The organism is Micromonospora sp. CPCC 205558 (genome assembly GCF_036902955.1).
Lineage (GTDB): Bacteria > Actinomycetota > Actinomycetes > Mycobacteriales > Micromonosporaceae > Micromonospora.
This window is the reverse complement of the sequence record NZ_JBAKHR010000017.1, coordinates 1-115,343: the sequence shown is the minus strand read 5'-3', so window position 1 is coordinate 115,343 and position 115,343 is coordinate 1. Positions and strand designations below refer to the sequence as shown.

The 115,343-nt window shown below is 69.6% G+C and carries 90 protein-coding genes, 1 tRNA gene and 1 pseudogene; 42 read left to right on the top strand and 50 right to left on the bottom strand.

All coding sequences use genetic code 11. The features are described from left to right. Positions 1–160: 160 nt before the first annotated feature. A complete protein-coding gene (locus tag V6U86_RS20225; RefSeq protein ID WP_334505413.1) occupies positions 161–2,083 on the bottom strand; it encodes an anthranilate synthase family protein in 1,923 nt (640 codons plus the stop codon). Positions 2,084–2,287: 204 nt separating this feature from the next. Between V6U86_RS20225 and V6U86_RS20220 the strand changes: the two genes are divergently transcribed. From V6U86_RS20220 to V6U86_RS20210, 3 genes are all read left to right on the top strand, one after another. After that, entirely contained in the window at positions 2,288–3,700 is a 1,413-nt protein-coding gene (locus tag V6U86_RS20220) for an FGGY family carbohydrate kinase (RefSeq protein WP_334505412.1), read from the top strand. A 99-nt stretch (positions 3,701–3,799) separates the two neighbouring features. After that, positions 3,800–6,337, top strand: a complete 2,538-nt coding sequence (locus V6U86_RS20215; RefSeq protein WP_334505411.1) for a sensor histidine kinase — start codon at positions 3,800–3,802, stop codon at positions 6,335–6,337. Beyond that, complete coding sequence (locus V6U86_RS20210; RefSeq protein WP_435826665.1) at positions 6,334–6,756, top strand: roadblock/LC7 domain-containing protein; 423 nt, start codon at positions 6,334–6,336, stop codon at positions 6,754–6,756. The genes V6U86_RS20215 and V6U86_RS20210 overlap by 4 nt, the downstream gene beginning before the upstream one ends. Positions 6,757–6,836: 80 nt before the next feature. On the opposite strand, the gene V6U86_RS20205 is transcribed toward V6U86_RS20210, so the two are convergent. Further along, on the bottom strand, positions 6,837–8,180 hold the full coding sequence (locus V6U86_RS20205; RefSeq protein WP_334505410.1) for a GH1 family beta-glucosidase: 1,344 nt from the start codon (positions 8,178–8,180) through the stop codon (positions 6,837–6,839). Positions 8,181–9,022: 842 nt separating this feature from the next. Here V6U86_RS20205 and V6U86_RS20200 point away from each other — a divergent pair. After that, the gene (locus V6U86_RS20200) at positions 9,023–11,929 is read left to right on the top strand and encodes a glycoside hydrolase family 48 protein (protein ID WP_334505409.1); all 2,907 of its coding nucleotides are present in this window, start codon (positions 9,023–9,025) and stop codon (positions 11,927–11,929) included. Between the two features lie 335 nt (positions 11,930–12,264). Here the strand turns inward: V6U86_RS20200 and V6U86_RS20195 are convergent, their stop codons facing one another. Then, the gene (locus V6U86_RS20195) at positions 12,265–12,873 is read right to left on the bottom strand and encodes a DUF3159 domain-containing protein (protein ID WP_334505461.1); all 609 of its coding nucleotides are present in this window, start codon (positions 12,871–12,873) and stop codon (positions 12,265–12,267) included. A gap of 231 nt (positions 12,874–13,104) precedes the next feature. On the opposite strand from V6U86_RS20195, the gene V6U86_RS20190 reads away from it, so the two are divergent. After that, complete coding sequence (locus V6U86_RS20190; protein WP_334505408.1) at positions 13,105–13,992, top strand: phosphatase PAP2 family protein; 888 nt, start codon at positions 13,105–13,107, stop codon at positions 13,990–13,992. Between the two features lie 36 nt (positions 13,993–14,028). Here the strand turns inward: V6U86_RS20190 and V6U86_RS20185 are convergent, their stop codons facing one another. Further along, a complete protein-coding gene (locus tag V6U86_RS20185) occupies positions 14,029–14,892 on the bottom strand; it encodes a DUF1028 domain-containing protein (protein ID WP_334505407.1) in 864 nt (287 codons plus the stop codon). 47 nt (positions 14,893–14,939) lie between these two features. Beyond that, the gene (locus V6U86_RS20180; RefSeq protein ID WP_334505406.1) at positions 14,940–16,160 is read right to left on the bottom strand and encodes a low temperature requirement protein A; all 1,221 of its coding nucleotides are present in this window, start codon (positions 16,158–16,160) and stop codon (positions 14,940–14,942) included. Positions 16,161–16,314: 154 nt separating this feature from the next. On the opposite strand from V6U86_RS20180, the gene V6U86_RS20175 reads away from it, so the two are divergent. Next, the gene (locus V6U86_RS20175) at positions 16,315–17,298 is read left to right on the top strand and encodes an LLM class F420-dependent oxidoreductase (protein WP_334505460.1); all 984 of its coding nucleotides are present in this window, start codon (positions 16,315–16,317) and stop codon (positions 17,296–17,298) included. After that, positions 17,295–18,086: an SDR family oxidoreductase gene (locus tag V6U86_RS20170; RefSeq protein ID WP_334505405.1), complete on the top strand. Its 792-nt coding sequence runs from the start codon at positions 17,295–17,297 to the stop codon at positions 18,084–18,086. Before V6U86_RS20175 ends, V6U86_RS20170 begins: the two co-directional genes overlap by 4 nt. A 134-nt stretch (positions 18,087–18,220) precedes the next feature. On the opposite strand, the gene V6U86_RS20165 is transcribed toward V6U86_RS20170, so the two are convergent. The 5 genes from V6U86_RS20165 to V6U86_RS20145 form a co-directional block, all read right to left on the bottom strand. Next, the gene (locus V6U86_RS20165) at positions 18,221–20,554 is read right to left on the bottom strand and encodes a transglutaminaseTgpA domain-containing protein (protein WP_334505404.1); all 2,334 of its coding nucleotides are present in this window, start codon (positions 20,552–20,554) and stop codon (positions 18,221–18,223) included. Further along, the gene (locus V6U86_RS20160; RefSeq protein ID WP_334505403.1) at positions 20,551–21,711 is read right to left on the bottom strand and encodes a DUF58 domain-containing protein; all 1,161 of its coding nucleotides are present in this window, start codon (positions 21,709–21,711) and stop codon (positions 20,551–20,553) included. Before V6U86_RS20160 ends, V6U86_RS20165 begins: the two co-directional genes overlap by 4 nt. 14 nt (positions 21,712–21,725) lie before the next feature. Beyond that, positions 21,726–22,721: an AAA family ATPase gene (locus V6U86_RS20155; RefSeq protein ID WP_334505402.1), complete on the bottom strand. Its 996-nt coding sequence runs from the start codon at positions 22,719–22,721 to the stop codon at positions 21,726–21,728. 27 nt (positions 22,722–22,748) lie between these two features. After that, entirely contained in the window at positions 22,749–25,373 is a 2,625-nt protein-coding gene (locus V6U86_RS20150; protein ID WP_334505401.1) for a fibronectin type III domain-containing protein, read from the bottom strand. 195 nt (positions 25,374–25,568) lie between these two features. Further along, entirely contained in the window at positions 25,569–28,097 is a 2,529-nt protein-coding gene (locus V6U86_RS20145) for a tetratricopeptide repeat protein (RefSeq protein WP_334505400.1), read from the bottom strand. Between the two features lie 255 nt (positions 28,098–28,352). Between V6U86_RS20145 and V6U86_RS20140 the strand changes: the two genes are divergently transcribed. The 3 genes from V6U86_RS20140 to V6U86_RS20130 all read left to right on the top strand — a co-directional run bounded on the left by V6U86_RS20140 (position 28,353) and on the right by V6U86_RS20130 (position 30,057). After that, a tRNA-Leu gene (locus tag V6U86_RS20140) sits at positions 28,353–28,436 on the top strand. A 288-nt stretch (positions 28,437–28,724) separates the two neighbouring features. Next, on the top strand, positions 28,725–29,048 hold the full coding sequence (locus V6U86_RS20135; protein WP_334505399.1) for an AbrB/MazE/SpoVT family DNA-binding domain-containing protein: 324 nt from the start codon (positions 28,725–28,727) through the stop codon (positions 29,046–29,048). Positions 29,049–29,100: 52 nt separating this feature from the next. Beyond that, positions 29,101–30,057: a tyrosine-type recombinase/integrase gene (locus tag V6U86_RS20130; RefSeq protein WP_334505398.1), complete on the top strand. Its 957-nt coding sequence runs from the start codon at positions 29,101–29,103 to the stop codon at positions 30,055–30,057. A gap of 815 nt (positions 30,058–30,872) precedes the next feature. On the opposite strand, the gene V6U86_RS20125 is transcribed toward V6U86_RS20130, so the two are convergent. Beyond that, entirely contained in the window at positions 30,873–31,166 is a 294-nt protein-coding gene (locus V6U86_RS20125; RefSeq protein ID WP_334505397.1) for a hypothetical protein, read from the bottom strand. A 295-nt stretch (positions 31,167–31,461) separates the two neighbouring features. Here V6U86_RS20125 and V6U86_RS20120 point away from each other — a divergent pair, with 295 nt between their 5' ends. Then, positions 31,462–32,718, top strand: coding sequence for an AlbA family DNA-binding domain-containing protein (locus V6U86_RS20120; RefSeq protein WP_334505396.1), 1,257 nt, complete (start codon positions 31,462–31,464; stop codon positions 32,716–32,718). 218 nt (positions 32,719–32,936) lie between these two features. Here V6U86_RS20120 and V6U86_RS20115 read toward each other — a convergent pair whose 3' ends face one another. Beyond that, positions 32,937–33,071: a hypothetical protein gene (locus tag V6U86_RS20115; RefSeq protein ID WP_334505395.1), complete on the bottom strand. Its 135-nt coding sequence runs from the start codon at positions 33,069–33,071 to the stop codon at positions 32,937–32,939. A gap of 176 nt (positions 33,072–33,247) precedes the next feature. Between V6U86_RS20115 and V6U86_RS20110 the strand changes: the two genes are divergently transcribed. Continuing rightward, positions 33,248–36,409: a hypothetical protein gene (locus V6U86_RS20110; RefSeq protein WP_334505394.1), complete on the top strand. Its 3,162-nt coding sequence runs from the start codon at positions 33,248–33,250 to the stop codon at positions 36,407–36,409. Between the two features lie 315 nt (positions 36,410–36,724). Continuing rightward, on the top strand, positions 36,725–38,329 hold the full coding sequence (locus V6U86_RS20105; RefSeq protein WP_334505393.1) for a hypothetical protein: 1,605 nt from the start codon (positions 36,725–36,727) through the stop codon (positions 38,327–38,329). A gap of 776 nt (positions 38,330–39,105) precedes the next feature. Here the strand turns inward: V6U86_RS20105 and V6U86_RS20100 are convergent. Then, entirely contained in the window at positions 39,106–39,708 is a 603-nt protein-coding gene (locus tag V6U86_RS20100; protein ID WP_334505392.1) for an endonuclease domain-containing protein, read from the bottom strand. 46 nt (positions 39,709–39,754) lie between these two features. Beyond that, positions 39,755–40,123: a helix-turn-helix domain-containing protein gene (locus V6U86_RS20095; protein ID WP_334505391.1), complete on the bottom strand. Its 369-nt coding sequence runs from the start codon at positions 40,121–40,123 to the stop codon at positions 39,755–39,757. An 894-nt stretch (positions 40,124–41,017) separates the two neighbouring features. On the opposite strand from V6U86_RS20095, the gene V6U86_RS20090 reads away from it, so the two are divergent. From V6U86_RS20090 to V6U86_RS20010, 17 genes are all read left to right on the top strand, one after another. Continuing rightward, a complete protein-coding gene (locus V6U86_RS20090) occupies positions 41,018–41,575 on the top strand; it encodes a MinD/ParA family ATP-binding protein (protein WP_334505390.1) in 558 nt (185 codons plus the stop codon). A 26-nt stretch (positions 41,576–41,601) separates the two neighbouring features. Then, complete coding sequence (locus V6U86_RS20085; RefSeq protein WP_334505459.1) at positions 41,602–41,970, top strand: hypothetical protein; 369 nt, start codon at positions 41,602–41,604, stop codon at positions 41,968–41,970. A gap of 122 nt (positions 41,971–42,092) precedes the next feature. Continuing rightward, positions 42,093–42,689, top strand: a complete 597-nt coding sequence (locus V6U86_RS20080; protein ID WP_334505389.1) for a hypothetical protein — start codon at positions 42,093–42,095, stop codon at positions 42,687–42,689. A gap of 5 nt (positions 42,690–42,694) precedes the next feature. Next, positions 42,695–44,683 carry a hypothetical protein gene (locus tag V6U86_RS20075; protein ID WP_334505388.1) on the top strand — a complete coding sequence of 663 codons (1,989 nt, stop codon included), beginning with the start codon at positions 42,695–42,697 and terminating at the stop codon, positions 44,681–44,683. Between the two features lie 15 nt (positions 44,684–44,698). Continuing rightward, on the top strand, positions 44,699–46,195 hold the full coding sequence (locus V6U86_RS20070; RefSeq protein WP_334505387.1) for an SCO6880 family protein: 1,497 nt from the start codon (positions 44,699–44,701) through the stop codon (positions 46,193–46,195). Continuing rightward, positions 46,192–47,766 (top strand): hypothetical protein, encoded by a 1,575-nt coding sequence (locus V6U86_RS20065; RefSeq protein WP_334505386.1) that lies wholly within the window; start codon positions 46,192–46,194, stop codon positions 47,764–47,766. Before V6U86_RS20070 ends, V6U86_RS20065 begins: the two co-directional genes overlap by 4 nt. After that, on the top strand, positions 47,766–49,619 hold the full coding sequence (locus V6U86_RS20060; RefSeq protein WP_334505385.1) for a type IV secretory system conjugative DNA transfer family protein: 1,854 nt from the start codon (positions 47,766–47,768) through the stop codon (positions 49,617–49,619). The genes V6U86_RS20065 and V6U86_RS20060 overlap by 1 nt, the downstream gene beginning before the upstream one ends. Then, positions 49,619–50,215 (top strand): hypothetical protein, encoded by a 597-nt coding sequence (locus tag V6U86_RS20055; protein WP_334505384.1) that lies wholly within the window; start codon positions 49,619–49,621, stop codon positions 50,213–50,215. Before V6U86_RS20060 ends, V6U86_RS20055 begins: the two co-directional genes overlap by 1 nt. Beyond that, a complete protein-coding gene (locus tag V6U86_RS20050) occupies positions 50,212–50,472 on the top strand; it encodes a hypothetical protein (RefSeq protein WP_334505383.1) in 261 nt (86 codons plus the stop codon). The genes V6U86_RS20055 and V6U86_RS20050 overlap by 4 nt, the downstream gene beginning before the upstream one ends. 53 nt (positions 50,473–50,525) lie before the next feature. Then, on the top strand, positions 50,526–50,696 hold the full coding sequence (locus V6U86_RS20045) for a hypothetical protein (RefSeq protein ID WP_334505382.1): 171 nt from the start codon (positions 50,526–50,528) through the stop codon (positions 50,694–50,696). Beyond that, on the top strand, positions 50,693–51,205 hold the full coding sequence (locus tag V6U86_RS20040; protein WP_334505381.1) for a hypothetical protein: 513 nt from the start codon (positions 50,693–50,695) through the stop codon (positions 51,203–51,205). The genes V6U86_RS20045 and V6U86_RS20040 overlap by 4 nt, the downstream gene beginning before the upstream one ends. Continuing rightward, positions 51,202–52,317: a M23 family metallopeptidase gene (locus V6U86_RS20035; protein ID WP_334505380.1), complete on the top strand. Its 1,116-nt coding sequence runs from the start codon at positions 51,202–51,204 to the stop codon at positions 52,315–52,317. The genes V6U86_RS20040 and V6U86_RS20035 overlap by 4 nt, the downstream gene beginning before the upstream one ends. 168 nt (positions 52,318–52,485) lie before the next feature. Next, complete coding sequence (locus V6U86_RS20030) at positions 52,486–53,019, top strand: MarR family winged helix-turn-helix transcriptional regulator (protein WP_334505379.1); 534 nt, start codon at positions 52,486–52,488, stop codon at positions 53,017–53,019. After that, the gene (locus V6U86_RS20025; RefSeq protein WP_334505378.1) at positions 53,016–54,416 is read left to right on the top strand and encodes an APC family permease; all 1,401 of its coding nucleotides are present in this window, start codon (positions 53,016–53,018) and stop codon (positions 54,414–54,416) included. Before V6U86_RS20030 ends, V6U86_RS20025 begins: the two co-directional genes overlap by 4 nt. Positions 54,417–54,496: 80 nt before the next feature. Continuing rightward, the gene (locus V6U86_RS20020; protein ID WP_334505377.1) at positions 54,497–55,807 is read left to right on the top strand and encodes an MFS transporter; all 1,311 of its coding nucleotides are present in this window, start codon (positions 54,497–54,499) and stop codon (positions 55,805–55,807) included. Between the two features lie 78 nt (positions 55,808–55,885). Next, positions 55,886–57,049 (top strand): histidine decarboxylase, encoded by a 1,164-nt coding sequence (locus V6U86_RS20015; protein ID WP_334505376.1) that lies wholly within the window; start codon positions 55,886–55,888, stop codon positions 57,047–57,049. Positions 57,050–57,638: 589 nt separating this feature from the next. After that, positions 57,639–59,048 carry a hypothetical protein gene (locus tag V6U86_RS20010; protein WP_334505375.1) on the top strand — a complete coding sequence of 470 codons (1,410 nt, stop codon included), beginning with the start codon at positions 57,639–57,641 and terminating at the stop codon, positions 59,046–59,048. A 57-nt stretch (positions 59,049–59,105) separates the two neighbouring features. On the opposite strand, the gene V6U86_RS20005 is transcribed toward V6U86_RS20010, so the two are convergent. From V6U86_RS20005 to V6U86_RS19910, 20 genes are all read right to left on the bottom strand, one after another. Continuing rightward, complete coding sequence (locus V6U86_RS20005) at positions 59,106–61,676, bottom strand: DEAD/DEAH box helicase (protein ID WP_334505374.1); 2,571 nt, start codon at positions 61,674–61,676, stop codon at positions 59,106–59,108. Positions 61,677–62,039: 363 nt separating this feature from the next. Further along, positions 62,040–63,080: a hypothetical protein gene (locus V6U86_RS20000; RefSeq protein WP_334505373.1), complete on the bottom strand. Its 1,041-nt coding sequence runs from the start codon at positions 63,078–63,080 to the stop codon at positions 62,040–62,042. Positions 63,081–63,505: 425 nt separating this feature from the next. Then, positions 63,506–64,501 (bottom strand): hypothetical protein, encoded by a 996-nt coding sequence (locus tag V6U86_RS19995; RefSeq protein ID WP_334505372.1) that lies wholly within the window; start codon positions 64,499–64,501, stop codon positions 63,506–63,508. A 71-nt stretch (positions 64,502–64,572) separates the two neighbouring features. Next, positions 64,573–68,835, bottom strand: a complete 4,263-nt coding sequence (gene mobF, locus V6U86_RS19990; protein WP_334505371.1) for a MobF family relaxase — start codon at positions 68,833–68,835, stop codon at positions 64,573–64,575. Between the two features lie 714 nt (positions 68,836–69,549). Continuing rightward, positions 69,550–70,227 (bottom strand): hypothetical protein, encoded by a 678-nt coding sequence (locus V6U86_RS19985; RefSeq protein WP_334505370.1) that lies wholly within the window; start codon positions 70,225–70,227, stop codon positions 69,550–69,552. A gap of 153 nt (positions 70,228–70,380) precedes the next feature. After that, positions 70,381–70,824 (bottom strand): hypothetical protein, encoded by a 444-nt coding sequence (locus tag V6U86_RS19980; RefSeq protein ID WP_334505369.1) that lies wholly within the window; start codon positions 70,822–70,824, stop codon positions 70,381–70,383. Positions 70,825–70,970: 146 nt separating this feature from the next. Further along, the gene (locus V6U86_RS19975; protein ID WP_334505368.1) at positions 70,971–71,615 is read right to left on the bottom strand and encodes a GGDEF domain-containing protein; all 645 of its coding nucleotides are present in this window, start codon (positions 71,613–71,615) and stop codon (positions 70,971–70,973) included. A 118-nt stretch (positions 71,616–71,733) separates the two neighbouring features. Then, positions 71,734–71,961 carry a hypothetical protein gene (locus tag V6U86_RS19970; RefSeq protein WP_334505364.1) on the bottom strand — a complete coding sequence of 76 codons (228 nt, stop codon included), beginning with the start codon at positions 71,959–71,961 and terminating at the stop codon, positions 71,734–71,736. Positions 71,962–72,117: 156 nt separating this feature from the next. Continuing rightward, positions 72,118–72,633 carry a hypothetical protein gene (locus V6U86_RS19965; protein WP_334505367.1) on the bottom strand — a complete coding sequence of 172 codons (516 nt, stop codon included), beginning with the start codon at positions 72,631–72,633 and terminating at the stop codon, positions 72,118–72,120. A gap of 83 nt (positions 72,634–72,716) precedes the next feature. Beyond that, positions 72,717–73,367: a hypothetical protein gene (locus V6U86_RS19960; protein ID WP_334505366.1), complete on the bottom strand. Its 651-nt coding sequence runs from the start codon at positions 73,365–73,367 to the stop codon at positions 72,717–72,719. 160 nt (positions 73,368–73,527) lie between these two features. Continuing rightward, positions 73,528–75,045: a hypothetical protein gene (locus V6U86_RS19955; RefSeq protein ID WP_334505365.1), complete on the bottom strand. Its 1,518-nt coding sequence runs from the start codon at positions 75,043–75,045 to the stop codon at positions 73,528–73,530. Positions 75,046–75,163: 118 nt separating this feature from the next. After that, positions 75,164–75,391, bottom strand: a complete 228-nt coding sequence (locus V6U86_RS19950) for a hypothetical protein (RefSeq protein ID WP_334505364.1) — start codon at positions 75,389–75,391, stop codon at positions 75,164–75,166. Positions 75,392–75,549: 158 nt separating this feature from the next. Continuing rightward, a complete protein-coding gene (locus tag V6U86_RS19945; protein ID WP_334505363.1) occupies positions 75,550–76,227 on the bottom strand; it encodes a hypothetical protein in 678 nt (225 codons plus the stop codon). A gap of 281 nt (positions 76,228–76,508) precedes the next feature. Continuing rightward, on the bottom strand, positions 76,509–76,952 hold the full coding sequence (locus V6U86_RS19940; protein ID WP_334505362.1) for a hypothetical protein: 444 nt from the start codon (positions 76,950–76,952) through the stop codon (positions 76,509–76,511). Positions 76,953–77,359: 407 nt separating this feature from the next. Beyond that, complete coding sequence (locus V6U86_RS19935) at positions 77,360–78,142, bottom strand: hypothetical protein (protein ID WP_334505361.1); 783 nt, start codon at positions 78,140–78,142, stop codon at positions 77,360–77,362. Positions 78,143–78,410: 268 nt separating this feature from the next. Continuing rightward, positions 78,411–80,111, bottom strand: a complete 1,701-nt coding sequence (locus V6U86_RS19930) for a ParB/RepB/Spo0J family partition protein (RefSeq protein WP_334505360.1) — start codon at positions 80,109–80,111, stop codon at positions 78,411–78,413. Positions 80,112–80,954: 843 nt separating this feature from the next. Further along, positions 80,955–82,094: a DUF932 domain-containing protein gene (locus tag V6U86_RS19925; protein WP_334505359.1), complete on the bottom strand. Its 1,140-nt coding sequence runs from the start codon at positions 82,092–82,094 to the stop codon at positions 80,955–80,957. 95 nt (positions 82,095–82,189) lie between these two features. After that, a complete protein-coding gene (locus V6U86_RS19920; protein WP_334505358.1) occupies positions 82,190–82,735 on the bottom strand; it encodes a hypothetical protein in 546 nt (181 codons plus the stop codon). Positions 82,736–83,134: 399 nt separating this feature from the next. After that, entirely contained in the window at positions 83,135–83,695 is a 561-nt protein-coding gene (locus tag V6U86_RS19915) for a hypothetical protein (RefSeq protein ID WP_334505357.1), read from the bottom strand. Between the two features lie 564 nt (positions 83,696–84,259). Further along, a complete protein-coding gene (locus V6U86_RS19910; protein ID WP_334505356.1) occupies positions 84,260–85,009 on the bottom strand; it encodes a hypothetical protein in 750 nt (249 codons plus the stop codon). A 289-nt stretch (positions 85,010–85,298) separates the two neighbouring features. Between V6U86_RS19910 and V6U86_RS19905 the strand changes: the two genes are divergently transcribed. Continuing rightward, entirely contained in the window at positions 85,299–86,240 is a 942-nt protein-coding gene (locus V6U86_RS19905) for a hypothetical protein (protein WP_334505355.1), read from the top strand. A 601-nt stretch (positions 86,241–86,841) separates the two neighbouring features. Here V6U86_RS19905 and V6U86_RS19900 read toward each other — a convergent pair. The 6 genes from V6U86_RS19900 to V6U86_RS19875 form a co-directional block, all read right to left on the bottom strand. Then, entirely contained in the window at positions 86,842–87,222 is a 381-nt protein-coding gene (locus V6U86_RS19900) for a histone-like nucleoid-structuring protein Lsr2 (protein ID WP_334505354.1), read from the bottom strand. Positions 87,223–87,393: 171 nt separating this feature from the next. After that, positions 87,394–89,040, bottom strand: coding sequence for a GNAT family N-acetyltransferase (locus V6U86_RS19895; protein WP_334505353.1), 1,647 nt, complete (start codon positions 89,038–89,040; stop codon positions 87,394–87,396). A gap of 481 nt (positions 89,041–89,521) precedes the next feature. Then, positions 89,522–90,793, bottom strand: coding sequence for a helix-turn-helix domain-containing protein (locus V6U86_RS19885; protein ID WP_334505352.1), 1,272 nt, complete (start codon positions 90,791–90,793; stop codon positions 89,522–89,524). Positions 90,794–91,317: 524 nt separating this feature from the next. Further along, positions 91,318–91,488 carry a helix-turn-helix domain-containing protein gene (locus V6U86_RS33425; RefSeq protein ID WP_442934980.1) on the bottom strand — a complete coding sequence of 57 codons (171 nt, stop codon included), beginning with the start codon at positions 91,486–91,488 and terminating at the stop codon, positions 91,318–91,320. 223 nt (positions 91,489–91,711) lie between these two features. Then, complete coding sequence (locus tag V6U86_RS19880; protein WP_334505351.1) at positions 91,712–92,506, bottom strand: phosphotransferase; 795 nt, start codon at positions 92,504–92,506, stop codon at positions 91,712–91,714. Between the two features lie 77 nt (positions 92,507–92,583). Then, a complete protein-coding gene (locus V6U86_RS19875) occupies positions 92,584–93,051 on the bottom strand; it encodes a glycine-rich domain-containing protein (protein ID WP_334505350.1) in 468 nt (155 codons plus the stop codon). 157 nt (positions 93,052–93,208) lie between these two features. On the opposite strand from V6U86_RS19875, the gene V6U86_RS19870 reads away from it, so the two are divergent. From V6U86_RS19870 to V6U86_RS19860, 3 genes are all read left to right on the top strand, one after another. Further along, the gene (locus V6U86_RS19870) at positions 93,209–94,549 is read left to right on the top strand and encodes a helix-turn-helix domain-containing protein (protein WP_334505349.1); all 1,341 of its coding nucleotides are present in this window, start codon (positions 93,209–93,211) and stop codon (positions 94,547–94,549) included. Between the two features lie 378 nt (positions 94,550–94,927). Further along, entirely contained in the window at positions 94,928–95,101 is a 174-nt protein-coding gene (locus tag V6U86_RS19865) for a hypothetical protein (RefSeq protein ID WP_334505348.1), read from the top strand. A gap of 198 nt (positions 95,102–95,299) precedes the next feature. After that, positions 95,300–96,118 (top strand): hypothetical protein, encoded by an 819-nt coding sequence (locus tag V6U86_RS19860; protein ID WP_334505347.1) that lies wholly within the window; start codon positions 95,300–95,302, stop codon positions 96,116–96,118. A 98-nt stretch (positions 96,119–96,216) separates the two neighbouring features. Here the strand turns inward: V6U86_RS19860 and V6U86_RS19855 are convergent, their stop codons facing one another. Beyond that, entirely contained in the window at positions 96,217–97,707 is a 1,491-nt protein-coding gene (locus tag V6U86_RS19855) for a hypothetical protein (protein WP_334505346.1), read from the bottom strand. Here V6U86_RS19855 and V6U86_RS19850 point away from each other — a divergent pair, their 5' ends adjacent. Continuing rightward, positions 97,708–97,977 (top strand): hypothetical protein, encoded by a 270-nt coding sequence (locus V6U86_RS19850; RefSeq protein WP_334505345.1) that lies wholly within the window; start codon positions 97,708–97,710, stop codon positions 97,975–97,977. A gap of 282 nt (positions 97,978–98,259) precedes the next feature. On the opposite strand, the gene V6U86_RS33420 is transcribed toward V6U86_RS19850, so the two are convergent. From V6U86_RS33420 to V6U86_RS19810, 9 genes are all read right to left on the bottom strand, one after another. Next, positions 98,260–98,640: a TSCPD domain-containing protein gene (locus V6U86_RS33420; protein ID WP_442934979.1), complete on the bottom strand. Its 381-nt coding sequence runs from the start codon at positions 98,638–98,640 to the stop codon at positions 98,260–98,262. A gap of 144 nt (positions 98,641–98,784) precedes the next feature. Continuing rightward, positions 98,785–99,090 (bottom strand): hypothetical protein, encoded by a 306-nt coding sequence (locus tag V6U86_RS19845; protein ID WP_334505344.1) that lies wholly within the window; start codon positions 99,088–99,090, stop codon positions 98,785–98,787. A 35-nt stretch (positions 99,091–99,125) separates the two neighbouring features. Next, on the bottom strand, positions 99,126–100,115 hold the full coding sequence (locus V6U86_RS19840; RefSeq protein ID WP_334505343.1) for an MFS transporter: 990 nt from the start codon (positions 100,113–100,115) through the stop codon (positions 99,126–99,128). After that, positions 100,112–100,981: a phosphotransferase gene (locus V6U86_RS19835; protein ID WP_334505342.1), complete on the bottom strand. Its 870-nt coding sequence runs from the start codon at positions 100,979–100,981 to the stop codon at positions 100,112–100,114. The genes V6U86_RS19840 and V6U86_RS19835 overlap by 4 nt, the downstream gene beginning before the upstream one ends. A gap of 38 nt (positions 100,982–101,019) precedes the next feature. After that, positions 101,020–101,565, bottom strand: coding sequence for a kinase (locus V6U86_RS19830; protein ID WP_334505341.1), 546 nt, complete (start codon positions 101,563–101,565; stop codon positions 101,020–101,022). Then, complete coding sequence (gene fxlM / locus V6U86_RS19825) at positions 101,562–102,803, bottom strand: methyltransferase, FxLD system (protein WP_334505340.1); 1,242 nt, start codon at positions 102,801–102,803, stop codon at positions 101,562–101,564. The genes V6U86_RS19830 and fxlM overlap by 4 nt, the downstream gene beginning before the upstream one ends. Positions 102,804–102,891: 88 nt before the next feature. Further along, entirely contained in the window at positions 102,892–103,311 is a 420-nt protein-coding gene (locus V6U86_RS19820; protein WP_334505339.1) for an NUDIX hydrolase, read from the bottom strand. A gap of 206 nt (positions 103,312–103,517) precedes the next feature. After that, positions 103,518–104,021, bottom strand: coding sequence for a topology modulation protein (locus tag V6U86_RS19815; RefSeq protein WP_334505338.1), 504 nt, complete (start codon positions 104,019–104,021; stop codon positions 103,518–103,520). A gap of 231 nt (positions 104,022–104,252) precedes the next feature. Next, the gene (locus tag V6U86_RS19810; RefSeq protein WP_334505337.1) at positions 104,253–105,665 is read right to left on the bottom strand and encodes a hypothetical protein; all 1,413 of its coding nucleotides are present in this window, start codon (positions 105,663–105,665) and stop codon (positions 104,253–104,255) included. Between the two features lie 259 nt (positions 105,666–105,924). On the opposite strand from V6U86_RS19810, the gene V6U86_RS19805 reads away from it, so the two are divergent. From V6U86_RS19805 to V6U86_RS19775, 7 genes and pseudogenes are all read left to right on the top strand, one after another. Beyond that, positions 105,925–107,523, top strand: a complete 1,599-nt coding sequence (locus V6U86_RS19805; protein ID WP_334505336.1) for a glycoside hydrolase family 3 N-terminal domain-containing protein — start codon at positions 105,925–105,927, stop codon at positions 107,521–107,523. Beyond that, positions 107,517–108,572: an Ldh family oxidoreductase gene (locus tag V6U86_RS19800; protein ID WP_334505335.1), complete on the top strand. Its 1,056-nt coding sequence runs from the start codon at positions 107,517–107,519 to the stop codon at positions 108,570–108,572. Before V6U86_RS19805 ends, V6U86_RS19800 begins: the two co-directional genes overlap by 7 nt. Continuing rightward, positions 108,569–110,158, top strand: coding sequence for a hypothetical protein (locus V6U86_RS19795; protein WP_334505334.1), 1,590 nt, complete (start codon positions 108,569–108,571; stop codon positions 110,156–110,158). The genes V6U86_RS19800 and V6U86_RS19795 overlap by 4 nt, the downstream gene beginning before the upstream one ends. Next, positions 110,155–112,284 carry a glycosyltransferase gene (locus tag V6U86_RS19790; protein ID WP_334505333.1) on the top strand — a complete coding sequence of 710 codons (2,130 nt, stop codon included), beginning with the start codon at positions 110,155–110,157 and terminating at the stop codon, positions 112,282–112,284. The genes V6U86_RS19795 and V6U86_RS19790 overlap by 4 nt, the downstream gene beginning before the upstream one ends. 133 nt (positions 112,285–112,417) lie before the next feature. Beyond that, entirely contained in the window at positions 112,418–113,299 is an 882-nt protein-coding gene (locus V6U86_RS19785) for a sugar phosphate nucleotidyltransferase (protein ID WP_334505332.1), read from the top strand. A gap of 305 nt (positions 113,300–113,604) precedes the next feature. Beyond that, positions 113,605–114,318, top strand: a pseudogene (locus V6U86_RS33415) (helix-turn-helix domain-containing protein); the annotation flags it as partial. A gap of 635 nt (positions 114,319–114,953) precedes the next feature. Next, positions 114,954–115,298: a hypothetical protein gene (locus V6U86_RS19775; RefSeq protein ID WP_334505330.1), complete on the top strand. Its 345-nt coding sequence runs from the start codon at positions 114,954–114,956 to the stop codon at positions 115,296–115,298. Positions 115,299–115,343 lie beyond the last annotated feature (45 nt).

Genomic DNA, 115,343 nt, shown 5'->3' with positions numbered 1-115,343 from the left:
TCGCGTGACGGCGGGCCGGAACAACCGGAAAGTTGCGGAAAACTTGAGCCGGCGGACCGGTGCCCGGGCCGACGGACGACTGCGACCGGTGGCGCGGGCGGGGGCTCTCGGGCCCGTCCGCGCCACCGATCCATCACGCCCTACCCCCGGGACAGGGCGACTATGCGCCTCCGCGCGTCGCAGCCAGCTCGTCCTGGCGTGTCGCGGGCAGCAGGTCGGTCAACAGCTCGCTCAGCACGGCGAGCCCGTCCGGGCTGAGCACCGACTCCGCGTGGAACTGCACCCCGGCGAAGCCGCGTCCCCGCAGGGCGTGCACGGCGCCGTCGCCCGGGTCCCGGGCCAGCTCCACCGGCCCGTACGCGGTGGCCAACCGGTCGGCCTCGGCGCGGGCGGTGAACGTCGAGTAGAACCCGACCCGGCGGATCCGGCCGAACACCGGCACCTCCCGCTGCAACCCCTGATAGGGCGCCTCCCGGCGGTGCAACGTCAGCCCCAGCAGCCCGGCCAGCACCTGATGCCCGAGGCAGACCGCGAGGGTGGGACGGCCGCTCGCCAGCAGTCCGGTCAGCAGCCCGCGCAGCGCCACCATCTTCGGCTCGTCCACGCCGCGAGGGTCGCCCGGCCCGGGACCGGCCACCACCAGGTCGTAGTCGTCGACCGGGCCGCTCGCGTGCCACGCCCGGGTGCTCACCACGAGACCCAACGCGCTCAGTTGGTGGGCCAGCATTCCGGTGAAGGTGTCCTCGGCGTCCACGATCAACACCCGGCGGCCGGCCAAGCCGGGCAGTCCGGGCGCGTCCGGTGACCGCTGGTCCAGCCAGAACCGCGCCAGCGGTGCGTTACGGGCGGCCAGCGCCTCGCGTACCGCCGGGTCGTCGGTCAGCCGCGCGACCGGCCCACGGTCGCCGACGGACGCCGCCGGACCGAGGCCGAGCGCGGCCAGCACACCGGCGGCCTTGGCGTGCGTCTCGGCCACCTCGCCGGCCGCCGTCGAGTGCCGGACCAGAGTCGCGCCGACCGGCACCCGCAGGCGGCCGGTGGGGGAGATCTCGGCGGTCCGGATCAGGATCGGGGCATCGAGCGTCTGCCGGCCGGCCTCGTCGTGACCGAGCAACGCCAGCACGCCGCCGTAGTAGCCCCGACCCCGGCGCTCGTGCCGGGCGATCACCCGGCAGGCGTTCTCGATCGGGCTGCCCGTCACAGTGGGGGCGAACATCGTCTCGCGCAGCACCTCCCGCACGTCCCGGGTGCCCCGCCCGGCCAGCAGGTACTCGGTGTGCGCCAGGTGCGACATCTCCTTCAGGTACGGCCCGATCACCTGCCCACCGTGCTCGGCGACGGTGGCCATCATCTTCAGCTCCTCGTCGAGCACCATGTACAGCTCTTCGATCTCCTTCGGGTCGGCGAGGAAGCGCAGCAGGGCCGTCCGGTCCGCGACGCCACCGGGGCAGCGGAAGGTGCCGCTGATCGGGTTCATCATCACCAGCCCGTCGTCGACGCTGACGTGCCGCTCCGGGCTGGCGCCGACCAGCGTCCGGGTGCCGGTGTGCACCACGAAGGTCCAGTACGCGCCGCGCTCGCCGATCAGCAGCCGGCGCAGCGCGGCCAGCGCGGCACGCAGCGGCGGGCCCTGCACGGTGGCGTGCAGGGCGCGGTGGATGACGAAGTTCGCGCCCTCGCCCCGACCGATCTCCTCGGAGAGCACCCGCTGCACGGTCCGCGCGTACTCCTCGTCGCTGACGTCGAAACCGGCGTCGGTGGTGTGGACCGGTTCGTCGGGCAGCGCGGCGAGGGCGTCGGTCAGCGCGATCCGCTGGTGCTCGCGGACCTGGAGGAACTCCAGCGGGGCACCGTCGTCGACGCAGGCGAAGCCGCGCTCGGTGATCTGCCGGTACGGCACCAGGGCCAGCGTCCGTGCCCCGGGCGGGCCCGGCGGCAGCGGAATGTCGGTGAGCCCTTCGACGGTGTCGACCGGGCCGGTGAACAGGTCCAGTTCGTCGGCGCCGTCGCGACGCAGCAGCGCGAAGGGGCCGGGGTCGACGCCGTGCGCGACGGCGGCGAGCAGGTCGGTCAGCTGGGTCATCGGAGTCTCCGTCGGGTCGGGTGCCGCCGTCGGGCGGCCCTGAAGCCGGGAGATCCGGCGACCGCCTCGATGGCGGCCGCGTGGATGGAGCTACGCGCGGGAGATGGCCGCCGGATCGGCGGGCCACCAACTGGTCAATTGCGCGAGCATGTGATCCACCCTACGCGCCCGTCGCGCCGCTGGCACGGGGTAACTTGACCGGCGATGAACATTCTCGCGCTCGACCTGGGCACCTCCTCGGTACGTGGGCTGGTGCTGGACGCGGACACCCAGCCGCTGCCCGGCGCCCTGGCCCGGCGCAAGGTCGAACTCGCCATCGGCGACGACGGCACCGGCACGCTGTCCGGTCGGGACTATCTGGCGAGCCTGGTCGAGTGTCTGGACGAGCTGTCCGAGTCGGGGCACCTGCACGACGTCGGCCTGGTGGCGGTCTCCGCCCAGTGGCACTCGGTGTTGCCGCTGGACCGCGACGGCGCTCCCCTGGGCCCGGTGGTCACCTGGCTGGACACCCGGCCCGCACCGGTCGGTCGCACCGCCGGCCCCACCGACCCGGACGGCTTCCACCAGCGCACCGGTTGCTGGTGGCACCGGTCGTACTGGTCGATGCGGTTGCCCTGGCTGCGCGAACAGTCCGGCACCCCGATCGCCCGGTTCGTCGGTCTGCCCGAGTACGTGCTGGGTGAGCTGCTCGATACGGCGCCCATGTCGATCTCCCAGGCCTCCGGGACCGGTCTGCTGGATCTGGGCACCCTGCGCTGGGACGAGGAGGCGCTGGCGTTGGCCGAGGCACGACCGGAGGACCTGCCGCCCCTCGGGGAGCTGGACTGGCACGGCCGGCTCCGGGTCGACCTGGCTCGTCGGTGGCCGCAGTTGGCGCAGGCCCGCTGGTCACCGCCGGTGGGCGACGGCGGGGCGTCGAACGTCGGCTCGGGCTGCGTCGACCCGAGCCGGGCCGCCGTCACCGTCGGCACCTCCGCGGCCGTACGACTGATGCAGCGGATCCCGGCCGGCGAACCGCTGCCCCGCCTGCCGGAACGGCTGTGGCGTTACCGGGTCGACCACGACCACGTGGTGACCGGGGCCGCGTACGCCAACGGGGGTAACCTCTTCGCCTGGGCGAACAGGGAGTTGCGGTTGCCCCGGGGCGCCGAGCTGGACGCGGCGCTGGCGCTGGTGCCGGCGGGCGGTGGGCGACCGGCGGATCCCCGCTTCGGTGGCGACCGGGCGCCCGGGCTGGCGCCGGCGGGCAGCGGTGAGCTGCGTGGCCTCAGCTTCAGCACCACCTCGGTCGACATCCTGGCCGGGCTGATGCAGGGGCTGTGTGACCTGGTCGCCGAGGATCTCGGGGTGCTGGAGTCCACGATCGACAAACCGGTCGGCGTGGTGCTGGGCGGCGGCGCGGTGGCCGCCTCGGTGTGGTGGCGGCAGGCCTTCGCCACCGCGCTCGCACCGCGACCGGTGTCGCATCAGCGCAACCCGGAAATCGGCGCCACCGGTGCCGCCCTGGTCGCGTTGGGGCGCTTCGGTGACGCGATCGAGCTCGCCGACATCGGCCGGACGGACGAGCTGGTTTTACCGACCACGGCAGGAGGTTCGCACCCGCAGTATCCTTCCTGAACCTCGGTCTCGCCCGGGCCGTTGACAGCGGTACCGGGCCTGGTTGGATGGACTCCGCTCCCCCGACCGCGGTGGACGCGGTAGGACGGAGGAGGCAGGGTGGCGGCAGGTCCCGACCCGGCGAACGGTGCGGTTTCGAACCATCGCCGCCGCCGCTTCGACGTCCGAGTCGTTCCGCACCGACGGCGATCGCCGTTCCGGCTGCGCGACTGGCGGATGAGCACGAAGCTCGCCACCGTGCTTGTGGTGCCGTCGATGGCGTTCCTCCTGCTGGCCGGTCTGCAGACCAGCGCGCTGGTGGGGCGCACGACGGCGTTGAACGACTTCTCCAGTCAGGTCGGCATCGGCCGGCAGATCACCGCCGCGGTGCACCAGCTCCAGCAGGAGCGGGACCGCTCGGCGGGGGAGTTGGGTGAGCTGCGTAAGGGTGGTGACCGGCAGACCGCCGCAAACGACCTGAAACCGTTGCAGGCGGCCACCGACAAGGCCATCGTGGACCTCAGCCGGGCCGCCGAGCCACTGGCGGACGCGGACGCGTCCTGGCGGGTCGCCTTCTCCGAGGCGTTGGAGGCGTACGACCAGGTGGTCGACATCCGCGCGGCGATTCCGCCGGCGGTGCTCAGCACCGAGACCATCCTGGGCAACTACCACCGGGCGGTCAGGGCGTTGCTCGACCTGCTCGCCGAACCGACGCCGGGTCAGAACCAGCCGGCGTTGAACGACGCGGTGCTGCGCTACGTCCAGCTGGCCCGGGTCAAGGAACTCTCCTCCCGGGTGCGGGCCCAGCTCTACGCCGCCGCCCGCGCCGGTGCGTACGGCACCGAGGACCGGGTCGTCCTCGCCGACCTGCGCGGCCAGCAACTCACCGCGCTCGGCGCGTTCCGGGTGGCCGCGACCAATGACCAGATCCGCCGTTACGACGAGACCTCGGTGTCGCCGATGTTCCTGGTCGCCACCGATCTGGAGGAACGCAGCATTTCCTCCGGCGGCGCGTCGCCGCAGGTGCTCCCGTCGGAGCAGTGGTGGTCGGCCAGCCAGCAGCGCCAGGAGTTGCTGCGCCAGCTTGAGGCGGGCGTGCTCGACGACGCCGTGCGGCAGGCCGAGCAGGCCAGCGACGATCAGCTGCGGACGACCCTGCTGGTCGTCGGCGGGGTCGCCACGGTCCTGCTCGCCGCACTGCTGATCTCGTTGTTCATCGGGCGGTCGGTCGCCCGGTCGATGCGGATGCTGCGCAGTCAGGCGCTGCGGATCGCCCAGGTCGAGCTGCCGGACGCACTGGACCGACTGAAGACCGTCACCGGCGGGGTGCCCCGCATCGAGGTCGCGCCTGCGGTGGTCCGGTCCCTCGACGAGATCGGCGAGCTGGCCGAGGCGTTCGTGGCGGTGCACCGCAGCGCTGTCACTGTCGCGGTCGAGCAGGCGCTCATGCGGCGTAACGTCAACGCGATGTTCGTCAACCTGGCCCGGCGCAGTCAGGTGCTGGTGGAGCGCCAGTTGGAGCTGCTGGACGACCTGGAGCGCGAGGAGGGCGACCCGGACCAGTTGGAGAACCTGTTCAAGCTCGATCACCTGGCCGCCCGGATGCGTCGTAACGACGAGAGCCTGCTGGTGCTCGCCGGCACCGACTCCACCCGCCGGTGGAACCGGCCGGTCGGCCTCGGTGCGGTGCTGCTGGCCGCCGCCGCCGAGATCGAGCAGTACCAGCGGGTCCGGATCGAGTCGGTGGCCGACGTGCACGTGGTCGGGCACGCCGTCGGCGAGTTGGTGCACCTGCTGGCCGAGCTGTTGGAGAACGCCACGGCCTTCTCCCGCCCGGACACCGTCGTGGTGGTGACCGCCCGGGTCGAGGCGGGGGCTCCGCTGATCGAGATCGTCGACCACGGTCTGGGCATGAGCCCGGCCGCGTTGGTCCAGGCGAACGAGGTGCTGGCCACTCCTCCGGCCGCGGACGTCGCGGCGGTGGAGCGGATGGGACTCTTCGTGGTCAGCCACCTGGCGGCCCGGTTGGGCGTACGCGTGCGCCTGGACGGCGGCGATGACGGCCTGATCGCCCGGCTGGCCCTGCCCGAGGTGTTGCTGGCTCCGCCGGGAAACGTGCAGCTGGACGCGCCCCCGTCGGCGCGGATGCTGGCGGCCAACGCGTCGCGGGGGCTCGCCGCGCAGGCCGGGGCCGGCTGGCCGGCTGCCGCCCCCGTGCCGGGCGCAGCGGTGCGGGACCTGCCGGTGGCCGGCCGCCCGCCGGGCGTCGGCGTGCCGCGGCAGGGCCGCCCGGTGCCGGTGCGCGCCGACGATGTGTTGACCCCGGCCGCTGCCAACGGTAACGGCGGGGGCTGGTATTCGCGGCAGGGCCCGACCGCGCCGGTGGTGCCCGCACCGGCGGCACCGCCGACCATCCCGGTCACCGCCGGCACCAACGAGCGGGGACTGCCGGTGCGGGTGCCCATGGCGCAGTTGAGCGCGGTCACCCGTTCGGCACAACCGATGACGGCACCGACCCGCACCGACCCGGACCCGGAGGCGGTCGGCGGCATGCTCTCGCGGCTCTACAGCGGAGTGCGGCGCGCCGAGGCTGAGGACACCACCGAGATACCCGTGCCACCGTCCGGGGGGCACGACGAAGGGGGACGACGACAGTGACGACGTTGAGCCAGGAGGCGCGTGACCTCAGCTGGCTGGTGAGCGCGTTCGCGGAGCGGGTGCCGGGTGTGGCGCACGCGGTGGTGGTCTCCTCCGACGGGCTGCTGGTGGCGATCTCCGATCACCTGCCCCGTGACAACGCGGACAAGCTCGCCGCGGTGACCTCCGGGCTGATGAGCATCACCGCGGGCGCGGCCCAGATGTTCGACGGCGACATCGTCAAGCAGACGGTGGTCGAGATGGGCCGTGGCTACTTCCTGGTGATGCAGATCCGCGACGGTTCGATCCTGGCCACGCTGGCCGCGGGCGACGCGGACATCGGTGTGGTGGGCTACGAGATGGCCCGGCTGGCGAAGCAGGCGGGGGAGATGCTCACCCCGGCCCTGCGGGCGGAGTTGCAGCAGGCGCTGCCCCGCTGACTGAGCCGGCCGAGGCCCGGACGGTCACCGGCTCACCCGAGCCGAGCCGTCCGGGCCCGGCGGTCCGGGTGGCGGTGCCTTCAGAAGCCGCCGTCGGCGATGACGGAGCGGTACCAGGTGGCGCTGTTCTTGAGCACCCGCCGCTGGGTGGGGTAGTCCACGTAGACCAGGCCCCAGCGCTGGTCGTAGCCCTGGTCCCACTCGAAGTTGTCCAGCAGGGACCAGACGTGGAAGCTCTCCAGCGGCACCCCGTCGGCGATGGCCCGGTGCGCGGCGGCGAGGTGGTCGCGCAGGAAGTTGATCCGGCCGGTGTCCTGGACGGTGTCGTCCGCGGCCAGCGTGTCCGGTGTGGGTAACCCGTTCTCGGTGATGGTGAGTGGGATAGGGCCGTAGTCGCGGGTGACCCGGGTCAGCAGGTCGTACATCCCCTCGGGGTAGATCTGCTGCCACTCGGCCTCGGAGGTCGCCCAGCGGTGGGCGGTGCCGCCGTCGGCGGTGACGTAGATCGGGGTGTAGTACTGCACGGCCAGCAGGTCGACCGGCGCGGAGATGACCTTCAGGTCACCGTCGCGGATGCCCTGGACCATCCGGCTCTGCGGGCCCAGGTCGGCCAGGAGATCTTCCGGGTAGCTGCCCTTGAACAGCGAGTCGAGGTAGAGGCGGTTCTCGTAGCCGTCGTAGAGGTGGGCGGCCGCGGCGGCCTGCGGGGAGTCGTCGGCGGGGTAGCAGGGGTGCAGGTTGAGTGCGGGGCCGATCCGGCTGTCGCTGCCGCTGGCCCGCAGCGCGCCGACGGCGAACCCGTGCGCGAGTTGCAGGTGGTGGGCGACCAGGTAGGCGGCGTCCGGGTCCTGCCGGCCGGGGGCGTGGTGGCCGGTGAGGTAGCCGTTCTGCACCACGGTCTTGGGCTCGTTGATGGTGAGCCAGGACGGCACCCGGTCGCCGAGGGCGCGGAAGACCACGTCGGCGTAGTCGGCGAAGCGGTGGGCGGTGTCGCGCGACTCCCAGCCGCCGGCGTCCTGTAGCGCCTGGGGGAGATCCCAGTGGAACAGGGTGGCCATCGGGGTGATGCCGCGCTCGTGCAGGCCGTCGAGGAGGCGGCGGTAGAAGTCGAGGCCGCGCTGGTTGGGCGTGCCGGTGCCGTCGGGTTGGATCCGGGGCCAGGAGATGGAGAAGCGGTAGCTGCGCAACCCGAGGTCGCGCATGAGGTCGAGGTCCTCGGCGTAGCGGTGGTAGTGGTCGATGGCCACGTCGCCGGTGTCGCCGTTGCGGGTGCGCCCCGGGACGCGGCTGAACGTGTCCCAGACCGACTCGCCGCGCCCGTCCTCCTTGGTGGCGCCCTCGATCTGGTACGCGGAGGTGGCCGCGCCCCAGCCGAAGTTGTCCGGGAAGCGCAGCGGGCCGGCGGGCCCAACAGGTATCGACATGGATTCTCCTCATGGATACGGGGCCACCGCCGAAGGATTCGGGAGCGCTCCCATGATAGGGCAGACGCTGCCGGCTGGTTAGCCGGCCGTCATGGCGGCCGGCGCTGGCAAGTGGGAGACGGGTGTGGCCCCGAGCAGCGAACGAGGCCGTCCGGGCGGCGCGGCGCGCCTGTCCCGTCGGCCTCTTTTCCTATCGTGTACGGGGGTTTAGTGTGGGGACGGGGGAGGGCAACCCCCGTCCCCACTGTAACTGCACACACACGGGCGGAATTTGGGTCCTGCCGTGCGTGTCGCGCGGGAGCCGGGCCACGCGAGTGGCTCTGGTTCCACCTCCCTCCCTGTGGCGGGACGATGGCTGACGACGGCGTCCGGGCTGGCCCGTCGTCGGCCCTCGGTCTGGTTCCCTGGGCTCGTCAGAGACAACCCCAGCGATCTTCTTATGGAACCTTGTCGATGGAAGCGCTCCCATCGACCGATGTTGCGACTGTAACGCCCGTCACGCCTTTGTGAAAGCCCCAAAACGAGATCGAAACAAGGAGCTGATCCAACGCTCCCTGCGCTTGTTGTGGGAGCGCTTCCATGGCACACTGTCGATTCGACGCGACAGGAGCCACATCGCGTGAGTGCGGGTCCACCGAGGGCAGCCGGCAGCACCAGCTCCGGTCACGGTCACCCGATCAGCCGGCGGGACCCCCTCCCGCGCGGGCCGCACCGCCCTAACCCCGGCCGGGCCCGGGGAAGACCACCTTCCCGGCGCCTCGACATCCCCGCGGACCACCACCCTCGCGGGCAGGCGCCTCGCCGGGGACCATCCCGGCCTGGTCCGAGGAGACACCGCGCACATGAGACAACTGGCAATACGCCGCCGAGTGGCGCTCGCCGCCGCCGCGCTGCTCGCCATCGGCGGGGTGACCCTGCCTGCTGGCGCCGCGCAGGCCGCGCCCGCCTGCGACGTGGTCTACGCGACCAACGACTGGAACACCGGCTTCACCGCCAACATCACCATCAAGAACCTCGGCGACCCGATCACCAACTGGACGCTCAAGTGGACCTTCCCGAACAGCGGTCAACGGGTCACCCAGGGCTGGTCGGCCAGGTACAGCCAGTCCGGCAGTGAGGTCACCGCGACCAACGAGTCGTACAACGGCAACCTCGGCACCGGGGCGTCCACCACCATCGGCTTCAACGGCGCCCACACGGGGAGCAACCCGAAGCCCACCGCGTTCACCCTCAACGGCACTCCCTGCAACGGCACCCCGGCCAACCAACCGCCGACGGTGTCGCTCAGCCTGCCGTCCGGGCCGTTCACCGCGCCGGCCGACGTGCCGCTGACCGCCACCGCCAGCGACCCGGACGGGACGATCAGCAAGGTCGAGTTCTACCGCAACGGCCTGCTGATCAACACCGACACCAGCGCTCCGTACGCCTACACCCAGGAGGACCTGCCGGCCGGCAGCTACACCGTCCAGGCCAAGGCGTACGACAACGCCAACGGCATCGGGGTCGACGAGAAGGCGTTCACCGTCGGCGCCGCCAGCGGCCCGACGCTGATCGCCACTCCGTCCGCGGTGAGCGTCAACGAGGGTGGCACCACCACCTTCAACCTGAAGCTCAGCGCCGCGCCGACGGCCAGTGTGCCGGTCACCCTCACCCGCACCGGTGACTCCGACGTCACGGTCTCGCCGACCAGCGTCACGCTGACCTCGAGCAACTGGAACACCGGGGTCACCGTCACTGTCGCCGCGGCCGAGGACGCCGACACCGTCGGTGGCGCCGCCACCATCACCGCCTCCGCCACGGGTCTCGCTTCGCTGGCGGTCACCGCCACCGAGATCGACAACGACACCCCGGGCGGCGACAACACCTACATCGCGAAGTTCCTCGACCAGTACGGCAAGATCAAGAACTCGGGCTACTTCAGCCCCGAGGGCGTGCCGTACCACTCGGTGGAAACGCTGATCGTGGAAGCCCCTGACCACGGTCACGAGACCACCTCCGAGGCGTTCAGCTTCTGGCTCTGGCTGGAGGCGAACTACGGGCGGGTCACCCAGAACTGGGCCCCGTTCAACAACGCCTGGACGGTGATGGAAAAGTACATAATTCCGACGCACGCCGACCAGCCCACCGCCGGCTCCGCGGGCACCCCGCAGTACGCCGCGGAGTACAACCTGCCCAGCCAGTACCCCTCGGCGCTGGACCCGAACGTCCCGGTCGGCCAGGACCCGCTCCGCTCGGAGTTGCAGTCCACCTACGGCACCGGCGACATCTACGGCATGCACTGGCTGATCGACGTCGACAACACCTACGGCTTCGGCCGCTGCGGTGACGGCACCACCAAGCCGGCCTACATCAACACCTTCCAGCGGGGCACCCAGGAATCGGTCTGGGAGACCGTCCCGCAGCCGTCCTGCGACACCTTCGCGCACGGCGGTCAGTACGGCTACCTCGACCTGTTCGTCAAGGACACCGGCGCCCCCGCCAAGCAGTGGAAGTACACCAACGCCCCGGACGCCGACGCCCGCGCCGTGCAGGCCGCGTACTGGGCGCTGACCTGGGCCAAGGCGCAGAACAAGCAGGCCGACGTCGCCGCCACCATCACCAAGGCCGCCAAGATGGGCGACTACCTGCGGTACGCGATGTTCGACAAGTACTTCAAGAAGATCGGCAACTGCGTCGGGGCGAGCGCCTGCCCCGCCGGCAGCGGCAGGGACTCGGCGCACTACCTGCTGTCCTGGTACTACGCCTGGGGCGGCGCGTACGAGACCAGCCAGAACTGGTCCTGGCGGATCGGCTCCAGCCACAGCCACTTCGGCTACCAGAACCCGTTCGCGGCCTGGGCGCTGACCAACACCCCGGAGCTCAAGCCGCAGTCGTCGACCGCGGTCTCCGACTGGACCAAGAGCTTCGACCGGCAGCTGGAGTTCTACACCTGGCTGCAGTCCGCCGAGGGCGGCATCGCCGGCGGCGCGACCAACAGCTGGGACGGCCACTACGGCCAGCCGCCGTCGGGCACCAGCACCTTCTACGGCATGTTCTACGACGTCGACCCGGTCTACAACGACCCGCCGTCGAACCAGTGGTTCGGCATGCAGGCCTGGTCGATGCAGCGCATCGCCGAGCTGTACCTGCAGACCGGCAACGCGAAGGCCAAGGCGCTGCTGGACAAGTGGGTGCCCTGGGCGATCGCCAACACCACCCTCGGCACCAACTGGTCGATCCCGTCGGACATGGCGTGGAGCGGTCAGCCGACCACGTGGAACCCGTCCAACCCGCAGCCCAACACCAACCTGCACGTCGAGGTCACGGTGAAGGGCCAGGACGTCGGCGTCACCGCCGCCTACGCCCGGACCCTGATCGCGTACGCGGCCAAGTCCGGCAACGTGGCGGCGAAGGACACCGCCAAGGGGCTGCTCGACGCGCTGTCGGCCGCCAGCGACACCAAGGGCGTCTCCACCACCGAGAAGCGCGGTGACTACCGGCGCTTCGACGACGTCTACAACGCGTCCACCGGGCAGGGCCTCTACGTCCCGTCGGGCTGGACCGGGAAGATGCCGAACGGCGATGCCATCGCCGCCGGCAAGAGCTTCCTCGACATCCGTTCCTTCTACAAGAACGACCCGGACTGGCCCAAGGTGCAGGCGTACCTGAACGGTGGTGCGGAGCCCGAGTTCAACTACCACCGGTTCTGGGCGCAGGCTGACGTCGCCATGGCGTACGCCGACTACGGCAGCCTGTTCCCGAACGGCTGAGACGACCCGGGGTGGGTGGCGTGGACCGCCCACCCCGGGGTCCGGTCCCGGTCCGGGGAACGACGGACCGGGGCTGGCGGACGGCCTGACACCCACGGTCAGGCCGGGGTGGGCCGGCCATCTGGCCGACGCAGCGGATCGGCCGGCCCGCCCCACCGCCCGGACTGAAGCCAGCCGCGAAAAAGCCCAGAAATTCGGGCCGTCGCGGGATCACACCGAGGTCCGTGACGGAGTAACGTACGTCACCGGAGAGGCCGCTCCCCCCGTGGCGGCCTCTCCACTTTTTTGCCCCGAGTCCGGCCGCTTCTTCGCCCCGGGTCCGCCGCGCCAGCCGATCAGCGAGGCGGCGCGACCGGGTGACGCAGCCCCGGGTGCCCGGCCGGCAGCGAGCGCCGCAACACCACCCAGCTCAGTGCCAGCGCCGCCGCCACCAGCGGCCAGGTCAACGCCACCCGGGCCACCACCAGCGCGAGCACCTGCCCGCCCAGGTAGAGCGGCACGAACACGGCGAGCCGCAGCAGGTACGTCGCCGTCCACACCCAACTGGCCCGGCCGTACCCGCGCAGCAGCACAGGGTCGCGTCGCCACCGGGCACGTTGGCCCAGCGCCGCGCCGACCAGCACACCGAGCAGTGGCCACCGCACCACGATGCTGACCGTCCACGCCAGAGCGCTCGCGGCGTTGGAGAGCACCTGGATCAGAAAGAAGTTCTCGGCCCGACCGGTGCGCACCGCGATCAACGCCGCGACGCAGACGGCCAGCAGCCCGATCAGCACCGAGCGAGGCCGGTCGCCCCGACGCAGCCGTACGGCGGCCACCACCGCGCCCACCGCCAGCGCCGCGCCGACGCCGCCCCACAGCGACTCGCCGCCCAGCAACCAGCCCACAGCGAACGCCAGCGGCGGCAGTGTTGCATCGATGGCACCGCGTCGCCCGCCCAGCAGATCCGTCAGCGACTCGGCCCGCGCCGGCCCTCCCGCAGCGGTGTCCGCATCGGCCCGCGCCGGCCCTCCAGACCCCGCGTCGGCGCCCGTACGCTGCTCCGGGCCGGGTTCGGCCGGGCCGCTGTCGCGCTCCGGTGCTCCGCTCACCAACCGCCTCCTCGCCTCCGGCACAACCTAACCGGCGACTGGCGGCGGGCCACCGCTCGGAGCGCCGACACCTGCCGCTACGGTGTGCGGATGCGCGCGACGGCACGGGGTTGGACCGCGGTCTGGTTGGTCGTACTGGCCCTCGTCCAGGCGGCCGCCTTCCTTGCCGTATGGCGGGTGGCCGTGCACTCCGAGGTCGGCCAGTGGGTGGACACGGTCGCCCTCACCGGCAACCGGATCGGACAGGACACCATCGATGGTCCGGTCGACCGGATCCTCAACGCGATGTCGGTGGTCTCGCTGCTGGCCGCCACCGCGATGATCGGGTTCATCGCGCTGATCCGGGGGCGGATCGCCCTGGCGATCACCGCGACCCTGCTGATCGCCGGCGCGAACGTCACGACCCAACTGCTCAAGTACGGGCTGAACCGCCCCGACTACGGCCTCGACCCGGCACGCGCCGCGGTCGGCAACAGCCTGCCCAGCGGGCACACCACGGTGGCCGCCTCGGTGGCGGTCGCGCTGATGCTCGTGCTGCCGCGCAAGGTGCGGGCCGCCGGTGCCTTCATCGGTGCCGGCTACGCCGCCGTCGCCGGTGTCGCCACCCTCTCCGCCGGCTGGCACCGGCCCAGCGACGCCGTCGCCGCGTACCTCGTGGTGGGTGTGTGGGCGGCGTTGGCCGGGCTGCTCCTGCTGGTCACCCAGCGGGAGCAGGCCGAGATCGCCCCCGGCGACGCGCACCGGATCGCGGCGCTGGTGCTCGGGGTCGGCGGTGTGCTCGCCCTGGTCGTCTGCGGGCTCGCCCTGTCCTGGCTGCTCGACCTGCGCGGCACCGGGCCGGACGAACTGGCCCGCCGCCCCCTGTTCGTCGGGTACGCGGGCAGCGCCGCCGGGATCGCCGGCACGATGGCCGTGGTGATGGCACTGGCGCTGACCGTCGTGCACCGGCTGGTGCCCCGGGTGAAGGGTTGAGCCGACCGACGGCGCTGCCCCGGGCGCGCGGTCGGGTCAGCTCGCGGCGCGCGGGGCGGGGACGTGCGGCGCGACACCGCGCAGGTGCGTCAGCACCACCGGGTCGATCCGCCCCGGCACCAGCCGCTCCTCCAGGTTCTCGATCCCGGCCCAGGAGATCAACGCCGCTTCCGGCCCGTCCTCGTGGACCGGATGGCCCAGCGCGCCGAGCAGCGCCGCCACCTCGGCGGCGACCGCGCCGGTCAGGTCGAGCAGGGTGGCCGGGTCCGGCCGGCCGAACAGCATGGTGTGCACAGTGAGCAGGCGACCCAGCTCGGCCACCGGGTCCGGGTGGTCGTCCACGCGAAGATCCACCACCACGTCGCTGGTGCCGCCGTACCCGCCGCCGCGCTCGACCACCAGCAGCCCGGCGCTCTGCCGGCCTCGCCGGTCGCCGCCGGCCTCGTCGCCGGCCCGCAGCGCGGCGAGCAGCCGCTCGGCGAACGGCAGCGCCGTGCCCGCCTGCCAGGCCGCACCGAGCGCGTCGACGACCTCCGGCCCGGTGAGGATGTTGCCCTGTGCGGCCCAGCCGTCGCCGGCCCGCCCGCCAGCCCACGGGTGGCAGGCCGGCCCGGTCCAGCTGGCACCCGCGCCGCTGGCCCCCACGACGCCGAGCTGGCGGTGGTCCCGCTCGGGGTCGGCGGCGATCAGCCCGGCCACCACGTCGGCGGCGGCCACCCCGGTGCGCAGCAGGGTGAGGCCCTGCGGGCGGTAGGCGAGGTTGACGTGCGCCTGGGTGGCCAGGGCACCCACCTCGGCGGCGGCGGCCGGCACCAGGGCCCCGGCGGCGAGGAACTTGCTGGCGACGGCCACGCCGTGCAGGCGGCCGTCGGCGGAGCGGGCGACGAGCGAGAAGGTCACCGGCCGAGAGTAACCCTCCGCGCCGCCGCGACATCACGGCGCGAGGCTCAGAACGGTGGCGTGGCGGCCTCCGGTGGGGCGCCGCGAGCCCGACGGGCGTCGACCACCGCTACCGCGGCCAGCACCAGCGCCCCGACCGCGCTAGCGACCACACCGGGCAGGTGCAGCAGCGGCACCGACGACACCACCAGCACCGTGAGGGCGATCCACCGGGACGGGGAGACCCGCGCGAACACCTCGTACTCCAGGCGGCCCCGCCCGGCCAGGAACAGGGCCGGGCCCCCGAGCACCATGACCAGCCACGGCCCCGGGATCCGCTCCAGCGGATGGTTGATGATCAGCTCGTATCCGATCGCGGTGGCAGCGAGACCGATCACCATCAGCAGGTGGGTGTCGGCAGCCGACCGGCCGATGTTGGCGGGGTGGCGGGCCTTCACCACCGCCTCGCCCAGGATCCGCCCGGCCCGTTGCACATAGATGCGCCACAGCATGACCGAGGTGGCCAGCGCCAGCGCGAACGCCCAGGCGTGCCCCATCTCGTTCGGCCCCCTGCTGTACGCGAAACCGGCCACCAGGATCGTCTCGCCCAGCGCGACGAGGAAGAACTGCTGGTACCGCTCGGCCAGGTGTTCCCCGGCGATCTCCCACTTGGAGATCGTCGAGCGGCCCAGGCCGGGCACCGGCCAGCCGCAGCGGGCCGCCAGGTACTCGAGCGCCAGCGCCGTTGACCAGAGCAGCACCTGCGCATTGGTGCTCAGCATCGTGCCGCTGATCCACAGCACCCCACTGACGGCGAAGATCACCGCCATCCGCACCTTCAACCGGCGGTACCGGTGAGCGCCCAGCGCGATCGACAGGATCACCGGCCGGGTCACCTGCGCGACCACGTACGCCACCGCGAACATCAGCCCGGTCTCGCTGAACGCCCGGGGGATCGCCACCCCCATCAACATGCTGCACACCAACGCCGTGATCACCACGGTCTGCAACGGCACCCGGTACGGGTCGTAGCGGCTGGTCGTCCACGCGGTGCCCTGCCACACCGCCCAGAGCGCGAGCAGCAACAGCAGGGTCTTGGCACCGCCGGTGACCGCAGCCCAGCCATTGGCCCCGCCCGGGTCCTGCGTCAGATCCTCGAACGCGCGCGCTGAGATCCGGGTGAGCGCGAAGACGTACACCAGGTCGAAGAAGAGTTCCAGGAACGTCGCCCGGCCGGGCGTGGCCGCCGCCGGGACCGGCTCCAGGTGTCCCGCCGCCCTGGAACCCATGGTCAGCGGCCTGCCCCGTCGGTCCGGTCCACCTCGAAGTGGTAGCACTTCCCACCGGCTCGTACGGTCGGAAACCGGCGATTCTGCCCAACGCGGGGATCTTGCTCGGACCCGCGTCAACGGGCACGATCGACCGGTGACGAATCGATGGGGCATGACGGTGCCGCTGGGCGGGATCGCGTTGGCGCAGCACGACGCGGCCTACGCGGCCCTCGACCGGGCCGGGTTCACCGACGTCTGGTCGTCCGAGGTCGCCGGGGCCGACGCGTTCACCCCGCTGGCGCTCGCCGCGGCCTGGCAGCCCGGGCTGCGGCTCGGCACCGCGATCACACCGGTCTTCACCCGGGGCCCCGGGTTGCTGGCGATGAGCGCGGCGGCGCTGGCCGAGGCCGCGCCGGGCCGGTTCTCGCTCGGCATCGGCGCGTCCTCACCCGTGCTCGTGCGGGACTGGAACGCGGTGCCGTTCGACGAGCCGTTCCGCCGCACCCGCGACGTCCTGCGCTTCCTGCGCGCCGCGCTGGCCGGCGAAACCGTCGACGAGGCCTACGACACGTTCACCGTCCGCCGGTTCACCCTGGAACGACCGCCGGCGGTGCCGCCGCCGATCGTGCTCGCCGCGCTGCGCCCGGGGATGCTCCGGCTGGCCGGCGCGGAGGCCGACGGGGTCATCCTCAACTGGCTCGGCGCCGACGACGTGCCGCGCGCCCTCGCCGAGCTGGGCGAGCGCCGCGCCGGCTTCGAGGTCGCCGCCCGGATCTTCGTCTGCCCCACCGAGGACACCGCGTACGCCCGCGCGTTGGGCCGCAGGCTCATCACCAGCTACCTCACGGTCGGAGCGTACGCCGAGTTCCACCGCTGGCTCGGCCGCGACGAGGCGCTCGCGCCCATGTGGGCGGCCTGGGCCGCCGGTGACCGGCGCGGCGCCAACGCGGCGGTGCCCGACGAGGTGGTCGACGCGCTGGTGCTGCACGGCTCACCGGAGCGGTGCCGCGCCGAGGTGCGTCGCTACGCCGACACCGGTGTGGATGTGCCGATCATCGCGCTGCTGCCGACCCCCGAGGTCACCGCCGGCGGCGCGGACGCGCTGCTCAACCTCATCGCCCGGTTGGGCACCAACCTCGTGGAGGCGTCCGCGTGAACCTCACCGACCGGATCGTGGTGGTCACCGGCGGGGCGGGCGGCATCGGCGCGGCGCTGTCCCGCCGGTTCGCCGCCGAGGGGGCCGCGGCCGTGGTGGTCGCCGACGTGGATGCCGACGCGGTCCGCGCGGTGGCCGAGGGCATCGGCCCGGTCGCGCACGCCCACGCCGTCGACGTCACCGACGAGGAGCAGGTCCGCGCGCTGGTCGCCGACACCGAGCAGCGGTACGGCCGGATCGACCTGTTCTGCGCCAACGCGGGGGTGACCACCGGCGGGGGAGTGGAGGTCGACGACGCCGGCTGGGACCGCGCCTGGCGGGTCAACGTGCTCGCCCACGTCTACTCGGCCCGCGCGGTGCTGCCCGGAATGCTCGCCCGCGGCGGTGGGCACCTGCTGCACACCTGCTCCGCGGCGGGTGTGCTGACGGCGGTGGGCGACGCCGCGTACACCGCGACGAAGCACGCCTCGGTGGGGTTCGCCGAGTGGCTGGCCATCACCTACCGGGACCGGGGCATCCGGGTCAGCGCGCTCTGCCCGCAGGGGGTGGACACCCCGATGCTCGCCGACGGGCTCGCCGACGGTCACCTCGGCGCCCGGGTGGTCGCCGCGTCCGGTGCGGTGCTCACCCCGGACCAGGTCGCCGACGCGGCCATCGCCGGGCTGGCCGAGGAACGTTTCCTGATCCTGCCGCACCCCGAGGTCGCCGACTACGCCCGCCGCCGCGCCGAGGACCCGGACGGTTGGCAGGCCGGCATGCGCAAACTCATCCGTCGGCTGACCGCCTGACCCCCCGAGTACGTCGAGATCCCGCGCCCCGCGGTCGGCTCGGCGATCTTGCGGTTCTGGTTGTCTACTTGCACCCAATGCCCCTTATGCCGGTGCAGAAAGTGCAAGATCGCGCAGACCGCTCGCGGACTTGACTAGCGAGGGCGGCGTAGGGGTGCCGGGTGGACGGACCAGAGTAGACGACGCCACCAGGGGCGTGCTGAGCGCAGGGTGGCCACGTAGGTGGTGGCCACCTCGGCCGCGCGGTCCGCCTGGTCGGCTGTCGCGGCGCCGGGGGCGAAACCCACCTGGTTGAGCAGCGCGGCCAACTCCGCGACGGCCGGGCTGAGCGTGCCTGCCACCGCCGTGTCGCCGGTGGGCGCGGCGGTGTCCGGATCGGCGGGCCCGCCTGTCGCGCCACGTCCGCTCCGGGCCCGGCGGGCGTCGGCGAGGGCCTCACGGGCGTGCCTGGCCACCTCGGTGGCGGCCAGGTCGTCACCGACGGGTTGTCCGGCCAGCCGGAGCGCGTCGGTGACCTCCCGCCAGGCGCCGGCGATGCGCTGGCCGGGGTCGCCGCGCCCGAGCCGGCTGCGGCTGAGGGAACGGCGCATCGCCACCAGGGTGAGCAGGAACGCCCCCACCACCAGCAGCAGACCGCCGCCGCCACCGGCGACCAGCACCGGCGTGGAGACCCCGTCCGGGCGCGGCGGCCCGTCGGCGGCGGCCACCGGCTCCGGCGAGGCGCTCGGCTCCGCGGTCGGTGCCGGCGCCTCCGACGGCGGTGGGTCCTCCGGCGTCGGGCGGAAATCCTCCTCCACCGGCCTCGGCTCGTCATTCGGGCGGGGCAGCGGGTCGAACGGCACCCACCCCAGCCCGTCGAAGAGCACCTCCGGCCAGGCGTAGGCGTCACCGGCCAGCACCGGCCCCTGCCCGCTGGTCCGGAAACCCACCACCACCCGCGTGGGCAGCCCGGAGAGCCGGCCGAGGACCGCGAACGCCGCCGCGAACTGCTCCGAGGTGCCCTCCTGCCCGCCGCCGTTGCGGGGCCCGAACAGGAAGAAACCCAGATTCGGGTACGCGTGCCCACTCGGCGCGTCCGCCACCACCCGGTAGTGCTCGGCCAGGAACTGTTCGATCGCCAACGCCCGCGTGAACGGCGCGCCGTTCTCCTCGGCCAGTTGCGCGGCGAGCCGGCGCATCGGGTCGGGCACCCCGTCGGCGACCCGCAGCACCCGGGCCACCTCGTCACCGGCGGGCACGTTCGCGGTGGCTAACAGGTTCGAGTCGGGGCGCTCCTCGGCGGAGGTCACCGTGTACCGCAGCCCCGGCGTCAGCCCCTCCGGCCGGATCAGTGTGCCGCTGGCCGGGTCGTACGCCACCCGCGCGCCGCTGACCTCCTGGGGCGTCGCCACGGCGGGCAGCAGTCGACCGCTCAACTCGGCCACGCTGATCTGCTGCCGGACCGTCTGCACAGTGCTGTCGCGAGGCGCGGTCGCGGCCGGCAGGATCCGGCCAGCGTTGCGGTACGTCGCGCCGACCCGCCAGGTCACCCCGTCGTAGTCGCTGAGCACCGCCAACCGGATCCGCACACCGCGAGCGGTCTGTGCCGCCGGGTCCGTCGCTGCGGCGGCGGGGCGTTCCGTGCTCACGTCGAGGAGTTTCTGCTCCGGGTGCAGCGCCCAGCCGGAGATCCGGATCAACGGGTTCTCGTCGAGGGTCTGCACCTGCGGCGGCTCCACGTACCGGCGCGGGTCCACCGGCCGGCCGTCGACCTGCTTCGCGACGACCGGGCCGAGCAGCGCGACCAACCCGACCACCACTGCCACCCCGAGCGCCGCGCTGGCGGCCAGCCGCAACCGCACCGCCGCGCGTACCCGGGGGGTCAGGTCGGCGGTCGGGTCGCCGCCGCCCGGCGCTGTCCGGGTGGGGGTGGCCAGACCGACCGCCGCGATCGCGACGAACGCCAGCGTCGCCCCCACTGCCGGTGCGGCGTTCGGGCCGACCACGTAGAGGGCGGCGGCGTAGAGCCCCGCCGCCGGCAGGTAGCCCAGCAGCACCCGGCCGGTGCGCAGCGCCACCTCCGCGCCGGCCAGCCCGGCCAGCCAGGCGGCAACGACCGGCACCAACACCGTGTCCGGTGTGGGCTCCACCGGGATCATGGCGGTGAGCAGCCGGGGGATGCCATTGCGGGCAGCGTCCGTGGTGACCTCCAGCAGACCGCCCGACAACTCGGCGCGGGCGGCGGCCAGCCGCAACGACCACAGTGTCCAACCGGCCATCGCGGCGATCGACACCGGCGCCACCAGCCAGGACGGCAGCCGCCGGGCGGCCACGCTCACCAGCACCGAACCCGCCGCCGCGCCGATGACCAGCCAGGTCAGCAGGCCACCCGCGTACACCCGGCCGAGCACCAGCCCGGCGAGCGCCGTCAACCCGATCAACACCAGCGGAAGGACCGCCGCCCGCAGTACCCGCACGACGCCCGTCACCACCGGCGTACCCCGTCCCACTCGGCGGCGAACTGCGCGCCGTCCGCCGCGTCGACGACCACCAGGCCGGCGGTGCCCGGCGGCGTCGGCTCGGCCGCGCCGAACACACCGACCACCACCGACGGGTACGCCCCACGCAGCGCCCCGACGTGCCCCAACTCGTCCCGACCACCCGGCCCGGTCAGGAAGATCAGCGTGTCGCCGAGCCGGTCCCGCCGCAGCCGGGTGGTGGCCGCACGCACCGCGTCGGCGTCGCCGGACAGGTCGGCGGCGGCGAGCCGGTCCAGCGGCCCGAGCGCGGCGTCGGCGTCGGGCGCGTCGATCGGCTCGGCGGCGACCAACAGCAACAACACCGGCAGGTCGGCGCGGTGCGCGGCGGTCACGACCGACGCCGCCGCCTCACAGGCCGACTCGAACGACTCCGCCACCCCACCGACCCGCTGCGGGTGCGCGGCGGCGCGGTTGTCCAGCAGGACGACCAGGCGCGGCAGACTGGTGTCCACGTTCTCCCGCACCATCAGCTCACCCACCCGGGCGCTGGTGCGCCAGTGCACCCGGCGCAGCTCGTCGCCGACCACGTACTCGCGCAGCGAGTCGAACGTGATCGACCCGTGTGGGACCCCGTCCACCCGGCCGTCGAGGCTGCGCCCAGCGCCCGTGGGCACCGCCGTCAGCGGGTGGATCCGGGGGTGCACCCAGACCGGCACCGTCGCACCGTACGGGCGGGCCAGCGCCACCAGCCCCAGCGGGTCGCGGCGGGTCACCCGCAGTGGACCGACCGGCACCACCCCACGACGGTCGGTCGGCACGTCGTAGCGAACCTCGGTGTCCCTACCAGGCCGCAGGCGCAGCACCGGCACCGGCACGGTCCGCTCCCCGCACCGGTCCTCGGCCAGCAGGTTCGCCGGCCGCAACCGGCCGGTGTTGCGCACGGTCAACGTCATGCTCGCCGGCTCGCCGCGCGCCACCCGGTCCGGGTCCGCGCGGCGGGTCACCGTCAACCGGGGCCGCCAGACCGCGACCAGCGCGGCGTAGCCGACGGCAGCGCCGGCCGCCGCGCCGAGCAGCGTCAACTCGGGGTACGCGAACCGGAAACCCACCCCCAGCAGCAGGACGGCGGCGACGAGCAGCCCGACTCCACGGGCGGTGATCCCCATCGCGCTGCTGCCGGTCAGCCCTGCACCGGAGCGGGTTGCCCCGACGGCAGCGGCACCGGCACCGAGGCGACGGCCTGGCGCAGCACCTCCGCGGCGGTCACCCCGCGCACCTGCGCGTCCGGGGTGAGCAGGAGCCGGTGCGCGAACACCGCCTCGGCGAGCGCCTTCAGGTCCTCCGGCATGATCCAGCCCCGCCCGTCGATCAGCGCGTACGCGCACGCCGCACGGGTCAACGCGATCACGCCCCGGGGGCTGACCCCGACGCGCACCTGCGGGTGCGTGCGGGTGGCAGCGGCCAACCGGACCGCGTACGCGTAGAGCGGCTCGGCGATGTGCACCCGACGGGCCATCCGGACCATCTCGCCGACGGTGGCGGTGTCGGTGACCGGGGCGAGCGCCTCGGGGGAGCGCACCGTCGCGCCGCGCAGCACCTCGACCTCGACCGCCTCGTCCGGGTACCCCACGGACAGCTTCACCAGGAACCGGTCCAGCTGCGCCTCGGGCAGCCGGTAGGTGCCGTCCATCTCCACCGGGTTCTGGGTGGCCACCACCAGGAACGGCGACGGCACCGGGTGCCGGACCCCGTCCACGGTGACGGTGCGTTCCTCCATCACCTCCAGCAGCGCCGACTGGGTCTTCGGCGACGCCCGGTTGATCTCGTCGGCGATGACGATGTTGGCGAAGACCGGCCCCGGATGGAACTCGAAGTCCCGACTCGCCTGGTTGAAGATCGTCACGCCGGACACGTCCGAGGGGAGCAGGTCGGGGGTGAACTGGATGCGCCGCCACTCACCCTTCACCGTGGCGGCGATGGCCCGGGCCAGGGTCGTCTTACCCACCCCGGGCACGTCCTCCAGCAACACGTGCCCCTGGGCGAAGAGCGCGGTCAGCGCCAGCCGCACCACCTGCGGCTTGCCGAGCACCACGGCGTTGACGTTCTCGGCCAGCCGGGCGGCCAGGGCGGCGAAACCCTGCACCTCCGGCTGGGTGAGCGGCTCGTGGGTGTTCACTGTCGGTGGTGCTCCTCGCCTGGTGTTTCAGCAGGTGGGCAGGGTGTTGATGGTGTCGCCGCCCTCCAGGTTGAGCCAGGCCCACGGGATGTAGTTCTTCCCCTTGTAGTTGACCTGCACCCACCAGGTGCTGCGCTTCTGGTTGTTGTAGATCCAGGAGTCGACGTCCTCACCGGACTTCTTGCAGTACGCCTGCAGCCGGGTGCCAGGCTTCGCCCAGCCGGCCTGCTGGTCGTTGTCCTGCCGGGTGACCTTGAAGACCTCGTTGCCGTTGCGGCCGTCGACCTCCTTGTCGCAGTAGGTCCGCTGGTCGCCGTCGGGCCCGTTGTTGCAGGTCGCGATGCCGTACAGCGGCAGCGTCTTCTCCGCCTTCGTCGCCGTGCCCTTACCGGCGGCGTTGGTGGCCGTCACCGTGAACGTGTAATCGGTGCCCGGCGTGAGGCCCGTCATCGTGATGCTGGAGCACGCCCCGGCCTTCGCCGGCTCGCCCGCCGTGCTCAGCGCGCAGGTGGCCTGGCCCCCGCCGGCGTCCACTGTGAACGTCACCGTCGCCCCGGTCGCCGTCGACGAGGAGCCGGTCACGGTGACCCGTGGCTCGGCGACCGTGCGGGCGGTGGCGGTGGCCTCCGGCCCCGGCCCCGCCTCGTTGACCGCCTTCACCTTCACCGTGACGTTCTGGCCGTTGCCCAGCCCGGTGACGGTCGTGCGGGTCTCGGTCACCTCGCTGACCCGCCCACCGACGTCCACCAGGTACTTCGTCACCGGCCGACCGTTGGCTTCGGCCGGCGCCCACTGCACCGTCACCGCACCCGGCTGGTTGGCGACCGTGCCGGCGCGCAGGTTGAGCGGCCGACCGGGCGCCGCGAAGGGCACCACCGTGTTGCTGACCGGCGACGCCGCCGACCCGGCGCCCTTGCTGTTGACCGCCACCACGGTGAACGCGTACTGGGTGCCGAACTCCAGCTCACCGGCGGGCACCACCAGCTCCGTCTTTGTCGACTCGCCGGCCGGCGCGTTCGTTCCCGCCGAACTGGCCGTCACCGCGTACCTCGCGATGGTGTTGCCCTGGCCGTTCGCCGCCGGCCACTTCACCAGCACCGTGCCGTCCGGCCGTTCCTGCGCGGTGACGCTCGCCGGCGGGTCGGGGACCGCGGCGGTAGGCGTCACCGGGTTGCTGTTGCGCGGCGGGCCGTCGCCCTTGGCGTTGACCGCGTGCACCGAGAACCGGTACGTCTCGCCGTTGGTCAGACCCTTGACCTCCACCGCGCGCTGGTTGGCACCCACCTCCACGCGCTGGTCGGCACCCTCCACCACGTACTTGATGATCTCGGCGCCGTTGGCGGCGGCCGGCCGCCAACTCACCCGCGCCTGGGCGTTGCCGGCGGCGGCGGTGACGCTGCGCGGCGCGCTCGGCTTGCCCACCCGGGGCTTCTTCGGTGGGGGCGGCGGCGGGGGAACCGGCGGTGGGTCACCGCCGAGCACGTCGTTGGCGTACTTGTTGACCTCGCGCACCTGGTGCTTGTCGTCCACCACCCGGGCGGTCGCCGAGTCGGGGGAGTTGATGAACAGGTGGTTCTCCCGGACCTCCAGCTCCAACGGCCCGTTGGCCCGCCCACGGATGGTCTCGACCAGCTGGCCCGCCGCGTCGAAGGAGTAGATGGTGCCGGTGGCCTCGTCGGCACAGTAGAACCGGTCCGCCCAGGCCACCGCCGGGCTGAGCCGACCCCCCTCGCCCGGGACCGTGAACGCGCTCTCCTGCCCACCGTCACCCACCAGCAGCACCCGCCGGTCGGCGGTCACCGTGACCGGCACCCGGGGGCCGCTGGTGCGCGCGGGCAGCGCCGCCGTGCCCGACAGCGTCAGCGGCGTCGGGTGCACCTCACCGCCCTGCACCCGCACCAGCTTCCCGGCCGTCCGGTCGAGCACCGCCACCCCGTCGTCCAGGGTGGAGACGGCCAGGTCGTGGCTGGCGTCGGCGACGTCGTACGACTCGACCCGCTGCGGGCTGAGCCCGGCACCCGCCGGCGCGGCCGACGCCGGCGCGGACGGCAGCTTGGCGGCGGTGATCGCCGAGACGGTGCCCTCGCTGGGCACCGCGATCCAGAGGCGACCCTTACCGTCGAAGGTGCCGCCGGTGATGCCCGGCGGATAGCGCACCGGCTCACCGACCGGCGTCAACGATCGCGGATCGAGCTGCCGGACGATGCCCTGCACGGCGTCGACGACGAACGCCGCGTCCTCGTGCAGCGCGACACTCACGCCTAGGCCAGGGGTGGTCCGGGTGGTCGCGCTCAACTGGAGGGTGGCCAGATCCAGCGAGCTGACCTGCCCCGTCTGCAGGTCACGCAGGAGCAGCAACCGGTCGGTCTGAGTGATCTGCATCGGGTGCTGCCGGGCCGCGGGGATCTCGGTGCGCGTGTCCACCCGGGCGGTGACCCCGTTGACCCGGGCCAGCTCGCTGCGCGCCGCGCTCCACAACCAGGAACTCGCGTCGTAGTTGGCCACCGCGTTGTCCGCCGCGCCCAACCCGAGGACGGTCAGGCCCATGGCGGCCAGCAGCGCGGTCACCGTGCCGACGGTCACCAGCCCGCCGCGCAGCCGGGACCGGGAGCGGGGGGCCTCGGTCTGTACGGCGTCGTCGATGCTGGCCACAGCCGGCTGCCTCCCCTGAGTCGTGGCAGGTGGCGCACGCCTTGCGGCGACCCCTCCCCTGAGCCGGGTGCCATCATATGGCGCTGGTGGTGGCGGGGGAACCCGCACCGTCACCCCTGTGGATACCGAGCGTGTGCGTTGTGGACGTCCAGCTCAGCCCGGTTTCCGCTCGACTCAGCCCGGTGCCCGCTCGAATCAGCGCGGCGACTGTCGGCCGGAGGGCGTCCCGCTCGGAGTGGCTTTGCGCTCCCGCGCGGTGCAGACCTGTCCCGAAGTCGCAAAGCTGTCAGTGGAGTAGACCGCCAACACGGTGAAACAGTGATCCACCCGGGAGTTGAAGCCGTTGACCGTGTAGCTGGTCCGGCCCGGGTCCACGGTGGCGATCACACCCAACGCCTGCCCGGCCCGACCGGCGGCGATCATGAATGGCACCGCACCTCCGGTCGGGTCCGTCCAGGTCAACGTGATCGTGGCCGAATCGTCGCGCAGCTTCAGGCCGCTCGGAGCCTGCCCCGCCGCCGTCGGTGCCTGCCCCGCCGCTGCCGTCGGTGCCTGCGTCGCCGCTGCCGTCGGAGCCCCGGTCGGCGGCGGGTCGTCGCGGGTCAGCACCACCGCGCCCAGACCCGCCACCGCCACGACGGCCACCCCGGCCGCCACGACCGCGCCGATCAGCGCTGCCCGGTTGCGGCCCGTCGACCCACCATCATCGGCGTACGCCGGCCGGTGCGCGTCCGGCACCGGGTGGTACTGCTGACCCGGGTACGGCGCCTGGTACTGATCCTGGATCGGGTACGGCGCCTGGGCCGGCTGGTTGTGGTACTGCTGCACCGGCGGCGGTGCGGCCGGCCGTGCCGGGTCGACGCCGACGCCCGGTGACCAGGTCGGCTGCGCAGCGGGGCTCGGCTGCACGGCGACAGGGCTCTCCTGAGCGATGCGCGGGTCTACCTGGGCTGCGGCGACGTTCGCCCGCGCGGGGGCGGGATTCGTCTGCGCGGCCGTCGGGGCGGGCTGGGCGGCGGTGGGGTTCGTCTGCGCGGCCGTCGGGGCGGGCTGGGTGGCGGCGGGCCAGCCCGGGTTGGCCCCGACCCCCGCCGGGCCGGCATGCGACGGGAACACCACGGTCTGGTCGGACAGCGCGCCATCGGCCGGCCCGCTCTGCGGCACCGGAGCATCGAGGATGCCCAGCCCGGAGTCACCGTCCGCCCCGGTGCCGTCCGCGGCCATCATGGTCTGCCCAGCCGCCGTGCCCTGCCCAGCGGTCACCGGCTGGGTAGGCGTCGCGGTCTGGGCGGCGGGGTCGGCACCTGGAGTTGGCAGGGGCTGTGGTGGGGCGCTGCTGCTCCAGGGCGGTGCGGTCAATCCCCAGGGCGGCACGGGTGGCGCGCTCACCGGAGGCGCGGAGACGGGTGGTCCGTAGGGCGGCCCGGAGACAGGCGGCCCGTAGCCGGGTGGTGCGGAGACCGGGTAGGTGTGCCCGGGTGGTGCGGAGACAGGCGGCCCGTAGCCGGGTGGTGCGGAGACCGGGTATGGCTGCGCCGGCGGTCCGGAGACCGGGTACGGCTGGCTGGGTGGCGCGGAGATCGGATGCGGGGTGACAGGCGGTGCGCTGATGGGCTGGGTCGGTGGTCCGCTCGTCGGGTAGGCCGGCCCTGGGCGGTCACCGGGAGGGGCGGCGCTACCCGGCCATGGCGCCTCGGTGCCGGACACGATGTGCGAATCGCCCGGCGCGGTTGGCCCGGCGGCGGCTCGGGCGGCCTCTTCGGCGAGCAGCGGCTCGATCTGTCGTACCCGGATCGTGGGGTTGTCCCAGCGAGGTGTCGCCGCCGCCGGTGTTGCCGGTGCGGTGGTCGCGGGCGGCGATGGCACGTCGACCACCGCAGAGGTCGGCTGGTCACCCACCCGCTGACGTGGTGCCACGGTCGGCCCAGATGGCGGTCGCTGCCCGGCCGGCGTCGTCGGCGTAGGTCTGGGTGCGGCCGTCGGCGGGCCGGGCTGCCTCGGCGCCATCGAGGGGGCTGCCGGCTGAACGGGCGTCGTCCGAGGCGCTGGGATGGCGTTGCTGGGCGACGTGGGCGCGGCGGGTGCGCGTACCGCTGGAGGGTTTGGCTGGGGCGTGGCCGGCGGTTGCGGCGGTGCCCAGGGTGAGACGGCCGCCGGCGGGCCGCTGGCGGAGGGCCGCATCGCGGCGAGGGCCGCCAACGACAGGGTCGGGCCGGTGAGCGCCGACCGGGCACCCGGCTCGGTCACCGGGGTCAGACCGGGCGACGGCGCCGGGTGCGGCTCGTCCGGCGTCGACGCGGGCGGGCCGAGGTAGTCGCGGGCGGCGCGTACCGCCGGGTGGTTCTCCCCGAGCGCGGCGGGCCCGGCGGTGGCGACGCGGGTGTAGTTGCGGCGGGCCTCGTGCCGGTTTCCCAACTCCTCCGCCACCTCCGCGAGCTCGAACGCGAGCGCGAGCATCAGCGGGTTGGAATGCTCCCAGCGTCGCTCGCCCGCCGCGAACGCCTCCTCCAACACCCGGCGGGCGGCGGGCGGGTCGTCCCCCTCCCGGTGCAGCCGCGCCAGCAGATGCGCGGTGTGCAGCACCTCGGGATGGTCGTCACCGTACGGCGGAGGAGCAGACTCGACGGCCTCCGCGAGCAGTTGCCGGGCGGCGCTGAGGTCGCCCGCGGCGCGCAGGGCGAGGGCTCGGTGCTGGGCGGCTGCCAAGGGAGAGGGATGGGGCACGTGGCAATGCTGCCGTCAGAGGGCCGCCGGACGCTACCCGGACACGCCTCGACCGCGTGTCGGCGCCGCGTTTGAGGCGGCTTGAGCAGCGGCGTTTGAGGCGGCTTGAGCAGCGGCGGAAGCGCCGGGGGAGAGCCGCCGGAAGGCGATGTGCATGATCCACGAGTGGCGTGTACAGTAACTCCCCGTGCGGCCCGCCGTGCCGACCACCGGATGGAAAGATCATCTGGTCGGCGAGGTAGGCTGAACGTGTAAGTCCGGGTGGCGGAATGGCAGACGCGCTAGCTTGAGGTGCTAGTGCCCGTATAGGGCGTGGGGGTTCAAGTCCCCCCTCGGACACGAGAACGTATCACCTGTGCGACATGGACGTGGCGGTGGTCAAGGATGCTTGACCACCGCTGAAACCCATCCCACACTGCGCCTTGCGTTACTCTCAGTGACCGGCGCTCAGCGAGATCTCCAATGACGCGCGGCAGCAGCTCGTCAGCGATTCCCGCCGTTGTTCTGCCCGGTCCGGCGTCCGGCGTGCGCGCTGCTCCGGGCTCTCCCGCAGCAGCAATGAGGCGTCCACCACTACCGCTTCCGAGTCTTGCCGCCACTCGAAGCCGTGCAGCTTTCTATGGCCTGGTGACGCTCGATTCGCGTGGTCGAATCGCCGATGGCTCCGTGATGAAGGAACTCCAGTGGACCCCCGGACTGCGATTGAACATCAGGGAGCGCCGAGGGCTGATTGTCGTATCAGCCGACATACAGGGCGTTTTCAAGGTGACGAAGGAGGGCCACGTTCGGCTGCCGGCAGTGGTCCGTCAATGGTGCGGTCTCACCGCCGGCGACCGTGTACTCATCGTCGCTGAACCAGGCAGCGCGCGCTTGGTGGTTCACCCGCCGGCGAAGCTCGACGAGATGATTACGCAGACTCATGATGCGGTGTTCGGGGGCGGGCATGAGTGATGCTGCGGCGAGTCACGCTGAGTTGGACGCGGCTCGGTTGCTTCTTGCTCGGATGGGCATCTCGCCTGCTGATCTTCTGGAGGCTGCGGTTCGGCCTCCGTCGCCGACCTTCGCCGAATACGTCCCCGTGGTGTCGGCTGCGGTCACGACAGGGACGCGACGTGCATACGGTTCCTACTGGAACCGTGTGGTGGAGCACTGGGGGCAGCGCAGGCTGGACGAGCCGACGCCGTCGGAGATCGAGCAATTGGCGGAGTACGTCAAGACGCACGTTGTGGCCCGGCGCAATGCACGCGGAGGCCGCAGTGCGGCGGAGCATCTGATTGCGGCCTTGCGGTGTCTCTACAAGAGGGCAGTTGCTGATGGCTTCATCTCGGCGTCGGACAACCCTGCCTTGAAGGTGGCGAAGCCGCGACGTCTACCAAGCACGCGGCGAGCGGTGGCGGATACTCGGCTAGCCGAGATCAACGAGGTTGCCGCAAGCACGGGTGACGATCCAGCGCTCGACAGTCTGCTGTTGAGACTGCACACCGAGACAGCCTGTCGCCGCGGGGGAGCCCTGGCGCTTCGCTCGGTCGACCTTGATCCGGATCAGTGCCTCATCCTGCTTCGCGAGAAGGGCGACACGGTCCGGTGGCAACCAGTCTCCCCAACCCTGATGAGATATCTGCAACGGCATGCCGAGGAGCGGGGCGCGACGGAGACGGGCCAACTTCTGCGGTACCGCAACGGGCAGCCCATCACCTACCGGCGTTACGACCACCTGTGGGTACGCATCGGCGAGCACCTACCCTGGGTCTACGTGCAGCAGATCAGCACCCACTGGCTGCGACACACGACGCTCACGTGGGTGGAGCGGAATTTTGGTTACGGCGTCGCACGTGCCTATGCCGGTCATTCGGAACATGGCAGTGACGCGGGCACCACGGCAACGTATGTGCGAGCCACCCTGCAGGAGGTTGCCGCCGCCTTGGCGGCGCTCACCAACGAATCGCACCCTCTGACATGACTCGTGATGGCTGGGCTTCGCGTGCGATGAACGGGCCAAGCCATCGGTGTAGTGACGGGCGCGGGTGGCGTGCGTGTGTCTCCGATGCCGCAGTTGGCGCAGACGATCGGTTTTCGGGATCTTGCTAATCCCGATGAACACCTAAGCGCCTCGTTCGCATCGAGGGGGTCAGGGGTTCAAATCCCCTCAGCTCCACCAAGAAGCAGCAGGTCAACAGGCGGGTTCTCGGGCGACGGGAACCCGCCTTTGATCGTTTGACCGTCGTTTGACCGTCGGACGGAGCCCCAGACCGTGGCACGGGGCGGCAGAAGTTAAGCCGAACGGCTGAGTTCGGCGGCGCGGTGGCCCAGCACGTGAGTGTGCAGTGGCCCTGTGCCACCGCGATGCGCGTCGCGGTCAGGTCTGTTTTGCGGGGGTGCGCCAGGCGCTGGTGCGCGTTGTGTCGGTGGACACGCGGTCGTCAGATGCCATATGGACCCACAGCCACGACGGAGTCTGCAGGTTCCGAGCGAACTTGCCAGGTCCCGTTTGCCTGAACATTCGGACTTCAGCGTGGGATCGCTAGCCGGGTGCCGATCCTGGGCTCCTCGTTCGCCCTGTGAAGGCGAATGCGCGTGTCAGCTCCCACGCGGTCGGGCGCTCACGGCGAGCTCTGGGAGGCGTCCGCGCTGATTGGCGCCGACGTGGACCTCACCCGGGGCGTACTGGCGCACCTCGACGCTATTAGGTGGCATCTGGGTTGCCCTGCGGAAGTCCACGAGTCCGCCGAGGCGGGTCCGTCGCAGTGGCGCGGATCGTCGCGCAGCCCAGTTGGGTTATTCGGTAAGAGCTCCAGGGTCGTCGGCAGAGCGAATCTGCTCAGACGCTTCGAGTAGCGCGGCGATGTCCGCGGGATGGCAGATTCGGCCAGCCGGCTGCGATTTGTAGCGGATCACGTGCCGCACGCCCTCAATGGTGACTCCGTCCTTGAGCCATCGATTCACCGCGAACCGGCTGACTGGGCGGTGTGGGGTACTGAACAGTTGGACGACTTCGGCGACGGTCAACCACGCGGCGTCGTTGTCGGAACCGAGCGCCAAGCGGCTACGTAGGTCTCCGCCATCGCTCATCGTTGCCCCTTGAATGCCTCGCGTGTGCGCCGATCTTAGCGGTCCCGTTTGCGTGTCGCGATGGCCGGCGGTTCGGCAGGTGGAATCACAAGCCGGTACGAAGCGGCGGCGGGCGGTCGGCGGCAAGACGCGCCCAGCATCTCGTTCTCCTGCAGCCCAACACATCAGCTCGAAGCGACGCCGGCCCCCACCACCACAACCCGCCGACAGCGGAACCGCCTCAGTCTGGCAAGCCGCATACCCTTTACGACTAGGCATGCCGCTTGCGACCGGAACGCGTACAGGAGGCAGGATCATGGGCGCGGACTTCACAGGTGCCGTCAATCTCGGAGTCGACCACGGAATGTGGCGACCCCGCAACTGGCAGGACATTGTGAGCGCCGCGGCTGGCGGGCTGCTCGACGAATCGCGGTGGGTCGACCTCAAGCGGGAACTCAAGGCCGGACGACCTGGCAACAACGACCTTGCCATCGACGTCGCCGCGATGTCCCTGGAGGGTGGCCTCCTGGTGTACGGCGTGGTTGATCACGAGAGCCGCGCCGGCGAGGTTGTAGGTGTCGAACTAGCTGGCTTGGCCGACAGGGTCGATCAGGTTGCTCGGATGAAGGTGCACCCGCCAGTGATCGTCCGGTCCGTTCCGATCGTGGATCCGGCTCGGCCCGGGTGGGGCTGCCTACTCGTCATCGTTCCTCCCAGCGCGCAAGCACCGCACATGGTCGACAACATCTACTACGGACGCGGAGACCGAGCCAACCGCAAGCTCAGCGACCAGGAAGTACGACAGGCAATCGCTGTTCGGACTCAGACCCAGCATGACGTTGGCCGACAGCTACGCGTGCTGCGCGATGAAGACCCCGGCCCGAAGCCCCACCAGCGCGGACACCTGTATCTGGTCGCTCAACCCCTGGCCACACCCGCCGATGCGATGGTTGAGTTCATCACCGGCCCCAGCCTTCAAATGGAGATCCTGGCGATCGCAAGCAGCGTCACGCAGCATCTGGGCGGACAGTGGGCGCCGACCTTGGCGTCCGCCACAAGGGCCCGACGGCGAGCAGATGGGGTTGCGTTCACCTCGTACAACGACCCCCGACGCCTCGATGAGCCAAGCCTGGTAGAGATGGTCCTCAGGGAGGACGGCTCGATCGCGCTAACGTGCGGCCGAGGCACGGACACCGTCAGCTCGCGCATGACCGACGAGTCGGAGGCAGTCGTCTTCCCGGTCCTCGTTCTCGGGATGACACACAGCTTGATGATGATGGCCGGCCACTTGGCTGAGCGCGCTGGCGGCTACCAAGGGCAATGGGCTGTCGGAGTCCTGCTGGACAACCTCAAGAACGTGGGTCCGTTTGACGGCCGGGTTACCTGGGGGGACATGGGTGTGCCCTACAGCCGGGCCGAGTACGAGCAGCTGACGACCACCACCACCTTGGAACTTGCCGAGGAGACGTCCGCGGTGGTCGAGCGGCTGCTCGGTCGGCTCATGCGAGGTCTGGGCGTGGACAGCCGGTATCTGCCGTACTCCGTGGAGTCGCTGCAGAAAGGCCCACGTTGACCTCCACGGTCTCTCGATCGATAGCCGAGGTGGGTGCAGTGTCGAGGTACGGCGACAGGTCAGTGGGCCAGCGGCGTGACCAGGGCACCCGAAGCTGATCCGTCATGTTGTGCGGCGGGTGCTGCGATGACTCGTTCAGCGAACGTCGTCAGCAACGTCTCCTCCGCCGTGCCCTGGCGACTGGGCGATCGGTCGCCAGGGCACGGCCGCGGAGACTGTCAGATGCCGCGGGTAAAAGTCTTGATGATCCAGTCGGCTATTGCCCGGATGAGACCGGAGATTACGCCGCTGACAGCCGCCGCGGTGAGGTTGGCGTGCCGGCCGTTGTCGTGATCGCGCTGGGAGTGAGACATTGCATGCTCCTGCGAGGTTGAGGAATGTCGGTTGAGCCGGCGCCGGCTGTTCCTCCACCTTGCGGGTGAGTCCAGGGACGCTGTCCGCAACGCGATGGGCAGCGACGGGTGACCACTCGGTACCTGGTAGTGGATGCTTGACGGCGATGAGTGCCGACGAGTCCCGACGGGCGTCTGTGAGCAAGCACAGACAGATCGAGAAGGTTGAGCTGCCGCCGGGACCCGCGCGTGATCTCCGCGACGCGCTGTACGACCTGTATCTACGCGCAGGTACTCACACCCTGGATGATCTCGCCGCGCTGATAGCCGCCGATGATGACCTTCCCGGCTCCCCGGGGCGGGATCCGATCAGCAGAATCGTCAGTGGTCGCGAGACCGGGAAGCAGGAGGATGTCGCGTCCCTGGCCACTGTCCTTGCCCGTCTCGATAACGGCAGGGACCGGCATCCGGCAGCGAAACGGATCATCGAGCTTTGGATCGCAGCGAAAGCGGCACCTGCTGCGTCCGGTAGGCAGCGGTTGGGTAGGCCGGTCGGCGAGTGGAACCCCATCGACCTGGAGGTGCACCGGGCGATCGACATGCCGCAGCAGGGGGCATCGCTGCCAGTGCTCCCGGACTACGTGCCACGCGCGCACGACGTCCGGATCTGCCGGGCAGTGGATGAGGTCGCCGGGGGCAAGAGCCGGATGGTGACGTTGGTGGGTGGGTCGTCGACCGGCAAGACACGAGCGTGCTGGGAGGCAATTCAGCGTCTCGCCAAGGACGACGACCGGTGGTGGGTGTGGCATCCGAAGGATCCATCCAAGCCGGGTGCCGCTGCTGCGGCAATCGGTAAAGTCGGCCCGACGACGGTGGTGTGGCTCAATGAGGTGCAGCACTACCTGCTGCCTGCCGATCCGGTGCTCGGCGAACGAATCGCGGCCGGGCTGCGTACCTTGCTGGAGGACCCAGCCCGGGCGCCCGTGCTGGTCCTGGCAACACTGTGGCCGGAACCCTGGAGCACGTTAACCACTCGCCCGAGCTCTGGCCAGCTTGACCCTTACGCCCAGGCCCGCGAACTGCTCGACGGCACCGACGTGCGGGTACCCGAGACGTTCACCAGTGCCGAAGTACGGGACTTGACAGCTCATGCCGATCCTCGGCTGCGGCAGGCCGCCGAGAACGCCGAGGCTGGCCAGGTCACCCAATATCTAGCAGGCGTGCCGGAGCTGTTGAGCCGCTATCACAACGCAGAGGGGCCCGCTCGGGCCGTCATCGACGTGGCGATCGACGCCCGCCGGCTCGGTCACCTCATCGCGATCCCGCACTCGCTGCTAGACCAGGCCGCACCCGGCTACCTCACCGACCACGAATGGTCACAGGCGGCCGACGACTGGCTCGAAAAAGCCTTGGCCTACACCGCCACACCGTGCAAAGGCGTGCCCGGTCCAGTGACCCGCATCCGCCCACGCCCCGGAGATCCACCAACCGGTCATGGACAGCCGACCTACCGGCTTGCTGACTACCTCGACCAAACTGGCCGTACCAAACGCGCAGGCGAGCTGCCCCCCGCCAGCTTTTGGACAGCAGCCGCCACCATCACCGACCCCGATTTGCTGAGGACCCTCGCCACCGCGGCAGCCGACCGGGCCCGCTACCGGCACGCTGCCCGCCTCTACCGGTTGGCGGCCGAGCGGGGAGACCTTGAGGCGCTCAAGATGCTCGCAGGTATACGGGAGAGGGCCGGCGACGGGGTTGGTGCCGAGGCGCTGTACGAGCAGGCGGCCGAGCGGGGCGACGTTGAGGCACTGAAGATGCTCGCAGGTATACGGGAGAGGGCCGGCGACGGGGTTGGTGCCGAGGCGCTGTACGAGCAGGCGGCCGAGCGGGGCGACGTTGAGGCACTGAAGATGCTCGCAGGGATACGGGAGAGGGCCGGCGATCGGGCTCGCGCCGAAGACCTTGCAGCCCAGGCGGCCGAGCGGGGCGACACAAGAGTGTTGCTGATGCTGGCGAGGGGGAGGGAAAGTGCCGGCGACCAGGCTGGCGCCGCGGCCTTGTACCAGCAGGCGGCCGGAAGGGGCGACACCGACGCAATGGTGTGGCTCGGCGAGTTATGGGAGGAGGCTGGCGATCGGGCTCGCTCCGAAGACCTTGCAGCCCAGGTGGCCGAGTGGGGAGACACAAGAGCGTTGCTGATGCTGGCGACGGGGCGGGAAAGTGCCGGCGACCAGGCTGGCGCCGCGGCCTTGTACCAGCAGGCGGCCGGAAGGGGCGACACCGACGCAATGGTGTGGCTCGGCGAGTTACGGGAGGAGGCTGGCGATCGGGCTGGTGCTGAAACCCTGGCAGTTCTGGCGGCTGACCAGGGCGACACCACCCTGCTGCGGATACTGACGGAAGGGCGGGAGGAGGCTGGCGATCTGGCTGGTGCTGAGACCCTGGCAGTTCTGGCGGCTGACCAGGGCGACACCAGCCTGCTGCTGATGCTGGCGGAAGGGCGGGAGGAGGCTGGCGATCGGGCTGGTGCTGCGGCCCTGTACCAGCAGCTGGCTGACCAGGGCGACCGACTCGGGCTGTGGAGGCTCAGCGAAGTACGGGAGAAGGCCGGCGATCGGGCCGGTGCCGAAGCCCTGGCAGCCCAGGCGGCCGAGCGGGGCGACACCTTCCTGCTGGAGCAGCTAGCCAGTCTACGGGACAAGGCCGGTGACCGGGACGGTGCCGAGGCCCTGTACCGGCGGGCGGCCGACCAGGGCGGTTCCGTCGCGCTGTGGTGGCTCGCCCGGATGCGCGAGAAAGCTGGCGATCGGGCTGGCGCGGAGACATTGGCGGCCGAGGCGGCCGACCGGGGCAGCACCATCGTGCTGATCGAACTGGCTGACCTGCGACGCTTGGCCGGCGACCGGGCTGGAGCGGAGCCGTTGTACCGGCAGCTGCACGAGCGGGGCGACGAGGACGCGCTGTGGACGTTGACCTTGATGCGACACGAGGCAGGTGACTGGGTTGGCGCTGAGTTTCTGGCTGCCGAGGCCGCTGAGCGGGGCGACACCAGCATCATGTTGATGCTGGCGAGGGGGCGGCAAAGTGCCGGCGACCAGGCTGGTGCCGGGGCCCTGTACCAGCAGGCGATCGACATGGGCAACTTGACCGCGCTGCGGTGGTTCATTGCGATGTTGGAGAGGGCCGGCGACTGGGCCGGTGCAGAGACCCTGTATCAGCAGGCGGTCAACTACGGCGAAGCCGGCGCGCTGGAGCGCATCGCCCAAGCGCGGGAGCGGGCTGGCGACAAAGCCAGCGCCGAACGTTTGCGCCGATTCGGCCTCACTGACGATGGCTCCATCGCGGACTCGCTGGACTGAAGCAGGGGTGCAGTCAACTCGCCGGCCTCCGTGGTCGTAGCGGCGGGTCGTGCGGCTGCGGCGTGGTTGAGCTGGTCTTGGACGCGTTCGAGTGCCGCGTCCGCGTCGCGGTGACGGTGGCTTCAGCCACGCTACGGCACCCCTCCGCGCTGCGCCCACTGGCGCCTACGCGCGGGTGGCAGAACCCGTAGGCGTGTGGAGGAAATTGCCTCCATCATTGATGTTGCGGATGTGGCACATGTTGCGGATGTGCCATCGTGGGTGGTGTGACCGACCGACCGACCGACTATCGACCGACTTGCATTACGGCCCTCGGTGCCCGAAGCCGGTCTGGCCGAGAGCGCCCAACCGACTACGCCGCGTCCGCCGACCATGCTCGGCCTTGAAACGATCGTGCACGCTCACAGTCGAACGGCCGACCGACCGCTCCCCCAACTCGGCAAGCCATTCGCCGCCGTCGGCCGGTCGGCCGTCGACCAGGCTGACCGACCGACGACCGACCAGACCGACCGACGCGATCACGCCGACCGACGGGCGACCGACCGCGCTGGGCTGGGCGAGGGACCGACGTCGGACCCGACCGGCCCCGCCGGCCGACCGACGACGCCCGCGCCGACGCCGACCGACGACCGGCCGACCGGCCGGCGGCCCCGGCCGCGCCCGGCCCGGCCGAAGCGGGAAGTCGTTCGCCGCCGCAAGGACCGTTCCCCGACCCAGCTGAGCAACGGAGCGCGCGTCGGCCTGGTCGTGGTGGCAGTGCTGATGGCCGTGGTCGTCGCCGCGCCGGTCGCGCTGTCCGCCCAGGACCTCATTGACTGGGCGGCTTCGCCCACCGGCCTCGGTCTGGACCGCTTCTGGGCCGCGGTGGTCTTCATCGCCCTCGACGCTGCCGCTGCGGTGTGCGTTCTGCTGATGGTCTACTGCGCCGTCCGAGGCGAGCCTGCCGGCGCGTTTGGCCTGTTCGTGTGGGTGTTCGCCAGCACCAGCGCGTTCGCCAACTACCGTCACGGCACCCGCGCGGGCGCACCGGACGACGCCTGGTGGTTCTTCCCCCTGATGTCGATCCTCGGCCCCGCGCTGATGGAACTGGTGCTGCGTCGCGTCCGCGAATGGGTGCAACGCGATGACAACCGGCGCAGCCGCACTCTCCCCTCGTACGGGTGGCGGCGGTGGACGCCGGGCATCGGCTCCTTCCGGGACACCTTTGGCGCGTGCCGCACGGCGATCCTGCTGGGCATCGACACCGTCGACCTGTCGATCGACTGGTACCACTACCTGTGCCCGGACGGGTCGCTGCGGATCGTCCGGGCGATGCGCCAGCTCGACATCATCGCCGAGCAGCTTCCCCGCGAAGCTGATCCCGCGAGCCCGGCCGAGCCCGGTCGACTGCTCCCCCCGCCCGGCTTCGAGCGAGTCGGCGACGCGGCCGACCGAAGTGCATGCCGCGACCCGTGGCCGACCGACGAGTCGCCGACCGACGACGCCAACCGACTCGACGCCAACCGACCGACCGGGCCGCAGCCGACCGACTCGGACCAGACCGACCGACGGCCAGCCGAGCCGACCGATCCGCAGCCGACCGACCGACCGGAAGGAGACGCCTCGACCAACCCCCGACCGCACGCCACGTCATCGACCGACGGACCGACGTCGACCGACAGAGTGTCGACCGACCAGCCGGACTCGGCTGGCGACCCCGGCGCGAATGAGCAGCCCAACAAGCCCGTGCACAACGGTGCGTCGATTCGGAACGCCGCGTTCTTGCGGGCCAAGTACGGCGAGAAGGTGCCACCCCTAGCGACCGTCCGGCGCCACCTCAAGTGGTCCTACTGGCGGGCCAAGAACGCCATCGCCGCGTACGACGATCGCGCCGACGATCGCGCCGGCCTCAGCCCTGAGCCCGCCAGGGCGGGCGTGTGACCGATGACCGGACAGCGTCGCCGATGGTTCCCCAGCATGGGCCCAGCCTGGCCCGCGAGGGTGCACCCGCCGGCGAACAGTAAGGGGCTTGCGTGTGTTTACCGGGCATCCGTTGACGCGCGTGTGGGACGCCCGATGGTGGTGTCAACGTTGGTCCGGAGGACGGGGTCCCGCTGACCTCCGACCCCTCCGGATGTGATCGGACTCACGTCTTCCGCGCCCTGTATTTCCGGAGGTCACTCGCACCAAATGCCGATCTCTCATGCATCGGATGCCCGAGGGGCGTCCACGAGCGAAGGAGTTCGGCATGGGCAGGGCTAGAAGAGTGAAGCGGGACGCGGCTCGACCAGGGAAGCGTCAGCGTCTGACTGGGGATCAGACGTTGACGCTGACCGGGATCGTCGTCCGGGTTGTGGATATCGCCATCCGGTACTTGATGGGGTAGCGGCGGCAGAGGGTGGTCGGTGTGCCGGCCCGACCACCCGGGCTGCCACGTCCCGCAGGTTGGGGTCCGAAGGTTCGCCGCAATAGGTTCGCCCGTGATGCCGAGGTGAACGTGGTCGCGATTCTGATGGTGGCCGGCGGTGGGCTTGCACTCGGGAGGCCGGGTGTCAGCCAGGCTGAGGTTCGGCGTTGCGCAGGTGGCTCACTGCGAGTGCGAGAGGCCGCGCCCATCGCCAGCGCCACGTGTCAACTGGCCGCCCCGGCGGGTCTGGGCAGACCATCCGGCGAACGCAGACCAGCGTGGGGGTGCGCGGCCTGCGGCCGGGGATGGCTCAGCGTGAACGCGCTTCGGCGATGCGGCTGAGCCCGCGCGCACGGCCGTCGGCGCGGCGCTGCTCCCAACCCGGATCACACACCCGGCACGCGCACGGTGGATCCCACAACGCCACCTTGCGGTGATGCAATGCCACTGTTGCCCTCTTCCGGTCGGCGGTGAGCGCGCAGCCGGCCCGGTCGAGGTAGGCAACAGCAGCCTGCAACCAGTTGCCGTCGTCGTTGAGTCCGGGAACCTTGCCCCACAGCTCCAACGCGCCCAGCCAGCCGTTACAACCGGAACAAAGTAAGCCGCGCACGCATGCGCCGCAGGTGTTGTGGTGGTCGGGGCAGCACAGATGGTCGTGGTCGATGAACAGCGGCGCAGGCTGGTTGGCGTAGAAGTTCCCGCGACTGCAGAGCGCGCAGACGCCGTGATGCTGGGCGCGCAGAGCCCGGTACCGGTCGGCGGTGAGCCGATGCCGAGTCAGTGCCCGAGTTGGCAGGCGGAGGGTGCACACCGCCGACCATTCCGCCTCCACAGTGATGAGAGCCGGCGGCCTTGCTGTCGCCGCCGGCCTGTGGTGCGGCCAGCCTTCGTCGCCGTGACGTTCGTCCGCCATGGGTAGAAGTCCTTCAAGGTTTGGGCGGGGCACTCGGTCTTTGGAATCAGGCTTCGTCGGCTTTCGTCTCGGAGGGGGCTTGCGCGGCCTGCTCCATCCTCAGGACGTTCTGGATGATCGCGGCGATCCCCTCGCGTCCTACGGGCGACAGCTTTCTGACGGAGCGCATCATCACCTGTACCCCCGGGTCGTGGACCTCCGCGTCGTCCTGCTCGGGGTCGAGGAAGTGGCCTGGTTTGACGTCGAAGAATTCGGCCAGCGCTGTCAACGTGGAGGCTGTCGGGTTGGAGTGCTCGGCGGTTCTTAGTCTCCGCAGGGTCTCTTCGGAGATGCGGTGACCCTTCGCGGCGAGGGCCCGAGCTACTTCGGCGTCGGTGTAGGGCCCCCTGCCCGCTGGGCGCTTGCGCGCGTACAACTCTTGAAGCCTGTCTCTGACTAGCGCCGAGCTCGTGCCACGTTGTGGCTGCTCGCTTGGTCCCCCCATGGCACCAGACTCCAACTATAAGTGGTCGGATCCCAACTATATGTGGAACTTCCGTGTGATGTGTGGTTAGCTCTCTGTGCCGGAGCCACATAGATTTGGCCGCAAGCCAAATCTATGTAGGTAGACGGTAGCGCATCGGTTGGCCTCGTTGGAGGGGGTCTGAGGCCCCGATTCGTTCTGCAGGGGGTCGCGAAGCCGCGCGGCAACGCGGTCTCTGCTGGCCTGCTCGTGTGGTCAACGTTCAGGTCGTGACAGTAACGGGGGACTGGCCCGCGTCGGGTCAAGCCGGCGTCGGCCTGTGCTGTTCGACAAGCCTTGGGGGAGGCGGACGTGGACGCATCAAATGGGCGGGCCGGCCGGCCCGCTGGCACCGAAACTTCTGCCGAGGTTCCCGGTGCCAGCGGGCGGGGGGAGCTGGCGGGACGGGCTGCACCCGTCCCGCCAGCACGGCCCTCGACCGAAGAAGAGTCCGCGCCAGCCCGAGAGGCCGCTGGGCCCTGGTGGGAACAAAGCCCGACGACCGGACTGCGGGAAATTCCCCGGGAGTTTGGCGCGGGCAGCCGAGTGGAGACGCTGTGGCTGCGCGCGGCGGCATTACGTGCCGGCTGCCCGCTGGTCTGCGTTTCCTCCGCAGACGGCGGTACCGGCCGTTCGACGCTCACGGCGGCTCTCGGTGGAATCCTGGCACTTGCCAGCCCAGCCCCGATCGTGGCAGTGGACGCCACCGGCCGAGCGTGGGGTGGGCTGGGGCATCGTGCGCCTCGCGGCAGTTCAGCGACGGTGTGGGACGCGACGCTCGCTGCCGAGAGGCTTGCGGAACCGGCGGTGGCCGAGCCGCTGATGCAGGTGGGCGCAACTGGGCTTCGTGCTCTGGTCGGTGAAAGCAAGATGACCGCGCAGCGGCGCCCTCCGACGTGGTCGGAGATGTTCGGCGTGGTGGGTCATCTGCGGGAGGTCTACGCCCTCGCGCTGCTGGATCTGCCGGCAGCGGACAACACGCCGACGTGGCGAGCCCTGGGCTGGGCGACAGTGCCGGTGCTCGTCGCGCGGGCGTCGGTCGATTCGTTACAGCACACCATGCGTCTGCTGGCGCACCTGCGGGGCGTGGGCCTGACCGAGGTGGCGGACGGGGCGGTGGTGGTCGTGATGGCGACCTCGCACACCACTGCACGCGAGGTACGGGCGATCGAGCAGCTGGCGCGGCAGGCAGCTGGCCATCTGGTGCGGGTGCCCTACGACCCAGTGCTTGCCCGACCGGATCCGGTGGATCCGCGGTCGCTGAGCAAGCTGACGCGCTCGGCGTTGACCGACATCGCCGCAGCCGTGATCGACCGGTGCCCGGTTGACCTCGGCCAGTCAGCAGGTAGTCCGCCGTCTAGCTGACGGCACCGAACGGGGGGAACGCGGTGATGATTCTGCATTGGATGGCAGCGGCGTTGACGGTACGAGCGTCCGACGTGGCGGCGTTGCTGGCGGCGCCGGAGCCGACGCCGACGCCGTCAGGCAGCGGCTTCGACTTCGATCGGATCAATCCGGACCCGGCGGCGGTCCCTCGATCGGATCTGTTCTATACGTTGGCGAACGCCGCGCTGTTCCTCGGTGTCGTGTCGGCAGTCGCTGGCCTCGCGGCCGGAGCCATCGCGTTTGGGGTCGGTCCGATCTTCGGCGCGCACATCATCTCCGACCGCGGCAAAAGCATGATGTGGAAGGCGGGTTTGGTAGCGATCGTCATCGGTTCCACCACGACGATCATCTCGTTCCTGCTGACCGAGATTTGAGGCGATCTCGGATGTCGATGTCAGCGTTCAAGCCGGCCACCGGGCGGCGCGGATTCGGGTCGATCGCGGCCGTCGTCACGGTTGCTTTGGTCACGTTGGCGGGTGCCTTCGCATCCGGTCGCGTGAGTGCCCCGCAGCAGGTGAAGACAGAGGAGTACGCCGGCCGGCTACGCCAAGGGATCCCGGTCGGTTTCCCGGCCACCCCGCGCGGGGCGGGTGACGCGGCGGCGGCGTACCTGACATCGTTGTCCGCCGCCGCTGCCCGCCCGGCTGCGGAGCGGCAGGCGGTCGTCGAGCTAATCGCGAGCCCGGGGTCCGCGCCAGCGGTGGCTGACATCGTCGGTATCGGCTCGGAGCAGGGCACCGGGGCGGTGATCTCGCAGGTCGTCGTCGCTCGGGTGTGGGTACCGAACGACGACCTGGGCGCGGTGGTGCCGGACGGCGGTCAGGTGTCGGTGCGGGTGCTGCTGAGCGTCCTCAGCGGCGCGGTGACCGACGGGATCGTCGCGGGGCCGCAGGCGGGACTTGCCGGCGGCTGGTACGTCCAGAGCATCACCGTCCGCTGGGAGCAGGGACGCTGGAGGGTGAGCGCCGCGCAGCGGTCGACGCCGGTGCCGCCGCCGGACATGCGCGGAGCCCGACGTGATGGCGGACCGCGCGACACCCAGCCGATGCTTGAGGTCCTCAGCGCCCAGTCATGGGTGCCGGGAACGGTGTGACCGACATGAGCCGACTGCTGAGCTGGCTGCGCCGTGTCGGTGCCGTGGCCGTGGTAACCGCCGTTGTGGGTGGGTTGGTCATGCCGGGGTCCGCAGCGGCGGCGCCGACGCCAGAGCCGTCGGCGTCGAGCGCTGCATGTCCCGCCCCTGCGTCGAATGGGCAGCTGCCACGTCCCGGGGGCCTGGACGAGCCGGTTCCGCAGGTGGCCTGGTGTCTGCCGTGGGCGCAGTGGCAGTCCGGCACGGGCTGGGTGACGTCATGCAGCAAGGCGACCAGCGCGGTCGACCAGGAACAGTGCGACGCGGTGTCGGTGACTCTCGAGACACCACCACCGGACAGGACGCACTCCGTTCTCGACGACCGCCTACCGACCGGCGGCCGTCACCCGGTGCGGTGTGAACGGTTCGCCGAACGGGGGAGCGAGGAGCCGAACAACGCCGCGCGGTGGACAGCCAAGGAAAAGCGGTGTGAGGCGCTGCGCGCGTCGCTGCTGCTGAACTCGTCGCTGCGCCCGTCGGAGGACTGCCCGACGTTGGACGTGGCGTGCCGCGTCGGCACGCAGGTCAAGGACGCCGCCCGGTCGGGTTTCGAGGGCCTGGCGGACATCGCGGTCGCGGGGTTCGCCTGGGCGCTCAGCAAGCTGGCCGAAGTCGTGTTCGAACAAAGCTCCGCGGTGCCGGATGAACCGTTCTACGGCGTCTACAACGACATCAGCGGCGTCCTGATCATCATGGTGCTGCTCGTCTTCATCCTGTCCACCGCGATCAACGGCATGCGGACGAGCGGTCCCGGGCCGATGTCGAGCCTCGGCGGGCTGGTCAGGGCGATGTTCGGTATCGCGTTCGCCGGTGGCATCGCGTTCACCCTGATGGCCGCGTGGGACGAGGCGACCATCGCGCTGATTCAGCGCAACCAGCAGCGCGACTGGCAGCCATCCATGTGGGTTGACGCCTTGAACACCCTGACGGCGGACACCGGCACCGTGTTGCTGGCCTTCGTGGTCGCGGTGATCAGCTTCGTCGGCCTGGTGCTGGTGTTCCTGATGCTGCTCTTCCGCTCGCTGCTAGCCGCTGGCGCGGCGCTGTTCGGGGCGATGGCCATGACCGGGCAGGTGATGGCCGAGACCCGCTCGTGGGGCCGTAAGTGGTTCTGGACCTGCAACGCGCTTGCGGCCAGCAAGTTCTTCATCGCCGCGTTGTGGATCTACGGAACCCGCACCACGTACGAGAGCGACAACGTTGTGAACGTGCTGCGGGGCATGTTCGTGATCATTCTGATGGTCCTCGCGCCGTGGATTCTGCTGCGGCTGACGAGCATGTGGGACGGCTACCTCGCCGACGTCGACGCCCGGGGCTTCCTGACGTCGGCGGCGGGTGCGGTCGGGATGGACGCCGCCGCCCGCCGGCTCACCGACCCGTTGAACGGCGGCGGTGGCGGGGGTGATGCGACGTCGCTGATGCAGGGCAACTCCGACGCGATCCCCACGAGTCCCGCGTCCGGGCCGGGTATGCCCGGGGTCCGCTCCGGGGCGATCCCGGATGCCGTGGGTGCTCTCGAAGGCCGCGGGGACAGCGGCAAGGTCGGTGAACCGAGCGGCGATTCCGGACAGGGCCAAGGCCAGGGCGGCGACGAGAACCGGCAAGAAGCCGACGGTGTCGAGCAGGACTCCCGCACGGCGCAGGGCGACGTGGCCCAGGGACAGCTCACCACGCCCGGGGACGCGACGGGGGAACAGGGATCCCTCCCGATAACCCCCGGCGCGGCGCAGAAGAACCTGCCCTCTCCCGGGGGCGGCGGAGACGCGGCTGGTGGTGGTGCCGGTCCTGGCGGTCCCGGTGGGGTCGGGCCGGGTGCCGCACCGCAAGCCGACGCACCCGGCGGCGGTGGTCAGTCGAACAGCAGCGGCGCGGCCGGCGGGGAAGCCGCCGGTGGGAGCCGCGCCGGGGGCGCGGCAGCGGGGGGCGCCGCCGAGGTCCCCATCATCCCGGTCTAGCGAGAAGGAGCCACGGTGACGCACTTTCAGTTCCCGCCACGGTCCACGCGCGGATCGGTCCTGGGCTTCAGCTGGGGCCAGATCGGCACGGCGGTGGCCGGGGTGATTTGCCTGGTCATCGCCGCGAACCTGCTCACGGTCGGCCGGCAGGGCGCAGCCGGCGGCATGGTGCTGCTGTCGCTGCTGCTGATCACGGTGGGTCTGCTGCGGCTGCGCGGCCGGCGCGTCACCGAGTGGACGCCGATCGTTGTGGGGGCGCTGGTGCAGCGTGCGGCCCGACAGGACCGCTACCGTGGCGGCGCGTTCGCCGCATCCCCAGGTGCTGAACACCTGCACCTACCCGGCCCGGCCGCCGGCTACCGGTGGGTGCCGGCTCTCGCCGCGGATGGGCTGACCGAGGTGGGGCTGCTGCACCACCGCCGCGAGGGCACCGTCACCGCGGCGCTGATCTGCGCCGGCAGCAACCTCGTCCTCGCCGACACGTCCGTGCAGCAGCAGCGGCTGGCCTCGTGGGCGGACGTGCTGAACCTGTTGGGAACCGAGTACGCCGACAGCGGCCTGGTGCGCTGGTCGCTGACCGCCCGCGCGGTCCCAGACACCGGCAACCGGGCCCAGCGTTACCTGGTACAGCGGGCGGTTGACACCAGCAGCCCGGCGTATGAGTCGCTGGCGGAGCTGACGGCGGCTGCCGCCCCGTCCACCCAGCGCCACGAGGTGTACCTGGCGGTCGTGTTCGACCTCAAACGGCTGTCGGCCGAGATCGCCGACGCGGGCGGCACCGACGCGGCCATCGCCACGGTGATCCTGGACAAACTCGCCGGCATCGACACGTCCGTTAGGGAGTCCGGTGTCGAAACCGGCGGCTGGTTGACCCCTCGGGCGTACGCGGCGGTGCTGCGCACGCAGTTCGACCCGCAGGACCAACCGCACGTCGACATGCGTGCCGGCACGCAGGCCGGGGTGGCGCCGCATATGGGCGGACCTGTCGCCGCCGAGAACATCGGCTGGTCGTCCTACCGGCACGACTCGGGCGTCTCTCAAACCCTGTGGGTGTACGAGATGCCGCGCCAGCCGGTGGCCATGACCTGGATCACCGCCTTATACACGCGCACCGTTGGGCGGCGGGCGGTCACGGTCGTCGCCGAGCCGGTGCCCGCGCAGCTCGCCCAGTTGGCGACCCGTCGCGACAAGGTCGCCCGCGCGGGCGACGAGGTCACCAAACGCAAGATGCGGCTGGTGCGCACCGCGCGAGAGGACGAAGAGGCCCGCTCGGTGGAGCAGATCGACCGGGAGCAGGCAGCGGGGCACGTGCGCTACCGCTACTCCGTCCTCGTCACCGTCACCGCCGACAGCGAGGAGCAGCTGCGCCACGACGTGCGCGCGATCAAGCGTGTCCTGGGCCGCGCCGGCTGCCAGGCGGTCGTGCTCTACGGCGAGCAGGACCAAGGCTTCGTGGCCGGGGCGCTGCCCCTGGCCCGCGGTCTCAAGCCGATCCGGGGGTGGGCCGCATGACCAGCCGACGAGTCCAGCGCGAAGGATCCCTCAGCCAGCGGATCGCCCGTTCGGCCGCCCGGAGGGATTTGGCGGACGCGGAAGCGAATGTGGCGCGGGAGAAGCGGACGCTGCGGCGGATGACCGACCGGCTGCTCGGCCCGCCGTCGGTCGACCGGCGGGGCGAGTTCGGCCCGGCGGCCGGGCGGGCGTACTGGCAGATGCGGCTGCCGCCGCTGGTCACCACCAGCGCGCAGCTGTGCAGCGTTTACCCGTTCGTCGCCGACCCCGGCCTGGGGGTGGATGGGCCGCTGATCGGGCAGGAGGTGTACTCCCGCTCCGGGTTCGTGTTCTCGATGCATGAGCTGTACCGGGCCGGGGTGATCAGCGCACCGAACATGGTCGTCACCGGGGAAATCGGATCGGCGAAATCGTCGCTGCTCAAAACGATCGCGTTCCGGGGCATCCCGTTCGGGGTGCGGCACTACATCGTCGACGTCAAGGGCGAGTACGACGGGCTGGCGGACGCCGCCGGGATCCGGCCGGTGCGCATCGGCCCCGGCCTCGGCGTGGTCATGAACCCGCTGGCCGGCATCGCCCGACAGTCGGGGCAGGGGGAGCCGGAGTGGTTGCAGATCCAGCGGGCCCGGCGGCTCCTGCTGCTGGAAGGGCTGTTGGAGATCCAACTCGGCGGCGCGTTGAGTGAGGCGGAGCGCTCGCTGATCGAATACGCCCTCGACGCGGTGACCCGCAGCGATGACGGCACCAGCACCGATCGGCTGGGCACGCCGACGCTGTCGTTGGTGCTGGCGGCGATGGGTCAACCGCAGATGTGGGCGCACCGCCTCGCCGGGGTGCACTACGACGTCGACCAGTTCTCTGCCGACAGCCGGCGGGTCCGCCTGGCGTTAGAGCGAATGGTCAGCGGTGCGCTCGGCGGGATCTTCGACGCGCCTGACGCGTCGGCGTTGACGGTGGACTTCGCCGCGCCGGGGGCGATCCTCGACCTGCGGGCGGTGCGGGCATCCGACCAGATGACGGCGATGGCGATGACCTGCGCCCAGTCGTGGCTGGAGGCCGAGCTAACCCGTCCCGACGCCCCACCGCGGGTGTGCCTGTACGACGAGTTCGCGTTGATCACCCGCCACCTCGGGCTGGTGCGGCGGATGCGGGAGCAACTGAAGCTGGCCCGTGCGCTGGGAACGGCGAACATTCTGGCGTTTCACCGCTTCTCCGACCTGGCGGCCAGCGGCAGCGCCGACTCCGAGCAGGTCCGCATCGCCCGAGGGTTGATCGAGGACACCGGCGTGCGCGTGTCCTACCGCCAAGCTCCCGGCTCCCTAGACGCTGCCCGCGAGTTTTTGGGGACTACCGACGTGGAGACCGACCTGTTGCTGCATCTGCGCCGTGGTGTCGGGCTGTGGAAGATCGGGCTGCGCTCCTACGTCGTCAAGCACCAGCTCTCCACCACCGAGCAGGCCATGGTGGATACAGACAGCCGTATGCGGCACACCCCGGATCAGGGCCAGCGGCCGTTGACCGACGCGGAGTACGAGACGCGGGAATCCGCCGCGATCGGGCAGGTGCGGTGATGGCCGGCTCGCTCATGTCCCCCGGACACCGCCTGCCCAAGCGCGGCGTGGCCCGCGCCGACATCCTCGCCCGGCTGACGCTGCTCGGCATCGCCGTGTTCGGCGTGCTCCTGGGCACCTTCACGCTGTGGCTGGCCGGGCAGGTCGGCGGAGTGCTCACCCGCGCGACCTGGCCGGACACCTCACCAGCCGACGCGCCCGGCATCGCCGTACGGATGATCGTCAACGGCGGTGACCCCGCCGCGGCGTGGCCGACCACGGCCCGCGCCGACCTGCCCCCCACCGCACTGCTGTACGTGCTGTGGTGCGGCCTGTTCATCGGTGCCTTCGTTGGGCTCGGCATGCCGGCGGTCCGCTTCGCGCAGCGGCGGGTGCAGCGGCGCGGGTTCGCCCACCGCAAGGACCTCGACCGGGTGGTGACCGCGTCGGCGGTGATGCGCCGCGTAGATGTCCTGCGGCCCGGCCTGACCATTCGGGCGACCGACCGCCCCGAGACCGTGCAGGCGAAAACCCGACGCCGTCAGGACCCCTTGGAGGTGGCGCGGTTCCTCGGGCATCACGCGCTGACCGGCGAGCCGCTGTACCTGGCCAACGAGTACACCGAGCTCTTGGCCGGCGCTGCGCGGTTCGCCAACAAGACGTCGCGGTACATCGTGCCCCGGGTCGCGGACGCCCGCGGCGCGGTCATCTCCACCTCCACCCGGCTCGACGTCGCCGCCGTCACCTACGACCTACGCGCCGAGCTCGGCCCGACGTGGATCTTCGAACCGCAGGGCCAGGTCCCCGGACTGCCGCGGCTGCGGTGGTCGCCGATCGAGGGCGCGCACGACCCGGACATCGCGGCGCTGCGCGCGAAGGGCTTCGCGGCCGGCGCCGGCCTCAAGGGCGACGTCGAGAACGGCCAATATTTCCAGGACCAGGCCGCGTCAATCATCCGCGGTTTCTTGCACGCCGCCGCTCTTGAGGAAACGACCACGATGACCGACGTGGCGAGCTGGGCGGCCAACCCCGCCGAACCCCGCGCCGAGCGGATCCTGCGCCACCACCAGCAGACGGTGTGGGCGGACAGGTTGGCCTTCCACCGCGAATCCACCGGCCGCAGCCGCGACGCCATCCAGTCGGTCGTCTTCGGCGCCCTGGACGCGTTCAGCAACCCGCGCATCCTGCGCGCCTGCTCCCCGCCGCGCGGCGAGCAATTCCAGCCCGAGCAGTGGCTGAATGAATCCGGCACCCTCTACCTGGTCGGCACCCGCAGCGGGCAGGCCCTGGTCGCCCCGCTGTTCGCGGCCATCGCTGAGGACATCATCTACCGCACCCTGCAACGCTCCTTCGTCGCACCGGGCGGTCGGGTGGAGCCGTGCCTGTACCTGATCGGCGACGAGATCACGAACATCGCGCCGCTGCCGTCGCTGCCCGCGCTGGCCTCGGAGGGCGGCGGCGCCGGCATTGCCCTGTCGATCTCCTGCCAGAACACCCACCAACTGGAGGAGCGGTGGGGCCGCGACGGTGGGCAGGCCCTACGCGACGGCGCGAACGCCCGCTTCGTGATGGGCGGCACCCAGGACGTGTCGGCGCTCAAGGACGCGCAGTCGCTGCTCGGTCAGGTGCAGGAGCTGTCGTCGTCCGCGTCCTGGGGCGGCGGGCGCGCCAGCGTGCAGGAGTCCAACCGACGAGAGAACCTGCTCGACCTCGCCGAGCTGCGGACCCTGCCCACCGGGCACGCCCTGGTGCTGCTCGGCAACATGCCCCCGGTCGAGGTCGTACAACCGGCCTGGTGGGAGCGCCCCGACGCCGGTCGCTTCAAGGCCGGCCAAGCCGCGTTCACCGCCCGACTTGAAGGGCGGCGCAGCTGATGACCGACCGAGGGTTCCTGTTCGAAATCCCGGAGCAGGCGTCGGGAGAGCAGCGGGCGATAGCCGAAATCGCTGGGCTTGTCGACGCGCTGCGGGTCAGCGTGGAACGCCTCGCCGAGGCGCACGTGGCACTCGGCGAGCGCGTCGACGCGATCGACGACGACGCGCGGTGGGCACCGGCGCGTCACTGCTGGCGTGACCTGGACCGCGACGCGGCCCGGGAGCTGTGGGCGTGGCTGATCTCCTGGACGCAGTGGCTCGTCGGCCGCTACGGCCTCGCCCAAGACCTCGGTTCGTGCTGGCCAGCGCACCCCGCCCTGGTGGAGGAGCTGACGGCGCTGGCCGTGTCGTGGCACCACGCCTACTCCCGCAAGGCCGACCCGGACGCCCCGGTGCGCTGGCACGAAGCGTTGCACCGGGCGCGGCACCGCTGGCAGGGCTGGGACACCACCCGCTGCCGCCACGGCCAGCACACCTCCCGCAGTGCCGACACCGTCTGGTCGCCGCCGTGGTCGCCAGACGCCGAGCGGGCCGTCACCGACGACGTCAACGCCCGGCAACGTGCGGCGCCGGTACAGACAGGAATGACGACATGACGCACCCCGCCGAGGTCACCAGCGTCTGGGACTGGCAGCGCTTCGAAGCCGCGCTCACCGGACTCCGCACCGGCATCGACCAACTGCGCAACTACATCGCCGAAATACACGACGAGCGTCACAGCTGGCGCGACAACCACCAGGAGGACAGGCAGCAATGGACGGAACTCGACGAGATGACGCGCCGGAACACGGAGCTGGACTGGGCCAGCGACGGGCGCCTCGACGGCGACTACCACCGCGACGTCGACGACTGAGCACCACCGCCCGGGCCACCGTCGCCGCCCCGCTCGCCCGCATCGATGCCGGCTTGGAGCAACTACGCCACGACATCGACATGGTCGTCGACGGCGCCGGCCGCCGCCCGAGCGTGCGGGCGCAGCTCGTGGACGTCCACCACCAGGTGCGACTGCTGGGGCAGCGGCTCAACACCGCCCTCGGCGCCGACATGGCCCCAGCCCCACCTCAGGAGCAGCCGTGACGCGGCACCGCGCCCTCAGGACGGCCACCGCAGGGGTGAGCATCGTGCTGCTCGCCACGTGCGGCGGTCCGCAATCCGCGCCCTCGGGCGGCGGGTCGGCCGCCGGCACCCACACGGTCCCGGCACCTCCGGTGCCGGCCACTTCCCTCGCTGCGGATCCTGACGGGGTCCTCCCGACCACGGCAGCGACGGCGGATCCCGCAGCGGTCAGCGCCGTCGTCGAGTTCACACGGGCCTGGGCGCGCCCGGACCTTCCTGCTGACCGCTGGCTGGCCGGTGTGCGTCCCTACGCGATCCCGGCGTACGCGGAGCTGCTCGCCACGGTGCAGCCGGCCAACGTTCCCGCCACCCGGGTTACCGGTCCGGGTCGTGCCGTGGCGGCCACGGCGGATCGGGTCGACGTCGACGTCACCACCGACGCCGGAGTGCTGCGGGTGGTCTGCGTGCGCAGCAGCGGGCGGTGGCTGGTCGCCACGCTTGGCCTGCGGGTGGAGGCTGCGGCCCGGTGAACCGCTGGCGGATCGGGGTCGCGGCTGTGCTCGTCGCCGTCCTGCTGCTGTGTGGGCTGCCGGTGGCGGTGGTGCTCACCGACGACGCGCCAGCCGCGGCCTGCACAGCGGCCGACCGGTCGTCCGCTCCAGCGGTCACGGGAGACGCGGCGGTGTCGGCGGTCGGGCGGTGGAACGCCGAGCAGGTCAGTAATGGCGCGCAGATCGTCGCCGTGGGTCGGGATCTCGGTGTGCCCGCCCGGGGATGGGTCATCGCGGTGGCCACGGCGATGGTCGAGTCGAGCCTACGCAACCTGCGCGGCGGGGACCGCGACTCGCTCGGCCTGTTCCAACAGCGCCCGAGTCAGGGATGGGGCACCCCGGCGCAGATCCTCGACCCTGTCTACGCCTCGACGAAGTTCTACGACAAGCTGCGGCGCCTTGACGGGTGGGAGGCCATGCCGCTGACCGTCGCCGCGCAACGCGTGCAGGTCTCGGCGTTCCCCGACAAGTACGGCCAGTACGAGCACGACGCAGAGCAGGTCGTCGCCGCGGTAGCCGGCGTCGCCACGATCACCGACCTGCCGGGAGCGAGCCTCGCCGTCTGCCCGGACGGCCCGGCGAGCGTGGCGGCGTCCGGGTGGACGGCGCCGCTGCGCGCCGCTGTCGGCAGCGGCTACGGGCCACGCTCCGGCCGATTGCATGCCGGAGTCGACCTGAGCGTCGACCGCAACACGGTCATCCGCGCCGCGAGCGCCGGAAGGGTGCTGTGGGCGGGCTGCGACCCGAGCACGGGCAACTGCGACGTCGATGGCAGCCCCAGCACCAAAGGCTGCGGTTGGTACGTCGATCTGGTGCACGCCGACGGGTACGGCACTCGCTACTGCCACATGGTTCGCAGGCCCGACGTGGCCGAAGGCGACACGGTGCAGGCCGGCCAGCAACTGGGCCTGGTCGGCACCAGCGGCCACTCGTCCGGCCCGCACCTGCACTTCCAAACCCACCAGGGCGTGTGCGCGGGCTCGCGGTGCGACCTGGACAACTCCAACTCCACCGACCCGGTCTCGTTCATGCGCCAACGCGGCGCCGCGCTCGGCGAAGGAGGTGAGGCGCAGGCAGCAGACGGCAGGTAACGCACCAGCAAGAGCACGGGGGGAAGACATGCACGAGGAGCACGAAGAAGAACAGCGTCCGCGCCGACGGGCCCCAGAGCCGCCACCGCCGCACGACTGCGGCGGACAGGTCGGCCAGCGCCGCAACCGCAAACCCAACCGGCGTCCCGCGCGGCGCAGGTGGTTCGAGTGAGCGCCGCCACGGACCGGCGACCGCGCCGCGTCGCCGGCATCTACCGGCCGGCAGTCAACACGCCACGCATGCCGCCGCCGCGACCAGGGCCACTGGCGCAGTTGTTCCGCACCGCCAACGTCCTGCGGGCTCACCTGGAGCGGGCCGTCCTGCGGGACGAGGGCATGACCTGGACCACCTACGACGTGCTCGTGCTGGTCTGCGCCCGGCGGGCGGTGGAAACCCGCACCGCCGCCGCCGAGATCGGCATCGCCAAAGCCACCCTGACGAACACTCTCGTCTCGCTCGTCGACCGAGGACTCGTCCGGCGGGACCTCATGGAAGACGACCGGCGGCGGGTGGTCCTGCGCCCGACCCAGAACGGCCTGGATCTCGCGCGCCGAGTACAACGACTCGTGGAAGCCGAACAGGCTCGCCTGTTCCACGGGCCAGGCCTACCGACTGGGGACAACCTGGCACGGGCGCTTCGGGTCCTCGCGACCCGCGGTCGGCAACTCGATGCCACCGACGACCCGGGCGCATCCCGGTGACCGGGCGCATCGGTGTAGCGCGCGGCACCGCCCTGTACGTCGGGGCGGTGCTCGGGCCCGGCGTCCTGATCCTCCCAGCGCTGGCCATCCACGCCGCCGGACCGGCGTCTCTGCTGGCCTGGACTGCCATGCTGGCCATGTCGGTGCCGATCGCGGCAGCGTTCGCCGCCCTCGGCATGCGATACCCCGACACGGGTGGGGTGGCGACGTTCACCCGGAGGGCGTTCGGACCGGCAGCGGGAACCGTCGTCGGGTGGTGGTTCTACGCGGCAGTGCCGCTCGGCATGGTCGCCGGGGCTCTCGCCGGCGGCCGGTACGCCGCCACCGCCCTGGGCTGGGGACCTGCTGCGGCCGGGTGGATCGCCGCTGGTGTCCTGGGGTTGGCATACGTGATGAACCTTTTCGGGTTACACGTGTCCGGCCGCGTGCACCTTGCCCTCACCGGCGGGCTCTTCGCGCTCCTCGCGACGGTCGTCGCCGTGGCGCTGCCACATGTCTCCGCCAGCCGCTTCGAACCATTCGCCCCGCAGGGCCTCGCGGGCGTCGGCAGCGCCGCCGCGGTGCTGTTCGTCGCCGTGTGCGGCTGGGAAGCCGCCGCCAACCTGGCGGGAGAGTTCACGCGCCCCCGCCAGCAGTTGCCAGTCGTCGCCGCCGCGAGCCTGAGCATCATCGCCCTGCTCTACGCCGGTCTGGCGATCTGCACCGTCGGCGTCCTCGGCGCTGCCGGTGGCGATACCGAGGTGCCCCTGATCCTGTTGCTCGATCCCGCAGCCGGGCCGGCCGCGATGGCGGTCACCGCGCTGTGCGCGCTGCTGTTGACCTTCGGCGCGCTTTTCACCTTCATCGCTGCCGCAGCGCGCGCCGGTGCGGCGCTGGGCCGCGACGGCGCACTACCCAAATGGCTCGCCGCCAACGGGGTCGCCGGGGTGCCGAGGCGCAGCCTCGCCGTTCAAGCGAGCGCCGCGGCGGCGGTCGGGGCCGCAGCGCTGTGGGCGCCAGCGATGGTTGACGTCGACCTGCTGATGCGCGCGTTCTCCGTGGTCATGGCATCGGTCACCCTGCTGGGACTCGCCGCCGCCGTAAAGCTGCTCTCGTCTGCGGTGATTCGCACGGGCGCAGCCGCAGCGGCAGTCGTCGTCGGCGCGGTCGCAGCGTTCGGTGGGCGTCTGGTGATCCTCCCGGTGGTCGTGGCAGCTGCGGCATGGGCCTGGCACCACCGCCACCCCCGGCCACCCGCGCCGCCGGTCCCTGCAACACGGGCGAAGCCCGCCGTCCAGGCGACGTCCGAGCGGATCCAGGTGCTAGCCGGGAACTCCCGGCAACTACACGACCGCCTCGCCTCAGGCGCACGCAACGCTGCGCCCATCCGAAGCCGCCCGCGCGTCCGGCGGTCATGACCGGCGGCGGTCGCCGGCACTTCCCTGGCCGGCGACCGCCGCCCTTCTACTGCCCGAACGACCGGCAAAGGAGCCGCCTCATGACTGTGACCGCTGCGCCAACCACGCCCGCTCTAGCAGGACTGGGCTGGCGCCTCGGCGCCCTGTACGGGCCAGCCATCTACGGAGTCAGCGCCGCTGCCGTAGCGCTCCCGGCTGCCGCCGCCGGATTGCACGCCACTCCATCGGCGGCGGTGTGGATCCTGACCATCCACGCTCTCGGACTCGGCATCGGCGCAGCCGTGGCCGGACGAGCCACCGACATCTGGGGCCCCCGCCGTGTACTCACCCTCGGGGCTGCTTTCCTCGCCGTCGGCACGATCGTCTGCGCGAGCGCGCCTACCCTCATCGTCGCCGTCGCCGGTCGCGCAATGATCGCCGCTGGGTCCGGGACGATGACCGCGACCGCGCTCACGCTTGCTGCCGGCCAACCTGAGCCGCAGCGGCCGGTGGCGTTGGCGCGACTCGGCGCGATGATGGCCCTGTTCTCGGCCACCGCGCCGTTGGCGGGTGCGCTCGTCACCGCCGCGTCGTGGCGAGCAACACTGGTGCTGCCCGCGCTGTCGCTGGTGGCGCTGCCCTTGTGCTGGCCGCGGACCCACCGTCGACGCATCCCAGGGCAGGTCGACGGGGCGGGTGCCGGCCTGCTGGTGCTCGTCGCAGCCGGGCTGCTGCTGACGATCCAATCCGCCACCCTGCACATCCCACAACCCGCCGTCATCGCCCTGCTGGCCGGCACCTGCGCGCTCGGAATCCTGCTGATCGTCCACACCAGGCGTCACCACGCGGGGTTCCTACCGGCAGCCGTCATAGGGAGTCGACGGTTTTGCCTCGCTGGGCTCGTCGGAGCCGGTGTGTACGGCGGGCTGTTCGCCTGCGTCTACGCCGTACCGCAGATGCTGACCCGCCTCGGCTACAGCGCCCAGGGCGTCGGCCTGCTGCTCCTACCCGGCGCAGTCGCAGCGGCGCTGATGGCCCGCCTCGCCGCCGCCGCCATACGCACACTACCGCCGCAGCGCGTGCTGGCCGGCGCAGCCGCACTGTTCAGCGCCACCGTGCTGCTCGCCGCCGTCAACCAGCGGCCGGCGGTGTTGACCTGCGCGGCCACAGCCGGCTTCGCAGCCTTCGCCATCGCTCAGATGACCCTGACCGCGGCCATCTCAGCGCACACAGCCCCTCCGGCACGAGCCGGCGCTGTAGGCCTGCTCAACCTCATCTTCTTCATCGGAGGAGCGCTCGGGTCAGCAGGCTGCGCGGCCCTGTGGCACCCGCTCGGGCTACCCACCGCGCTCGCCGCCACGGCAGCGCTGCCGGCAATAGCCACTGCAGTCGCGTGGAGATGCCGCCTCTGACAGACGCCCCACGACATCACCCAGCACCCCTACGCGACAACCCGCACCTTCCATCCTTGGCCTCGACAGGAGCGAACAATGACGGCAAACCCTCTCAACGGACCTGCCCAAGATCCTCGGCTCGACGCCCTCCTGCGCCAGCTCAACGCCGCGCAAGCCAGGAACATCGGCTTCCCCGCCGCCGTCGACATCGACTACCGCAACATGGCGCCGCTGCTCGCGCACCTGCTCAATAACGTCGGCGACCCGGACGCCGACCCAACCCACCCCAACCACAGCAAAGACCTCGAACGCGAAGTGCTCGCCTTCCTCGCCGGCCTGTTCCGCGCACCCGAGCGCTGGTGGGGTTACATCACCAGCGGCGGCAGCGAAAGCAACCTCTACGCCTTGTACCTGGCCCGCAGCCGTTACCCCGATGGCGTCATCTACCACTCGACCGCATCCCACTACAGCGTCCCCAAGGCCGCCCATCTGCTGGGCATGACCACGGTCCTCGTCGACACACAGCCGAACGGCGAGATTGACTATGACCAGCTCGCACGCCTCGTGCGATGGCACCGCGACCGGCCCGCCATCGTCGTCGCCAACATCGGCACTACCATGACCGAAGCGATCGACGACGTAGGACAGATCCGCGCCGCACTCGACCGCATCGGCATTACCCGGCGTTACATCCACAGCGATGCCGCGCTGGCAGGGATCCCACTCGCACTCGCAGACGACCCACCCGGATTCGACTTCGCCGACGGCGCCGACAGCATCTGCGTCAGCGGCCACAAATTCCTCGGAACACCGCTGCCCTGCAGCGCGGTCATAGCCCCGCGACGCCACACCGCCCACCTGGACCAACTCGTCGCCTACACCGGCTGCGCCGACGGCACTATCACCGGCTCCCGCAATGGTCATGCCGCCGTGATGATGTGGAGCGCCATACGCCGCTACGGCCGCGAGGGCCTGAGAGCACGAACGTATGAGGGCCGCGACTTGGCCGCTTATACCTGCCGCCGCCTGGAAGAGATCGGCTGGCCGAGCTGGCGCAACCCCGAGGCCATGACGGTCGTCCTGCGTACCCCGCCGCCGGCGGTCCTGAAGCGGTGGCCACTACCGACCAGCGGTAGTTGGAGCCACGTGATCTGTATGCCAGGAGTTAGCCGCATTCAGATCGACCAGTTTCTCAACAGCATCGCCAATGCCGTTTTGCCGCATAACTTTCCAAATCTGGAGGGGGCGTACCGTCGGTAGCGCTTCGGGTGTCTCGGCCACCGCGTATTGCCACCGCCACCCCTTCGCGGGGTCAGGTGCTGGAACGGTCGAGTTTGGGCATTTAGCGGGCGTTGCGGCGGTAGCAGCCTCGTTGCGACGCACCTGGTAGCGATCCAGGCCGACGTCGCTCTTTGCGCAACCTGGAAGCACTCCTATCTGATCGCTCAGGGCCCTCAGCGAAGCGGACGACAAGCTTGTCGGTGCGCGTAGGGTCGAGGCACAGGCGATGGGCCGAGTCCGCGAACCGCGCCAGGGGGCGATCCGGACCCGCCCACCAACCCACAGTCTCTTCGACCGAGACAGGCACGGGAACCTGCGCGGCCACTCGCGAGCCACAACAGGCAGACGATGCGACCACCCGGCCACGACGCCGAGTCGCATCGACATTGACCGCTGATCACCTGCGGGGACTGGGCGGATGGATCGCCCGTGACCTGCTGAAATTCCAGATCACCCAACTGCGACCGGGTTGCTCGTGCCCCCATGGCCCTCATCCCAGAAGAACGTCAACGCACGCCGTCGTCGGCCAGCCATCGGTTCGTCTCACTCGATCTGTCAAAATCCGACGATGACCAGCGGCGACGTACAGGAGCTCCGTGACCTCGTTAGCAAGATCGCCCATCAGGTTGGGCAAAGCGCCACCCACAAGACTCTCGACGATGACTTACGCCGAATCGGATTGCCGCCGTCGACCAGTGGACCAAGCAAGGCCGATCGCACCGAGAGTAGTCTGCTAGCGCTGCCGGATGACCAGCTCGCCGATGTAGCGCGAAAAATGGTTGCCAAGTGCGAGTGGCTCGGCTCCGATGGACGCCGTATGCAAGACCTCGTCTGGATGGGTGAGCACCACCCCCACATATCAAAGCGGACGAGACGTGACATCGCCCGAGCGCTTAGAGGTGACGAGCTAATCGAGCACTACTCGCGTTTTCGATCTCTACTAGACACCCTCTTCGACCTCGGGGGCGGTGTTCTCTGGGGCGGGCGCGACTACAGCGTGGGAGGTGAGATAGACCGGCACTTCAAACACAATCCGGACTGGTCGGTGGAGGAAGTGTTCGATGCTGTGGGGGCGATCGACTCAAGCTCCGACCGACGCTTCGGGCTCCTGATCGAAGGCATCGTCTCCGGGAACACGATCCCCGACGAGGGGGCGCAACGCCGTCTCGCCACCTCGATCAGTGGGCCCATGGAGGCGGCAGGCCTTGAGCTTCGCGAGATTGGCACCCTCGACGGCTACCCCACGTTCGAGGTGGTGTCGGTCCGCGCGCACCAAGGCCAACCGAAGAATTTGATCTTCGCCTCGTCTACGAAGCCGGACCTGCGGTTGAACGATGCCATCGACAACGAGATCGAGATTCTGAGTGACCCGGACGACGTACTCGTCTATGACCGGCCGATCACCACCAGCGGCATCCGGTGGCGCGACCTCCAAACATGGTTCCAGGCCACAAGGCGGCTCGCCAGCGAGCAGGAGGCCAAGACTCAGCTATATCGCCGCCTGCGCCAAAGCCTCCCCGACAGCTCACCACCACAGCGGCTGCTTTTCGATCTCTACCACGAGATTCACGGCACTGCCGTTCACGAACTCCCTGCACTGCTGCCCGAGGTTTGGCTTTACTGGGACCCCCTGACCGTCAAAGCACGCGGGGCCGCGGCTCTGCTGAACCTGCGCATGGATTTTCTCCTGCTCGTCCCCGGCGGTGGCAGGATCGTCCTTGAGGTCGACGGCCGCACCCACTACGGCGTAGAAAAGGGGGCCAGCCCTGGTCAGAAGGTCTGGATCGCTGATCCACCCACCTACGCTCGCACCACGGCTGGTAGTCGCAAGCTGACAGTTGCCGGTTACGAGGTATATCGGTTCGGGGCCTACGAGCTGCGAAATCATCGCGAGGCCCGCCCCGTGCTCGCGGCGTTCTTCTCCGAACTCTTTCTCCGGCACCGGGTCAAGGTTGGACGAAGTAGCGGGAGCAAGTAAGACGACGACGGTGGCTAGGAACGGATCAGACGGAGAATTTCGAAAGACGGGATCCGATCATTGCGGTGCGACCAGGTTGACCGTGAGCCGGTCGCGCACCTGCTCAGGCAGCAGGCCCTCTTGACCCAAGTGCCTGGCGACCAGCGCCCGGAGTTGGTTGTCATCAAGGCCAGGACGCTGAGCCATTAGTTCGCTCCATGCGCGTGCCGCCGCTTCCGCAAGCCTGAGTACGACGTCTGGGTGGACGACATGGACGTGAGCCTCGGCGCCCGCCGCGCCGGTTGGGTCCACGGCCGGTTTGGGGGAGACGATCACGGTGGCGCTATCTGGTGGGATGTCGGCGACTGCACGATCGGACTTAAGAAGACGGAGTTGATCGCCGGCCTGACGAATGTCCTTTTGCGGAACGAGGCCGGACGGTTCGTGGTCACTCTTAGCGTCGATGGCCAGCCAGAGGTGGTGGTCCCAGCACCACGTGGAATCGCAGCGACCGGAGCCCGGCGGCTTCTGCGCATCAGCTCCCAAAACGTAGCCGAGCTTGGTCAGGGCGGGCTCATACACGGTCGGCTTGCGTTCCTTGAGGGCAGCGAGCATCTCCTCAGCCACCGCCGCCGCCTTGGGAATGGAGGTGCTTCTCATTCGGGCTGCCACCGCTGCAACCGCCGTTGCGGAAGCTGATGAGAGCGCCGACGTCTGGATGGTTGGTATCGGGGCTAGTTCCCGGATCCACATCGACGGTTTGGCTGCAGCTTCGGCCTGGGCGGCAAGAGCGACCGCGTTCTGTCGAAGTGCCTGGTTGGCGGTGGTGACTCCGGCTTGGTCGGCCCAGGTAGCCGCCAGGTAGAGCCAGAATGAGCGGTAGCCACGTAGGGCGTCGCCACCCTTGCCGAGTTGCAATGCGGCTTCGTTGGCCCGGGCGCTGGCCTCTTGCCATTCGCCCATGCCGGACAGCGACCATGCTTCGACCTCGGATTTGACTGCGGCGGCCAGGGCGCCACTAGCGGGCGGCGGCGTCATCGTGGCTTCATTACGCAACTCAGTGATGATCGGCTCGGCATCGCTGCGCCACGCGTCGTCCTGGCCCAGGAACGTGGTGACGTTGTCGAGGATGTCGGCGGCTGAGGTCCGTCGGCTGTTTTGGATACCGAAGTCGATCTCCGCTTGGAGTTCGGGATCGAGAGCCTGTCGAATCTCGGGTCTGACCATGTATGTCGTCAGGTCGGCGCCCAACACGATCACGACGGCCCAGTCATTCGGGCCGCGCGTGCAGCGGCCAACTCCCTGCACGACGCGCGTACGGACGCGTTCAGCCAGGGCGGCACCTGCACGGACGTTCTGCGACAGGAAGCGTTCTTGGAGGTTGTCTGTGTCCGGTTTGCCATTCAGGACGACGACGCGACAGTCGTCGCCGGGAAGGTCGAGCCCGTCGTACCGAGCGGCGAGCCCGCAGACGGCGTTTGGTAGCGCGGCAAACTGTTCCATGCCGCCTTCGACGTCGTTGATGCCGAGCACGGGCCAGCCGGGTTGGGCAAGCTCAGTCGCAGTGCTGATGGCGGTATTGGTGTCCGGGGCGAGGACCAGGGCTTTTCCCGCTGCTGCTACGACGGACCGGGCAAGTTGTTGGGCATCGGTTACTTCAGCCAGCTCGGGGAAGACGAAGAATCTGCGGCCAGCCCTTGGTGTAGGTGCCGTGTCAGGCAGTGCTACCCGCGTGATCGCCGGGCGTCCAAAGGCCCGTTCGAGTTCCCCACCGCTGCCGAGCGTCGCGGACAGGTAGATACGCTGTGCGGCCTGCGTGAATACCGGGTTCTTATTCGTCGGCGGGATGCCCGGCCGGATCAAGATGGCACCGTAGGAGACGTACGCCAGGCAGCTCGGAATGGCGTCTCTGATCATTGAGTATCGGTACGTCCAGGGTGCCGGCAGCTGGGCGAGAACCGCGTCGAGTTTGCTGACCATCTCGGGCTGACGCAGCGGGACGACCAGACGGGCGCTGCGGTACATGCCGGGGTCGGGCGTATAGTCGCGCAACCGTTGCAACGGGATGCCGTCGATCGCTGGCGCGAGGACGTCGAGAAGTTGGGTGTACGCCTTCTGGTTCGTCGAGCGTCGGAGGTGGATGGCGTACTGCTCGCTGACGTACTGCTCTCCAGCGTGGGCGTCGTCGAACAGGAGAAGCTCTGGTACCGCTAGGTGCGGATTGCTGTTGAAGATTGTGTTGTAAGTGGTCACCGCGACCGCCTCCGCGGCCTCGTAGGCCGCGCGGTCTGCCGTAGGCCAGCTCGTGTGGCTGCCCATGAGGGTTACGGCAGGAACGCCCTCCCGAGCGGCTACTTTCGCGACCTGCGAAGCGAGTTGTTGGGTGGGGCAGGCGTAGGCAACCCGGCTTGTTCGGGTGACTCTGACCCAGTTGGCGATGACGAGTCCAGGCAGCGTTTTGCCGGTACCCGTTGGTAGTTCCAGCGCGAGATCAGGGTCCGCGGTGTGGTTGGCGGCATATCGCCGTAGAAGATCCCCTTGGTGAGTCCAGAGTCCCTGCACGGCACTGGGCTTGCGTGGGAGGTCGCGGTACATGGCTTCGGGGCTGGCCACCGCTACCGCTTTCTTCGCCCCGCCCTTGAACGCCACGCTTGCCTCTGCTTCTCTTGGTTGCCGTTTGGAGATTCTACTGGTTGGCCGTGTCACGTCCGACCGGACTAAAACGGCGTCTGGCTAGTGGGTCCGAATCGCCGAGGGACCTGGCACGGCCGCTTGGCGTCTGGTTGGCCATCGACGACCGCATGTCGGGTAGTGCCCGGGGCCGCAGATACCATGTAGCGCCTCTCGGATCATCGGCCCCGGGGATCCCGGTGCTCGACATAAGGTCAGCGACGTCGGCGCGACTGTAATCTCAAGGCGTACGAGTCGCTCGTTGGAGGAGTCGCCGCCAGCCGCTGTTCCGGTGCAGAACCAGCTGGTCTGGTCGCTCGTGCAGAGCGCCCAGCTAATCGACTAGTCACCTTCAGCATCCGATCTTTCCTCGACAAGCCCAGCGCCGTGGGCATCGCTGCTCTCAGGGTTGGCCAGCACCCACTCCCCGCCGTCAGGCTCGCTCCTGCCTGTCCTGCGGAGTAGTCCGTGAACACTGAGGAAGTCGATCATCACCTGCACCGCGTTGCCCGCTTCCCAGTGCCCTGGGGCCGCACCGCGATGAGCGGCGTCGTTGCGAAGGGTGTTTAGTGAGCGCAGGCGCTCGACTGGCACAGCGAGCGGAAGGCGGTTCTGTTCGGCGATCGAGATGTAGTCGCCAAGAGCTGTCCGCGCGTTGATGCGTCGTTGCTGCCTTTCGGGCAGCCGGTCCGCGTGGTTGCGGACGTGCCGGCCGAGGGCAATTTCGAGGGCGGTGGCTGCATCGATGATCGCGCGCCGGTTCGCGTGGCGTCTGTGCGCGGCGCGTGCGTCACGGCTCAGCACCTCTTCGAGCGGCGGTTCGTTGCCGTCGCGGACGAGCCCCAGGATGCAAGCCCATTCCTCAACGCGCAGTGGACGGACGTGAGGTGTTGTGATCTTGATGCCCAGGGCGCCATCGTGAGGTGGTTCGATGAACGAGAGGCCCGCACCGACTGCCTCTGCGTCGTAGACACGGTGATTGGGATCGAGGTCCTGGCCGGTCACGATCTCGGTCCAGGTGCGCACATCGTCAAACCACCTGTTGATGTATTCAGCGAGCTGATGCTCGGGGGTGAACCACGACTTGTGGTCGTAGCTCGGGCCCTCGACGTCGGTCACGACCACGCGATGAAGGGCGGTGGCTGGCCGAAGCGACTCGGGAATGTGGGCGCTGTACTCCTGCGCCCATACGGGCTGGTCGCCGGTCAGCTCGAGGCGTGACTCGGTGCCGAGCACAGGAGGGGGACCACCTACCGGTGGTCGTGAATCTGGCAACACGACGCTGAACCGGAGCTTGTCGTAACCGGTCAGGTACGTCGCATCGAGCGCGGCGCACATCACCCAAATGTGCACCGGCAGCTCGAAGATCGCCTTCACCTCCATGTCGATCTCCTCACTGTGCACCTCTCATTGAAGCCACTGGCGTGCGTGCTGAAGGGAAGATACTCGGCCCAGGCGTTGCCGGGCTTTTCAATTGTTGGTCGAGCCGCGGACGCCGAGCAGCTGCGAGTAATCACGCGGACCTCCGGGCAGCCACGCCCATGTATCGGCGGAGACGCAGGTGCGGCACCTACCCGAGAGCGGTTGCCGGGGTGCTGCACCGCGCTCTTGCCCGAGCGCTAGGACGCGCGCCCACGTGCTCGGCTGGAGTGCTGCGTGAACGATGTTCGCGATGCAGTCCGCAGTGCACCGGAACTGGTGTCTACGTTGGCGCGAAGTTCAGGGCGACCGCAGTTCGCCCGTACTCGTGCGGTTGGTGGAGCAGGCGGCTTCGCGTCTTTTCTTGGTTGCGATGGCGCCCGCTGACGTTAATCGTCGACTTCGCGAGAGTGCTGTCGGGTGACGTCCTCGTGCTCGCTGCTACGGGGCTGAGGTGCTCCGCCCCGTGGGGCTGCCTCGCCAGCCGGCGGCGGGATGATGTTGTTGACAGACTCGGCCAACCGCTCGACATGTTCGGCGATCCGCTGCACGTAGCCGAGGACTTCGCGGGTGAGCTGAGTTGTAGACGGCGTTCGCGCGTGTTCGGCTTGCGTCATGAGGCTTGTGAGGATGGCGCCGACCTGGTGATCGGCTGGCGAAGCGGAGTACAATACGGGTGAGGACATGGTCTGGGCTCTTTGGCTCAGGTTGTGGGGGCCGCGTTCGCCATCTGGTGGAGCGGCCCCACTCGGGTTGAGGCGAAGTTCGGTGCCGGTGTTCGCTTCGAGGATGGTGGCGACGTCGGCTATCCGGTTCCACCATTGCGGTTCGTCGGTGCGGATGGCGCGGCCTGCGGACCACGCGACGGCGTCAGCCATCCAGAGTCCGGGGTCGTTGCGACCTTCGACGTGGATGAGCCGCATCCGGTGGCTGATGGCTCCTTGTTCGAGGAGCCGACGGTAGGCCCTGATGTCGTTGCGGTCGATGCTGGGCAGCCGGCTGCCGGTTTCCCGGGCGTCGCGCCACTCTGCGGGACTGCCCCTGGTTTCGACGTACACGTCGCGGACTCGTTGGTCGTTGAGGTGGCGCAGGAGCCGTTCCATGCTGAGCCGTCGGGCGTGTTCGCGTTGGCCTTCTAGGTGTGCGTGTACGTGGCGCGGGTTGTTCGGTACGGCGGCCATGTTGCCCGGGTCGATGGGTACTTGGGCGGAGACGACGGACCATCCGGCGTGCTCGGATACAACGTCGAGCATCGCTTCGATCACGCCGACGTGTCCGCGGTGGTACAGCGCGGTGGAGTGGTAGCCGTCGTGGATGCCGGTGGCTTCTTTCGCGGCGGTCTCGGCTGCGGGGACGCTGTCGTGGTCGATGATGACGGCGGCCATCAGGTAGGCGCCAGGTGAGTTGCGTTGTTGGAACCAGGACTCGTCGACGAACGCTGTGGGGTGAGTGGCCATTAGTCAATCTCCGCTTCCTCTGTGGTGCCCAGGTCGCGGGTGGTGGTGCGGTCCCGGGCGGCGTTGGCGTGCTGGGGTAGGCCCTCGGTGATGGGTGTGGTGTGCGGTTGTGGCCGGGTTTCGTCGATTGCTCGGACTCGCGCGGTGGTGGTGGCGATGGCGTCGGCCAGGGTGGTGCGGCGGGTCGTGGTGCGGCGGGCTTGTTCGGCTGCGGCGGCGAGTCCGGCGTAGCGGGTGGGCAGGGCGCTGGTGTACCAGCGGCTCCACGTACGGTGCCGGGATTCGAGGTCACCGATCCGCGCCTGGTGCTGGTCGATGACCTCGCGCAGGCTGGTCAGCTTTGCGCGCAGACTGGCGGCCCGGCCGGTGGCGGCATCGACTCGTTGTTGGGTTTCACGCTGGGCGGTGAGGATATGGGTGCGCGATGGTCCGCGTTGCCACCAGCGGGGGCGCAACTGCTGGGCGTGTGCGGCGGCGCGTTGGCCGGCGGCGCCGACGGTGGCGAGGAGGAGCGCGAGGTCGTGGTGGCGCTGCTCGACGTCGGTGAGGGTGAGGTGCGCGTCGCGTAGTTGGTCGGCGACGTACGGCGGCGCGGCGGCGTCGGCGGTGCGTTGCGCGGTGATTAGTCGTGTGAGTTCTTGGTCGTCGGTGGTGGTGAGGTGGCCGGCGAGGGTGGCGGCGCCGACGACGATGCGGGCGCGGTGCCAGGCGTTCCAGCGGGCGATGTCACCGCTGGAGGGCTCGGGTCCGATGGGGTGCTCGCTGGTGAGCTGGTACCGGTCGCGGTAGCTGGCAATGACCTCGGCGCGGGCTAGCCATTGGTCGCGGCCCGCTGGATCGTCGGGGACGTCGCCCAGGGCGCGGGCCCAGGCGGGCCGCTGTTCGGCGGCGAGGTCGGCTAGGGCGCGGACGCGGCGGTCGCAGATGCCGGCGACCTGGCGTAGGGCGCCTCCAATGTCGCCGGTGAGGTTGGCGGGCAGGCGCTCGGTGTAGGTCGCGGCGAGCTCTGGTGTGGTGGCGATGGTGGGGTCGGCGGTGGCCCGGCCGATGATGCGGTCGATGCGCCAGGACAGCACCGCGGCGATGTCGTCGGCGGAGTCGATTTCGCGGGGTCGGATGGCGCGGCGCAGCACGTCGGTGGGGTCGTGGCCGGCTTCGCGCAGGGTGGTGAGGCGGGCGATGAGCGCGGGCAGCGCGAGGTCCCGGGCGAGCCGATCGGCCAGCTGCCGTCCGCTGATCTGCCGGACGATGGCGAGGTATTCGGGGATGCGGGCGCGGGCGGACAGGTCGTCGTAGATCGGCGTCCAGGCGTGCAACGCGTCGACGTCGGCCCAGAGGTGCTGTTCGGTTTCGGTGGCGGAGCGGTCGGGTGTGGCGCGGCGCATGATGTCGGCGAGGACAGCGACGCGGGCGGTGGGCGGCTGCGGTGGGGTTCCTTCGCGGGGGTGGTCGTCGGTGACGACGTACGCCTCGTTGAGGGTGGTTCCGCGGGTGAGCATGACGTAGAGGCGGGCTAGAGAGGTGTTGTCGTCGACGAGCGCGCGGGCGGTGTGCACGGTCTGGCCTTGGACGGAGTCGACGGTGAGGGCGTAGGCGAGCTGGACGTGCTGTGCGGCGTACGCGGCGGGCAGGATGGCGGTCGCGCTGGTGCGTAGGTTGGTGACGTGCACCTGTCCGGCGCGGGTGATGGCGTCGACGCGCCATTGGTCGCGGTTCGCGACGTAGGTGCTGGCGGCGCTGATGCGCCGGTCGTTGCGGCGGGTCACGATGATGTCGCCGACGCTGGCGTGGTTGCCGTCGCGCAGCCGCACGGCGGGGCCGGCTCGGACGAGGCCGGCGTGGATGAGGATGTCGCGGGCGCGGCGGGCGATTTCGGCGGCTTCGTCGGCGGTTTCGACGAGCATCATGCTGCGGTGCTCGGTGGTCATGTCGGCGGTCCACCGGTCGAGCATTTGACCGATGAGGTGCTGGCGGTGACCGCCGACGATCCGGCCTCGGCGGTCGTATTCGGCCAGGACGGTGAGGTCGCCGCCGCGCAGCCGTAGCGACGCTTCTCCTTCCCACGGTTGGGTGAACCGGCGGACCTGGGAGAGGTGGGTGGTGGTGCCGAGGCTGTCGAGGTAGCGGAACAAACCGCCGGGCCCGATCGCGGAGATCTGCTCGGGGTCACCGACGAGGATGAGTTTCCCGTTGACCTTGTCGAGGTGGGTGACGAGGCGGGCGAGGTCGTGGCTGGAGACCTGTGATGCCTCGTCGATGATGACCCATTGCCCGGGTCGGAACTGCCAGTCGGCGGCGGTGGTGCCGGGTGGCGGCCGGTGTTGGGCGTGTAGCCATCGGGCGATGTTCTCGGTCCGCAGCGCCTGTCCGGGCGCGGCGGTGGCGTCGGCGAGCACCTGGGCTGCGGACTGTCCGACGGTGAGGCCGATCACCGGCACACCGGTCTCGCGGGCGGCGGTGACGACGGCTCGTTGCAGGTAGGTCTTGCCGGTGCCGGCGGGCCCGACAACGCCGGTGACGCGCCGGTCGTCGCCGACGAGCCACCGCAGCGCGGACTTCTGCTCGGGAGACAACCGCAGCGCCGCCGATGCGGTGGTGATCGCTGCCGCTGGGGCGGGGATGGCTCCGCGGCGGCCGGCGTAGGTGAGGACTTCCTTCTCGGCGGCGAGGACCATGTGGGTGGTCATCTGCAGGTCACGGTGCCGGGTGTATTCGCTGTGCCGGTCGCTGCCACGCAACAGGCTCGGCCCCCACTGCACGAGCGCTGGCGGTGTGAGAACGCGCAGCCCGCCCATACCTTCGGTGATGGCTTTCCCGGCGAGGTTCTGCACCCGTTGCCAGTCGGCCTGTGGTGACTGGCCGGGAGTGATGTCGAGGACTCGGCCGATGGCCAGTTCGAGGTGTTCGCGGCCGAACACGGCCCGCTCCTGGCCGAGGGTGCGCACGGCGCGAGCGAGCGCAAGGCGCACGTCGGCACGCACGGCCGCGTCGACGACGCGGTCATGGTCTGCGGTGGGGACACCGAGCTGCGCGGCGACCGCACGGAGAGCGGTTTCGTCGAGGCCGCCGGGGTGTAGTCGGTACGCGCGGCGAAGCACCCGCCGCGCGGCGGCAGCGGTGTCATTACGGGCAGCGCCGGTGAGGACGGCACGTACTTGCCCGGTGGTGTCGAGTCGTGCGGCGCGGTCCTCGGCCTGCCAGCGTTGTACGGCCTGGTGGGTGGACTCGGCGCCCTTGTGCGGCCGGCGGGTCCGCAACGTCGCGTCCTGCGCGCGGCGCCGCCACTGCGCGGCCACTGATCGGGTTGCCGGGCCCTGCCGGTCGACGCGGCGGTTCATCTCCTCGGTGATCGCGCCCCGCCGCTTGCCGTAGTGGCGCAGCGAGGCCTCGCTGAAACCGCCGATCTCGCGAATCCCGGAGTCATCCCGCGGGGCGAAGCTCACCCCGAGGCGGCGGTGAAGTTCGACTTCCACCGCGCGTTCGTACGCGACCCGGGCGCCGATCGAAGCGCGGTAGAAGGCCTTGCCGTCGAGGGCCAGCCACTGCGGATCGCCGTCCGGGGTCACCGTCTTGACCTTGCTGGAGACGACGACGTGCGAATGCAGCTGCGGGTCACGCTCGCGGCTCATCCGATGGTCGAAGACCAACGCCGCCAAACCCCCGGTGTCGAGTTGCCGGACACCGCCCGCGCCAGCGCGGGCGAACGCACCGTGGCGCTGGAGATGATCGAGCAACGACCGCACACCGGCGTGATGGGCAGCCACGACGTCCTGCTTGACCGCGTCGTCGCCGAACGCCCACAAGAGCGATACGGACTTAACCGGGGAGACAGTGACGTCGTATGCGGATACGGCACGCCGCTCGGGCGCGTTCATGATGTCGTGCCATACCTTGTCGCGCTGCTCCACAGTGGCATCGGCGGGCAAGTGGGCCAGGGCCCGCTGGACTGCCTTCTCGCGGTACTCGTCGGTCATCGGCGTGTAGATCCGCCATTTCTGCCCGAGCCGATAACCGGCGCTCGGGTGCCGTCCTTGGCCGATGAGATACCGCATTTGCCGTTCGTTGACCCAGCCGCCGACGCCAAGGACGGCGGCGCCGTCGCCGGCCCACCAGCCAGGGCTCTCCCCTCGCGCGGTGTGGTTGATGTAGTAGGGCGTTGGCCCCCCATCGCCCAGTGGGCGCAGGTCATGGCGGCCGGCGGCGACCTGCTCCATGACGTAGCGGTAGCCGTCGCCGGGCGAGATGCGCGTGACGGACAACATGTCTCGACCGTAGAAGATCAACTATTCGAACAGTGCCGGAGAATGCAAGGGGGTGTGTCCCCCGTAAGCGAGCAAGAAACGATGCGGTAGCCGTTTAGGCAGGCCACAGAGTGCGTGGCTGAGGATGAACGGTCGGCCGGGGAAGATGACGAATTGCGGCCAGCATCGAACGAACAGGCGAATTGGTGTGGCGTGTGATCTGGTGAGCTGCCGGGAGCGGTCGCTACGGTCGGGGAATGGCGAGTAAAACGGGGAATGATGCGACTTTGGCGCTGCGGCGGCGGCAGGAATTGGAGCTGCGCGCGGTGCGGGCGGTCGAGAAGGCTGCCGGGACGGTCCAGGACGCTCAGCGGCGTCGGCGTGAGGCTGTCGCGCGGCTGGATCAGGAGGTCGGCGCGGCTGCGGCGGCGCATGGGTTGGCCGTGGCGGTCCTGGCGACCTTGCTGCGCGATGACCGCCTAGCGGCGGACCTGACCGGGGTGGACCTGGCGCGGGTGCGTGCGTATCGGCGTGGCGCGGATGGGGCTGCGGTGCGGGCTCGGCTTGCTGAGTTGGGCGAGGTGGTGCCTCGTCGTCGGCGTACGGCTGTCCCGGTGCCCGGAAATGCGGGGCCGGCTTCGGCTGGTGATGTCTCGCGCGGCGCTCCGTCCTGAAGTGGTGAGGCTGGCCGGTTCGGGCGAATGCCCGAACCGGCCAGCGTTGCGGGGTGCGTGGTTAGGTCCAGTCGAGTCCGCATCCGGTGCAGACCCGAACCGTTCCTTCGCCTACCCATTCCATGAGTTCGTCGTCAGTGGCGGCGCAGTGCTCGGGGATGGCGGCGGGCCAGTTTCCTTGGATGACCAGATGGCCGGGGTAGACCGATCCTCGGGTCTGGCTGCCGTGGAACATGACGGGCGGCCCGGGGTGCGGGTCGATTAGCGGGAGCGTGGTGCGGTGGCGCAGGCCGGTGCCGGTGAGGTCGGTCGGGGCTGCGGGCGGTCGCTTCATGTGCACGGCGCGGCGGTACTGGGTGAAGTCCTTGAAGGTGGGCGCGGCCAGTTCCGCGCGATCGATGAGCGCGAGCGCTTCGTAGGGCTCGGCGGCCTGGTGGTGGTGAAATGCGGCGCGTAGGTAGGCGTCAGCCCGTGCTATGCGGGCGGCCTCGCGGTTGATGCGCTCAGCGAAGGTGACGCGAGGCGCGGTAAGCGTGTCGGGGTTAGCGTCGAGGTGAGCAGCTACGGCGTCCCAGATTGTGGAGCGGCCGTACTTGTCGGTCAGCGTTTGAAGGTGGCCGTCTGCGATGTGACGTACGGCTTCGTTTTTTCCTCCGCCCATTGGACTGCTGTAGTAGTTGGGTGCCCAGTCGTCGCAGGCGTGGGCGATCATGACGAGTTCGGGGCGGGTCAGACTCATGCTGGTGCCTCTCGTGTGCTGGGTGGGTTTGCGCTGTGGGGTACGGCAGCGGGCGACGGGTGCGGACGCCGGCGGCGGCGCGCTCGATGCGCGTCGGGGACGTCTGCGGTGCGGTCGCCCGGCCGCCTTGTCGGCGGCCGGGCGATGCGCGGGTTAGAGGTGCTGACCGAGCAGGCGGCCGGGCTCGCCGGTGGTGACCCATCCGGCGGTGTCTCCGAACAGCCGTCCAGCGCGATGGGCGAGCGTGACGGGGTACACGTCGGGGCGCTGTACGTGGTGCTTGCCGTTCTGCCAGAGGTCGAGCAGCAAGGCGGCCAGTAGCAGCGTGGCGCGCATCCGGCCGGCGTTGCAGGCGTGGCACTGGTGTCGGCGGGCGTACTTGATCAGGGCGACGGTGGCCGCGCGTAGTTCGATGGCGGCGGCGGTGCTGTGGGTGGGTGTCGTGGGCCACGCTGGGGCGTGCTCGCACAGGTGCAGAAAGGTGATGACCTGTGCCATGCGGCGGCGGGCCGCGTCGAGCAGGTGCAGGACGTGTCGCGTGTGGGGGTCGGCGGGAAGGGCCGGGAGCGCGACGGTGGGAGCAGTCAGCGTGGACATCGTGGGACTCCTCGCATGGGGTTTGGTGGGTGTCCGTTAGGGGTTCGCCGTCCCTGTTGAACAGCTATTACTATACCCGGTTCTGGGTGTTGTGTCTATCTGGGTGGCCCGGAACTGTCCGGGGTTCCGGGCCACCCAGGGGTGGGCTACAAGCGGTAGCGGCGGCGCTGCATCGGGAGCGTTGCCGTGACGGTCGCGCCGATGTTCTGGTGCCACTCCTTGACGCCTCCGCCGCGTCGCTTGGCCGCGTACATGGCGGCGTCTGCCCGCCGGATCAGGTCGACGGCGGTGACGTCGTTGTGGTCCGCGAGGGCGAGCCCGAGGCTCGCATAGCAGCCGAACTGTGTTGCGCCGAGAGTGACGGTTGCCGCGTCGAGCGCCCGGGTGGCGGCCTCGGCGTTGTTTCGGGCGGTGTACATGCCGTCATCGGTGATGATCATGAACTCGTCGCCTCCCATCCGCCCGACCATTGCCCGTGAGAGGTTGAGCGCCGTCAGGGTGTCTGCTACCCGGCAGAGCACGAGGTCCCCGGCGGTGTGGCCGTGCTCGTCGTTGATCTCCTTGAAGCGGTTGAGGTCGAGAAGGGCCACGGCTACCGGGCGGGTTCGGTCGGCGAGCAGGTAGTCAAGGTGCACGAGCAGTGCGCGGCGGTTCGGCAGTCCGGTCAGGGCGTCGTGGTGGGCCTCGTAGCGGGCGGTGACGATATCGGTGCGGAGCTTCCTGTTGCGCGCGAGAAGCGCGATGCACGACGCGGTGGTGGTTGCGAGCAGGAGCGTGGATGCGGTGCTCATGCGTCTCCTTGGTTGGGGGTTTGTGTGGTGTGCGGTGGGGGTTCGCCGTCCCCTCCGAACAACTATTACTTTACCCGTTCTTGCGTTCCGTGGCTACCCTGCTTGGCCTGTTCGGACGTCAGATTTTGGTGATCTTGCCGAGAGAAATGCCGGTGGCTACGCCGACCAGCGCGCGGGGTGCGGCCGTGGTGCGTCCCCCCACTTCTTCCGGCGGTGGGGGCGAGTTCACTCGACCCGTGGCGCGCGCAGTGGAGGTCAAGTTCGGGCGCGGGGTTTCGAGGAAAAGATCATGCGGGGTGTGCATGATGTTTTGCGAGCCGCGGCCGGACTTGACCGGAGCGAGCACGTCGCTAGCCTGTTCGGCCCCCACCGAAGGAGAAGGGGTTTTGAGCAGTGCGGCCGCAGGCCGCTTCCGGTTTCCGGTCCGCTAGGACCGGGCCCGAACCCGGCGGCAGCGGCACCCGACGGCGGCCCGGTGCGGACCGCCGTCAGGCGACGTCAGCTACTGATCCGGAGCGGGTGGCCTGATCCGCTGTACCCGCTGCAAGAGTTTAATGGGGATTTCGGCCGCAGGGGTCCGGGTCCGGGGGTCCAAGGTCAAGCGATAGCCGGTCGTCCACAGTAGGCGCCACTGGTGCGCGGTGTGGCCGGGGCGAGCCCTATGAGGGTCACCGGCAGATGCTGGGACATCGAGGGCCTGGGCGCTGTAGTGGGTCATGTGGCCGGCGACCATAGGGCAGGCGGTCACGCTGTAGTGGGCGCACTCGGGGTGCATGGCGGGTTCGGAACTGATGAGCCGTTCAAAGTCGATGGTCCGCATGGCGAAGACACACAGCCGGACCATCTGCTCACCGCAGATTTGGCAGAGTTGGTCGATGAAGGCGGCTTGTAGCCGGGCGGCGTCGATCGCTCCGAAGCGGTACCGGCCGTCGGGCATCTGGGCGGTGATCCACGGTACGACCAGGCCGCCGACGGTGGGGCGGTGTCGCAGCCGAACGGGAATGGGGATCTCGGGCATGAGCAGTCTTTCTGGCTGCGGTGGTGCCGGCCGGTGTGCCCGGCCGGCACCGACGAATGGGCTTGAGGTGGGCGTCGCCCGGCCTATCCGGTGATGTCCGCGCCGAAGCGGCGCGACATGTTGTCGAGCGGGACCGCCGTGCGGGTCGTGGTGCCGTCGTAGGCGACGCTGAACGCGTGAAAGACCCCGCCGGTCTCGTCCGGCATGTGCTCGATGTGCTCGACGTGTTGCCCGCTGAATTTGGTGAGCAGCAAGGCGTGGATGGTGGCAGCGTCGCCCGTCGCCCCCGTCGGCCCGGGGGTGGTCGTGACGACAACCGCGACCGAGAAGATGCCGGTGCGAAACACCCGCAGGGCGCAGGTGGCCAGGGTTCCGCCGCCGCTTAGGTAAATCAGGGTGCCCGTCGCTTCGAGCGGGGCCGGTCCGGGAATCGCTGGCAGCGTGTGTGCCGATCCCGGCTGCTCTCGGGTTCCCTCCCAGACGCGATCCGCCTCAAGGTCGGCGCGCAGGGTGTCGGGGATGACGGCGTAAGGGCGCACTGCCTCGATGATGGTGGCAGGGTCGGTGATGCGCGTTTCCACCCCGAGCCACAGCGGCATGTAATCGGGGTTGTCCTCGTTCAGCTCGCCCTCATTGATCACCTGGGCGAAGTAGCTGCGTAGCGGGCGATCCCACCCCACAACCACGATGTAGCCGTCCCGGTCGGGGCGGGCTTCGAGCTGATGCCTACTCACGAGAAATCTCCTTGGGGTTTGGTGGTTGTCCTGGTGGGGTTCGCCGTCCCACCCGAACAACTATTACTATACCCGGCTTTGCGTCGGGCGTCTACTGGGAAAGCCTGAGAAGAGTGGGGAGATCAGGGGGAGTCGCGTGCGGCGACTCCCCCTTTCACTCTCACTGCTCGTTCTGGTTCCTGGGGTTGCCGAGCACGTGCACCTTCTGGTTAAAGATCAGCGGTGCGTCGTCCGGCCCCTTGATGTGCGGGCGCACGTAGGTGCGGCGGCGTAGTGCGCGGCCGGGGCCGTAGGGCTGTTCCCGGTAGAACCCTTTGACCCACCATCGGTGGGTGTAGACGCGCGTTGGTGTGTCGTCGGTGGCGTCGCGTCGTGGCTGCTGCTTGCGGCGCAGTCGCACGAGTCGTACGAGTGGGGCGGGCCGGTTGGCGCGTTGGTACGCCTTGCGGGTCGCCTTGTCGGCGGGCGCGTCGGTGATCTCCGCGTCGGGCTGTGTGGTGAGGATCCACGTGGCGATCAGGGAGCACAGCATGAGGCGGGTCTGTTCGCTGGCGGGCGCGTAGGGCTGGCCGAAACGCAGCCCTACGCCGGTGCTCATGGGGACTAGCCAGCCGATATCCTCGCGGAACTTCTGCAATTCGGGCTCGGTGAGCCGCTGGCCTTGCATGAGGCCGTCGGCGGGGCCGTAGAACGTGACCCAGAGGCCACCGGGGACCGGCCCCCATTGTGCGGCGACGACCGGCACCACGAGGCCGGTAATCGGCTCGGTGGGCTGGTATACGGGCGTGTGCCAGATGAGCAGTCCGTCAGGGGCGGGCATCTCGATCTGCTCGATGCGAACGTCGGGGAGGTCGCGTGCCGCGTGCGCGGCCAGGGCGGTGAAGTCGGGGTCGATCCAGAAGATGCGCGCGTTTTCGGCGTGGTTGGCCATGAGGGCGCAATGCTGCCGCAGCAGTTCGGGATTGTGGCGGTCGACGATGACGGCTGGCGCGTCCAGAGGAGCGCCAGGCAGCATGTGTCCGGAGACCTTGTACGTCTCGCCTCGGGCGAGCGCGTCAAGTAGGTGCGCCGGGCCGGCGTTCCGCCAAAAGCGCACGAGCCTGTCTCGCACCTTCGGCAGGATCTGCGGGCGGAGTGATCGCACCTCGGGAGCGGGGGCCGCGTCGGCGCTGCCGGCGCTGCCGCGATGAGTGGTGCTGTCGGTCGCCGCAATCGGTTGCCGGGCGGGCGTGATGGGTGTCGCGGTGAACAACGCCCGGTGCATGGAGCGCAGGACTTGCACCGAAATTGTTCCGTCTCGGCGGCTAAAGCGCTTGTAGGCGCGTTGGGTGAGACCTTCGGGGTTCCGCTTCTCGACCAGGCGCGCGCACGTCTCGCACGCGTCCCACTTGTTGCCGAAGTTGTGCAACTGCGCGTCGGCGCGGTCGGTTGATACCGATAGGTCGACGTTTTCAAAGGCGAAGGTTGCCACGGGATGCGGTGCCGAGCAGAAGTCACAAACGGGCTGCCAATTGGCAAGTTGCGCGAGCGGGACGGGGTCCGGATCGTGGTCTTCGAAGCTGCGGCCGGGGTGGAGGAAAAACACCTCGTCCCTGGTGGTAACGGCCGTCAGGGATCGGCCGCAGATTCTGCAACCGTACTTGTCTGCCATCGGCAGGGGGTAGTCATGGATACCCATGCGTCTCCTTGGTTGGGGGTTTGTGTGGTGTGCGGTGGGGGTTCGCCGTCCCCTCCGAACAACTATTACTTTACCCGTTCTTGCGTTCCGTGGCTACCCTGCTTGGCCTGTTCGGACGTCAGATTTTGGTGATCTTGCCGAGAGAAATGCCGGTGGCTACGCCGACCAGCGCGCGGGGTGCGGCCGTGGTGCGTCCCCCCACTTCTTCCGGCGGTGGGGGCGAGTTCACTCGACCCGTGGCGCGCGCAGTGGAGGTCAAGTTCGGGCGCGGGGTTTCGAGGAAAAGATCATGCGGGGTGTGCATGATGTTTTGCGAGCCGCGGCCGGACTTGACCGGAGCGAGCACGTCGCTAGCCTGTTCGGCCCCCACCGAAGGAGAAGGGGTTTTGAGCAGTGCGGCCGCAGGCCGCTTCCGGTTTCCGGTCCGCTAGGACCGGGCCTGAAACCCGGCAACACCCGATGAATTGGCGTGGGTGTTGCCAGATTCGAGCCCCGTTGGGCGAGCTACCGGCGCTGCTCTGCATGATCGAGGATCGCCCACAGCGTCGCGCGCTTCCATCTGCGGCGGTGGCGGCCTCTGGGGCCGACGTTGTCTTCGTCGGCTTGGCGAAGCACGTCGTCGGGCAGGGCGTTTGGGCTGTTGTATCCGAGGACGCGTGCGGCCTCGGGGGCGCCAACCAGTTCATCGGGATCACCGGAGCGGTCGGGGTGGCCCTGGGGTGTGGCGCGGGGGCGCCCGGTGTGGGGTGCGCCTTGCCCGGTGCGGCTGTCGGCGATCTCCCACACCGTGCGGCGCTTCCAACGCCGCCGCTTACGGCCCGTGGGGGTGAGAGATTCGTCGTCGACACGCTCAAGCAGGAGCGGCCAGATTCGGTTCTGTCCTTGTAGTGAATCGGCGCTTCGGTAGCCCAGCATGCGCGCGACGGTGGCGCTGTTCACGAGCTCGTCAGGATCGCCGCTGCGGTCTACGGCGGCGCTCGCGGCGCGTCGGGCTCTGACTCGGGGCAGCTGGTAGGAGGCGATGCTTTCAGCGAGCCATTTGGTGCCGTCGACGCGTTCGGGAAAGCCGTTGGTGGCCCGCTCGCCGTAGAGCTTGTCCAGGTGGCTGAGGGAGATGCCGAGCATCGCTGCGGCCTCGGCACGGCCTACGCGGCTGCTGTCGTCGGGATTGCGGGTGGGCATGCGCCGATGATGCCGCATCCACCGGCTGGGCGGCCGTAGGGGCTGCGCGAGCCGCCCGACACGTACGTTGATCACTTTCCTGCTCCGGTGGCCGATGGGGGGTGTCGTAGGATGGGCGGCACGTGCTCGGCGTATGGGCCTTTGGGGGCCTGTGTGGCGTCGGCACCAGGCGGCCGGGGGGAGTTCGCCAAACTAACCCCCCGGCCGTTGCCCTGTCCGGCGATGTGCGGCGGTGCGAGCGGTGGTGTCGCGCGGCCTGGTGGTGGCCGGCTCGCGGGGTGTCACTGGCTCGATGGCCCGCGAGCGGCGAGGCGAAGGTAGCGGCGGGCGGTCCGGGCCAGCAGCCCGTACTGCGTGTCCCAGCGCGCAATGATCCGCCCGCTCGGCAGGTGCCGCGCCACGTACTCGCGTCGCGATGCCTGCCAGCCCCCGACGCACACCGGGGTCGACTCGGCAACCAGTTCCCAGCTCTCGCCGTCGGCCGAGGCGACGTGGGTGTACCGCTCGCGGGTCAGCGACCACTGGTCGCCATCGACCGTGACTACCAGGCCGTTGGCGGTACCGTCGCGGAACAGGTGCTGTCGGCCGGCGCAGTCGCAGATCAGCACCACGTCCGCCCGTGCGTCGAGTGGTTGCGGACGTGTTGCGGCGCACTGCCAGTGGCCGCACAGCGGCAGGTGGCGTGCCGTCGCACGCTCGGAGTCGGTAAGGGGGGTGGGCGGCATGTCCGCCTCCTTGGGGCAGGTGTGTGGGTTCCGGTGAGGGTTCGCCTCCTCATCCGAACAACTATTACTATACCCGGTTGACGGGTTTGTGTCCAGGCCCGAACGGCGGTTGTGGGGCGGTGGTTCTAATCGATGGCCAGCGGCCTGGGGAGGGGCAGACAACGAAGCTGGCAGGCCGTCGCGGCTGGTTGCGAGCGTAGCGAGCGGCCGGGGCGGCCGGTGCCTGCGGGAGCAACGGTCGGGACCGGCGCGGACCGAGGTCGAAAGCTGGGTCCGGCAACCGGAAGGGGTACGGGCCGGATCGGCGGCAGACCGCGTCGACCGGTTGAGGGCTGTGCTGCTTACCTCCGGCGGTGACCCAGGCGCTGGCACCGCCTGTCATCGTTTGCGATGCGGCGGCGCGACGGTCATGGCTGTCGACCGGCGGCGAGGCGCCGGCGCAGCTCGGACAGGGGGAGCCGGTGGCGTTGCCGTTGGCGCTGTTCGGTGAGGATGGCGACATCACCGAGTTGGTCGCGTAGCTGGTTTTCCGCTGCTTCGGCGATGGCGTAGTGGTCAGGGAGTACCTGCAGCAGCCGCGCCCAGTGGTTCTTACCGGCCCGGACGCAGGCTCCGCCGCAGTTGTTGTGCGGTAGCCCGAGGTCGTACAGCCGCGGTGGGCGTAGCCCGAGTCGACGCGCCCAGGCCAACAAGTCGTCTTTGCTCAGGTGCGGCGGGTCCAGCAGGGGGAAGCTAGTCGCCCAGGGATACCAGCCGGCGGCGATGGCGGGGGAGCGCCGCCGGTCGCGGGGTGAGGCGTCGAGTCCGATGTACAGGGTGGTGGAGTCCGGGTCTGCGTGGGTTTCGAGCCACTGGCGGCACGGTCGGATTTTCAGGGCGAGAGTGCAGGGCGCGACGCGGCTGTTGCCGAGGTAGCGCACGTCCTGGAAGAGCTGCCAGGGGGTGCGGCCGTCAGCAACGCGAGTGATGGGAACACCGAGCTGGGCGCTGCTGTCGCCCAGCCAGCGATACAGGTCAGGGTCTTCGGTGAGGACGTCAGCGAAGAGTAAGACCAGGCGGTCGGTGCCGTGTTGGGCGGCGACGCGTTGCGCGGCGGCCCAGCTCGCGATGCCTCCTGAGTATTGGACAACGTGCAGGCGGTCGGCAGAGCTGCCCGATCCAGGGAGGGAGGGGGGAATCTTTGAGGGCATGTCGGTCCGTTCGGAGCGTGGCCTGTGGTGATGTGGTCTTTGCGTGCCGGTCGGACGGCGGGTGAGCGCCGAGCCGGGGGAGGCGAGGGGGCGGCGCGTGAGCGCCCCTCGTCGGAGCCGGGGCGCTCGATGCGGCCCGGTTCCGTCACCGCACGTCAGGTTTGGCGGTGCTCGGTGACGCGGCGAACGACCAGGGGTGTCGGCGCGGCCGTTGCAGTGTTGGTGGCCGTGCCGGTCGGGGGCCTGGTATGGCCCCCGACCGGCAGGCTTATGCGGCGAGCGTGCTTTCCACCTCGGAGCCCGAGGGCTGGTCGCTGTCGTCCCGGAGGGCGCGGGTCGGCCCATCGTCCGGTCCGTCCGCGCTGGTGGTGGTGGTGTCGGCGTCGCCTTCGATCAGCAGGTCGTCGGGCTCTGGGGTGGCGACGACGCTGAGGCTGGCGCGCTGCTTCGTGCGGTTAGCGACGCCGTCGATGATGAGCTGTTCGACCTCGCCGACCTGGAAGCCGTTAGCGACGCACCACTGCAACCACTTGGCGACCGCCGGGTCGGGTGCCCGCCAGGAGGATCGGGTGATGCCGCTTTCGTTGGCGGCGGCGATGGCTGCGAGGGAGATGACGGAGTAGCGGCCGTCGCTGACGCCCCGGGCGGGAACGCGCTTGGTGCCGGGACGCTTGGCCTTGCCCGGCGACAGAAGGTCGTCGAGCATTTTCCGGCCGCCGTTGACCCAGGTGGAAAGGATGTAGCCGGAGTCGGCCAGCATGTCCGCGATCAGCTTTGCCGTGCCCTTGGGAGGGGTCTTGGCGGTCAGGAACGTGGCCAGCCATTCGCGGCGGACATTGTTGGCGATCTCCATGGCCTTGTTGTTCCCGATGACCAGCCGCCGTTCCGCCTTCTCCTCCTCGGTCATGGGACCGCTGCGAGTGGAGGTGACAGCGTGGGCGGGAAGGGCGTGGCCGTATTTGCGCCAGTCGGTGCAGTAGCTCGTCTCCGACAGATGGTCGCCGTAGGCGAGGAACAGCCGAACAGCGTGCCCTGGGCAGTCGCTGTGCGCCTCGGCGTCGACGCGGTTGCCTTCGGCGTCGCGCAGGTCGGTAACCTCCTTGATCTTGGGGTCGTTGTACCGAGGGTGTTCGGACAGCAGCGTCACCCCGGCGGTGGCGAGTTCGGCGCGGCGGGCTGCCTCTGCGGCGATGGCGGCGCGGACGCCGCGATAGTGCTCTACCGCACGGGCGAACGCGAACGGACCTTCTTCGGCCTCCTCTAGCAGTCTTTCGACGCGGTTGGGTTCGTCGGCGAACTCCGCGAGCGCGGCGACCTGAGTGAGGTCCAGGCCGAGGGTCTGCGTGCGCTCGGCGGTGCGCTTGTCTAGGGTGGCGAGTTGCCGGCCGGCCTTGATGTGCTCCGGTTGGTAGCCGGTGCGCTCAGCGATGTCCTTGTCGCTCATGCCGTCGAGGGCGAGTTGTTCGATGGCTCGGGCCTGCTGAGTTGCGGTGAGTTCCGTACGGTGAACCTGCCGGAGCATGCTGATGATTTGCTCGCGGTTCGCGGCCAGGTCTTCGCGCACGATGACCTGGATCCACTCTTGGTCTGCTTCGACGGCGGACCGGTAACGCTGCTCGCCGTCGATGATCAGATACGGGCCGTCCTCGTCCGGTCCGAGCGGGACGACGATGAGGGGTGAGAGGAGGCCGCGAACGCCGTCCTGGTGCAGGTTCTGCACGATGCCGGGCAGGGCCTGCGCATCGTCGCGGGCGTTGCCGGGGTTCGGCTGGATGTTCTTGACCCGGACCATGCAGTGCCGGCCGGGCAGGGCGGGGGCTTCCTGGGCCTCGTCAGTTTCCTCGACGTCGACATCGGTAGTGGTCGCCTCGGCGGCTTCGGTCAGGGGTGCGGCGTCTTGGGGGCTGTTCGGGGCCTCGGTCTCAGCCGGTGGGTCGAGCTGCTGTGCGGGTGTGGTTTCCGTAAGCACGGTTCGTGCTCCCTTCGGGCTGTGGGTGTGTTGGTTGTCCGGTCGCGTCCGGGGTTGCCGTCCAGAGCGCGCCGGGGCTTGCGGGGTTGTTGTTGGTAGCGGCGGTGGCGGGCTGCGCGCCGTGCGCTGTGGAGTTGTCAAGGAACGGTGTTCGATCGGTCAGGCCGCTGTGGGTAGGGCGGTGAGGTGCGGGCGGCTGGGCGGGGACGGCATCGTGCAGCCAGCGCATGTGCCGTCATCCCAGCGGTGCGGGCTCGCGCCGTCGCCTGCCGGGCAGGGGCGACACTGCAGATCGGTGATCTCCGCGCGGTTCAAGCAGATCGGGCATAGACCCCAGTTGGCGGTCGGCGGACCGGAAATGAGGATGTCGCAGTCAGCGCAACACCGGCCCGCTTGCCGAAGGGCGCGACCGATGATGTCCGCCGTGGCGATCGCACGGTGGGCAGCAGCGGGAAGGCTCCTCCACGCGGCGGTCGCCTGTACGCGCTGCCAGTCGTCGTCGCTCAGCGCCGGGCTAGGGAGGCTGGCCGGGTCGTCGGTCTGGGCTTGGAGGTATGCCTCAACCTCGATGCGGCCGAACAGGGGGCCGGTCCAATGGAAGGTGCGGGCGAGAACGGATACGAGGTGCCGAGCGTCGGGCTCGCGGAGGTTGCGGGGTAGCGACACACCGTGAGGCAGCCCGATGAACATAGGCATGGTTGCTCCATCAAGGGTGGAAGGACATTGCGAGGCGGCACGCGGAGTACCGCGTACGGGTGCGGACCCGAGATCACTGACGAGCCGGCGATGAGCTGGCGCGGCCGAGGGGCCGGGTGCCGTGCGAGCGGCACCCGGCGGGGTCGGTCAGACCGTGGCTGCGATCTCCATGGCGCGTACGCCGACGCTTTCCATGTCGAAGGCGGCGTCGGGGTCGCTGAGCGTCTGCGCGGCGCTGGTGACCGCGTGCAGCATCCCGCCGGCGGTGCGGTCCCCGCCGTCGATGAAGTGGTTCAGGATCAGCCGCTGCTCCTCCTCGGTGAAACGCAGCCGCTGCCCAACGACCCGAATGGTGTGGTCCGGGTCGGGGATACGCCGGCCTGCCGTCTCCTCAATCTCCTCGATCTTCCGGCGGATGTAGCGAACGTCGAGGAAGCGGCGCACGGCGTCGCGGGCCTGCTTACCGATGAGACTGAGGTTTGCCTCGTGGGTGTCGTTGCTCCACCGGATCGTGCCCTCATCCATCTTCGCGCCGAGGTGCACGGCGCGAAGCGCATCCTTGGTGATAGTGACGCCGTTGTCGCAAACCTGGACGACGATGCGCGGGGTAACGGTCATCGCGCCGCCGCCGGTTTCGCTGTTGGTGAAGACGAGCCCGGCGAAGACGGTCGGGTTGTCCGCGCCGGTCGCCCCGGTGAAAGGGCTGCGGTAGTTGCGCAGCAGGGTGGGGGCGAGGGATTTGATGGCCTCGGAGTGAACCCGGACGACCATGCGCCGCTCGCTCAGGTCGCACGCGAGCTCCACCCGCAACCCGGACTCGCGGATGCCGGACAACACCGACATCAGAACGTCGAGGTGGTCAATGATCTTGTAACCGTCGCTGAGGAAGGCGCGCAGGATTCCGCCGCCGTTGCCGTCGGACAGGCAGCGGGCGAGGTATCGCTTCCCGTGCTGGAGATCAAGCCAGCCGTTGACGTTGGCGTCGTAGAGGTGCAGGGCCTGGGCGCGGGTCTTGCGCAGGTAGCCGGTGGGGATGCCGAGCTTTTCGCCGAGTCCAGCGTCGCCGATTTCGGTGGGCAGGTACAGCCCATCGGAGGGGGTGACGCCGGTGTCGGTGAGGATCGGCTCTGCGCCGGTGATGCGCAGGTGGCCGGCTTCGGCGCGAAGCATTCCGGTGCCGGCGACGATGTCGAGCTTGTGGCTGTGCTGCTCGTTGAGGATGGTGGTCAGATCTGCCAGGCTGGCGTGTCGGGCGGTCAGGGGAATGGTGTCGAGCGTTCCACTCACGGTGATTTCCTTCGGTCGGGAATCGTTGGTATTAGGTCGGGGGTTGCCGCCCCTCCCTCATGTATTTAATGATACATGACGCAATGCCGCTGCGTCTAGTCGGAACCATCTTCCCGAAGGATCTTTTGAGTGATTAGGGCATCATTCTCTGTTGGTCCGGCGGCGGGTGGCGGGAGGGCTCGTGAGGGGCGTGGAATGAGTTGCCGCTGTGCCTGCCGCAAAGCGGCGGTTGCCGCATCGATAGTCTCAAGAACTTCGATGAGAGTGGCGTCGTTGGCATCTGAGGCTAGGTCCGCCAGCTCGCCGTTGCGCATCTGGCTGCGGTCGAGGCTGCGTAGCACGTCAGACAGGCTGTTGTGGAGGTGGTGACGCCCCAGCGTCATCAACTGGGCTTTCGTGTAGGGCTCGCTTCGTACGGCCCACATGCACCAGCAGGTGAGGTCAATGGAGTCGAGGTGCTGCTGCCAGTCGGTGGGCTCTGTCTCCGGGCGAAGTGCGAGGATGAGGTCACGGCGTGTGGCGACCTCATAAGTGTTCTGAATGATGCCTGGTCGCCGATAGCGCTTAGTGCGGGGTTTGCTGCAATCGGTGCGGTGCGCCTCGGGCTGGCGACGTGGAAACTGGACGTGCAGGAGCGGCATTGGTCGCCTTTCTAATGGGCGAATTCGGCGCGGCCGGGTCGCCATGGCCAATGTATTTAAGGATACATGATTGCCATGGTTTTGCGTTATTCCTGCGGGTGCCTTGGGGCGCTTTTCGCGCATCCGTGCGCGATGTTGAAGATTCTTCCCGGCGGCCTGATCTTCGATCCACCATGTTCGGGGGTGAGGGGCAAGCCCGGGGTGTGGGCTTGCGGCTCACCCCCGAACATGGTGCCCCTTGGGGCAGGTCGCCGGGAAGAATCGGCGCTGCTCTGATTCGTCCCGGAGCCTGCCTCGCCGGCGAGGCGCCGCGGTTCAGCGGCGGGACGCTGACCCGGCGGGAGGCCATCGGCCGGAGGCCGATTCCAGCCGCAGCGACGACGAGGGCTGCGCTCGGGGCTAGTGGCGGGAAGTAGGGGCGGACGCCGGCGATTGCTGCCCTGGAGGCTGGCTTACGTCGCACCCCTCGGGGCGCTGAACCTTCCCCGTTCTACTGTTGATCCACGCCTGCACTCGGTGGCGTTTCCAGTATCGGATCATTCCCTGTGCGGGTGCCGGCTCTTCGACGTCGAACCGGGGAAGGTAGCCATCCTCGCCGCGGTCCCACGCCGCCCTGCTGAGGCCGACGTAGTAGTCCCATGTCCCTTGGCTGATGCCGAGAATCTTCCGAAACTCGGTCGCGGAGATCAGTGCCTCTGGATCGCCGACGAGGTCGACGCAGTGAACGCGTGCTTGCCCCGCCTCGACGATCTGCGGCAGGAGGATGTCTCGGACGTTTTCCAGCTCATCGACGGGAAACCATGACTTCTTGTCCTGCTTAACCGGCGCGGGCCAGCCGGAATCCTGCTCTCGCTGCTTTGGCGATGTCTTGAGTCGGACGGTCGCCTCGGACCGGCGGGTCAGCTCGGCTGCGCCGGCAATGTCGGTGTGTGGTCGGCCACCGATGTACCGGATCTCCATGTCTGTTCCTGCCCGCGAGTGGCCAGCGGCTGGAACGGCCGGGGGAACAACGTCCGCGAACGAACGAAGTGGCAACCCCCCGGCCGCGTGAAACAACCAACGTTCCCAACCTCACGCCGCGAACGCGGTGTGAGGCCGAAGAGGTTCCGATGGTAGCAGTCGGCCGACGACTGTCATGGGAAAGGACGACCGGACAGGAGGCGGTTCAGGGAGCGGATGACCAGCGCCAACCGAGACGCGGCCACCCCGTCGAAGTCCGGTTGACTCCGCGACTCTGCCGGAGTCCGGTTGGCGTGACGCACGCTAGAGGTTCGACGACATGCCTAGTTGGCCGCCATGGGGAGCCCGAGTGCTGGGGCTGTCGGGGCGTCTTCGCATGGGACTGGCCGCTTCTTTCGAGGGCAGCGGTTCTACGGGGGGTGAAGTATCGTCGATGGGACGGCGCTGCTCGTTCCCCCGTGCGAGCAGCGCCGCTCTATCGGTGCCGACTGACGGTGGCCCGAACCGCCTAGTTGGGCGGGGAACTGCAGATGTTCCCGTGTATGCCCAGGCTGTGTTCCTCCGTCACCCCTCCGCGTCGGCCAGAGTCCTGGCGACCAGTTCGGCGATCTGCTCCGGATGCGCGTACCAGCAGTACAGCCCGAATGAGACAGGCTTCCAAGTTGACCCGCTTTCGGTCGGGAAGAGTAGTTGCCAGCTGGCCTCGCTGCTCAGGGACAGGTGTCGGTCTCTTCCCAACCCCCAACGGGTCTCCGATTCGAAGACATGCACGTCGGTAACCTCGATACCACGGGATCGTAGGTGCTCTACGACCCCCAAGATCAGGGTGTCCATATCGAGCGCAGGACTACGGTCATCCGGCGCAGCCACCCTGTGCAAAGGCAGCTTGGCGTCTCGCAGAAGGTCGGCTGCCTCGTTCAACTCTGCTCGTGCGGCGTCCGGCTCGCCGGCGAGCTCGCCGCGCTGATGCGCCGCGTCGAGCCATACGCCCAGCCCCTCGGCGACGCCAGCGAGGGCATCGATGTGCTGCCCGAGCGCTGCCACCACCGCGTCGACGTCCCGAGTGGTCCGCAGCGCGTACGGCTCGCGCAGCGCGTCGCTCAACGTCCCGGCCTTTTCCGCCAGGTAGCGAGCACTAGCCACGGCGTACAGCGCGGTAGTGGTGCCCGGCTCGCGGTCGAGCCCTTCTAGGTGCTCGTTGTCATGCTTATGGTCTTGATGGACCTGCTCGTAGTCGCTCTCTACGCTTAGCTCGTACTCGTCGTGGTAGCGCACCGGCACTCCCGCGATGGTTACGGTATCGGTTTCGCTCATCGTCGCCCCTCTCGCACGCGCCGGTGCCCGGCCGGACAGCCAGCAAGGTACGCGCTCGGGACTCTGTCTCGGCGCACCCCTTGCCCGGCGCGTTGCTTAACAAGAGCAGGCACCGGCAGACAGCCTCACGCGCGATGCGCTCAGAAACGGGTCTACATCCGATCTGCGACCGCAAGGTGTGGCGCCAGCGGTGCGCTCGCCAAGGTTGATATGCATGCCCGTGGAACGTTCCCACGGACTGCGCCGGCATGGAGACCGATCGTCGAGGGGACGGCTTACCGTTATAGACATGAATCAAGCGGAGGTGCCTGAGGGTCCGATACGTGACCTGCCGCTGCTGCGCGAGCAGGCGGGTGTCCGCGACCGTACGGTCGACGAGCACATGTTCCGGGTGGGGAACTCAAGCTTCCGGCTCCAGCTATTCGCCCGGAGCGGCGTGCGACCGGTCGCGTTGGCGACGCAGACTGACCGCGAGGGCGCGGCTTTAATGAACGGGGCGGAGCGGTTTGTCGCGGCGATCTGGCAGCGGCACTGCCCGGATGAGCAGGATCCGCCGATCTTTATCGCGCATCAGCTGCTCGATAGCAAGGACCTTGGATTGATGCACTATGGATTTACCGCCGCTGGCCCCCACACGGTGGGTGCGCCGAGGTGGGGGCCGCGGCTAAGCGAGGCAGAGCTGCGCGTGCTGGTCGGGGGTCCGGTCGACGTGTCGCGCGGAGACGGCTACATCGAGCCAGCGCGGCCGCAGGAGGGCCGGATGCGGTACGCAGTCGCCGCAGTGGTCGGCCTCCCCCGACCCGATCTGCACGGCGATCCGCCCTGCATGCCATCGGGAGCGCCGTGGTGGCGGCGTGTCGGCCGTCAAGTGGCACCGAGGCGCCGCGGCCGCGGATGCTGCTCCTATCACGACGGTGACTGGGGTGCCGCTTCCGAAGCCGCGATCCGCGCACTGGCCCGCGTCGAGGCCAGGCCCACGGAGCCCACGGACGACGGCGAGGACGATCAGCTGTACCGCCTGCTCGACGCGTTGCGGACGCTAAGCGACGAGCATCGCCTCGACGAGTGGACGATGGAGGCGGCGGCGAGTCTTTTCACGGATCCGATCCAGCCGCTGCGCGGCGAGGGCGGACCGTACATTAACGGGCGGCACCGCAGCCAGGCCATGCTTGACGCCGGCACACGCCGCACCGTAATCGGTGTTTGGGAATACCCCGGCGATGACGCCTAAGCGCATCCGAGGGCGCCTTGCCCGACGGGCTGCCGCTTCTGGAGGCCGGGGAATGACTTGATGTTCGAGCAGTGCTGAGCCACCCTCGGTGCCGGTCGGAGGCGACTGGGCCTTACCGGCAAAAACGGGCAAACGACGAGGCCAATCCACCCGACCGCTCATCTGAAGTTCCGCGATCGAACGCATGTACGATTCGGTGGTGGCGGAGGAGGTAGTGAGGCGGTGGTGGAACGGCGTCTGGGGACGCCTGACTCGGCGCGATGTCTGGTTGATCCGTCAGACGCGATGGAAGGTGGTAGCTCGTACCGGAGACAGTGAGACCGGGCAGATGCTGCGCTGGACGTACGACTCGAAAGACGAGGCCGCGGCGATGGTCGATCGTCTCTTGCGCGCCCAGTCCGCAGGGCGGTGGCGCGAACAGCAAGGTGGCACGCCGCCCTAGAAATCGATGCCGCCGCGAGTCAAGTGGAACCTCGTGCAGCACGGTGAGGTGGCCAGGCTGCGAGGTCAAGCGTTGCCGCGCCCCACCTGCAGGCGTGCCGGTGCCGTCCACCCCGCCAGCCTAGGACGGCAAGTAGTCAATGCAGCGTTGAACAGGTGATCAGCGACCAGCCGTCGCGTCATACTCGGCGACAATTTCCCGAGGGATCCGGCCTCGATCCGAAATGCCCTTGCCGGCCTTCTTGGCCCAGTCCCTGATCGCCTTGTTCTGATCCCGGTTCGCGACTCCGCCCGTACGGCGACCTCGTGAGCTGACCACACCCGCCGCGCTGCGGGTGGCCCGCGCGGACCGTGCGACGCCGCTTCGTCCCACCTTTAGGCCGTGGGCCGTGTACGGCGAGAAGGCGTCGCGCAGCTTCGCGGCATTCGCGGCCGATAGGTCAATCTCGTACTCAACGCCGTCGAGGGCGAACTTGATGGTTTCGTCGGCGCTTCCGCCGTCCAAGTCGTCGACCAGTTGATGAATGACTCGCTTAGCCACCGCTTCGTCCTTCCTAATTCTGCAGCATTCGCACTAAACACTAACCTCCTCTGCGGCTGCCACGAAATGGGGCCTCGATCGCTGGCAATGTTTGTGGGAGCGCCCTGGATAACGGGGAGTGCGTCGGCGTCGAGGTACTTGAGCCTGCCGGCTGCGCTGCGTCCGGAGGTCTCATTCCCCCGACGGGGAACGGGGGACCGGGACTTGGTCGAGCGGGACGGGCCCGCCGGGCAGGTGAATTAGCACATCGCTGCTGACTTGGTCGACGCCGATCGGAGCGTCGCCGATGGCATCGAGCAGTGCCGTTAGGCGGGGGAAGGTGGTCGTCTGCCGGATGCGGTCGGCGGCTCCTGCATCGCGGAACGCCTGTACGGCCATTGCGGCTAGGTTGACGGCGCCGCGCCGATACTGGGCATCGTTCCGGGCCAGCAGGGGCCCGTTCAGCAGTCGATCCCGATGCTCGGGCCGGACTGGCTGGTACTCGATGAGCAGGTCAGCGCGTTGGACGGCGAAGCTGGTCTTGCCGTCATGCAGCGCCTGCCGGTTCGGCTCAGGAAGCCGCCCGATGACCGGACCTTGTCGTAGTGCGCGGACCTCCGGTACCTGCTCGATGGTCGGATCTACCAGTCTGTCGTGTTCGGGCAGTAGCAGGATGGTGTGCCCGAGCAGGGTGGTGTCGTCGTGCCAGCTCGGCTCGTCGGTGGCGTACCGGGTACGACCGCCGTCTGGGTCGTGGATCACCACACCGACCGGCAGGATCTGCGCGGCGATCCCGAACTGTTGGTAGGCGTACCGCAGCTGCGTACATGCGTCGATGCACGCGTTGGCGCGCTGCCCCTCGGCCATCTTGATCCAGAGCAGGGGCAGGAACTGGATGGCGAGCAACTCGCCAGAGCCCTGCGTCAGCAGTGTCGGCAGGTGATCGTCATGCAGGGCCAGGGTGCCCGGGTCGAATGGGGTCCTGCTGCTGCGTCGTGGTGCTGGCACCCGACCGGGCCGCCGATTTGCGCTGGCCTTCTGATGCCGGAGGAACGTGCGTTCACCAGGGTCGGGGCGGATCTCGGCGTGAACCCCGAGGACCACCCATGGGTCGAACCCGCTGTCACGCTCTAGCACGTCGAAGCCGTGGCTGCGGTAGAACCGCTCCAGCTCCGGGCTGTCGGCCATCTGCCCATACGTGATCATGTAGCCGCAGTGGGCGTAGATCTGCTGGCAGCGGTGCAGCAACGCACTGCCGATCCCGAGGCCGCGCATCGTTTCGTCGACCGCGATCGCCTTGATCCGCACCATCCACATCACTCCGGCCATGACCAGCTGGAACAGCTGCTGACTGCCCAACCCTGCCTGCCGTTGATGCTCGACCAGCTGCTTGAGCACACCACCCGGCGGGTATGCGACCACCGCTCCGACAACGCCGCGCTGGTCGTGCTCGGCCACCAGCACCAGCGTCGCCGGCGGCAGCAGCCTCCTCGGATCCATGGCCTGTGGGCCGGTGAACTTCTCGGCCATGTATCGCATGTACGTGTCCGGACCACCGTCCAAGCCGGCCCGCAACGCGGCCCCGCCGACACCGGCGTCCACGTCGTCGGCGACCTCGTCCTCGAGACGGACACCGGCCAGCGCGGTGAGCCGACGCACTGCGGCCATATCCGCGCCGCGGGCCAGCCGCACTCGCACCTGCTCGGTAACCGGCCAGCCGTCGACCAGGCGCTGCCCGGTCAGGTCGGTGACCCTGTCCGCCGAGGCGGACAGTCGTGTTGCTGGAATCGGCCGGCGAATCGGTTCCCTGCGCCGAGATCGGCTGCTGCGCTTGACCACGAGCAAGCTCCCTCCACCACAACAAACTGCCAGGAGTAACCGTACCGTCGCTGTACGGCATTGCTCGATGGGTAGCGCCTGGTTCGGCACCAGGGTCATCTCTCTGTGCGGTTGCGGCTGCGCGGATAGTCGACGCGCCGTTGCCGGTAGATGGCGCCCCGCAGGCGGTGACGCCCTAGGGGTGTGCGGCGGCGCGCAACTCTGGGGCGTCACGGTCGAGCGGTGCGATCAGGTCGCAGTTCCCCTCGGGCGCTGCGGCATAGAAGGGTTCGTCGCGGAGCACGGCGAACAGGACGTGGGCCCGCCGTCGGGCGAGGCAGAGCAGGGCCCGTGTACGGTGCTTGCCCTGGGCGATCTTTTGTCGTAGTAGGCCCGCGAGACCGGGTCGGCCAGGCGACCTGCGGCGCCGCAAACCTCACTGACCACGTAGACCGCCGAGACGTCGTGAGCGACCGGAACTGTCTGCGGCATATCGTGGCCGTTACAGCTCGCCGAGGATCCGGGCACGTTGCTCGGCGTGTTCGCCGTCGCTGATCACGCCCTGCTGGTGAAGGGCGGCGACTTGGCGCAGCCGGTCGACGATCGGGGTGGCCAACGGGGTTGTCGGGTCGGGGTGTGGACGTGTGACAGGGTTGTCGGGATCCATCCCGACAACGCCCCCGGCGGTGGGCGGCGTTTCCGGTGGGGGTGGGGTGTCGACGGAGCGGGCAATGCTCCAGAAGTCTTCGTCGAGGGCGGTGCTGCTGCCGGCGGCGCTGATGAGGTGGCGCAGGGTGTCCGGTTCGCAGTGGAGGACGTCAGCCAGGCGGGTGGCGTGGGCGGCGGTGGGCACGTGACGGCCGGCGAGGATGTCCGTCGTCACCGCGGTCGCGATGTCTGCCCGGGTGGCTAGCTCGGCGGGGGGGATGCCGGCGAATTCGGCGTAGACGCACAGGTAGCGTGCCAGGGCCCTACGGGTGGGTGGCGCTTGGGCGTCGATGGTGGCGACGAGGAGCCCGAAGCGGATCCGGCGGTGGGTGGCGGGCAGCTGCGGCAAATCGATGATGGGTGTCGTGCGCAGGCCGGGCGCGGCGAGGAGTTCCAGCGCGACGCACTGGCGCGCGTACTCCTCGCGGATCGTCGCGATTTCCGCGGCGATGCTACGCACCCTCAGCAGTTCCTCCCTGACCTGATGGAATTGAACCTCAAGCTGGTTGGCTTGGCGGACCGCCTGGTTGCGGGCGTTTTCCGAGGTTCGCAGGTTGCTGACGTGGCGCTCGGTCTCCGCGCGCAGGCGTTCCTGCAGGCGTGCGACCTGGCGTTGCAGGACCGGTATGGCGGGTTCGCTTTCCGGGACGTTGCGCTGGCCGGGCTTGCCCGGCGGGCGGCTGACCGGACCGTTGTATCCGTCGGGCAGATGACCGCGGGCGCACTGGTACCAGCCGGCGGCGAGGGCGCGGATGCCGGCGGTGTCGCAGCTGTCGGGAAGGCAGGCGATGATCAGTTCGGTCATCTCCCAGGTCGGCCCACGGCGGTAGCGGCTGAGCTGCTCGGATAGCTTCTGCCGGTTGAGACCGGGGTAGTGCAAGCCCCGGTTGTGGGCGTGTTCGAGGACCTTCGCCTGACCGCCGAAACCCAGGTAGTCATTGATCAGGGATCGCACGTAGAGGGTGTACTCGGCGGCGTCCGGGTTGGCGGACCGAGTGCGGATGGTGTCCTCGTCGACGGTGTACGGGCGGGCGTTGCGGCGCGGCTCGCGCTGGCCGGTGCTCATGCGGTCGGTCGTCCTTGATGCACGAGGGTGGTCCCGACAACGATCGATGTTGTCGGGAGTTGCTCCGGACCTCTTTCCCGACATTAGGGACGTCGAGGAAAGTTATCCGCGCCGATCGGTGCTGACTGGCTGGTCGGTCAGGGTGCTCCGCGCCGCTTGGTTGCGCCGGGTGAGCGCGGAGCACCCGCCATCTATACATCATGCGAGAAGGCGGTGACAGAGTGCAGCCCCGAACGAGCTTCCAGCGAGTGTCGGCCATCCTCAACGCACTAGGTGTGCGGGCCTGGCGCGGTTCATCCGGCGCAACCAGCCGGCCAACCCGACCGGCACGCCACCACCCCAAGCACCGTCGTCCACGGCCCTGGCCGAGGCGCCCACGACGGCGACGTCCCTAAGTCTGGCGGCGGCGCCGAGCAGTTGAGGTAACCACCGATGACGCACGCCGCCCCGGCGAATCGCGAGGCCTTACGTCTCCGCGCTGACCGCCGAGGGCGGCATGCGGTAGGAGAGGGTTAATTCATCTCTTATCGCTCGTACATGCGAACGGGGTATAGCTCGACGCCCAGGGCTACTTCGAGGTTGGCGAGGGTCCGCAAGTCGACGTACCGGTCTCCGTTGAGCGCTGAACCGATGGTCGGATGACTTAGGCCTGCCAGCCTGGCGAGCTCTCGGTTGCTGATGGGGCGTCCGCGCACTTCTGCGGCGAGGCGCCGCGCGAACTCCTGCGCGTAGTGCGCGCTGCCGGGTGCGTCGGGACGAAGGGTCGCCTCGGGCCAATGCCCGTTCTGAACGTAGGTGTTGGGTGCGTTCTCGCCGTGGCTGCGCGCCACCGTCACCCCTTCGTCGAGCCGTCCATGTCTCTCGTCAGGGTGTTGATCGGTGGGAAGGTCGTAGGAGATGCCGTGGCCCGCCCCTCGTTCACCGCGGCGGCCGACGGTATGTCGCCCAGGTGCGGGCGGCTACCGCGAGCGGCCCGCGATGCGGCGCGCAGCTCTCTTGCCGCCGCTGCTCCCACAGGGCGGCGAGAGCATCGGCGAATGCGTCCAACGCATGAGGCGCGGCTTGCTTCCAGGCGGGGATCTGAGCCGCCCACGACTCGGCCTGCTCCGGGCTGTGACCAGCACGGATGAGCCGCACGATCATCAGCGCGGCGTCGAGCCACGCGGCACCCCGGCACGGCATAGACCAGTCGATGACGTGCACGCGGGCGCCGAGGAGGAAGTTGAACGGCGTGACGTCGGTGTGCATGAGGGTGTCCCCGTCGACCAGGCCGCCGTCGAGCCGGCCTTCCCAGCGTTTCGTGGCGGCCTGGACCCGGACCGGTGGGCACGGAGTGAGCGACTGCGCCAGCGCGGTCAGTGTGTCGGCGAGGAGCGGGAGATCGGTCGAGCCGGGGGACAGGTCGGCGTGCCGGCCCGGTACGTGGTCGAACCCGAGTGCCAACCAGCCTGCCTCCTCCACCGTCCATCTGAGCCTGGGCGCGATGTCGGGTAGCCACGGGTTGAGCCGCGCTTCGGTGCGATGCATGCGGGCCAGCGGGTTCGTCGTTGGGATGGCCTTGCAGAAGAGGTGCCCGGTGGCGGTGTCGAGGGTCGCGGCGAACTTCGAGACGGAGCCGGCCGTCGCCGAGCGTGCTGCCCGGACCGGGCCGGTGTGCGACTCGATGGCGAGCCGCAGAGCTGCGGGCAGCGTCTCCCAATGGTGGTCGGGCATCCCGCTCCCTCGCTGACTGCGGCGGCCGTAGGCGTTTGCAGCCTACGGCCGCCGCAGCGGGTGCGGTGCGGGCTCGATCAGCGTGTTGGGCTGTCCGTGCACCCCGCGTGGCACTGCGTGCAGTCGGCGGTTGCCCGCCACAGCGACCGGTCGATCTGGTAGCCGGCCTCGGAGATAGCGTGGATCGCCCGGTCCAGGGGCACGGAGGTGGACGTGGGGGCGGTCGGCCACTCGCTGCCGTCCTCCGGCTCGTGGTGGATGAACCGCCCGGCGATCCGGTCGCAGAACTCGGCGTAGTCACGGGTGTGCAGGATGAACGTGTGCCAGCCGATGTCCACCAGGGCGGACGGACCGATCGGGGTGGTCGTTACCGCGGCGGCCGAGAGGAAGGCCAGCGCCTGGTCGAGGATGCGCGCCGGCATGTCGGCCGAGAGTTCCGGGTGATCCTTGGCGATGCGGTCGGTGAGCCGAGCGAACAGCTCGGGTGACACCAGCGAGGTCCCTCGCTTCACGGCCAGCGGCGGGTTGAGCGCGGTCACGGTCATGTCGGCTCCTCCATGTCTGCCTGGCCGGCCAGCCAGGTCTTCACTCAGCGTTGTCCATCAGGAACCCCTTGTGAACGGACTCGGTGTTGCGGCAACATCGGCGCTGATGGATAGGGAACCGTCGCGGAGTTCTGCTGAACACTCGGCAGTGCAATGCGTGTTCGGCCTCGCCCTGCGCCAACTTCGCACCGAAGCTGGCCTATCTCTGCGCGCCCTCGGCAAGGCTGCCCACTACGACTACACCCGCCTGTCCCGGGCTGAGCGCGGTGAACACCTCGTTGACCCCGGCGTCGTCAAGGCGCTCGACCTGGCGCTCAACAGCGGTGGGCTGCTCGCCCGACTTCACTCCCTGGCCCCGCCCGAGACTCCGCGGAATCAAGCGGCGGGCCGAACGTCCAGAGCCACCGTTCGGTCCGGCTCCGGCGATACGGTGAAGCTGGAGTTGAGGACGGCCGATGGAAGGATCGTGCAGGTGGCGTTGACGCGACGCGAGTTCTCCCAGCTTCTGGCAACCGGCGCGCTGCGAGCGGTGCTTCCCGCCGGCGTGACCGACCTCGACCAGGCCGACCGGGTACGCCGGGTCCTCGACAGCCCGCGGCGGCTTGACCCGCAGGTGCTGGCCTACTTCCGGCGCCTGCTCTCCGAGCACTACACCGCGGACAAGATGCTGGGGCCTCGCCAGCTCCTCGGGCCGGTTGTGGCGCAGCTCGACGTCCTCGACATGCTGCGCCGGAACGTTGCGCCTGGCGCCGCCCAGCCGGTGCTGCGGCTGCTGACCCAGTACGCGGAGTTCGCCGGTTGGCTCTACCAGGACAGCGGTGACCTGGCCGCTGCGATGAGCTGGTCCGACCGTGCGTCGCAATGGGCCCAGGCGGCAGGTGACGACGAGATGGTGGCCTATATGCTGGTCCGAAAGAGCAACATCGCCACCCTTGACAATGACCCGACTGCGGTCGTTGCGCTGGCTACCGCCGCCCAGCAGGTTCGCGGCGACGTCAGCCCGAAGCTGGTCGCGTTGGCCAGTCAGCAGGAGGCCCGCGGCTGGGCGCAGCTCGGCGAGGTCGACCGATTCCGCGCCTGCCTCGACGCCGCGGCCGGAAAGCTCAGGGATCACCCGGGCGAGGTGCACCCGGACGCGCCGGTCTACCTGCGCGCCTACGACCTGAGCACGCTGGAGGAGCAGAGCGCCAGCGCGTATCGCAGCGCCGGTGACCTTGTGACGGCTGAGGCGATCCTGGAGCGCAAGATTGGGCAGACGCCGGGTCACCTCGCGCGGGATCACGCGCATCTGCGGGCCAAGTTGGCCAACGTCGTCGCCGCCAAGATGGATCCGGACCCGGAACGGGCCGCAGACCTGGGGATCACCTGCCTCGAAATGTGCCGACAGTCGGGCTCGGCGAGGATCGCCGGCGAGCTGCGGGTGCTGGACCGGACATTAGCGCGGCGCTGGCCCGCCCTGCCCGCTGCGCGTGCGCTTCACGAAGCGCTAGCGGCCTGACGCCGGGCTAGTCCGCGAAACGAACTAGCCCCTGCGCGGCAGGTGGATGCCGGCATGCGGCAACAGAAACTGCACGAGGCTGGGACGAAGAAGTCCCCGCGGACGCGGCCTCTCGGCCTAGCGCCCGCGCCTCGCCCGCGACTCGCGTAGTCTGGTGGGCATTGATGGGACCGGCATTCCTCAGCCGGTGTGTGACGGTGTGAACCTCCGGTTGATTCCGCCGGACGCCTCACTCGCGGTGACCAGCATGGGCAGCCCGCCGAAGCGGGCCTGGCACCGACGTAGCCCACGGGATCGTTTGCCCGGCCGCGCCATGCGGTCCGGGTGCGCGTCGCCCCAGGCGTAACCGAGGGCACGAGCCGACGGAGGAGAACCGTCATGGCCCGATCTCAGCCGATGGACCACGAGTCCGCCGACCGCATCAGCGCGGCCGCCGACCGCGATCCCGACTCGCCGACCGCGACCAGCGGGTTTGACGACCGGGCGCAGGAGGCGGCCGACCGCAATGATGCGCAAGACCCGGACGACTACGACGACTACGACATCGATTAGTTCCGTATCAGGTGGTGTCCCGCCGCTGGGTGCGGCGGGACACCTCGGTTCCGCGCTGGTGGGGCGATGGAAGCGTGTAGCCAGCCCCAAGCGGGAAGCGTGCGGCTCGGTGATGACGGTGGTGGGTGCTGTGTGCGGGAGCGACGGCGATACGGACGGGGCGTTAGGGCAGCTGCGGCCTGCTGGCACGCTGAGGCTATGGACAGGCAGCCCCTCGGGAACTACGCGCAGCTACTCGGATCGACCCCACACCCCTGGAACTCTGGAACCGTCGTGCACGGCTCGGGCGTGCTCGACGATCTGGTGGCGGGGTTGGCACGACACGGCAGTACAGACTGGTCGACCGAGTATTGGCGGCGTTTGGAGCCCGGCGCGGCCGCGATCGGCTGTGTGCCGTGGCTGACCGACCACGCCGTGGCTGAAGCTCTCGCATCGTTCGATCAGTGCTGCGTCGTTGTGGACAAGCAACAGCCGGAGTATGCCGCGGTGCGGCGGCTGGCGACCGAGGGCAAGTCGTTGTCAAGCGCCTACCTCGACGGCTTCGAGGAGGTGGCGCTGCCCGACGAGAGAGGCAATCCACCCATCATTCACCCCTATAGCGGCCGGCTCGAACCCGTCGAACTGGGGCCAGTGCGCGTAGCCGGGTGGCGGCGGGCAGCCGATGGGACGACAAGGCCCATGCTTCACGCCAAGATGTTGGTTTTGGGCGTGACAACCTACTACGAGGACGACGAAACGTTCGCTGGCGACGTGTTGAAGTTCCATCCCAAGTCAACTTGGATGGGGTCAGCAAACTGGACTCAGGCAGCGCGCCGCCATATCGAGTTCGGTGTGTGGTCGAGCGACGTTGATCTCGTCCGGCACAACTACGAGTACTTGCTGTCGCTGCTGACGTTCAGCGAACCGCGAGGAGCTGCGACCATCGGACCCGAACCCGAGCTCGTGTCGGCCGTGTGGGACGACAACGCTTTTCGTGAGTACTTCGCCGAGCACCGCGATCAGTACGAAGGCGAGTAGCAGGACTGGGTCCAGCACGCGTCGGCCTGCGGCGATGGGCGAGCCCACTGGCTCGGTTGATGACGTTCGGACGCCGATGCTCTGTTGGATGAAGGTCATCACCGCAGTGGTGTCTGGCGCTTCTCCCAGGCCCTGTTCAAGAGTGCCTCGATGGCCTGGTCGGCCTGGGCATCGTCAATGCGAACGACGCGGCGGTAAGCATCACCTAAGTGACTGCCGAAGGTGTCGGCCCAGGCCGCGCACTCGACAGACAGAATGAAGATCATCGCGGTCAGGGCGTGGGTGCGGCCGGTGTACTGTGCTTGCTCGACGTCATCGGTGATCTGGATGGCGACGAGCGCGTTGCGGGCGATGTTCCAGTTGGTCTTCGTCGACCCATGCGCGAACTCGCCTAGTGCGCGGTTCAATAGATTCAACCGCCGCCACCCGGCTCCCTCGATCCAATCGCGTGGGGTGGAGTTCGGGTTGGCTTCGGTTTTGCGAGCTCGTTCCGGTCGTAGTCGCCAGGTCCGCGCGCGGGCTACCTGTTCGATGACGGAACGCAGGCAGCCCATGCCGCGGTTGTCGTCTTCTAGCCACAGCCACTGTGCGGATCGCAGACCCGAGGCGCAGACCGCCAAGGCGTCGGCGGGGGAGAGCTTGTCGGAGTCCTGGCGGAGCCAGTTGGCCAAGACCGCCGCCATCTCGCCAGCGAGCACGGCTTCGGCAACAGCGTTTTCCACGCCGTGTTCCTCGAACCGGTCGCCGAGCAGTGTCCGTTCCGACTGATAAGAGTGTTGGGCGGCGAGGAGCGCACGGAACCGGTGGGCACCGAAGCTAAAGACAGGCCACAGCTCTGGGGGTTCAGCTGGTTCGCGGCCTGCCTGCATCGCCGATATTACCCGCCGGTGAGCGGTGGCCATCGCGCCGAGCGGGCCCTCGACGCCCGGCTGTTGAATGAACATCGGCAGCAGCGGCCAGAGGAAGGTGCGAATGTCGGGCAGCCAGCTTCGAGCGGGCGCGACGAGCCGTATCCGGTTGACGATTTGCGTGAGGACCTCATAGCCCTTTTGTTCTGCGGCGGTCGCCATGCATGTGCGGATGTGGCTGAGGCTGACGATCAGGGCATCGCCGATGGTTTCCAGTATCTGCACGTGTTCGCTGGACGGCATGTCGGTGACGTCGGCGACATCGAGCCATACGAGCGGCATCAGCCGGCCACGCCCGTGTAGGAGTTCGCTGAGATCGGCGAACAGCTCACCAACCGGAGTCTCGACTCCGTCCGGCGGCCGGACACCGGGTTCGGCCCAGAGCCGGTTGAGCCAGGCGACGGTCGATTCGCCGGGCTGCTGATCGATGCCGCTGTTGAACTGCAGGTTCGACGACCACCGTTCCAACTGGGTACGGGCGACGATACTCGCGCCAACCGGCTGCAGGCAGAGCATGAGACGCACCGCGGTAATGACACTGTCCAGGCCCCAGGCCAGATGGTCCGGCCAGGTCGGGCCGGAGTGGAAGGGAGGACGTCCCAGCTCCGCTCCCAATTCCTCAGCGGCAAGTCCCAGGGGGAACTGGCTTGTGAGCAGCGGCAGGCCGATGCTCTGCATCATGTGTCCGGAGCGGACTATTCGCTGCATACGCTGGTTATGCCGAGCGATCAACGCTTCGGCGATGCCGTCGTGCCCATGGTCGCGGAGGGCGGCCTCGAACCCTGCCACGGTCAGTGGAACACGTTCCCCGCGTCGATCCGCACGCTGGCCGATCTTCGCCTGGGCACGCTGAGCCGCTCGGCGGGCCGTCCGCGCACGGATCCGCCGCCGCCCTACCCCCTGGCCTTCCACGCCGATTACTCCGCCGTTCCAAGTTCGCTACGCCACTGACGCACGTCTGACCATAGGTAACAGCCGGCGAGGCATCCAAGGCAATATTGCTGCCTCGGCCGCCCATCGATCGAGATCATCAATGACAGGGAGATGGTGCTGGCGGCCGGGGCGGCTTGGCATCGACCGTGCCCGTAGCGTTGGTTCCACATGAGGTCCCTGAGGACACCAGCGGCGACCCAAGCGTCCGGTAGGCCCGCGTTTCGCACAATGCGCAGCGCCCGCATCAGCGGCTGACTCGCGCCAACCAGACCGCGTAACTCGTCACCGCGCGTGCCGTACTCACTTCCAGCAGGTCCTGGTTGATCGAGGTCGGGTCAGCTGCGGGGGGTGCGGCACCCAGCTGGCTGTGGGCAGTTGTGGCTGCGTGCTGGTTCGGATATCTCCAGGCAGCTGCGCGGCGTCTGGGTGCGGTGGCGCGGTGTTGGTGTGCTGCTGGTGGAGGCGGTGTGCGAGGTAGTCGCTTAGTGAGGTCGCGTGCGGTACGTCCGGGTCGGCGGTGGCGCCGGAAAAGGTGTAGTGGGGGTGCCGTAGTGGAGCCACGATCTCGGACGGGGGTGCGCCTGCTTGCAGAACGGTGGTGATCGCCGTGGACAGCGCTTCGGTTAGGCCGGAGAGGGTGAAGCCGGTTGCCGACGCGTAGGTCGACGTGGGTGAGCTGATCGGACGAGGCGGTCGTGGTGAGGCGTCCCGTGGTGCCGTTCAGCACGAAGTTGGTCGTGGTGCCGGGGTGCTCGCCGCTGCGGGTTGTCATCGCTCACTTTGCGTTCTCCCTGGGTGTGGGGGCGGTGGCCGTGGCGGCGGTGGCTAGCGGGGTGCTTGCGCGACCGGTAGGCGACGTCCGCTGGGCGGGTTGGTGGCGGGGGTGTGAGGCGGGTTGTTCGGGGTTGTCTTCCATGGCAGGAACGCGGCGCTGGTGAGAGTGAGGGCGGCAATTGCCGTGAGGGCGGTGCGGGGGCCGGTGGCGGCGGCGAGGATGCCGGCGGCGGCCATGAAGACGGGCTGGGTGAGTTTGCTGGTGATGGACCACGCAATCAGGACGCGGGACAGACAGTGCTCGCTGGTGTGGTTCATGCGGTAGGCGGCGAAGGTGGGATTGAACGTACCGGCCATGAACAGCAGGAGTGTGTCGGCGAGGGTGATGATGATCAGGCCCGGTGTGCCGGGCGGGCGAGGGGGATGAATCCCATCCAGAGTGTGCGGGCGACGCCGGTGGTGAGCAGTACCCTGCGGAGGCCGTATCGGGTGGTGAAGGGACCGGCGGTGAGGGAGCCGAGGATGCCGCCGAGGCAGGGCAGTCCGAGGGCCAGGCCGTACTGCCAGGGCGCCAGGTAAAGGTCGCGGAGCATGAACACCGCGATGATGGGCGTGCTGGCCGTGATGGCGCCGCCGAAGATGACGGCGTTAATGATCAGGGCTCGCAGGCCCGCGTGGTGAAGGATATGTTGCCATCCTTCGATGGCTTCCCGGCCTCGGCTTGGGGTGGGTTGGCGCGTTGGTGGTGGCGGTTCGGGGCTGCGGAGGCGGCGGATCCCGAGCGCGGACATCAGGAAGCTCGCGGCGTCGACGGTGATGGACGCGGTAGCGCCGAGCCAGGACACGAGGACACCGCCGATGGGTGCGCCGAGGCTGTTCGCCGTCCACTGGGAGGTCTCGAATCGGCTGTTGGCGGTGACGCGTTGATCGGCGGTGACCAGGTGCTTCAGGTGTGCGCCGCTGGCGGCGTTGAACACGATGGTGCCGGCGGTCTGCACGACGGCGACGACGCACAGCTGCGCGTACGTCAGGGCGCCGAGCGCGGCGGTGATGGGGACGCTGGTCAGGGCCGCGCAGCGCAGCAGGTCGGCGCCGATCATCACGGGCCGTTTGCGCCGGAACTCCACCCAAGGCCCCAGGGGCAGGACGATGGCCGCCGAGGCGAGGCCGGAGATCACCGCGAGCAGGGAGATCTGGAGAGCCGATGAGTCCAGCAGCAGAATCGCGACCAGCGGCAGCGCGCCTGCTCCGACGGCCGATCCCAGTTGGCTGACCGAGTACGCGCCCCACAGGCGGTGAAAGTCTTGGCTCAGCGGGGGAGGTGCCGGTGAGCTGCCCGCGGGGCTGCGCTGGGCCGGCGTACCGGCGGTCGTCCGTTTCATGACCATCGCATCAGTGCCTGTACGTCGCAGCGTGCCTGGCTGAGTAGCTGTCGCAGGTACGCGAGCCGGGACGCGGTCGCGCCGGCTGCGGGCAGCACGGTGTGCAGGCGGATCTCTCGGCAGGTCAGCAAGAGCATGTTGACGCAGTAGGCAGTGGTGATGTCGGCGGTGTGTACGCGTTCGGCGATCGCGGTGGTGAGGGTCGGGCTGGCCGCGCCGCCGACGATGTGCAGCATTGCGAGGTCGTAGCCGGGTACGTAACTGCCGGTGTGCTCGAAGTCGATGAGGGCGCAGTGTTCGCCGTCGAGGAGCAGGTTCGCGGGGAGGGAGTCGCCGTGTGCGGTGACCCGATGCGGTCCGAGTTGGTCGACGAGGGTGTGGAGGGCATGTTGGTCGGCGTCGTCGAGGAGCCCGGCGGCGCGTTCGGCGTCGGTGCGGCCGTGGTAGTCGAACGGTTGCGACAGTGGCGGTGCTGGCGTCCAATCGGCGAAGGTGCCGAGGGTATCCAGGACCAGCTGCGCCGCGGCCGCGCTGACGTCGTAAGTGAGATGACGTTGGTCGTCCAGGCGCTGCCCAGGTAGCTGAGTCAGGACGGTCAGGTGAGCGTCGGCGTACAGGACCCGCGGCACGCGCACGGGCGGCGGACGATCGGCGAACACCTCGTACATGCCCAGCTCATGCTGGCGCCGGCCTACCCAGTACGGGTCATCGGTGGTCAACAGCTTCACGATCACCGGTCGGCCATCGCGGCGGCCGGTGGCGACGATGGCCTTGTCCGTGCGGTGCACCACCCGGCCGATGCCTACCCGTGCGGCAGCGGCACGGGCGATCAGCATCGCGAACACGTCGTCCGCCTGGGCCGCCACGAGACCCGCATGGTCTGGGGTTGTTCTCGGTGGTGCGGTCATGGGACGGCCGGGAACAGGTCGTCGTTGCGGCCGGTCAACGGCAGGCCGGCGGCGATGCGCTCGATCGCGTGTTCCAGGGTGGTGGTCTCGGGGAGGACGAGTTCGTCGGGCCAGCCGAGAAGGTCGCGCGGGGCGTACACGCCGAGCATGGTGTCGGCAGTGAACTCCTGCGCCTCGGGGCGGGTCTGGTGTCGGCGCAGAGTCTCCGGCCACGACACGTCGAGGTACACGAACAGAGTTCGGCCTCGGTGCGTGTCGCGCAGTTCGGTGAGCATGCTCCGGTACCGGGCGGCGTGCATGATCCCTTCCAGGATCACGTGGTAGCCGTTATCGAGGCAGAAGCGGACGTTCTGAGCGATGAGTGCGGGGGCGAGGCCACCTGGCTTGTCCCGTTCCCTGAGGAGGACGCGCCTAATGTGATCTTGTCCGACGAGGGCGCAGCCGCGGCCGTGCCGATACCGCAGCTCACGGGCGATGGTGCTCTTACCGGAGCCGGAGTTCCCCCGAATGCAGATCAGGATCGGCAACTCGGTGGTGCTCAATGGTGTGTCTCCGGCCAAGTGATCGCGGTCAGCGTATGGCGGCGCGGCACGAGCAGTCGCATCCGCTCAGTGTCGGGCAGTCGCGTGCCGGCCGGGTGCACGGTGATGTCCGGGCCGCCGCCGGCCCGGTACTGCTGATCCCACGCGACAGTCAGTTCCATCAGATCGCCGGTCAGTTTGGGGGCGTACGGACCGAAGCCGTGCCCGCCGAGCTGCCACGTCGTCGTGTCGTGGCGGTCCATGGTCAGATAGGCGAGGCTGTCACTTGTCAGCAGAGTGGGGCAGAAGAAACGATCCTGTGGATTCAGCAGGCCGGCGGTGCGGTCCCGATCGACTCTGAGCACGCCGTACGGGCGAGGTTGACTGGCCAGCCACAGGTGCAGGCTCTCGATGGTGTCCATGTTCGTTTCGTCCAGGGTCACCGTGGAGGCCACCTCAACCCGTGGCCCGTCAAGAGCGGCGCGCAGGGCCTCGGCGTTGGTGGCGGTGGTGTCGTCATCGAGGGTGAGAACGGCGTCGTCGCCGCGCAGCGGCACCCGGCGGGCCGGGTTCCGGCCGTGGCCTTGCATCGCGACGAAGCCGCACTGCAGGGACGCTGTCGCGGCCAGGTGGTCACCTGCGGAGTGCAGGGTGAGGCAGCGGGTGTTGCCGCGCATCCGCAAGGGCACCACCAGCCTGCCGGCTGGTGCGAGCTGGTCGGTCCATGCGGGTGGCAGGTCACTGGCCTCGACCGTGACCAGCACCGCGTCCCACAATCCGTCGGCCAGATGACCGTGCACACCGTCGGCGTGGACCACCTCGACCTGTGGGTAGCCGGCCCGTTCCAGCGCCTGTTGCGCGTGGGTGACGACTTGTGCGTCGATGTCGACGCTGACGACCGTGCCGGTCGGACCGACGACCTCGGCGATCAGCGCGGCGTTGTACCCGCCCGAGCCGATCTCTAGTACCCGGGCGCCGGGGGTCAGGCCGGCGGTTTCCACCATGTGCGCCTGCAACCACGGCGCGGAGATCGAACTGGTCGCCTTTCCGTCCGAGCCGCGTCGGGTGACGACAACATCATTCGCGTACGCGCTTTCAATGCTGGTACCGGTCGGAGCGAACAGGTGCCGCGGCACCGCGGTGAACGCCGCCGCCACCTCCGGTCGGGTGATCCAACCCTGACTGCGCAGCTGGTCGACCAGCCGCAGGCGAGCGTCCGCCGCCGTCATTGTCTTGGTCGTCCTGCTCCCAAGTGCCACGACATCTCCTCCTCGAACGAATATCAGGTGAGCAGCCGGCCACCCGCGACGAGCAGTGGCGGATCGGCGGGGGTGCGGCAGATCGAGATCAGGAGACTGGCACGCCGTCTTCGAGGTATCGGGTCGACAGATCGGCACGCGCCTGGAGGCATTCGTTGACGCGGCGGGCCAGCAGCGGTTGCAACCGCTGGCGCGTCTGCGGCGGGGTAGACCACGCCAACGGCTTCAACTCTGCTGGCGGCACGACGATCCGCTGGGCCTGAACCGCCTCCAGGACACCGCCGTCGAAGACGAGCATCACACCGTCGGTGCGACCAGTACGGGGCGATACCCAGTCCACGACGAGCAGCCGACCTGGCGTCAGGCTCACGCCGAGCTCTTCGCGGCACTCCCGCATCGCCGCCTGCCACGGCGACTCGCCGGCCTCGACACTGCCGCCGGGAATCTCCCAGTCGGTCTTGTACGCCGGCTCGACCAGCAGAACCCGATCCTGCGAATCGGTGATCAACAGTCATGCCGCCATCCGCTTGCACGGAAGACCAGCGGTGAATTCCGGGGGGTCGGAGGGCATACGGGCACCGTAGAACTCCCGGCAGCCGACACGCCCGCAGCGCCACGCACCAACAATGTCGGCACATCCCGACACCAACTCCAACACCCGCCACGCGCCTGGTCGGTGCTGCCGTTCTCTGTGCTCGCCATGGCGCCTTCAGGTCAGTGGGCGCCGAGACGTTGCAGGAATCGTTCGGTCTGCGTTCGGCTGGTGAGGGTCACGCACTGAGTGTGTTGTCCGTGCTCGCGGACGATGGTGGCGACGCGGGGTCTCATCGTCTTGCGGTAGCCGATGACGTATCGGATAAAGGAGAGGGTGATGCGGTCGTAGACGCCGTGAGGGTGTTGGCCGCCGCGGTAGCGCCAACGGCGCTGGAGGACGCCCCAGAGACACGTCCTGACGGGCAGGTCGAGGAAGATGACGGTATCGGCTCGCTTCGCCCGGATGTGCAGGGTGGATGCGTGGTTGCCGTCGATGATCCAACGGTCGGCGGTCACCATTTTGCGCTGGATGGCCGCGAACTCGTCCGTGGTCTTCTCTCGCCAGTTCTCGTCGTAGTAGATGGCGTCGAGGTTGATGACTGGAAGGTTGAGCAGAGCGGCGAGGCGGTTGGCCAGAACAGTCTTTCCGGCACCCCCGCAGCCAATGATGGCGATGCGCTTCACAGCCGGCGACGGTAGTGGCGGTGCCGGAGCGGCGGGTGGAGGCAGGCCGTTCATGTGGCGACGTAGCCGACGTGGGCGTCGAGGACGCGGTCGATCACCTGCAGAGGCGGAACAGGTCGAGCTGGTCGAGGCAGCCGCGCAGTAGGTCCGCGTGTCTGGCCGAGCCGGCGATGTTGCAGACCTCGGTGATCACGGTGGCGGTGTGATCGCCTCCGGTAACGTGCAGGGCGGTCAGTGTGCATGTGGTGTCTGCGGCAATTCACGCAGCTCACGGAGGATGTCGCGGACAGCGGGTGAGCGCGGTGCGGCGGGTGCGAGTTCGTCGTGAAGTCGGTGTAGTAGGGCGACGCTTCGGGCGGAGCTGACGGCGGGTAGACGGCCGAGAGCGAGGCGGGCTGTGCTGACAGCGAGGTCGAGGTCGCCGGCGGCGTTGTGCGCGAGGCTGAGCCAGGCGCCGTGGCGTAGTGCGGAGCGTTGCGGGGAGTCAGTCGGACTGGTGTGCGCGCGGGCGTCGAGCAGCCGTTGGGCCTGACGAAGGAGCGCTGGCCGTTGAATCGGGACCTGTTCGGCTAGTACGACGAGGCCTCGGCCGGTGATCGCGTCCAGTTCGACTCGATCGATGTATGACGCCCACGGGGGTAGCGGAGCGTCGGCGGCGGTGTCGAGGAGCGCGAGGGTGTTCTCGCGTGTGTGGAAGAAGCTGGTGAGGTCGCCGGCGACGGCGTGGGCGAGGGTGCTGCGGGCGGCTACCAGTGAGCGGACGGCGGGTGGGGCCTTTGTCGCCGATTCTTGAGCTGCTGAGGCGAGTTGCAGGGCGTCGAGGGCGTGGCCCTGGTCGGCGGCTTGGTTGGACATGAGGGCCAGGATGCTGGCGGCTAGGCCGGGATCGCGAGCGGCGTGCGCGGCGCGGAGAGCGGTGAGGTACCAGCGTTGGGCGAGGCCGTCCTCGTTGGCATCGAACGCCATGAACCCGGCGGTCTGGGCGAGTTGCGCTAGTGCGGCGGCTAGGCGGCGGCCGGCTTCCGCGTTGTAGGAAGCGCGGCGCAGGAGCCGGGCCAGGGCGGTGAACTGGTCACTGACGAAGCCGCGGGCGGCACCGCCCTGCTGATCGTCGAGCTTCTGTGCATGAGCGACGACGGTGTCGATCATGTCCAGCAGCGGTGGGGTGACCGGTCCGCCGTCTCCGGTAGCCGCGATCAGGTCTGGGGTTGGCTGGTGCAGCGCGGCCCACGCGGGGGCGGTGAGCGCGGCGCCGGTGACACCGATGACGGTGCGACGGGTCGGCACGGGTCCTCCTACGAGGCTGAGCAGTCCGTTGCTGTCCCAGGGTAATTCCATCGCGTGATTCGCCAGCAGCGCTGGATGCGAACGCGGGGCGGTTACCCCCCAGACATCCTCGAACATGAGGTCGATTCTGAGCCTGGCGGAGAGCACCTCGACGACGAGTTCGGGTATGTCACCGTGCGGCACAGCGCCGTCCGAGACCCATTTATACGGGGTTTTGGGGTGGACTCTGCGGGTGCTGCTGCGGGCCACCAGAGCCGAGTTGATTCGTCGGGCGAGGGCCTCGGGCCCCCATTGCGCCTCTCGGAGCAGGCCGGCCAGCCGTTGGTTGGTGCGAGATGTCGTGGGTTCGGCTTCCACGGTTGGATCCCCCTTCCGGGTGCCGGTAGTGCAGCCGCGGGCCTGACAGTAGCGGCCACGGTCAGCGGCGGGGAGCGAAGCGCACCAACCGCACCAGGTTCCGAGCGAGCGGCACCGATGGCACCGCATCGATGCCTGCCCCAGGCGCTCGGAACCGACAAAGGTCGATGTGTGGGCAGGGTCAGGGCCTCGATTGTCACTCCGGGCTCCCTGCAGCTGATGCCTACCAGTCGACCTGCGGTCGCAAGGGAGAGCTGCCATGCCACGTCCGTTTCCCGGCCAGCCGGTGGGAGTCGATCCCGTCCTTGCCGCTGACATTGATCTGCTGGTGCGTCCCGGCCGGATGTCCCTACGGCCTGACGACTGCGCTCAGTCACCGCGCGAGCAGGCCGCCAGTGAGCCGGGCCGGATCAGTAAAGCCATCGTCGCCGGCCCGGCGCGGTTGAGTCAGGTCACCCGGACGGCGAGCGAGAACTCAGCCGGTCGGCCGCCGCTGCTGCTGAGCGTGAATCAGGAGGGCGGCCGGCTGAACGCGCTGGACTGGCCCGGTGTGGCCCAGTTGCCAGGGAATCTGGCGCTTGGGGCAGCGGGGGACGAGGACCTAACCGAGCTGGCAGGGACGGCAATTGGCGAGCAGCTTCGGGCGGTGGGGTTGACCTGGAATTTGGCGCCTGTGTGCGACACCACGGGGTGGCCAGCGTCTGCTGCGGTTGGCGCTCGCTCCTTCGGCTCCGATCCTGAACGGGTTGGGCTGTTGGCGGCAGCGTTCGTGCGCGGATTGCAGCGGGCTGGCGTCGCGGCGACCGCCAAGCACTTTCCCGGTCTGGGCGGGGTTGGTGCGGACCCGCACCACGTCGCGCCGGTGGTCGACCGACTCGGTCCAGGTGCGCTGCTGCCGTTTCGAGCGGCGATTGACGCTCAGGTGGCGTGCGTGATGGTCGGCAGTCACACCGTCCTCGCCGTGGACAACAAGCCGGCGTTGGCATCGCCGCGCGTGCTTGACCTGTTGCGTTACGAGCTGGGCTTCGGCGGTGTGGTGGTGAGCGAGAACTTGTCGATTCCTGCGGTGCACGAGCCGCTGGGTGGCCTGGCCCGGGCGGCGGTCGCCGCGGTGGCCGCCGGGGTGGACATCGTGATGCTGGACTCGGAGGTTTCCCGGGGGCGTAGCTCATTGGCGGCGCGGATGGCGGCGGTCCGGCGGCGCGCGGAGGTGGTGCAGGCGCTGACAGCGGCGGTCGAGCAGGGCATGATCGACCGCCAGCGGATCGGCGAGGCAGTGGACCGTGTGCAGGCGTTGCACCAGCGGTACGGCCTGAACCCCGGCTCGGTCAGATCGGAGTGGTCGTCGGCGAACGCGGCGGCCTGGCGTGCGGCGGAACGGATCGCCGACCGTTCGGCGGCGGTGGTGCGCGGTAACCGGCTCCTTCCGCTGGACGTGCCGCCCGGTAAGGTGCTGGCCTTGGTGCGGGTCCCTGACGAGGGGCAGCGGCGTGCCGACAGTGCCCGCTACACGCCGGACTATCTACCCGCGCTGCTCGCCTCGCATCACCGTGTGGTGCAGGTGCCGGTCGGCGCTCCAGTGCCAACGGCCGGTCCGGTGATCGTGTACGGCTACGACACCCGCACCACAATCGCGGGTCCGAGCAGAGCTGTCCAGGAAGCCACCCGGCTGGTCGAGCGCGGGCGGACGGTAGTTCAGGTCGCGTTCGGTGATGTCGACGACCTGGCCGGTTCGCCCGCGCCGGTGTTGGTGGCCGCGTTCAGCCCGCACTGGGCCTGCGTCGCGGCGGTGGCCCGAATCCTGCTCGGCGACGGCCGCGCCCACGGTGTCGTACCCGTCTCCGGTGTGTCGTGGTGAGCCGGGTTCCGGCCGGCCAGCTCGCCAGTTACTTGCAGTGCCTGTATGAGGCCGCGGGAATGACCCGAGCCGGGGCGCGAGTGATGGCCGATACGCACGTCGAGGCTGACCTTCGCGGCATACCCGGCCACGGCAGCCGATTGGCCCCCGGCTACCTGGACAAGCTGCGCACCGGGCGCCTGAACTCGCGTCCCCTGATTCGGGTCGTGCAGGGCGAGGAAGCGGTCCTGGTCGTGGACGCCGATCTGGCGCCGGGACCGGTAGCCGCCCGCTTGGCGGTCGCCGCGGCGATGCTGCGTGCTCGGCGTTGTGGCATCGCCGCGGTGACCGTTCGTCGGGCCGGTCATGTCGGCGCGCTCGGCATTCCCGCCGCGCAGCTGGCTCGGCGTGGCCTGGTGGGCGTGGCCGCCGCGCAGGCGTCGGCGCGCAGCGTGGCCCTGCACGGCGGCAGTAGCGCGCCGGTCCTGGGCAGCAGCGCGCTGGCGGTCGCTGTTCCCGGTCCGGACCCTCGGCGCCCGGTGCTGGTGGACCTGGCCGCTGCCGCGATGTCCTGGGGCCGCCTTCACCAGCTGGCCCGCACGGGACAGGCGTTGCCCAACGGGTCCGCGCTCGACGCGAGCGGGCATTGGGTCCGCGATCCGAACCTCGCGGCGGCGCTGCTGCCCGTCGGCGAGCGCGGCCAAGCCCTGGCGATCGTCTTGGAACTGCTGGTCGGCGCGCTGACCGGGAGCACCCCCTTGCCGACAGGAGACGACGGCCGCGGGCTGCTCGTCGTGGCGGTCGACCCTCGCCGTCTCGCCGTCGCCGAGTCGCTAGCTACCGGCGTAGCCGCTGTCGCTCACGCGGTGCGCGAGCAGGGTGCCCGAATGCCGGGGGATCGCGCCTGGTCCCAGCGTGACCGGGCCCGCCAGGACGGCATCGCCCTCGACGCCGGCGACATGGCCGCGCTCATCGAGGCCGGTCGTCGCGTGAACGTCCGTGCTCCCCACGGATGGATCCAACCCGAACCCCTTGACGCCATCACGGGATCACAGAAGGAGCAGATGTGAGCAGTCCGACCAGCACACCGACCCTCGGCGGCCCACCGGCCGTCGGCCAACCGGCCCTCTACCGCGGTGCGGCCCGAGCCGAGGTCGCCCGTCGCCTGCAAGCCGTCCTCGACCTATCCGACCCCTACCCGGTCGTGAACGCGGCGCGCGAACTCGCCGCCGGGGCGCTGGAGCGTGCCCTGGCTGACGTCGTTGCGGGCCGGCTGCTGCACGAGCCCACCGGCCGCCGCATCCCGCTACAGGAACTACCCGCCCGCACGATCGCTGCGCTCACCCGCACCCATCACCTCGACGCGGACCAGAGCGACGCCCTGGGATTCGCGCTGCGGTGCGCCTTCGCGTGGCCCGGCGTCGTCGGCACCCCGGACGCCCCGTACGCGCTCAAGTCGGTGCTCCCTGCCGGATTCGCGCCGATCGCGACGGTCGAGCAGATCGCCGCGAGCCAGGCCACCGCCGGACCCGACGGGTTGAACACCAGCTACATGATCTCGCAGATGAAGGGCGGCATGTCCGCCGACTTCGGCATTGGCTGCCCCTTGATGTGCGCCTACTGCTACCGGCGCGAAGGCGCCACCGTCGACGGCTACCTCGGCTCCTGGGAGCCGACCGGGTTCCTCGAGCCCGAGGATGTCGTGGCGCGGCTGCTGTCGCACCCGTGGTTCACCGCGCACCACACGCCCATCGGCTTGCACATGTCCACCTCCGAGGCGTTCCTGCCGAAGCTGTGGCCGCGAACCTGGCGCGCGTTGAAGCTGCTCGACGAGCTCGGTCTGACCAACCGCGTCTCGTGCATCACGAAGTACACCCTCTCCGATGAGCAGATCGACTGCCTGGAGTCCCTCGTCCACGTCGACCTCGACGTCAACGTCTGCTACGCCGCGATGCCCGAGTCAATCGAGCCGCCCAACCGTGGACGCCGGCTGCGGTTCCTGCGCCGCATCCTGCACTCTCAGAAGATCAACGTGCTGGCGTACTACCGGCCGATCGCCGAAGGGCTCAACACCACCGACGCTCACCTGCGTCACGTCTGGCAGACCTTCAGGGACGCCGACGCCCGCACCGTGGTCCTCGGCGGGCTGAAGTTCGCCGACGATCACGTCCACTCCTTCATGTCCTACGGGCTGCCCCTGCCGGCAGGGTCCTTCACCCCCGGCAAGAAGCTGCTCACCGCCGGCACCGAAGCGCGGATCATGGCCGCCTTCGACGAGGTGTACGCCGACGTCGCCCCCGACTGGCGCCCCGCGGTCCTGAAACGATCCTCGTGCGGTCGAGCGGTGGAACGCGGCAGCCACATCCCCGACTACAACGGCCACTACGACCAGCCCACCACCAACTGCCGCCTGCGCTGCCCCGCCGCCCAGCACGAGGTGTGCGCGTCAGCCCAGCCGCCGGACGAGGAAACAGTCCGGCACCTCCTGGCACGCATCGGCAGGCCCGACGCCCGCGTCGACATCACCGGCACCACCACCGTCGTGCACGCCTCGCTGAGCCCGTTCGAACGAACGTTCCTGCGCCAGAACCTGCTCTTCCCGGTGCACACCGCCCGGCAGGCCGCCGAACTCGTCGCCGGAAGGATCACCCGATGACCACCGCCGCACGCCCCACGCCTAAGCGGATCTTCCTGCCCCTGGCCGAGTCCCCGTTGCTCAGCCACCACGGCGACGAGGACGTCGACCTCGCCGTGCTCCTGGCCACGACCGCCGACCCCGAACCCGCGACCGTGCGGGCGCTGCTGTCGATCACCGCTTTGCCAGCCGCCGATCGGATCGCCCGCGCGCTCGACGAGCGAACGGACCTACCCCTCACCTCCCTCGCGCTACTCGTGGCGCACCGGCCCGACGCTAAGCAGGCGACCGGTGCCCTGCGCGGCAGACTCTTCCCCGACAGCACCTCACCCGGTGCATGTCATCGATTCGCCCGCACCATGGCAACGCTCGTCCACCAGCCCGCATCGGTCGACGATGCCTACCTTGACAGTGAACGATTCCGCGCATCCGCCGCCGCAGCCGACCCGGCTGTCCTGGAACAGCTACTGGCGCCGATCCTGGACGGGGGCACCCTGACCGGTCCCGCCCAGACCGGGCTGCTCGCCCTGGTCGACGCCCGCGCCGGCCGCGTCCCAACGGCCCCCCTCGATTTGGCGGGCGCGACCGCTCTCGACCGCGACCGCCACAAGCAGGTGCGCGCCGCGCTTCTCGCACGGCGCGAACAGACGATCCGTGACCTCGCCGACCACACCGCCGGACTGACACTGGCCGCCGAGCTGTGGTTTGACTCGCTCACGGCCACCGCCGACACCCCCGCGCAAGCCAGCCAAGCCCTCGCCCTGGCCGAGAACGCCGCCAACAGCCTCGCCTCTGCAGAAGACCCGGCCTGCGCCTGGCCCGCCGTCCGTCGCCGTTGGCAGCACGTCACCGCCGCCGCAAGCGCCGGCGAAGCCCAGCCGGGCGGCTGGGAGCAGGCGTGGCAGGCAGCCGAGTTCACCGACGAGGGCGCTCGATGGGACGACACCCAACGCGCCCTCGTGGCCGGCTACGACCTGCTCGCCAACCACGTTCGCAGCACCTGGGGATCACCCGACACCCCGCCCACCCCCGACCACTACTGGGCCGCCGACCCCACCGGCCGCGCGCTGCTGCACCTGGTCGCCGACCACCTCACCGGCCACCAGACACACAGCCCTCTCCCGCACTACACCGACCAACTCCTCATCGCCTTCGCGCGTGGGCTCGCCAAGAACCGCCACGACAAGATCCCCGCGGACCTCCACCTGCACGGCCTGATCGCCGCCATCAAGGCCGCCCGGTCCAAAGCCGCCCTCCTGGCCCGGCCGGTCCCCGCCGACCTCGGCATCGTCGTGCCGATGCGCGCCGAAGCCCACCGCCTCACCGCCACACACTGCGACGACGCGCTCACCGTCAAGGTCGCCCAACTGGGCTGGCTCCTGCAAGCCTGCCCTGACGCCCACGCCGACCTCCTCCTGGTCGACGAGAGCACCGACGGCGCCTCCGCCCGCGCCGCCCGCGCGATCGACGTCGACCACCCGCAGATCCGCGTGACCGTCGCCCAACGCCCCGACGACACCAGCGCAAAAGGTGGCGCCGTGATCTGGGGCCTCACTGAACTCGCCGGCGCCGGCCGCACCATCCTCGCCTACACCGACCTGGACCTCACCTACCCCCTGGAGCAACTCGGTCTTCACGTCGCCGCCCTCGACGAACCCGGCGTCGGCGCCGTCATCGGATCCCGCCGCCGCCCCGACTCTCACGGCTACTACCCGCCCAGCGGCCCGACCCCCGCCACCTGGCTTTACCAGCGAGCTGTCCAGGATCTCCTGCAACTCGGTGCCACCGATCCGCAGGCCGGCTTCAAAGCCTTCCCGGCCACCGCCCTGCGCACCGCACTGCCCCTCACCGCCGACCACAGCTTGGCGTTCGACAGCGACCTGCTCGCCGCCGTCGCGCGTAGCGGACACACGGTGGCCGAGGTCGGCGTAGCCGCCCTTCACCAGTACGTCGAAGGTCACCGGAGCACCCCGCACGACTACGACACCATGCTCAACGGCGTCCACCGGCAGGCCCTGCGCCACGGCCTCGACCCCGACACCCGCCGGACCCCGACGTGGGACCGCATCTGTCAGGCTGGCTCCCTGGCCGCAGCCGCCGCCGAACCCACGACCACCACCATGCTCAAGGCACCCGCCTTACGCTGACGAATCCTCGCGGGCCGCCGGCGCCGACACGCCGGCGGCCCGCACCCGTGCGCGCCTTCCCCATGTGCCCCGAATCGGACCAGTGCGATGCGTAAACTGGCACGGATCCGCCCGGCTCACTGTCGCCTTAACCTTGACGGCCGGTGCAACCCAACCGAAAGGTAAGCGCGTGAGGGCCGTCATCGCTGTCGCCGGCATGGGCAGCCGCTTCTTCCCCATCGGCAAAACCATCAACAAGTGCATGCTGCCGATCCTCAACCAACCAGTCGTCGCCTACGCAGTCGCTGACTGCGTCGCCGCAGGCGCCCGCGAGATCGCGATCGTCACCGCCCCCGGCGAGATCGGCCGCCAGGTGCGTCATTACTTCACTGAAGACCACGACCTGAAGGACTACTTCACCGCACGCGGCTGGCAGGACAAATACAGGCCCCTCGCCGAGCTGCACAGCCAAGCCGACTTCACGTTCATCGAACAACCACGCGATGACCGGTACGGCACCGCGCTGCCCGCCATGGTCGCCGCTGACTTCATCGCCGGCGACGACTTCCTCCTCGTCGCTGGCGACGACCTCCTCCTCCGTGAAGACGGCGGATCGGACCTGGCCGACCTGGCCGCTGCCCGGGCCGCCGCCGGAGTACCGGCCGCACTCGCCGCCGCCACGGTGCCCGGCGCCGAGGCCCACCGCTACGGCATCCTGGCTCCGCGAGTAGCCGACGGTCACCAACTACTCGATCAGCTGCTGGAGAAGCCGACCACCTACGGCGACCTGACCGCCTACATCAACATCAGTCGCACTCTGCTACCCGCCGACGCGATGGCCTACTTCCAGAAGCTGACCCCAGCGCCGAACGGCGAGTACCAGGCCACCGACGCCGTCATCGCTTTCGCCCGCGACAACGACGTACTGATCCACCCCGTCACCGGCGAGTACCACGATTGCGGCAATCCCGCCGGCTGGTTGGCGGCCAACAACGCTGCAGCCCAAGCTATCGTGGCCTCTGGGCCTCGCGCATGATCACGAATGCCGGCAGGGTAAGAGGCTGGTCGGTCGACACGCCCGCAGCGCCCTGTGTAGATAATGTCGGCATATGCCGACATCAAACTCCGACAAAACCTCGACATGTGGCCCTGCCGCAGGCTGCCGCCGCTCTCGATAATGGGCATCTGACGATTTTGCACGGTCTCTCAGCGATCAACGGTTGTACCGGTGCATGCTGAGATGCTCGTATGCTTCGCCGGACCGCGAGATTGTCACAGGCGACACTGATGGTCTCCACGGACCATGGCCACAGTGTCTGCAGTCGACCGGAGGTAGCAGCGATGGCTGACAGCGACGAGATCAAGGCTGCCCGCCGCGCACTCGGCCGCCGACTCGCTCAATTGCGTAGGGCTGGCAATCTTACCCAGCACGACTTGGCGCGGCTCGTGCAATACGGCCGCAGTTCCGTGGCGAGCACCGAGACTGGCCACCAGCACCCGGACCGTGCTTTCTGGGCGCGCTGCGACATCGTCCTGCAAACCGGTGACGCGCTCGTCAGTGAGTACGACCGCATCACCGAGCTGGACCGCCAACGACGACGGTCAGCGGCGATCCAGGCGGTCAGGAGCACGTCAGTGCCGGTGACGCCCGACGCTGGCCGCGAAGTCCCTGCAGCGAACGGCGGTGCTGTCTTCTGGGAGCGCGAGGACACCATCAACGCCCGCCGTCTGGCACTGAAGTCTTCCGTCGATGACAACATTCGTCTCGCATATCTGGAACGCGAGGTCCGGCAGGCGATCGCCGACAACGAGCGCCTCACCCCGGTTATCCTCATGGCGCGCATGCGACCGCTTCGGTCCTACGTCGACCAGCTCATGGCAGGCCGGCAGCACCCACCGCAACGCGCCCGGCTCTACGCCGTCGCCGCTCACCTGTCTGGCCTTCTCGGCGCACTCGCCCTTGACCTCGGCGCATTCGGTGCGGCGCACGCGTACGCCGCCGAAGCGTTCGACCTCGCCGAGGCTGCCGAGCAGCCCGACGCGCAAGCCTGGGCACGGGCCACGCAGAGCCTGATCGCCTTCTACGCCGGTGACTACCATGACGCGCTGGCCTACGCCCAGGACGGCCTGCGCCGTGGCGGCGCCAGCGCGCAGCGTATCCGCCTCACGATCAACGGTCAGGCGAGGGCACTCGCCCGCCTCGGCGATCGGTACGGCGTCGACCGCGCCGTCGATTACGCGTTCACCATGCTGTCCGACTACCCGGCCGGCTCGTCGGTCAGCGCTAGTCTCGCCCTCGGCCCGTACTGCGCGGCTAGGACCGCGGCCAATGCGGCGACCGCCTACCTGGCGCTCGGGCGTACCGCAGGCGTCACCAACCATCTCACCACCGCGATCACCGCGTTCGACACCGCAGGATTGGCTGGCCCGCGTGCACTCAGCCGCCTCGACCTGGCCACCGCACACCTGCACGCCGACAACCCCGACCCCGAGGAAGCAGGCGCACTGGCGGCGGAGGCCCTCACTCTCACCGCGGACCAGCGTTTCGAATCGGTCCACCAGCGCGCCCGTCAGTTCCTCGCTGCCGCCCACCCCTTCGCTCGCCACCCACAGCTACGGCACGTTGCCGACCTGCTCGTCGACCGCACACAGGTCGCTGCCACCGGACAGGCCGCTCTACCATCGCTGTCATGAGCAGCCGGGAACTGGCCAGCCTGCACGAGCGCTGGACCGCCTACCAGGCCCTGCCCGAACTCACCAACCACTGGTACTGGCGCCCGGGCTGGCGGGCCGACCGCCAGTTCTACACCTGGCACCTCACGTTTGAACATCAACCGGAACTCGATCACCTCGTCACCGCCGTGCAGAGCCAACTCACTCTGCCCGGACTGGACCTGGTGCCGCTCGACGGGCTCCACCTGACCATGCAAGGTCTCGGCTTCACCGACGAGGTCACCAACAGCGACCTCGAAGCAATCGTCACCGAAACCCGGCGACGCTGCGCCGGCATGTCGCCTCTAAGGGACGTCTCGTAACCCCGGTGTCTGTCTGCTAAGGATGATCATCGAGGATGCCTGGGT

Bases quoted from the DNA above. Each gene is read 5' to 3' on its own strand.
- V6U86_RS19940 (WP_334505362.1), bottom strand. From the start codon at position 76,952: ATGCCGCCCACCCCCCTTACCGACTCCGAGCGTGCGACGGCACGCCAC.
- V6U86_RS19775 (WP_334505330.1), top strand. From the start codon at position 114,954: ATGAGCAGCCGGGAACTGGCCAGCCTGCACGAGCGCTGGACCGCCTAC.
- V6U86_RS19985 (WP_334505370.1), bottom strand. From the start codon at position 70,227: ATGAGTCTGACCCGCCCCGAACTCGTCATGATCGCCCACGCCTGCGAC.
- V6U86_RS19840 (WP_334505343.1), bottom strand. From the start codon at position 100,115: ATGAAACGGACGACCGCCGGTACGCCGGCCCAGCGCAGCCCCGCGGGC.
- V6U86_RS19845 (WP_334505344.1), bottom strand. From the start codon at position 99,090: ATGGCCGGTACGTTCAATCCCACCTTCGCCGCCTACCGCATGAACCAC.
- V6U86_RS20055 (WP_334505384.1), top strand. From the start codon at position 49,619: ATGACCGACCGAGGGTTCCTGTTCGAAATCCCGGAGCAGGCGTCGGGA.
- V6U86_RS19980 (WP_334505369.1), bottom strand. From the start codon at position 70,824: ATGTCCACGCTGACTGCTCCCACCGTCGCGCTCCCGGCCCTTCCCGCC.
- V6U86_RS20175 (WP_334505460.1), top strand. From the start codon at position 16,315: ATGACGGTGCCGCTGGGCGGGATCGCGTTGGCGCAGCACGACGCGGCC.
- V6U86_RS20200 (WP_334505409.1), top strand. From the start codon at position 9,023: ATGAGACAACTGGCAATACGCCGCCGAGTGGCGCTCGCCGCCGCCGCG.
- V6U86_RS19880 (WP_334505351.1), bottom strand. From the start codon at position 92,506: ATGCCCGACCACCATTGGGAGACGCTGCCCGCAGCTCTGCGGCTCGCC.
- V6U86_RS20130 (WP_334505398.1), top strand. From the start codon at position 29,101: ATGGGCATCTCGCCTGCTGATCTTCTGGAGGCTGCGGTTCGGCCTCCG.
- V6U86_RS19875 (WP_334505350.1), bottom strand. From the start codon at position 93,051: ATGACCGTGACCGCGCTCAACCCGCCGCTGGCCGTGAAGCGAGGGACC.
- V6U86_RS20060 (WP_334505385.1), top strand. From the start codon at position 47,766: ATGGCCGGCTCGCTCATGTCCCCCGGACACCGCCTGCCCAAGCGCGGC.
- V6U86_RS20225 (WP_334505413.1), bottom strand. From the start codon at position 2,083: ATGACCCAGCTGACCGACCTGCTCGCCGCCGTCGCGCACGGCGTCGAC.
- V6U86_RS20180 (WP_334505406.1), bottom strand. From the start codon at position 16,160: ATGGGTTCCAGGGCGGCGGGACACCTGGAGCCGGTCCCGGCGGCGGCC.
- V6U86_RS19790 (WP_334505333.1), top strand. From the start codon at position 110,155: ATGACCACCGCCGCACGCCCCACGCCTAAGCGGATCTTCCTGCCCCTG.
- V6U86_RS20075 (WP_334505388.1), top strand. From the start codon at position 42,695: ATGAGCCGACTGCTGAGCTGGCTGCGCCGTGTCGGTGCCGTGGCCGTG.
- V6U86_RS19865 (WP_334505348.1), top strand. From the start codon at position 94,928: ATGGCCCGATCTCAGCCGATGGACCACGAGTCCGCCGACCGCATCAGC.
- V6U86_RS20085 (WP_334505459.1), top strand. From the start codon at position 41,602: ATGATTCTGCATTGGATGGCAGCGGCGTTGACGGTACGAGCGTCCGAC.
- V6U86_RS19965 (WP_334505367.1), bottom strand. From the start codon at position 72,633: ATGCCCGAGATCCCCATTCCCGTTCGGCTGCGACACCGCCCCACCGTC.
- V6U86_RS20120 (WP_334505396.1), top strand. From the start codon at position 31,462: ATGGGCGCGGACTTCACAGGTGCCGTCAATCTCGGAGTCGACCACGGA.
- V6U86_RS19805 (WP_334505336.1), top strand. From the start codon at position 105,925: ATGCCACGTCCGTTTCCCGGCCAGCCGGTGGGAGTCGATCCCGTCCTT.
- V6U86_RS20020 (WP_334505377.1), top strand. From the start codon at position 54,497: ATGACTGTGACCGCTGCGCCAACCACGCCCGCTCTAGCAGGACTGGGC.
- V6U86_RS19860 (WP_334505347.1), top strand. From the start codon at position 95,300: ATGGACAGGCAGCCCCTCGGGAACTACGCGCAGCTACTCGGATCGACC.
- V6U86_RS19945 (WP_334505363.1), bottom strand. From the start codon at position 76,227: ATGCCCACCCGCAATCCCGACGACAGCAGCCGCGTAGGCCGTGCCGAG.
- V6U86_RS19955 (WP_334505365.1), bottom strand. From the start codon at position 75,045: ATGGGTATCCATGACTACCCCCTGCCGATGGCAGACAAGTACGGTTGC.
- V6U86_RS20160 (WP_334505403.1), bottom strand. From the start codon at position 21,711: ATGGGGATCACCGCCCGTGGAGTCGGGCTGCTCGTCGCCGCCGTCCTG.
- V6U86_RS20015 (WP_334505376.1), top strand. From the start codon at position 55,886: ATGACGGCAAACCCTCTCAACGGACCTGCCCAAGATCCTCGGCTCGAC.
- V6U86_RS19910 (WP_334505356.1), bottom strand. From the start codon at position 85,009: ATGAGCGAAACCGATACCGTAACCATCGCGGGAGTGCCGGTGCGCTAC.
- V6U86_RS19855 (WP_334505346.1), bottom strand. From the start codon at position 97,707: ATGATGCAGAGCATCGGCCTGCCGCTGCTCACAAGCCAGTTCCCCCTG.
- V6U86_RS20125 (WP_334505397.1), bottom strand. From the start codon at position 31,166: ATGAGCGATGGCGGAGACCTACGTAGCCGCTTGGCGCTCGGTTCCGAC.
- V6U86_RS20010 (WP_334505375.1), top strand. From the start codon at position 57,639: ATGACCAGCGGCGACGTACAGGAGCTCCGTGACCTCGTTAGCAAGATC.
- V6U86_RS20050 (WP_334505383.1), top strand. From the start codon at position 50,212: ATGACGCACCCCGCCGAGGTCACCAGCGTCTGGGACTGGCAGCGCTTC.
- V6U86_RS20115 (WP_334505395.1), bottom strand. From the start codon at position 33,071: ATGTCTCACTCCCAGCGCGATCACGACAACGGCCGGCACGCCAACCTC.
- V6U86_RS19905 (WP_334505355.1), top strand. From the start codon at position 85,299: ATGAATCAAGCGGAGGTGCCTGAGGGTCCGATACGTGACCTGCCGCTG.
- V6U86_RS19885 (WP_334505352.1), bottom strand. From the start codon at position 90,793: ATGAGCACCGGCCAGCGCGAGCCGCGCCGCAACGCCCGCCCGTACACC.
- V6U86_RS19920 (WP_334505358.1), bottom strand. From the start codon at position 82,735: ATGCCGCTCCTGCACGTCCAGTTTCCACGTCGCCAGCCCGAGGCGCAC.
- V6U86_RS20220 (WP_334505412.1), top strand. From the start codon at position 2,288: ATGAACATTCTCGCGCTCGACCTGGGCACCTCCTCGGTACGTGGGCTG.
- V6U86_RS19995 (WP_334505372.1), bottom strand. From the start codon at position 64,501: ATGGCCGCCGTCATCATCGACCACGACAGCGTCCCCGCAGCCGAGACC.
- mobF (WP_334505371.1), bottom strand. From the start codon at position 68,835: ATGTTGTCCGTCACGCGCATCTCGCCCGGCGACGGCTACCGCTACGTC.
- V6U86_RS20065 (WP_334505386.1), top strand. From the start codon at position 46,192: ATGACCAGCCGACGAGTCCAGCGCGAAGGATCCCTCAGCCAGCGGATC.
- V6U86_RS20000 (WP_334505373.1), bottom strand. From the start codon at position 63,080: ATGGAGGTGAAGGCGATCTTCGAGCTGCCGGTGCACATTTGGGTGATG.
- V6U86_RS20205 (WP_334505410.1), bottom strand. From the start codon at position 8,180: ATGTCGATACCTGTTGGGCCCGCCGGCCCGCTGCGCTTCCCGGACAAC.
- V6U86_RS20100 (WP_334505392.1), bottom strand. From the start codon at position 39,708: ATGGCGGACGAACGTCACGGCGACGAAGGCTGGCCGCACCACAGGCCG.
- V6U86_RS19935 (WP_334505361.1), bottom strand. From the start codon at position 78,142: ATGCCCTCAAAGATTCCCCCCTCCCTCCCTGGATCGGGCAGCTCTGCC.
- V6U86_RS19975 (WP_334505368.1), bottom strand. From the start codon at position 71,615: ATGAGCACCGCATCCACGCTCCTGCTCGCAACCACCACCGCGTCGTGC.
- V6U86_RS19915 (WP_334505357.1), bottom strand. From the start codon at position 83,695: ATGGAGATCCGGTACATCGGTGGCCGACCACACACCGACATTGCCGGC.